This window comes from Stenotrophomonas sp. YJH_SMC_37, assembly GCF_059370035.1.
Map to the genome: position 1 here is coordinate 1 of NZ_JCAFTG010000013.1, position 114,086 is coordinate 114,086.

Consider the following 114,086-nt stretch of genomic DNA (forward strand, 5'->3'; position numbering starts at 1 on the left):
CTGTGGCGACGAGCAACGGCTTTGACTGATGTGGAGGTCTTGCAGGCCTCTTTGGCGACCTGCAGTTTGAAACGAGCGTCGTATCTGTTCATGTATCCCTCGGGGTTGGATCTGGCGTCCAACTCCCGGGGGTCACTTCAGCTCCGGGTGCTTGGCGCCATTGGGGCCACCCAGGTCTAAGATGACACCTTCGCTCAGAGTGGATGTGTCCTCCGCCATCGTTAGGGGCTCTCAGAAGAAGGGTAGGCCGCCTCGGATCTCCTACGCTGGCGTAGAGTACGGATCGCCCATCCTGGCTGCACGTTGGGATCTAATCGCACAAGCGATAACACTTCAAGCAGATCCCTACGACATCTCCCACATTCATGCATATACAAGTGATGGCAGGGATCTCGGCAGGCTCGAGCCACTGAGCTCGCGGTGGCGCCACCCGCACTCCCTAGAGATGCGGCGATTGCTCAGGTCCAAGATCATGAGCGCTCGGGATGAGCCCTTGGCCGACATCGTCGGCTCGGAGCTTCAAGTGCTGGCTCAGAAGGCCCTGGATGCGTGCGCAAGCGCACCCCGAGCCACAAAGGCTGCGACTGTTCTGGCGGAGGAGGGGAGGAAAGGATACGCACCGGATATGACTTTGAGGGCCGCCGCAAAGTCTGTTGACACGCAGACGCTGGCATCGCGTGTCCGAAAATCTAGAAGCATTGATTTTTCCGTCATTGGAAAATGATGAGACTAACAATGGATACCCACGAGAGCATCGCTGCCATCCAAGCGACCTACCCATCTTTACGGGAGCGGCACCCCCTACTCATGGCGTCGGCCGTACTTCCCACCGCCCCAGTCAAAGAAGTAGCGCGCCTGGTCTTCGACCGAGCGCAGCGATTTCGCTCCTCAATCGCGTTCTGGGCTCATCCGTTGTGCGGGAAGTCTTCGTGCATCTACGCGCTGCAGAAGCTGGCCCCTGTCCAGTACCCGGGATCGGCGTTCGTTATCTATGAGCCCTCTTCAAAGGACGCGGCGGCGGAAGGCGCATTAATCGAAGACCTTCTCTCCGTGATCGACTACGAGCCCCGCGTACTTCGCTCCCTTGCAGGAAAGCGTGACCAACTGATGCGAGCTCTCTATGCACTGTCAGTAGCTGGAAGGCACCTCTTCTTGGTAGTTGATGAAGCACAGAACTTGCACGCCAAGGATCTAGGCTGGTTGAAGCGTATCGTCAACTGGCTAAACACGCATGAGGTCAAGGTCACGGTCGTCCTGTTCGGACAAAGCCAGCTTTGCACGATGCACCAACAGTTCATGGCCGAAATGCCAGATCTGACCATCAGGTTCATGGCGGAGTTGGTTGAATTCAGAAGCCTGCAAGATCCGGCCGACTTGCGCGTCGTTCTCAAGTCGTGTGATGACGAGACCGAGTATCCTCGCGGTTCGGGCTGGTCGTACACGCAGTACCTGTGGCCCAACGCCCACGCCACTGGGTTTCGCTTAGCCAATTGCGCCACGGATCTGTACGACGCATTTCGGTCTCAGTCTGCAGGCGCCGTTGATCAAGAGGGAATCAGCATGCAGTGGGTGGCCGAAGCACTGATGTTGGTCGGCCAGGACGGGGAGGGCAGTGATACTGAAGGAATGACGATTTCGCGGGAGGTCTGGGAGCGCGCGATCCTTGATTCCGGCTACCGGTCTAGGACTCCTGCGGCGCTGGCCGCTACAGCGATGGGGAGGCGTCGCACACAGAGCTCGCCATGATCGCTTGGAGCCCAAGCCTGATCGATGCCTACTGTTCCTCGTGGACCATCATCCAAACATTGGAGTGGCTCAACTGCATTGATCTGAAGTGGATGCCAGTGCGCCGAGACTGGCGAGTGCCGCTCGCGCGATCAAAAGCACATCTCGCAGAATGCGACGCTAACGACGATGAGTTCGTCGATGAGGCGGAGCAGCTCGTTGATGTTCAGTCGGCTCTTAATGAAAGATGCCGATGGTTGACAGACGAAGAACTTCGTTACTGTCCAGTCTGCGTTCAGTCTGGGCGCCACTATCAGTACCAACAGGATAAGAGATTTGTGCGTTGCATCCTGCATCTAGAGCGGTTGCAGACGGGCTGCCCCAACTGTTCAGTGGCGCTGGACACAAAAGGATCTCTAGTGCATGGATTCGCATGCAATGTCTGTGGCGACACACTGCTGAAGTATCCGATACCTGGATCCTTGAAGACTGGCGAGCGTGTCTCGTACGCTCGCGTACTCGATGAACTGCATCAATGGCTTAAAGATGCCAACGTATCTCTCCTCAGATACCAAAGAGCATGCAGTGGGCACACATCGATATGCTGGGACGGTGATCAAGCTGATAGCCATGCTGGCACGTATTGGTACGCACTCATTCAATACCCGAACTCCATAGTGCGGAACGCGCTGGCACCGACGCCGGCCTCCTTCCGGTCGTTTCAGGCAACCCCTCTAGTGCAACCACTTCCGTCTGACGATGGCAGAGCGGCGATCAAGCCCTACCAAGACCTGCTCAGATGCGTCGCACGTCAGATAAGACGCACTTATCTTAAGGGGCACTCTCGCTGCCGCATTCATGCTATGAGGTCCGTGGGCGGGGGGCGCGCCCGGTTCAACTCCTGGTCTCCCGCTACGCTTAAACCGCATTTGTGCTGCGCTGGACAGGCGTACGCACTATGGCAGCTCCAGCGGCGCGAAGAGCTCTTAGTTGTCTCCCGAGCATTGGTAATGAAGGTGCATTCAGGCTCAGAGGTTCCTATATGGCTGCCCGACCTCCACGCAGCCGCAGCCAGTTTCATCAGCTCTTTTGAGGCATGGGTGGCAAATCTTGCACGGATACAATCGCGGGTTGATCGCACCAACAGACAGCCCATGCTGTGCGAACCGTTCAGTTACTCCTCGCACTGGGCACTGCATCAGCCTGGTGCGACCTGGAGCTGCCCCACGCACCTCCGTCTGCGCGGCTGGGAAGATCTTGGCCTCTGCGACAAGGGGCTCGTTCAAAAGGAAGATCACGAATTGGTCATAGCCATGGGGCAAGACCGGCGTAGGAGTATTGCCAGGCTCGCTAAGCGACGGCGACGCCGCGGTCCCGCTACCCCTGACATCCCGCTTTGAAAGCGCCGCGCAACCCATAAAACGAAGAATGAACAGCTACCTCGACGGGCGCTGCTTCTACACGGCATTACGACAGCGTAGAAGGGCTATCAGGATGGCAGAAGCACCAACCTCGGACAGGGCAACTCCGTCGCAGGCCAGGGCATGCTCGGCATTCCGCGGCAGCACCGGATGCTCGGCCGACGTCGCGCACTGTCCAATCTGAATGGCCCGACGTCAGCGTCCCTGAACCCATCTGTTGTCTGTCTCATCGATAAGCGTGCGTTATCGAGGCTGCGAACTTTGGCCGGGTCCTCACAGATCTCCGATTTGCTCAGTGAGAAGTGCTATTGCCTGTGTAAAGCCCTCCATGAACATGGGCTTGGTCCCATCTGCATGGGTTTCGAGGATGCTGGGGAGTAGCTTCTCCCATGCGCGTCCGAGCTGATCAGGATCAGGGTGTGTGATGATCATGATCCTGAGGCCATACTCGAACGCTTTTAGGTAGCCGCGATGCGCCTCCAGTGTGCACTCGCAGGCTGAGAGTCGCTGTAGCATATCTTCCATTGTGGTGATCATTCTCGAAGTAGGAATCGACAAAGGGACGGGGCTTCAGCCATATTTCGCGAAGACCTTTGGACTAGCCTGATGAGCATCCTCAACGTTCTGTTGCGTTCTGACCAGCTCCTGGTTGCCGTGGACACCCTGGCCGAAGACGCCAGAACTGGCGTGACATCGGCTGGCGCGAAGGCACTCCTTATCCCTCAGCACAACCTGGTTCTGGCAACGCGCGGATCAACTCAGTTCTTCATTCGAGTCTTCGAGCTCACTCTCCAGGCCAGTTACCGCTCGGATTTTAGGCTGGAACAACTCTTCGCTGAGATGGGGGCCGTGATTGATCGCCTGTGGCCCAGCTATGAAGAAGCGGCTGCGGCGGCTGGTCTTCCCATCGGCCAGCTTGGCTCTGAGATCTTGGTCGGCGGCTGGTCGCCCCAACATAGCCGAATGATGGCCACCGCTTATGCCAAGAGCAGCAACGACCGACCAGCGATAGTCCAGCCACTTGACGGCGGATTGGCGTCCCCTGGAGAGCCCTTGGTTGGCAGACCGGATAGCTTTGATCCTGCCGATGTACTGGCATCTGGCAAGATTCAAGCGGCCTGGCTCAATGGGCAAGTAGGACGCAAGGTGGCGGGCGGCCGACTTTTGGCGACTGTTCTGCGCGAGAACCAGGCGGTGATTCAGGATCTAGGTCAAATCTAGATCTTCGGGCGTCAACCCCGCCAGCGCCAAGATCCTGTCTCTTTTCATCTGCTTCCCCCAGAGGTTCCAGGCTCTGTCGGTAGACAATGTCTCTGTCACCTTACAGGCTGGGCAAGTCAGTTCGACGCCACCTTCTACATCGGCAAGTCCGCATCCCCGAAACATGCGTGACTCGTCCCCACATGCGCCGCACTTGGCCTGAAGCGTCTCGACGCGCTCGATCGTTCCGTTGAGGCGGAGCAAAGGACGGATCCTCAGGATCCGAAAAGCAGCTGGATAGGTCATGTGTCGTGCCGGTCAGGGGCTAGACACGGAGGCGAAGGATTCGCGCCCAAGAGGAGCCAAGTGCGGCCAGCGTACAGCATAAATCGTTAAGAATCCTCAAATTGACTTCACCCGTTGGTGCCGGTGCGAATGTCCTGGCGGGGACTCGACTCAGCAAGGCTTAACGCAATGGTTTGGCCGACAGCTGAACTCCATTCGTCCCCGGGCGGCAGGGAGAGTAAGCTCACCTTCAACCATTTGACCCGGGGCTCTTATGGATCTCATCAGACTGCTGCGATCGCTTGAAGAGTTCCTCTATGAACTCGTAGGGTGGCTGGTGTTCTACCCGCGGACCCTGTGGAGGGTGCTGGTGCAGCCGGGCGAGGTAGCGCACTACACGCGCCGAGAGTTCTCCAAAGATCCGGAACAACGATTCGCCGATGCCATCAGCCCTGTGCTGATGTTGATTCTGTCGGTGGTGCTGGCGCACGCATTGGAAATGTCTACGCGCACCGCCCCCCTCGCGGTATCAGGACCCGTAGGCAAGCTGCTGTTTGGGAGTGAGCAGGGGCTGCTGCTCACCCGTTCGGCTGCCTTCTGCATCTTCGCCCTGGGGGCGGCGCTAAGCACGCTGTGGCGACAGCGCCTGCCCATCAACCGCGACACGCTGCGGGAACCTTTTTCCATACAGGCGTTCATTGCGTGTCCATTTGTGATTCTGCTTGCAGTTTCGCAGGCAGCTGGCTCTGCAGGTGGAGAGATTGCGCATCGCTTGGGTGTGGGGATCGGAGCGCTGGCAGTTGCATGGTATTTGTGGGCGCGAACGCGCACCTTCGTGGCACTGAACGGCACCGGGCCACTCCAAGCATTTGGCTTCGTACTCGGCTCGTTTCTGCTGACGCTGGCACTGGTCGTCGCACTGACGCTCGCCTTGGTTCTCTAGTCCAAGAGACCTGTATTGAAACCGAGCCTGGGAACGAAATCCGATCAAATGCCTAACGATCGGCTAACAAAGGCCTAATTTCGCCTTAATCGGCGCGCTTCAGGATCGTGCCCCATGGACATGATCCCTCAGCCGATTCCAATGGTCCCGCATCCGGGCAGATTCGCGGAAGCCAACCTCGTCGGGCCTGATCATCCGCTACGTGGACAGGTGCAGTCCTTCATCGCCGACACCTATCGTCAGCGCTTCGATGCCGAAGTCCGTGACTTCATGCCACAGTTGCTGGCCTACCGCGATACGCAGGGGGCACTAGTGGCGGCAGTCGGGCTTCGACACGCAGACAGTGGCCCGCTGTTTGTGGAGCACTATCTGGATGCGCCCGTCGAGGCCGTGCTGGCGCAGCACCTTTCCAGTGCACCTCGGCGAGCGCAGATTGCCGAAGTGGGCCACTTTGCCGCGTCGACGGCGGGCATCGCACGCGAGCTGATCGTGCAGCTGGCCTGGGTCCTGCGCGCCGCCGAAGTGGATTGGGTGATGTTCGTAGCGACCCAACAGCTGCGCAACGCGTTCGTCCGTCTGCATCTGGCACCGCTCGAACTTGTGCCCGCGCGTGCCGAGCGCATGGGCGACAGCGCGGGCGACTGGGGCCGCTACTATGAATCGCAACCGCGCGTGATGTGCGGCGATATCCGCGAAGGCATCGCCTTTCTTGGCGGAAAGGCCTGCTCGATAGACCCAATGGATACGGCCAGTTCCGTGGGGGTGGCCGGATGAGTGTTGATGCACAGCACGTCCTGCGCCTGCTGCAGCAGCATAGCCAGCCAGTGCTGACCGCTCAGGAGAAGCTGAGTGCGTCCGAGCTGCGGTCTCGCGTAATGGAACTGACACAGTGGCTGCAGCGGACAGGTATCACCTGCGTTGCCAGTCGCTTGGACAACGGCCCCGACTGGGTGGTGCTCGACCTGGCCCTTCGCATTGCCGAAGTGGTGCACGTACCGTTGCCCACCTTCTTCTCGGATGAACAAGTGCAGCACGCACTGCAGACCAGCGGTGCCCAGCTGCTGGTGCTGGCGGAGGGCGCGCCGCCGCCGTGCGGGATCACGGCCGCACCAATGGCGTTGCCGACACTGAGTGCGCACGGCTTAGGCCTGGACGCTCCTGCTGGCAGTACGCTGCCGCTTGGCACGGCCTGCGTGACCTACACCTCGGGCAGCACAGGGCGCCCGCGCGGCGTATGCCTCTCTGCCGGAACGTTGATGGCCACCGCCGCGTCATTGGCAGGTGCCGCAGGTGACATCGCACCACGCCGACATCTGTGCCTGATGCCGCTGTCGACGCTCCTGGAGAACGTCGCGGGATTGTATGCGGCGTTGTTGTCGGGCGCCGAGATCGCGCTGCCGTCCCTGCAGGAGATCGGTTACACCGGCGCAGCAGGGCTGGATATGCCGGTGCTGCTGAGTTGCCTCAATCGTTACCGCCCCGAGAGCATCATCCTCGTGCCCCAACTGCTTCTGGCCCTGGTCATGGCGGCAGAGCAGGGCGCTGAACTGCCAGCATCACTGCGATACCTGGCCGTTGGGGGAGGCCGGGTTTCTCCCGGTCTTCTGTCGCGGGCACGGCACCTGGGGTTGCCGGTGTTCGAAGGCTACGGCCTGACCGAGTGTGGGTCGGTGGTGTGCCTGAATCGTCCTGGTGCCCAGCGCGATGGCACGGTGGGGCGGCCCCTTCCACACGTGAGGGTGCAGATCGTGGACGGAGAAATCGTGGTGTCCGGTGCGCGTGCACTGGGTTATCTGGGCGACGAGTCGCTGCCGGAGGGGCCGATCCACACCGGTGATCTGGGACACATCGATGCCGACGGCTTCGTGCATGTGACTGGGCGGCGCAAGAACGTCTTCATCACTGCATTTGGCCGCAACGTGTCGCCCGAATGGGTGGAGAGCGAACTGCTTTCGCACCCGGCCATCGCGCAGGCCCTGGTCTGGGGGGAAGGGCAGGCCGACAACCTGGCATTGCTGGTTCCGCGCATCGCGCAGCAGGGCTCCGGCGCGCTCGATGCGGCGCTGTCCACCATCAACGCCGGCCTGCCCGACTACGCGCGCATCGCGCGCTACGTGACCGTCGCGCCATTCAGTGCGAACGCCGGCCTGTTGACCGCCAATGGTCGCATTCGTCGCGAGGCCATCCTCGCCCACTACCAGGCAGAGATCGACGCCGCCTACCGGCGCCCTGCGTTCAGCACCATCGGAGACCCTGCATGAGCTTCCACGATCACCTTCTTGCCCAGACCGCCAGCGAGCGCCAGTCGCTGCTGGAGATTCCCATCATCGGCGATGCACTGGCGGGCCGCATCGACCGCGACGACTATTTGGCGTTCCTGCAGCAGGCGTACCACCACGTGCGCCACACGGTACCGCTGCTGATGGCCTGTGGCTCGCGCCTGCCTGCGCGCCTGGAATGGCTGCGGACCGCGATCGGTGAGTACATCGAAGAAGAGATGGGCCACCAGGAATGGGTACTGGACGATATTGCAGCTGCCGGTGGTGATCGGTCCGCTGCTGCAACATCCGAACCCGCACTGGCCGCCGAACTCATGGTCAGCTACGCCTACGACACCATCCAGCGCGGGAACCCTGTGGGCTTCTTTGGCATGGTACTGGTGCTGGAGGGCACCAGTGTGGCGCTGGCAACGCAGGCTGCAAACACCCTGCAGACGTCGTTGGATCTTCCGCGCAACGCCTTCAGCTATCTGCTTTCGCATGGCGATCTCGATATCGAGCATGTCGGCTTCTTCAAATCGCTGATGGACAGGCTGGATGATCCCGGCGACCAGCAGGCCGTTGTCCACGCGGCACGCCGCTTCTACGTGCTGTACGGCGATATCTTCCGCACCCTGCGCAGTGGCGGTGCGCGTATGGCGGAGGCGGCCTGATGGACCTGCGTGGACGTACGGTCGTTCTGACCGGAGCCAGCGGCGGAATCGGAAGGTTGCTCTGCGGCGGCCTGGTGGGCGAGGGCGCGCAGGTCGTGGCGGTGGGGCGGGGCCGCGATCGGCTGCAGGCGCTCACCGACACGTTGCCGGAAGGGGGTGTCATACCGGTCGTTGCCGATATCGGCACGGCGGCGGGCCGCGGCACGTTGCTGGCGAAAATCGATGCGCTATCCAGGCCGCCTTCGGTGCTGGTCGTAGGCCATGCAAGCGCCGCCTTCGGACTGTTCGGCGCGCAGACCGAACAGGCGTTGGAGCAGCTGATGCAGACCAACCTGGTTGGCTCCATGCTGCTGATCCGCGCCTTGTTGCCCTTGTTGGAGCGGCAGTCGCACGCCAGCGTGGCCGTTCTCGGCTCGACGTTCGGTAGCCTGGCCTTCCCGGGTTTTGCCGCTTACAGCGCCAGCAAGTTCGGATTGCGCGGCCTGGTCGAAGGACTGGGCCGCGAGTATGCCGGCAGCACAGTCAAGTTCCAGTACCTCTCACCACGCGCCACCCGCACCGATTTCAACAGCGGCGCCGTGGATGCCATGAACGCTGAACTGGGCGTTTCCCACGACTCGGCCGAGAAGGTCGCGACGGCCTTGTTGCAGGCCCTGCGCTCTGGCAATCCGCGCTTGCAGATTGGCTGGCCAGAGCGGCTGTTCGCTCGGTTGAACGGCCTGCTGCCCGAGCTGGTGGACCGTAGCCTCCGCAAACAGTTACCCATCGTCAGGCGCCACGCCAGCAGTGGCACCACCGCAGCGAGTTCTTCCGCATCCCCTCCCAGCAAGGACACCTCCCATGAAGCGCACGCAGGGTAAGACCATGTTCTATCTCATTCTTATTGCCGCCGCCGTATTGGTCGGGGTCGCTGCGGCTGCCGAACCATCAGTGCCGGTGGCGCAGATCCGTGACCGCTGGGCCCAGATCAACTACCAGACGCCCAAGCCGCAGCGCGAGGCGGCGTTCATGGCCCTGTCCAAGCAGGCCGCGCAAGCCCGGCAAGCGGCCCCCAGGGATGCCGCTGCGCTGATCTGGGAGGGCATCGTGCTGTCCAGCCTTGCGGGCGAAAAAGGTGGCATGGGCGCACTCAGCCTGGTCAAGCAGGCCCGCGCCGATTTCGAGGCCGCGCTGAAACTGGATCCCCGGGCCCTGGATGGTGCGGCGTATACCAGTCTGGGCGCGCTCTACTACCAGGTTCCGGGGTGGCCGCTGGGCTTCGGGGATGACGATCAGGCGCGGCAGATGCTGAAGAAGGGGCTGGATATCGACCCCAATGGTATCGATGCCAACTATTTCTATGGCGATTTCCTGCGCGATCAGAAGGAGTGGGGCCCGGCGCAGGCGGCGCTGCAGAAGGCACTGGCAGCACCAGCCCGGCCAGGAAGGGATGTGGCCGATGCCGGCCGCCGGCATGAGATCGAAGCCAAGCTGCACGATGTGATGGGCCATCTTGCAAAGTGAAGTCCGCGACTGGACACTGCCTTCATGCGCATCCTCCTCGTCGAAGACGACCGCTCCCTGGGTGAAGGCATCCGGACCGCACTTCGACGGGGCGCCTTCGCCGTGGACTGGGTGGAAGACGGTACGGCCGCACTCCTGGCTGCGCAGGATGGGGATTTTGATCTGGTGGTGCTCGATCTGGGTCTGCCACGGGTAGACGGCATCGAAGTGATCCGCCGCCTTCGGGCGGCGGCAAACCCGGTGCCGATTCTGGTCCTCAGTGCCCGTGAACGCCCGGCCGACCGTACGCTCGGGCTGGACGTTGGAGCAGATGACTACCTCGGGAAGCCCTTCGATACCGCCGAGCTGCTGGCACGCGTCCGCGCGCTCGTCAGGCGCAGCAGCGGACGTTCGCATCCCACGCTGGACGCCGGTGACCTCCATCTTGATCCGGCGACGCTGGAGGCGCGATGGAAAGGACGGACGCTGGATCTGACCCGCCGCGAGTTCTCGCTGCTGAGATTGTTGATGGAGCAGAACGGGCGGCCAATGGCGCGAGAAACGATCCAGAAGCACCTCTACGGCTGGGATGAGGACGTCGCCAGCAACGCGGTGGACGTTCATGTGCATCAGCTGCGGCGCAAGGTCGACCCTGCGATCGTGCGTACCGTGCGAGGCATCGGGTATGCGCTGGGGCAGTCGCCGGAGGCGGATGCATGAGGTCAATGCGACGTACTCTGCTGCTGACCCTGCTGAGCACCTTGGCGGTTCTGATGGCCGTGGCTGGATTCTTCAGCTATCGCGCCGGCCTACAGGAAGCGGGGGAAATGTTCGATGCCCGGCTGGTGCAGTCCACGCGGGTACTGATGGGCCTGGTAGATGAGCCGCTAAGTGATCTGACTGCGTTTCCGGGCGACCCCATTGTGCTGCATGGTTGGCACGGGCACGCTGAAGGCGTGGGCGACGCGCTTGCGTTCAGCGATGGGCATGCCTACGAGAGCAAGCTTGCCTTCCAGGTGTGGGACGCGAAGCAGCGCCTGTTGCTCCGCTCGGATAGTGCTCCCACCCGGCCACTGGCTTCATTGGTGGCCGGGTACGCCAGTCCCGTGATCGACGGCGAACAATGGCGCACCTTCACGCTGCAGACCCGTGGGGGCCGATGGTTCCAGTCTGGCGAGCGGTCGGACATCCGCGAAGAGTTGGCCGAAGATATTGCAGGAGGCACCTTGCTGCCGTTGTTGCTGGCGCTGCCACTTATGGCGCTGGTGATCTGGTGGAGCGTCAATTACGTGACCCGCTCGCTGCAGAGCGTCTCGGACCAGATCGGCAGGCGTGATCCCGAGCGCATGTCGCCACTGGACGCGGCTGACGTGCCGCGCGAGGCGCGAGGACTGGTGCAGGCAGTGAACGGTCTGCTTGGGCGATTGAACGAGGCACTGGCGCGTGAGCGGCGATTTGTAGCCGATGCCGCACACGAGTTGCGCACACCGATCAGTGCGCTGAAAGTGCATGCAGACAATGCACGCATGGCGCCGGATGATGCAGGAAGGGTTCGCGCACAGGAGATGGTCAGCGACTCAGTGGCGCGGCTGGAGCGCCTTGCTTCGCAGCTGCTCACACTCAACCGCGCAGAAGCCGTATCCCGATTGACTTCGGTGCGCCTGAGCCTGGATGGCTTGGTCGGCATGGAGGTGGATGCGCTGCGTCCTATCCTTTCCGTAAATCGACAGTACATCGAACTGAAGCTGGACAGCGCGGAGATCAGGGGTGACGAGGCCGCGCTGAGCGCTCTGGTTCGCAACCTGCTGGAGAACGCCGTGCGCTACACTCCCGTCGGCGGTCGCCTGAATGTCTACGTGATGCAGGAGGAGGGCAGGGCGTTTCTCATCGTCGCCGACAGCGGTCCGGGCATCGCCGAGGAAGAGCGCGATCGCGTCTTTGACCGCTTCTACCGAACGCTGGGGAGCCGGGTGCAGGGCAGCGGGTTGGGGCTGTCCATTGTCAGGGAGGTGGCCGATGCCCACGGCGCGGGCGTGACGCTGGGCACCTCACAGAAACTGGGCGGACTTGAGGTGAAAGTGACCTGGCCAGCAGGATCAGCGTATCGAGCCGCGAGTGACAGCTGAGTGCCAGGCGAGCGCGTCTGGCAGGGCGCTCAGCTGCATTGCACTACCACCACACGTGCTGCGACCTGCGCCAGAAAACCGACGTTTGGGTGTCCTGCGTTGCTTTGATATTCTCCGGCATGCCGCCTCGCTCCAGCACGTGACGCCCTCCAAAGGCTGAGCTGCCATTGCCAAGCACGGGCGGATTCAGGCTAGTGGATGGGCAGTCAGAGGAGCCTCCGGTGATGAGGGATGGCGCGGTACACGCTGGGCTTGGGGTCCTGAAATTCAAAGGCGCAGCTCGCCGCGACAAGGTGTCGGCCATACTGTCCCTCGCAGGAATCTCCTGCATCTGCCTGGGCCTGGCCTGGACATCCTGTTACCTGTACTTCGGTCGGGCCGAACTATCCATTGTGTTTGTTGGCTTGATAGCCGTCGGCATCCTCGCGCTGCTACGAAGCAAGCGCAGTGACGGCACATCAATTCTGATCGTCGCCCACGGAGTGCTGGCAGCTGTCTGTGCGATTGCGGCCATTGATGCGCCCATTGCAGGCGTGCCACGTTCGGTTCACCTGTTCCTTCTGCCCTTGGCCGCAGGTGCTGCTTTCACATTCGAAGCGCGCGAACGCTATGGCTCCCTGGTCTTTCCGTTGCTTTGCCTGGCAATGTTTGCAGCGTTCGCGCTGGGGGCACTCGATCGAATTGCACCTGGCATCTCACCGCCAGTAGAGGTTCGCCACTGGGGCGCACGCTTCAACACGGCGATCTCCATGGTGCTTCTGGCGGCGATCTTCGGCATCTACCGACTGGATATCGGCAAGCGCCTGCGCCTGGAGCGTGAGCTCGGACGCGCAGTGCGCAACGGTGAGATAGAGGTTCACTACCAGCCACAGGTGCATGTCGACGCCGACGTGATCGGCGTTGAAGCACTGGTTCGCTGGCGGCATCCGTCGGCGGGCCTGTTATCGCCAGACTCGTTCATACCGCTGGCCGAAGAAAGCGCATTGATCAACGAGATAGGGCTGGAGGTACTTCGACAGGCCTGCGAACTGCTCGATGGATGGTCCGGGCACGTCCATACGCGTGGCATGCGGGTGGCCGTGAACATCAGTCCGGTTCAACTCTTGGGTGAGGCATTCGTCCCTCGGTAGCCAAGCTGGTCAATCAAAGCGGAATCAACCCAGCCTTGCTGGAACTGGAACTCACCGAATCCGCACTATCCACTGATACGGCAGAGATGATCGACCGAATGCTTGATCTTGAGGCACTGGGCGTGACCTGGGCACTGGATGATTTCGGCACGGGCTATTCGTCCCTGTCCACACTGCGGACCCTGCCTATTCGCAAGCTGAAGATCGACAGGCAGTTCGTGCAGGAGGTCGCCACCCAGGAGAGTGCTCAACGTCTGCTGGGCAAGATTGTTGAGATCTCCCAGGTGATGGACATGAGCGCGCTGGCGGAAGGGGTCGAGACGGCGGAGCAACGCGACCTGTTGATCTCGCTGGGCTGCGAATCTTTCCAGGGCTACTTCTTCGCGCCACCGATGCCGCTGCCCATGCTGTCCGCCTGGCTGGAGGAACGCCGCGGCTTGTCCGTATCGCACTGCACCGGCGAGATTGAGGGGTCGCTGAGGTCGGGCGCTGTCACCTCGGGCGGGAGCGATACAAGCCGCCGCCTGCGTTGACCTGCCGTTGACAGCAAAGGGACAGACTGCGCAGGAGCAAAGGGCGCCTGGGGACATCATGGACACGGGTGAGGGAAGCGATGCCATTCTTCACTGATTCGGACGAGGTTGCGGTTGAGGGCCTGGGGGCTGCCCGCCGGATTGGGTGGATGCGCTTCGTGGGCGCCTCGCTTGCTGCGCTGCCCATTGCATCGGTGGGTCTGGAGCGCGGCATGGGCAGGTCGGCATGCGTGTTTCTTCTGGTCAATGCGCTGGTCTGGCCGGCCATTGCACAGCTGCTGACACGGCACGCCGCCCGGCCCGCTGTCGTGCAATTCCGTTGCATGGTTGTCGACTCGCTGCTGGGCGGGGCATGGATCGCCTTCATGGCTGTCAGCGCTGTGCCCAGCGCGCTCTTCGCTGCGCTGCTGGTGGCAGACAAGATCGCGGCCGGCGGTACACGGCTGGCGCTGAAGGCCACGGCTGCGCTTCTGCTCGGTTTCCTTGCTGCATGGCTTGCTATGGGCACGCCCTGGCAGCCGGCCACTTCTTCCCGAACATTCCTGCTCAGCCTTCCGTTCCTGTTTGTCTACGGGATCGGATTGAGTGCACTGAGTTGGCGTCTTGCGCGCCGGGTCAGGTCACAGAATCGGCAGTTGCAGCGACTCAGCCGAATGGATCCACTGGTGGAACTGGCCAATCGCGGCTATCTCATGCACCGCGCTCAGCAGATGATCGAAGCGGGGCGCGCTCTGGGCCGCAGGGATTGCCTGCTGATGCTGGACGTGGATGATTTCAAGCGCATCAACGATACCTTGGGCCATCGCACTGGCGATGAAGCACTGCGTCGTATAGCCGCGGTCCTGCGCAGCGTGTCACGCCCTGGCGACACACCGGGACGCCTGGGCGGAGATGAGTTCGCGCTTCTGCTCGCCGGGCAGACGCCGGCTGAGGCCATGCTGCTGGCAGAGAAGATCAGGAGCCTGCTCCACGCTGATACGGGCAGTGATGCCACAATGCTGGACCTGAGCGTGAGCATCGGCATTGCCGCCGCGCCCACGACGACCAGTGCTGAAGAGTGGCTCGCAAGAGCGGACCAGGCACTGTATGAAGCCAAGCGACACGGCAAAAACACGGCGAGCTGCGGCACGGATTGCTGAGCAAACCCTACGCATCGTGGTCGACGTCAATCGCTGACATCTTGATGGTTGCCGGCATCTGACGGAAAGATCGCCTCGTTCGCTGGGAACACTTTCCACTCCTGATGACACGGGACTGCACTGCGTCGGCCGTCGGGCGACGCGTTCTTCACAAAATGCAACGTTACACTGGCGCGCTTTCGCATGTGGAACTCGGAGGCAGATAGCCCGATCGTGAGAGTGATTTCCTCTATTGCCATTGCCTTGCTCGCCAGCGTTTCCTTACCCACAGAGGCATCCGAACCTGGTCGGAACGGCGATTCCTACTTCAAGCCTGGTGGTGCGGTAAGGTTCAATTACGGCTGGCTCGACTACGGGCCGACCAGCCGCCTTCAGCTTGAACTGATGCGTGCGGACCTTGACGCTGGAACCGGACCGTTTTCCTTCTCTGCCCAATACCGCTGGTACGATGGCTTCGACGCCGTGCATCACGCCTACGCGGGCTGGCAGTTCTCCGATGCTACCCAGCTCAAGGCAGGTATCCAGCAAGTCCCGTTCGGGCTGCTCCCCACCGTTTCGCAGAGTTTCTGGTTCGGCTCCGGCTACTACCTGGGCATCGAGGATGATTACGATCCGGGCCTTGTGGTGATTCACCGCAGCGGCAGCACAACTTGGCATCTTGGCTGGTTCCCCGGAGACGAATACGGGTCCGGGGCTCGCTACGATCGCTACTCCTTTGATGTCGCGCAGACCGAGGCGTTGCCGTATCGCGAGCGGCAACGACTGCATGCACGCGTGGAGAGCGCGCGCGACTGGGGCGGCGGCGAACTGTTGCTGGGCGCATCAGCGTTTGCTGGCAAGGTGCAGAACACTCAGACACGGCGTCAATACGGTCATCAGGGCGCGGTCCTCCACGCACAGTGGCAGCGCGATGGTTGGACCGCGCAGTTGCAGTGGGCGCGGTACCGGTATGACGTGCCCGGAGATCGCATCGCAATGTCGGCGTTCGAATCCCCCTTCCAGGTTGCAGCGCAGGCGGATGTGCCAAGCGCCAACATCGCCTATTCGTTCGGCCAGAAGGGCTGGCTGGATGAAATCACCTGCTATAACAACCTCAGCATGACCCGCCCAGTCGGGCACCGCGCGGGCCTTCGTGATTCGTGGCAGAACGTGACCGGTTGCAGCCTGCAGAAAGGCATCATGCTCACCTATGTCGACTGGATCGCTGGCCGCAACATGTGGTTTGCCGGTGGTGATGGTATCGGCATCGACGAGGGAGGTCCTTCCCGCTGGCATTCACGGCTGAACTTCAACATCGGCTTCTACTTCTGATCGGGCTCGCGCAAGCCGGAGGCTTCTTCACCCAACAACACGGAGGTATCCATGCAGAGCACGGCTCCGCAACATCCCCCCGTTCGCCAGCGGATTCTTCCGCAGGTGTTCATTCCCACGGCAGCCATCGTCATCGCGCTGCTCGCGCTTGCTGCCATCGCGCCCGATATAGCCACGCGGTGGTTCACCGCGGCCAAGTCATGGGCTGCCAATGATGCAGGCTGGTTCACCATCCTTGCGGTGGCCGGCTTCCTGGTCTTCGTCGTCGGCGTCGCCATCAGCAGTTACGGCCGCATCAAACTCGGCCCTGACCACAGTACGCCGGACTACAGCTACGGCTCCTGGTTCGCCATGTTGTTCGCTGCCGGCATGGGCATCGGTCTGATGTTCTTCGGCGTTGCCGAGCCCATCATGCACTACGCCACGCCGCCGGTCGGCTCGCCCGAGTCGGCCGCAGCTGCCCGCCAGGCCATGCGCATCACCTTCTTCCACTGGGGCATCCACGCATGGGCGATCTACGCAGTGGTAGCGCTGTCGCTGGCGTACTTTGCCTACCGGCACAATCTCCCGCTGCGTGTCCGATCCGCACTGTATCCGCTCATCGGCGATCGTATCCACGGCCCGTTGGGGCATGCTGTAGACGCGTTCGCCGCGCTTGGTACCATCTTCGGCCTGGCCACCTCGCTGGGGCTGGGCGTCATGCAGATCAACGCCGGCCTGAACTACCTGTTCGGCCTGGAGGTCAGTACGCTCGTCCAGGTTGGCTTGATCACCGTCATCACACTGGTGGCGACCGGCTCGGTCGTGGCTGGCCTGGACAGCGGCGTACGCAGGCTGTCCGAGCTCAACATGATCCTGGCGGCAGCGTTGCTGGCCTTCGTGCTGGTCTGTGGACCCACCGTGCACCTGATGCAGGCACTGGTGCAGAACACCGGCATGTACGTTTCCCAGCTGTTCTCGATGACCTTCAACCTTTATGCCTACGAACCCACGGGTTGGCTGGGTGGCTGGACGCTGTTCTACTGGGGCTGGTGGATTGCCTGGTCGCCCTTCGTTGGCATGTTCATCGCGCGCATCTCACGTGGACGCACTGTCCGTGAGTTCGTGGTGGGGGTGTTGCTTGTGCCGCTTGGCTTCACATTCCTCTGGATGACCATCTACGGCAACACCGCGTTGCACATGGTGCGGGCGGAGGGCATCCAGCAGTTGGTGCAGGCGGTCTCAACCGACAGCTCGATGGCGCTTTTCGAGTTCCTGGAGCACCTGCCCCTGACCATGCTGACCTCTTCGCTGGCGGTCATCCTGGTTGCGCTGTTCTTCGTAACCTCAGCGGACTCCGGTGCCCTGGTAATCGACATGCTTACCTCGAAGGGTGAGGAGGAATCACCGGTCTGGCAGCGGATCTTCTGGGCGCTGCTGGTCGGCGGCCTGGCAATTGCCCTGTTGGTGGCCGGCGGGCTGGAATCGTTGCAGGCAGCCACCATTGCCAGCGCGTTGCCATTCACGATCGTCATGATCCTGATGTGCTGGGGACTGCTGAAGGCCATGCATCTGGATGCGACCAAGCGCTCGATCCTGCGGGATGCACGTATCCTGCCGGGGACCAGCGAGGATTGGCGGGCGCGCCTGCGCCTTCTGGCGCACAACCCGTTGAAGATCGAGGTGACCGGCTTCATCGAGCAGCGCGTCATTCCTGCATTGGAAGAAGTTGCGGCTGAGCTGCGCAAGCAGGATCTGCCGGTCCACGTCTCCAAGGGGGAGGATCGTCGTGCGTGGCTGCAGGTTGGGCATGGCGAGGAGATGGACTTCTTCTACTCCGTGCGGCCCCAGCCCTATCAGCCGCCGACGTTCGCCCTGCAGGATCCCCGTCGACCGGTCAGCGAGGGTACCCGCCATTACCGCGCGGAGGTCTATCTGCGGGAGGGCGGGCAGGACTACGACGTCATGGGGTGGACGAAGGTTCAGCTCATCCACGATGTGCTCGATCAGTACGAGCGCCACCGTCAGTTCCTGGACAAGGTGCGCTCGTAGAATCCGTACACAGATGCCGCCCGGAGGAGCGGCATCTGCCTTGGGCCGGGCGTAACCGTGCGTTGACGTGGCCTCGGGGACCGACGTGCTATTGATGGTCGAACTGCCCAGGACGTAGCCCGTGCTCACCAGATTGAGGCTTGCAGCGAGCAAAGTTACCAAGCGGATGTGGTTCCGCTCGACCCTGTATGGCGCCTTGGGCATCATCACGGCGTTGGCCGGTGCGTTCCTCAAGTTCCTCATTCCCTCCGGCCTTGCTGCACGGATCGGCGCCGATTCCGTCGGTAACATTCTTGGCATACTTGCCGCGTCGATGCTGACGGTCACCACCTTCTCGCTGTCCACTATGGTCTCGGCCTACGGGTCCGCGTCGAGCAGCGCCACCCCGCGCGCGGCCCGCCTGCTGATCGAAGACACCCGGGCCCAAGGTGCGCTGGCCACCTTCATTGGTGCCTTTCTGTTCTCGATCGTGGGCCTGATCGCGCTCAGCACCGGCATGTACGGAGACAGCGGCCGGCTTTGGGCAGGCCTGGCGGTCGCCCGTCAGTCTGCTGAACATCGGTCTCCTTTTGTTCAGCTTCATTTTCCAAGCGAGCGTGGAGGAAATCATTTTCCGCGGCTGGATGCTCTCGTTGGTAGCGCGCAAGGCCAATGTCGCGGCGGCAGTGCTGCTGGTGTCGCTCGTTTTCTGCTTCCTGCATTTTAGTCCGCACCAGCCGCTCCGGGTTACGCTCGGCATCTTCCTGTTCTCGCTGTTTATCTGCGCCTGGGCGCTGCGGGCCGGCAATATCTGGGGCGTGATGGGCTGGCACGCGGGGTGGAACGGGTTGCTCGCGACGGGCTTCGAATTGCCCGTCACCGGCATGGATGCACACTTGCCGGCGCTGCTGGTGGCGCTGCGGCCGCAAGGCTTGGACGCCCTGACCGGTGGCGCGCAAGGGCCGGAAGGTAGTTACCTCTGCAGCGTTTTCTTCGTCGCCGCGATCGCGTGGATCCAGTGGCGGAAGACCCGCGGAGCTCAGGACTTCTTCCCGACCAGAAGGTAGTGCCACTGCCTGAGCTGCATCTCCGTCCCGTCCTTGCTGATCCGATGCTTGGCAATCTGGAGGCAGCTTGGGTTCGGAATGCCAGACCGAATGCCGACTGGACCGAGACTGCATTGGGTTCTACCCGGATATCACGGACGGTTTAAGAAATAGCTGCAATCTTCTGATCCTGCTTGGCGACCCTTCGCCGCATTCTTGGGTTGTGGCGTCGCTCGATTTAGTCAAATACATCCGCTCGTGCCGCACCCAGTGTGCGGTAGCTCGTTCGATCCATACGCTCACGCTGGAGCAGGGCAAGAAAGCCTTTGCAGGTCGCGTTGTCAACGTAATGCCCCGCCGCGCTCATTGAGCCGATCAGGCCGTTGGCGGCCAGAATCCCTGATAGTCACCGCTGCGGAACTGGCTGCCGCGCTCCGAATGCAGGATCACCGCATGACTTCCGTGCCGTTGCCGCACCGCCATCTGCACCGCTCGAATCACCATCTGACGGTCCAGCCGATCATGCACTGACCACCCCGCGATCCGCTGTTCGTAAAGCTCCAGCACGATGTACAGATACAGCTTGCCCTTCTGGGTCTTGATGTCGGTGACATCGGTCACCCACCTGGTCTCCGGCGTTTGCGCAGAGGCCAACCCTGCAGGCTGCCGGCCGCCATCAGGCGTGCTATCCGGTTCAGGCTGGCCGTCGCGCCCGCATCAGCCAGGTCTTCGCGCATGCGGCGAAGTCTCAGCGTGCCCCGGCTATAGTGGTGAAGCTGACCCATTCGTACTAGAAGGCGCGGGTCGTCGAGCGGCCGGGCGCTGGCAGGATGCTTGCTCCGCTCGTAATCATTGCTGGCCGAAACCTGGGTTGGCCTCCACGGGCAAATGTCGGTCCGACAGCCCGCGCGTGAGGAGATATCTAGGATCTGGACGCCATTCCTACCGGCGTGGTTGGCCAAGTGTGGTGCTTCGGATTACCTGATGTCAGGCTCCAATCAGCTAGCAGGATTGCTACATACGTGGTCGAGTGACGGATCAAGGCAATAGGCATTACTTAGCCTTTCGTGAACTGATCCTCGAATGGTCACGATTTGCTCGCTTAACCGCACCGTCCGGGCACCATTGTGGCAGCGTGGACGGTGCGGCTGTTGAAGCAGCGTCCGAATCAGAAGTCCCAGCGGGCGGCGACGCTCATCGGCACCGAAATCCGCTTGGCATCGTTGTTGATGCTGCCCAAGCCGAGCCCACCGATGTCGGCGTCATCACCGCTGAGCTTGTCGACGTAGCGAACGCCGGCCTGCGCAGTAAAGCTGAAGGTCTCGCCGACCGGAATGATCACGCCCACATCGAGGCCACCGGACGCGGACCAGGTCTTCTTGGTGAAGCGTGCATCGGGAATGGAAATGGCGGCATCCGGAATATCGAACGAGGCGTTGATTGCGTCAGTGCGCGTCGCGCCGATGCGGGCGGCGAGGAAAGGACGCGCAGCGCCCGGCTGCATGAAGAAACGGCGGTAGCCGAACTCGGCGCCGTAGCTCTTGTAGGCGCTGAAACGGCCGTACACCGGCAGCTCGGTGTCCAGCGCCGGCACGTAGGCGCCACCCACCTGCACGCGACCGGGCGAGGCATGGCTGTAACGCACCTGTCCGAACAGCTCGGCGCGATCGCTCAGTCCATAGCCCATTTCTAGACCGTAGGTGTCGGCCAGGCCATAGATGCGGTCATGGCTGCGCGACTGGATACGCAGCTCGGCACTGACCCCTGCCAGCGCAGGGTTGAGCGGTCCGAGGTCGGGCACTGGCGCGATTGCACCGCTGTGCACGTTGCCGCTGGTCGGCATGTCAACGCCACCGAAGGCGGAAAAACTCCACTTGCCAGCTTCGACACCGGACGCGTGAGCTGTAACGGATGCGGCCAGACCGGCAGCGAGAACGACAAAGGCAGCAGACTTCATTGGGGCTCTCCAGGCTGAAAGGGAAGTGCACAGGATCATGCTTGTTCCAATACGCAGCACGTACACGCTTGGATGCACGCCAAGGAGCGATCGGAGCCCGAAAATCCATCGACTAGAAGCTGGGGGTTGGCGTTGACGCGGCGTACACAAGCGATAGCCTTAGAACCCCTCTCGGCGATGGGCGATGCAAGCAACACGGTGGCACCAGCGGTGTCCAAGCCGTGTATTTCGCCGAGTCGGCGGTGTTGGTGAAGTCCATCCTGTGGGCCGCCGCGAGGCGTCACCGCGGCGTGTCCGAGGTATGTGGCTGGATGACGCCGATACCCGCCACGTTATCCAGGCGCGGAACTCAGCGGCGCTGGAACAGGTCGTGCGAGAGCATCCACTCCTGGCCGTCGGAATGACCGCCTCAGTCAGCGGCAGGTTGGCCAGACCCAGGGAGTCGGCGCGCTCGGAGCGGGCCAGGTTGCGCCGGCCGACCGACCACAGCCAGCGCCCGGGAAACACCTGCTCCTGCTCGTCCAGGTCCAGGTCCAGGTCCAGGTCCAGGTAGAGCTGGGCCATCTTGTAGCCGAAGGCATGCACTCGCGGGTGGTGGCGGTGGTGATGCGCCCCCCCTCGTTGGCCGCGCTGTGCAGCGGGCCGCTCATGCGCGGTGTCCGGCAGGGCCAGCGGACCAGTCCACGCCCAGCGCGCTGGCCACTTCCACCGCGCTGCTGCTATGCCACCACCGACTGCGGGGTATAGACCGGGTGGTGGTAGCTGAGCCGGCCCCAGGCGTGCACATGTTTCGGGCGCCGCAGTTCAACGGTTGTCTGGCGCGCAAGGTGCAGTCGATGCTCGGGCTGTAGCCGGGCCGACATACCGATCAGAACCGCCCGCTGGGGGTATTCCGGCAGGCCATTTGCGTTTGCGACGCTGAGGCGTGGCTTAATCCTGGTGTCGCAGTGACAGGAACTCGCGACGTAGCGCCGGGTCGCTGAGGAACTTGCCGCGCATCACGCTGTTGGTCATCTTCGAGCCGTCGTCCTTCACCCCGCGCCAGTGCATGCAGTAGTGATCGGCCTCCATCACCACCGCCAGGCCATCGGGCTTGAGCCGCTGCTCAAGCAGGTTGGCGATCTGGCTCACCGCTTCTTCTTGGATCTGCGGCCGGCCCATGATCCACTCGATCAGACGGGCGTACTTGGACAGCCCTATCAGGTTGGAGCCGGCATCAGGCAGCACGCCGATCCAGACCCGGCCGATAATCGGGCACAGGTGGTGCGAGCACGCACTGCGCACGCGCAGCGGGCCGACGATCATCAGCTCGTTCAGGTGCTCGGCATTGGGGAACTCGGTCACTGTCGGGGCCGGCTGGTAGCGGCCGGCGAACAGCTCACGCACGAACATCTTGGCCAGACGGCGGCCGGTGTCCTGGGTGTTGTGGTCGTTGTCCACGTCGATCACCAGCGCCCGCAGCAGCTCCTGGGCCTTGAGCGCGACCTCGTGCTCGATCGCGGCCAACTCGCCATCTTGCAGGTGGTCGGCAATGTTGTCATTGGCATGGAAGCGGTGGCCGGCCCTGCGCAGGCGCTCGCGCACGCGCTCGGAAGCTGGCAGGGGATGCAGCGTCGTGGAATCAGTGAGGGGCTGGGACATGGCAGGGCTCGCGGTAGCAAGGGGGAGCGGGAGGGGGAGGGAGCAGGGGCAGCCGGACAGGCAGGGTCCGGCCGGTGCGTGTTGATAATCACAGCGCGTCCAGGTTGGCCAGCAGCTGCCAGGCCCGCTGCGCCAGCGCCTCGCGCCGGCTCGCTGGCATCCGTGCCAGTTGCCGGTAGGGCATAGCCAGGCGCGGGTTGCGACTCAGGGTGTCTGCATGCCGGTCCAGAAAACCCCAGTACAGCGCATTGAACGGGCAGGCCTTGGCACCGGTGGGCAGGTCGCGGCGGTAGGGGCACTGGCCGCAATGGTCGCCCATCCGGTGGAGGTAGGCTGCGGCGGAGACATACGGCTTGGTCGCCAGCAGGCCGCCATCGGCGAACTGGCTCATGCCCAAGGTATTGGGCAGCTCCACCCACTCAAAGGCGTCGATGTAGATGCCTAGGTACCAGCGGTGCAGGGCCTGCGGGGCGAGCCCGGCAAGCAGGGCGAAGTTGCCGATCACCATCAGCCTCTGGATGTGGTGGGCATGTGCATTGGCCAATGACAGCTTGACCGCGCTGCGCACGCAGGCCATGCGGACGTTGCCGGTCCAGAACCAGTCCGGCAAGGGTCGGGTGTGGCCCAGCACGTTACTGTTGGCATAGCCGGGCATCTGCGCCCAGTACACTCCGCGCACATACTCGCGCCAGCCCAGGATCTGGCGGATGAAGCCTTCGACCGCAGCGAGTGGCGCCTGGCCATCGCGGCCGGCGGCCTCGACCCGCGCGATCACCTCGGCCGGGCTGAGCATCTTCACGTTCAGCGCAAAGGACAAAAGCGAGTGGAACAGCCGCGGCGCCTTTGCGCTGATCGCGTCCTGGTAGTCGCCAAAATGCGGCAGGCCGTATTTGATGAAGGCTTCCAGCTGCTGCAGCGCCTCGCCGCGGTCCAGCGGCCAGCGCAGCGCCTGCTCGCTCGGCTCGCCGAAGCTGGCCACCCCGGCGGCGCTGATCGTCTGCCACAGCGTGCGTAGGTCGTGGCGTGGGCGCAGGTCCGGCGGTTCAGGTGGGTCGCCACGCCAAGCCTTGCGGTTGTCGGCATCGAAGTTCCAGCGTCCGCCCAGCGGCTGGCCGTCCGGTTCGAGCAGCACGCCATGGTGCTGGCGCATGTGGCGGTAGAACAGCTCCATCGTCCAGCGTTTGCGGCTGCCGAAAAACTGCGCCACCTCATCCCGCTCGGTCAGAAAATGCGCACTGTCCACACAGTGCACCGGTATCGACTGCTGCGCGGCGTACTGGCACAACTGCTGATCCAGCCGCCACTCGTCTGGGGGCTGGTACTCCAGCGTGCCGGCCGCGTGCCGGGCCAGCAGCGCATCCAGGTTGGCGGTCAGCGACTGGCTGTTGTCCGGCGCATCGATGGCCAGGTAGCTGACCCTGTGACCGGCCGCGCGCAGCTGGTCGGCAAAGCGACGCATCGCCGCGAAGATCGCCAGGATCTTCTGCGCATGGTGCAGCACGTAGTCGGTCTCCTGACGGATCTCCATCAGCACGTAGACCACGTCCGGGCGCACGCTGGCGAACCAGGGATGCTCGGGATTGAGCTGGTCGCCCAGCACCAAACGCAGGCAAGTCACGGCTCACTTTCCAGTTGTCGGGGCTGCCAGTGGGACAGGCCGATGATCAGCGTGATGAACACCACCAGCACCGCCAGTGACAGTGCCATGACTGCGGCTACGCCAGCCCCTGCCAGTGCCGAGGCCTGCTGCCGGGCATACATTCCGAGCAGCCCCCGGACGGCGGCCAGCGCATACCACGGGTTGCCGCGCAGCTTGAGCGCCTGGCCAAGGGCGAACCCTCCATCAAGCGGGAAGATTGGCCCCCAGATCGCGAACGCACAGCCGGCGATAACGATCAGGGTCGGGTAGCGGGCGGGTATCTCGCCGCTACTCGGCCCAGGCAGGCCGGTATTGGAGAGCCAGCCCACCAGCGGCATCAACAAGGCCAACAGCAGTACCAGCCATTTCATTGGCACTCTCCGTGGAACGTGTCCTTGTCCTGGCGGGTTTCCTGCCAGCGTTGCGGGACGCGCTCGATCCGGCTGGCGTCATAGTCCAGCGCCGAGGCGAGATCAAGCATTACCTGGTAGTCGGCTGCAGGCACGACCGGGGTGCGAGCCATGCACCAGAGGTAGTCGCGGGCATCGCGTACCACCATTACCACCCTGTAGTCCGGTGCCAGCCAGCCGATCAGGTACTGCGTCTTGAACAGGCCGAAGAAGCATACTTTCCACTCGGCATTGTCGGTGCCCGGCTGCAACAGGCCGGTGGAGGCCAGCAGCTTGACCGGTGCATCGACGCTGTCTGGAGGGTACCGATACCAGGTGCCGATCTGGCCCTTGCTGTCCAGACGATAGGTTTCCACCGGGTTGTGGCTGCCACGCTTCAAGTGTGTGGGGATGATCCCGCTCACATACCAACGCCCCTTGAAACGGGGAAAGTCCACCGACTCGACCGGGGTAATAGGGGAGTGCTTGGCCTGGGCACAGCCGCCGAGTAGCGCGGCCACCAGCGGCGGCAGGACGAAGGGGAAGGACAGGCGCATGGCAGGCATACACGGTCGGAGAATGTAAGTGTTTACGCAGCGGCCATCGCTCTGGATGCATCAAATGGCAGAGCCGCTGCGTAGAAATCGCGTGATCACACGACCACTCCATCACTTGGACCACTACTTGCCTTGGCCGGCCGGGCGGGATGGCTGCGGCCCTAAAGCGTGCCCGGTGCCGCATGCGGAGGCGATCTGATGGCGCGGATGCGGAAAAAGGCCGAGCTGCCGCAAAAGCTATGCGCACGTTGCGCGCGGCCATTTACGTGGCGACGCAAGTGGGCGCGTGAATGGGACAGCGTGCGCTACTGTTCTCAGCGCTGCCGTCAACACCGATAAGGAACCGGAAAGTGGGCAAGCGGATTTTGTTGGGCGGTGCCACCGGCCTGGTCGGCCAAGGCGTGGTGCGCGTGCTGCTGCAGTGCGACCAAGTGGAAGCGGTGAGCGTGCTGGTGTCGCGCCCCTTCACCGCCCTCGATCCCCGGGTGCAGGCGCTGCAGCTGACGGATTACTCAACGACGCGCTGGACGGTCTGGACCTGCGCGGCCTGGACGCCTGCTTGTATTGCGGCGGACCGCGGCTATTTGGAATGTCGGAGGCCGTCTACCTCGAGGCGACTGTGGCGACCCTGGAAGGGGTCATTGTGGGCCATGCCGCGGCCAATCAGGCCGGCTATGTGTCCTTCATCTCCGGCATGGCGGCCGATCCCGGCAGCAGGATGATGCCCCTGCAGGTCAAGGGGCAGGCAGAACAGGTGCTGGCTCGCTCGGGGCTGGCCCATACCAGCCTGCGTCCGGGCGTGTTGCGTCCGGTGCTCGGGGTGGCCTCGCCGCATCGGCTACGCCGTGGCCTGTATGCCGTGGGAAGCCCCGTGCTGGCGCCGGCCGCGGGTATCTGCCCACAGGTTTTCACCAGCACCGAGGCGATTCGCCGATGCGTGCCGCGGCTGGTGATCAATCGGCTGCAGCGGCCGGACTTAATCAAGAACGCCGATATCGCCCAGCAGGCTGGCTGATGCGGCAGGCCAGATGGCGCCTTTGCGCTATAGGAGATTGACTGTATTCACTGCTTTTACTGCGCAGCGAATAGAACGCATGCCATTACCTTTTTTGCATTCCTGCCGGTGCCGTAGCGCAGCGTCCTGCTGAGGCGGATCGCTATCATTGACGGCTTCGGTAAAACTACGGGCAAGACGTCATGAAGAGCGCAGCGGTGATATTGCTGGGAATAGTGCCGGTGATGGCGTCGGCTACTGCGCAACTCACCGGCCCGCAGCGGTTGCGGGCTGCCCGCCGGGAAACGGCCGAGTAGCTGCGGTTTCCGTCGCGCGATGGCGCCTTCTTCACCGGCACTCAGGTACGGGTTGTGAAACAGCTGCACGGACGGTTCGATGGTATGCAGCAGCGGGGGGGCGCGGGATGACACAGGCATCGGACGATGCACTATCCTACGCCGTAGCACCCGGGCAAAGCTGCTATCTGGCCATTACGGTTTCAAGACCTGACGATTTGCAATGGTATGTCGAAGGGGTGATACGCCCTTTGGATTAGGGTCGCATGCGTGCCGCGCTGCACGGCGACACCGAAGCATGACGATCGGCCTTTGGCGAGCAGACAGCACGGGTATGAGCCGAAATTGAGCACGACGCGTGTGCAGATTTTTGCATAGACAGAATTTTGAATCGTCCCGGTTTGAAGGCGGCCATCATTGTGGAGCATGTCCGTTCCTGGCCATAGGCTAACGTCGGCTGGGTAGGGGATTGGGGTGTTTATCGAGGTTAGGGAAGAGGTCTGCTTGGGGCCAAAAAGACGCGTGAAGGACGCGTGAATGGTGCATGGGCTCGCGCGCGCAAGAGTGGTAGCGCAGTTCACGCCACCTCCCTCTGAGTGCTCCATCATTCGCGGAGGAGGTGGGAAGTACATCATCCAGGGCGGTCCCAATGGCGAACGGCTGGCCGCGCTGTACGCCAAGTCTTGGGTCGTGGCAAGCTGGTCGCCATGAAAAGCGATCAAGCTAGCCTGCCCGGACGGACACGAGTGGTTGACTCAGTGTTCGAATTCGAACTGCAAGGCCGCACGCTCTACGTGGACGCTGAGCACGTACCCCAGTGCGTAGAGCTGTGGAGAACCGGGCAATACACGCAACTCGGCATTTCGGATCACGAGAATCCTGGCCTCAAGAGTATCGACTTCATTGAGGCGTTCTTCCCTGTGGCTGATTTTCACTTGATGCTTTTCGACAAAGTCGATTTGTCCGTTCTGGGAGGAAATGCCGAGTGGCTGAAGCATTTCTTCACCAACGCGGGGCCGAATGCCATCGACGACCTTAGTCCCTTCACTAAGCTCGAATCACTAGGCCAACCATGGAGTAGGAAATTTCGCGTCGACGAAAGCCTCGGACGCTTGAAGGGCTTGGCACTGGGCGGATTCAGTCCAGCATCATGTGACATCACCGAATTGTCCGTCCTGCCCGCGCTGGAGAAGCTCTCGCTCTATTTCAATAAGCTGCAGAGCTTGAAGGGGCTCGAAACAATGCAAGGTCTGCGCGAACTCTTCGTCGGTTTCGCGCCGAAGCTGGAGTGCATCGACCCAATCTGCGAGCTAAACGAGCTCCGTGAACTGCGTTTCGAGCACTGCAAGAACGTCCGCGGTTTTGCGGACCTGGTGAGGGGCAAACATATGGTCAACCTGATGTACATGAAATGCTCGCCTCTCGATCACGTGCGGTTCGTCAGCCGATTGCGCTCTTTGCAGAGGTTTGTTTTCTTGGATACGAACGTGCTCGATGGCGACATGGCGCCGCTTGTGGATCATCCGACGCTGGCGCACGTAGCACTAACGAAGAAGAAGCACTTTACGCTCAGTGAACGGCAGATTCTTCAGCGGTTAGGTGATCGCGAAGGTGGGGTTAGGGCTCGGATGGCAAAGTTGAATCTCAAGAAGGCCGCCGCTGAAGCTGCAGCGGAAGCGCAGTAGTTCCGCCGTACAATGGCGCACTGAGCATGAGCCGGGACGAGCGGGTGACATTGCTGAGTGCGTTCGCATTGGCGGGCGAGATCATTCTCATTGGGCACTACGCAGGCAAAGTTGCTGCCCGGCGCGTCACGACACTTCAACTTCTAGCAGTTGCCCTGTTTACTTTATGCGCCATGCCATTCGCCGGAGAGTCGATACCGGCCTTCTCGTGGGTGTGGCTGGGGGCCGCGGCGAGTTTGGGCGCCGCCAGCATGTTAATCCAGTTCACCATGAACTGGGCGCAGAAGACCGTTTCACCTACCCGGGCTACCGTAATCTATGCCAGCGAGTCGGTATGGGGTGGGATCATCGGCCGGATCGCCGGTGAGCGCCATCCTGGTCTCTCCATTCTCTGGGCCGCGCTTATCGTGATCGGCGTGATCGTCAGTGAACTGAAGCCCAGCAAATGGAGGCGATGGCGAACGCAGGAGGCAGTCGGGCCGATCGATTAGATCGCACACAAGCCGGTCGCTCCAGCTTCAAGGCGGTGGGATGCAACAACAGGAAAGCATCGAGGTGCCACAACCCGACCAGAGTGGGAATGCTCTTGTGGGCGATCAAGTGACCTGACGATGTCCGCTTCCGGCCGGGAGGGGGACATCGACGGGGCAGGGGATTAGGAGGATTTATCGGGGGTAGATCGGAGCCTTCCGAACCTAGCGGATATCACGCCCAGATATGCTGGTGGGGGTAGATACCAGAAGGCTGATCTTTCGGGAGGTCCTCGTCAACTTGGCACCTGCAGCTTGTCCCGTGTAAACAGGCTGCAGAGTCACTGCGCATGGAGGATTCAGTCAAGAACACGCTCCAGGCCAACCCTGCGATCGCGGCAGAAATGGCACGAGCCTGTTCGGAATCGTGCAACGCAGGAAGGTCGACCGAGTACACGAAAATATCTCTAGTCGCACGCATCTGGTCGACCAAAACTCTCTTCGCCACCCCACGCTAAAGATTTCAGCCGATGTCCTCTGTCCCACTGCGTGAGTCCTTCGGACAGCACTGATGCAATACGCTCGGGTGGCATAGCTTCCGCCGAATCCATCGGGTTGGACCCTCTGGCAAGGGGTAGATACAGTTCGTAGAAGCAGAATTCATGGCGATGAAGCATGACCTCAAACTCCGGGCCAACGGTGTCCGGCATCTCCAGCAATTCGTCATAGCTGAAGCCGCCCGAGTTAATGCGGCATAGAACTGTATCTAGTACCGAGAAAAATGTTTCAGTCCCCCTGTACCACTCTCCTCGTAGTCTTTGTTCCCTAAGGAGCATGTGCAGGAGCTTTTCGAGACCTCTAACTTCTTCCCTGTACTCGGATGCGATAGCGAACGCATGAGCGATCCTGAACGGGCAGCCGGTCTGAACCTCCGAAATCCTTCGCTTAAGATTGCATGTGGTCCCAACTTTTACATATGTCTCTGAAGGCCCATGGCATGCGATCAGATAGACGTAGTAGATGTCCATGCCGTCCAGCATAGCGGGCGATCTCGAATGATATGAATTCTATTAGCATCAGCTGTCAGAAGCAGCGTGGCGATAGAGGCCGTTCGTCAACAATGCGGCGGATAGTCATGTGTTACAAGCATCTTCCTTCGCCGTCCATCCGAAACCGGACCGCTGGATCGGCTTGCTTTTGGCGCACAAGCTAGTAACTTCGACGACTGCTCCTGGCCGGAAGCAGACATGGGAAGGGCAGGGGATCAGGGAGATTTATCGCGGCCGCCAATCAAATTAGCGATCGGCAGAATTAGCGCTCTGCTGCTGCCGCGAGGTCGCCAGAGGCAGCCGCAGCGGCGGTCAAGCACAAAAGTGGCCGCGTTCGCCAGAATGCGGTCATTTGTTCGTGCCGGCCCGAAGGGCGACGCGGCGCTCGGCCCGGCCGCCAGGCCGATCCCGGGGCGCGCGCCGCGCAGCGAGGTAGCCTTGCAGGCGGTCCCTTCGCACTGGATTGACACGCTTGCGCCGACGGTAGCGGCATCGATCGTGAGCGACCATGGCCCCGCGCAGCGGGCTGGATACCACCTTGGGCGAGCTGCGAGCGCAGCTGCGTGCCGCCGGCAGCCCGGCGGGCAGCGATCTCGACTATCGCGCTTGGCAGGTCCAGCTCGTTGCGGTGGAGGGCCGGGCGGAGCCGGACGACATCGCTTACTTGCAGGGCAGGGCGCAGGCGATCCTGGGCCAGTCGGGCTGATTCCGGCCAAGGTAGGTCCGTGGGAGGTGGCCAGCGAGGTGATCAAAGGAATTGGGCCGTCGGATGGGTACTTCGGAACCCAGCCGGCGGCTATCACCACGCCCATCGCTATCCGCCCGAGATCGGCGAGGATGGCGAGCCGGTCGCGGCCGGTGTGTTGACGCTACTGGATAAGCGCGACGCGCTGGACTACTGCGACGGACTCAATGCGGAATGAAACGCGCGAGCTAGACCGCGCCGGGTGTGGATATCACGCGAGCTTGCCACAATGGGCTCGGAGGGCTTTCGCCGCTTCGATCGCACTGCTCTGCAGGCTGCCAAAGAAGCCGGCCGCAAGATAGGGGCTGTTGACAGGAATTGCCTCGAAGCTGGCCAAGCGCATGGCTCCTTCCGCTCCCAAGCGAAACCTCCCGACCGGGGTCCAGAAGTTCCAGAACCCTTCGGGACCCTGGCGCATCAATCGCCTGTGTCCGAACTCCATGGCGATGAGCGCTTCCAGATCGTCGAACAAGCGGCCGCCCTCGTGGCCCGTGAACCCGATATCGCCGGCCTCACGCTCCATAATTGGGGCGATGTAATGGCTTGCAGGCGTTTCCCAGCGCGTGGTCGTGTTGAGGAATCGCCAATCAGTTATTCCGTCGTAGGTGGTGGGCGGCAGGACGTGGAGCAGGGCGCGAGGCTCCCGGTCCTCTGCGATGGTCAGGTCGAACACCCGCTTCACGGTGGCGTAGTCCGCAGCGGCCAGCGCGCCCGCGCAGTACCAGTAAAAGCATAGGGTCGCCGGAATACGCTGCAGCGCAATCCAATGCGTGTACTGGACGCCGTCGCGGTTCACGCCTTGGGCCAGGCGCACCAGCGTGCGCTCTGCCTCGAAGCGCGCCGCAGCAGATCCCCATCTGCCGCAGACCAGGAAGATCCGCCGCAATCGTTCGGTCGCTGCGACGCACTGGTCAACGAAAAGGCGGGCCTCTTCGTGCCCGTTGCCCTTTCCATACTGCGAGAAATCGGTCACGTGGACACCAGGGGCCTCGGCCTCGCTGAACAGCAGGTCCGACCATGCGACCCGCTGCGACTCGTCGCTGCACAACCGCTTCGCCAGCGCCACCAGCATCCGGACGCTGGTCGGGTGCGGCCGGTCGGCCTCGGCGAGGGCGGCAAGCGTGGCTTCCACCTTGGAGAAGAATGCATCCGCGCCAGCGATCGGAACCGTCCGGGCCTTGCGTTGCTCGATCAGGGCGCAGGCCGCCGCAGCTGGCTCGCCCCGGGAGGCCCAATAGGTCGGGTAGCGGCGATTTGGCGCACGCGCGATAGCCTTGCGCAATGCCTCGTCCCATTCGCCTGACCAGCCGCAAACGATCAGGCCGAAGTCGTCAAAAATCCGATCCAGCAGTCCGTTGATCGGCGCGCTGTATGCAGCCAGCTCCGAATCGATGTTGCGAATGCGCGTGTCCAGGTAGTCGCCGTGGACCTTCATGATGGTGCACGGCGAATGGATCAGCGGCACGGCACCGGTCAGCGTGTCGTCGCTGCTGATGACGGTTGGCTGGATTCCTTCGGCGGCCAGCGCCTGCTCCAGCAGTCGGTCGAAGTTAGTAGTGACGATCACTCGTACCGCGCCGCGCGCCACCAGTCGCGCGATCGCGCGGTGGGCAGCGGTAGGCTGCCGGCCGTCCTCTCCGTCCCTTGCCTCGATGTAGGCCTGCAGGATGGCGCGGCGCTCGTCGGGAGTGGATGCGACCGCGTCCAGCAGTGCCGAATAGTCCGGATCAACGCCCAGGTTCTCACGGCACCAGGCCGCAGGGTCGTCGCCGGCGTTCTGGCCGCGCACCGCGGCCACGCGCTTGACCAGGTCCAGGGTAATTTCCCAGCCGGTGGGTATGCCCGCCGAGCGGGAGAGGCCGGATCCCAGCAGAAGCGCGCACGTTCCGGGCGCGTGATGCAGGGTGAGGGTCAGGGCATCAAAGGGGTCAAGCTCGAGCACGGGAGGTCCTTTCGGCGGGTGGGCTGCGAATCATCCATGCGCCGGCGGCGCGGACGGCCAAATTCTAAGGCAGCCCAGCCTGGCCCTAGGGGCGCCTCGGACAGGCGGAGGACGAAATTTTCGTCGCGCAGCCGGCGCGCCTCGACCCGCTCTGCCTCGTACCTGCGAACCGGACAAGGCTATGATCAGGGAAATAGGCCAGCACAGGGGTGTGCGCAGTGATCACGGGGCTATCCATTCACCGATACAAGAGCTTCCATCCAACGACAGCTCCCCCCATCGACTTTGAGGCGATCACGCCGCCCCAGCCCGTCTTTCTCTACGGCATCAATGGCGCCGGAAAATCAGCTATCGGCGAGGTGATCCAAGGACTGGCTGGGAAGGAAGCAGAGTTTGCTCACTGCTCCTTGCAAACTAGCAATAACGCTGACTATCGAATTCTCGTCTACAACCAGCGCTTCGTGGATAAGGTAATCCGCACGGCCGAGGGTGTGCCCGGAATCTTCACCATTGGCGTCCAAGACGCAGCCATCCAGGCAGAGATCGAAGAGAAGCAAGCCGAAGCGGAAAAGCTAGAAGGCCAATCCGCGGCGTTGGACGCGAAGATCCAGCAAACGATTGACGCAGGTAAGGCAGTTCGGGAAATTGCCATTACTGGAGCTTGGAAGGCGCATTCTGACCACGATCAAGGGCCATTCCGGGACTTGATGAAGGGCTTTCACTCTGATCGCCAGAAGTTCTTCGAGGAGCTGGACACTTGCACCGTTGCTGACGATGTAGAGCTGGACGGCCTCGATCGCCTAAAGCAAAGACTGGCAGACGCCAACAGCACGGAGAGCTCCCAGCACACGATTTCTCTCGATCTAACTGGACTCGCTATCGTTGAGGCTGACGCCATCTGGGGCGAGGCAATTGCCGTCTCTGCGACCAGCCGTCTGGCCCCGCTCATCGAAAAGTGGGGCAATAGCGATTGGGTGGGCCAGGGGCGAAAGTTTACGCATGATCCAGAGTGTCCGTTCTGTCAGCAGCACCTGCCCCCTGGCTTCGCCGAAGATCTAGCGTTGCTACTGGACGGAGACAGGCAATCGAAGCTCGACCGGGTCCAGTCGCTCTCTGACACCTATGCCCAGCGTGTTGCCGAGATCGAGGTGGCAGCTAAGACCATGCTCGAACAGACGTTCTCCAAGGAAGAACCGGGACTGGAGCAGGCTTGGGATCTGTTTCATGCGCAGATCAAGGCTAACGCCGCCTCGATGGTGTCGAAGATTGAAAAGCCGGGCGAGAGTATTGTGCTGGAAGCCAGCGATGCTGAGGGTTTGGCGAAGGCGATCGCTACCGTGAACGAGCGGATCACCCAGTTCAACCTCCGAGTTGCGGATCGAGCCGCTGAGCGTGATCGCATCAAGACCATGTTCTGGCAGGTCATGCGCAGGGAGCGGGCGCCCGTCTATGACACATACAAAGCGGGCAAAGACCCGCTAGTGGAGGTGCTGAGGAAGGACAAGGAACAGAAGGCGGAGACAACCAAGGCGCTGACGGCTGTCGCCGCACGGCTGAAGGAGCTCCGTCGTGTGCAAAGCGGTGTTGCTGCGTCGGTGGATAAGATCAATTCGCGCCTCGCACGGATGGGGATTGCGTCCTACTCGATTGCCAGGAAGGCCGGCGAAGGGAATTTGTATTGTTTGGCGCGCCCCGGGCAAGCCGAAGGAGATATGACGTCCCTGAGCGAAGGCGAGAAGACTCTCATTTCCTTCCTCTACTATCTGGAATGCCTTGGCGGCTCAGACACCGCCGAAGCCGGCGCTGTCGATCTCGGGAGGACCATTGCGGTCATTGATGATCCTATATCCAGCTTGTCTCACAATTTTGTGTTTGACATTGCCTCCATCATCCACGGAGAGCTGATCAAGCCTGAAGATGGAACGCCCAGGCCGCGCCAGGTGATCGTCCTGACGCACAATCTTTTCTTCCTGCACGAAATTCTTCGGCAGACGATCGGCGGATCCGATCTTGCCAAGGCATCAAAGAAGTGCCAGCTCCTGCGTGTTGTGAAGTCCGAGCACACCAAAGTCGTGCCCATGAAGGCTGCCGAGCTCATGAACGACTACCAGGCGCTGTGGCAAGTGCTACGAGACGCGCGCGACTCCAACATGCCTGCGATCATGGTACCCAACGCCATGCGTTGCATCCTCGAACACTTTTTCTGGTTCACGCATCAAGAGGATAAGTTCAAAGAGGCCTTAAAGAAGGTCGGCGACGAAGACGCAACCTTCGCTCCCTTGGCGCGCTACCTGGATCGAGGATCACACAAGGATGGGATTAACATCACGGTGATGGACTTCAATCAATACGATCTGAACTACTACTTCACCAAGTTCCAGGCTGTGTTCGTGGCCGCAGGTTTTGGTGATCACTATTCGGCAAATATGGGCGTGACAGAAGAGCCATCCGCAGCGTAGGGAAGACAACCTCTCGTGAAGCGTCCTGGTGCTGGACTCCGGCCTTTGGGCGCACCGGCGAAGCTGCCCGGTCCAATCGACCAACAGGCCGACACGCTCGCATTAAGCAGCATCTTCAACGACACTCACTTCATCGACTAGCCGCAATAGAGATGTCCCTTCAGTCTTCAAGCAGTCGAGCGGCGGGGTTAGCTGTGGCTCCGCCGGCCTGAAAATACCCCATGACGCTCGACACCGACCGGTGCTCGGTCAGCTGCATGATCGCCGGCAGCGCGACCCCTTGGCGGCTGGCCTCGGTCACGAACCCCGACCGTAGGCTATGCCCCCCAAAATCCCCCTCCAGCCCGGCCAGGCGCGCCCGCCGCTGCACGATCTCGCCTACCGCAGCGGGGGACAGGGCAGGGCCGATGCGCTGCTTCCAGAGCCGCCGGAAGAGCGCTCCCTCGGTGATGCCTGCCGCCTCCAACCAATCCTGCAGGGCGAGGGCCGCCCGATCCAGCACCGGCTTGTCCGGGGTCGAGGTGGCGGTAATGCCGGCCTGCTGGGTCTTGCTGTGCTCGAGCCGGTAGATGTAGTCCGCCTCGCCGATCCGGCGCAGGTCGCGTAGGTCGGCCGCGGCAATCTCACTGCGCCGGCGTCCGCCGCTGGCAAACCCAAAGCAGAGCAGGGCGCGGTCGCGGATCCCTTCCAGGCTGTCATCGCAGGTGTCCAGCATCGCCTCGAGCTCAGGCAGGGTGATCGCGGTCTTCTTGCGCGGACGCTCGCCGCGTTTGACCGCGGCGCGGGCCGCGCGGCTGAGCACGGTCCGGATCGCTGGCTGCTCGCAGGGGTTCGCCAACTGCTTGAGCCTGTGCGCGGTCGACAGCACCGCGACCCGATGCCGGACGGTGCTTAGGGTCCAGGGACCCAGCTTGGCCTTGAGGCCGGCCGCCACCAACGCCCGGTCAATCGCCGGCGGCAGTTCCCAGGCCAGCTCGCCGTCGGCGTTGCGACGGGTGACATGGTCGACCACAAACTGCAGCACGATCGCCTCAGGCACCGGCAAAGTCATCTCGATGCCATAGCGCGCGGCATGCCAACCGGCCCAATAGCGCAGCGCGCTGGCGTAGCTGCGGGTGGTATTGGCGGCGGCTGCCTCAGCGAGCAACTCACGCACCGCGTCAGCGGCTTGTTGCGCCAGCTGTTCCGGCAGCACCAGATGCTCGACGGTCTGGACGAGAGCGGCACTGTTCGAATTATATTTCATAGTATGTAATGTACACTACGATAAAGTGGCCGTACCCGCGATAATCATCACTTATCACGAGTACGTTATCAGCAGAGTAGGGTGCCAGTACAGGAGACTTCGCATGGCCCGCGGCATCACCGAAACTGACGTCCATACCGCTGCCGACGAGTTGGTCGCCAAGGGCGAACGCCCAACCGTAGAGCGGATCCGGGCTCACCTGGGGACAGGCTCGCCGAACACGGTGACCCGCTGGCTGGAAACATGGTGGAACCGACTTGGCACTCGCCTGCAGCCAGCGCGTCCGGACCTGGAAGATGCGCCAGCGGTGTTGGTAGAACTCGCCGGGCAATGGTGGGAGTTGGCGCTGAAGCATGCCCAGGAGGCCGCCCGTCGAGAGCTTGCATCGTCCGAGCGGGCCCTAGCTTCCGAGCGTGATGCGCTGGAGGTCAGTTCCCGACTTGCGGCTGAAGAGCTGGCGCAAATGCGTGCAGAGCGTGACGTTGCAATCACCGGGGAGAGAATTGCAACGACCCAAGCTTCAGAGCTACAGCACCTGGTCGACCAGCTTCAGCTACAGATCTCTGAACTTGCAGAGCAGCGCGACCTCGAGCGTCGAAGAGCCGACCGAACCGAGACAGCGAGACAGCAACTCGACGTCCGGCTTCACGAGGCCCTAGAGACGGCGAAATCTGAGCGGGAGGACTGGACCGAGTACGTCAGATCTGTCGAGAATCGAGCGCTCAGCGATGTGGATCGAGCCCGCCAGGAGGTGAAGGAACTCCAGGTGCAGCAAAGCAAGGCATCCGAACAACACAGGGCCCTTGAGAAGCAGCTGCGTCAGGACATCCAGGCCGCCCAATCAGCGGCCGCCACGGCTAGTCAGTCTGCCGATATCCTGCGCGGCAAATGTGACGCGCTTGAGGGGCAACTTTCAGGGCTTCGAAATTTGCCAGCGCAGCTGGAAGTGGCGCTCAAGCGATCCAAAGAAGTTCGTCCGCCTGCGGCTCGCAGACGCCCAAAACAATAGCGCTGTGCCGCCTTCCAGGGCACACGAAAGAACGGGCCGGCTTCATTTGCGCCGGAGGCCAGTTCGCTGACTCCGCGCAAGTCGCGTTCTGCGAGCTAGCCAGGCAGCCCAACAGACGAATGAGACCGCAAATCCGACGATTACCATGGCAACCAGCATGATCTCTCGATCAGTGTCGTTCATTGAGGGAGTCTCGGAAGTTGAGCCTTAGCATCTATGCCATGGTACCTGACGCTTCGGAGTGCAAGTGCGGGCGCGATGGCTGCATTTGAAGTTCTTTCGAAAGAATCCTTAGCTTGAGCCCGCCCAAGCGCGGGCAGCATGGCTGCATCTTGGCTTGAAGCACTCGGCATGCCAGGCCGGAATAGGATCGTAGGATGATGAGCAAAGGCTCATGTTCTAAAGGCGCTGTGTTCGAACACGTAACACTTTTACCTGGCGCTTGGTAACAGATTTACCTGGTTCGTCAGGGAGGCAAGACCCAAGCCAGAGCCGGAGCCATTGCCACGCAGAACCGACAAAGCCCATCACCGACCGATACCGCATTTCGCATAATGTATATTATGTTCATTACGCCATTGCCCGATCCAGGCTCCACCAGTCACGCCCCTGATCCACTCCAGGCGCCGGCCTGATTGTCAGTGATTCGATCACTGCCAACCGCCCTTTGGGCTTCCCTCAACCTCTGCAGGAATGGCAAAGGATCTTGCGGATCTGACAGTGGCCGGTAAAGACGGCTTTGCGGGCGTAGTTTTGCCGCTGATCTTGCCTTGGCTGCACGCCAGCCTGGCAAGAGCGCTTTCGCCGATTCGGCACCAACGACCGAGGCCTCAGGAGCACGTTCTGGCACCCCAGCCGTAGCCGCTCACTGGCCGTGACGCGTCACGCTATTCGGCTCGTTCCATGCCGGCGAGCTCCATGCCATCTAGGCGCGGGCCCGCGTCGATGCGCTGAGGATGAGGGACATCCTCAGGAACTGTGCAGCCAGCCTCGGCTGGATATCGCCGGCCACGTGCGACCAACGCATCGCATCACAGGAACCGGTGCATCACAAAGACGTCCACCAGCCCCAATTCCCGGTGCCGAAACGCCTGTGGCAGCGTCCCCACTACCGCAAACCCCAGCTTCCGATACAACGCCACGGCCGGGCCATTGGTACTGACCACGTAATTGAACTGCATGGTCAGGAACCCTTCCGCCCTCGCCCGCTCCAGGCTGTGTTCCACCAGGGCCCGGCCCACACCTTGCCCTTGTGCCGGCGCATCCACCACATACGTGGCGCTGGCCACATGCGCCCCCAGATCAGGGAAGTTCGGGCCCATCTTGTACATGCCCACCACTCGGCCCTGCAGAACGGCCACATAAGGTGTCTGCGACAGGAACCAATGCGCGCGAAAGGTTTCGACCTCAAAAGAGGAGGCAAAAGGCAGCGCATCCTGCGCCGCAATGGCCGTCTTGAACATGCCCCACATCGCGCCGAAATCGCCTGCACGGGCGGGCCGGATCTCCATGCGTCTCCTGCAGATCTGTGGTGGTGACCAGGCCGGACACTACCAGAATCAAGCTTCCGCCCCGTAGCCGCTTCACGCGCCACCGCCGTCGGCTACGCAATAGTTGTGGAAATTCCGGCCCTCAGAGCAGTAGATGCCTCCTGTTTCCGTGCACATCCCGCACCGGCTTCGACGGTGGCGCGTTCCTGCCTACGTCCTGCTGGGCGTCTACCTGCTGTACCTGCTGGCCGGCAACATCTTCCTCAATACCCCGTTGTTCGATCAGGTCACCAACCGCAAGCCGCACAAGTTCGTGATGACCACCGGCCCGGCCATCACGCTGCTGCCCGGCCATGTCATCGCCTGGAACGTGCACATGCGCGGCCACGTGAACCACACGGTCTACGCGCTGCATGCCGAGCGCGCCAGCGCCCGGTTGGCGGTGCTGCCCCTGTTCCAGCGCGAGGTGCGGGTTCCGCGCTTGCAGGCGACGGGGGTTTCCGCCGAGATCAGCCGCGTCGAAGAAGCCATCCCGCCACCGCCGCGCAGTGACCGCGGCTGGACCCTGCGTTTCGACGCCATCCACAGCGACAGCATCCGCAGCGCACGCTTTGGCAAGCTGCTGATCATCGGCAAGGGCCACGGCACGGTGGGCTTCCTCAAGCAGCTACGCGGCGGGCCTTCGGAGCTCTTCGAGTCCGAAGTTGCGTTCGCCGACGCGGACACCAGCTATGACGGTGTGCAGTTGCTGGGTGACATGAATCTCAGCGCACGCTTCAGCTATCCGCGCCACTATCGGGACCAGGCGCCTGGTCTGGCCAAGCTGAAGCTGCTGCATGCCCAGCTCGAGGTCGACGCCCGCAGCCAGGGCCTGCGCATGGACACGGATGCCACAACGCCGAAGATCTCCAGCGCGCCCATACCCGGACGCCTGCAACTGGCGCTGCACCTGATCGACGGCCAGCTGCAGCCCGGAGACCGCGCAATCTGGCAGGTGCCGCTCTACCTGGGTGACGGCGCCCCCGGCCGCGGCGTGCTGGCCCTGCAGCTCAATGTGGCCAACGACCTGCGCCTGCAGGCCCGCCTGCCGCCCAAACCCGGCTCAGGCAGCGAAGTGGATGCGAATCTGCGCGTCCGTGGCCGGGACGTCCCCTTCCAGCAGCCCGCCCAGCTGCTGGAACGCAGCTCTGGTACCGTGCGCGGCGAATGGACGTTCACTTCGCTCAACTGGATCCCTGCCCTGTTCGTCCGCAAGCCGTGGCTGCAGCTGGACGGCGGCGGCACGCTGAAGGCGGACCTGCGCGTGCGCAACGGCGAACTGATCGAAGGCAGCACCGTGGACATTCCGGCCGCCGAAGCCGTGGCCGAAGTCGCCGGCGTACGCCTGGCCGGCACGGCCAGCGCCCATGGCGAACTGAAGGCCGGCAGCCCCAGCCAGGCACAGCTGGCTGTCCGGCTGCCACGATTCACTGCGCAGCCAACCGATGCCAAGGACGTGCGCCTGTTCGACGGCCGTGATCTGGCCCTGGACCTGACCGGTGATGGTCGCCTGCAGGAGTTGCGCAAAGGGGTACGCGCGCAGCTGCGCTTCAGTGAAGCCACCATCCCTGATCTGACGGCCTACAACCGCTACCTCGGCTCGCCGCAGGTGCGGCTGCTTCAAGGCACCGGCAGCCTGAGCGGCGATGCCACGCTCGACACCGATGGACGCGTCGGTCATGGCACGGCCCGGCTGTTTGCGCGCAACGCCAGTGCCAAGGTGGCGGGACTGGAAATGGGCGGCGATATCGGCGTGAACGCGACCCTGCGCCGCGGTGACTTCAATGAACGTCATTTCGATCTCTCCGGCACCACCGTGGAGCTGCGCAATGTGCAGGTGGCCGGTACAGAGCGCCCAAGTGCATGGAAGGGCCGCGTGGCCTTCAAGCGTGGCCGCATCGATGCGCAGTCGCCCTTTCAGGTCGATGCCACCACGGATCTGGATCTCAGCGACGCCCGTCCGTTGCTTGCACTGTTCGCAGAGCGCACCGACTACCCGCGCTGGACCTTGTCGCTGCTGGATTCCGGACAGGTACAGGCACAGGCAACGCTGCGCTGGCGCCCAGGCCATCTGGTCATCGATGGACTGCAGGCCGAGAACGATCGCCTGTCGGTACGCGCGCGGCTGGATCTGCTCGACCAGCGCAAGCGCGGGGACCTGTATCTGCGCTGGGGGCTGCTGGGTGCGGGCATCGAGCTGGACGGTGACCAGCGCCAGTGGCACCTGGCCAAGGCACGCGAGTGGTTTGATCAGCGGCCTTCCCTGCTGCCAGCGAGCCAGGGAACGGGCGCCGCAGGTTCATCGGACTGAAGGCCGACAGCCTGCATCCATTCGCTGCCCCTGTGCGTAGACAGGCCGCATACGTATCAAGGAGCTGCACGGTATGAAGCGGAGTTCACAGGTTTCCGGACTTCTGGGATGGGTGGCGATCACCTTCGTCGCGGCAACCCTGGGGGCGTGGGCGTCCACGTCCGCAGCAAGCTTCTACGCCAGCCTTGCCCTCCCCGCATGGGCACCACCGGCCAGCGTCTTTGGCCCGGTGTGGACACTGCTCTACGCCATGATGGCGGTTGCCGCGTGGCTGGTCTGGCGCGAACGCGGTTGGCGCGGCGCACGGCCCGCGCTGCTGCTCTATCTGGTGCAGCTGGCCGTCAACGCGCTATGGAGCTGGCTGTTCTTCGGCTGGAAGCTGGGCGCGCTTGCCTTCGCCGACATTCTTGTATTGATCGTGTTGGTGTGCGCGACGATCGTCACGTTCGCGCGCATCCGCCGGCTTGCGGCGGTGCTGCTGCTTCCTTACCTTGCCTGGATTTCGTTCGCCTCGGCGCTCAACTTCGCCGCCTGGCGGGCCAATCCCGGGCTGCTGTGACACGCGGATCCAGCGTTCAGGCCTGGGCCACGGCCTGTGGGCACCAGGTCCGCAGCAGGGCCGGCTTGAACGCCTGCTGCCCGCAACCAGTGGGGCACCGCACCACTCGCGCTGCAGTATGGCTGACCAGGCCCTGCCCTTCTTCTGCCTTGAAGATCGTCTCGCAGGAAAGGCAACGCGCTACCAGCGAGTACAGGTGCAGCAGCCGGCCACTGGCTGGATCCTGCAATGCATCCACATCCAGCAATTCAAATTGGCAGCTGTCAGGGAGCATACGGTACTGGGGCGCGGGTGCGGTCTGCAGGTTCACGGGCGTGGCATCTGTTGGAAGTGCAGTCACCGTAGGGCAGCCGCTGTCTAGTTGGCGTGCAGCGCAGATGTGCTGGCCGCGAAACCTGCACCGGTCTCTGCATCGAAATCTGCTAGGGTGCGCGCCGATGCCTACATCCACATTGCCAGCACAACCCGATCACCCCATTGCCCTCAGCGCCGCCCTGAAAGCGCACACCCGAGCGGCCCACGATCGCCTCGACCAGCACCTGTTACAGCAACACATCTTCGCGTCGCGCCAGCGTTACCTCTGCTTCCTGCGCGTGCAATGGCACTTCCATTGCGCTGTTGCGCCGCTGTACCGGATGCAGGATCCGGGCGCGACCCGCTTGCCCCTGATCGAGGAGGATCTTCGCGACCTCTGCGCTTCCGTGCCGGCACCCCATGCCTGGCAACCGCAGCCGCATGTGTTCTCGAAAGCGACCGTTCTGGGCTGGCGCTACGTAGCGGAGGGCTCGACGCTGGGGGCGGCCGTGCTGTTGAAGATGGCCGCTGCGTTGCAGCTTCATGCCGGGTACGGCGCGCGCCACCTGCGTCCTTCCGAGCTCGGTGTGGCCGAGTACTGGAGACGCGAGCGGGAGGAGCTGGATGCGCTCGTTTTAAGTGACCAGGAGCGCGCACAGGCATGCAGGGGCGCGACAGACGCCTTCCAGTTCATCCGTCGCTGCGTAGATGAAGAATTCAGGTTTGAATGAAAGCCCCTTCACATTCACGTGGTGGTATGCGGCGGCACGCTTTTGCTTCACCATCCATGCACACCGGATGCAGTGCTGGGCCGTTCCAGCCATCCACGAATCATGAGTCCCGCCCTTGACGCCTCCTACCGAATCCGCGCACGACACTGCCCTGTCCCGTTGCGCGCGCGAACCGATCCACACCCCTGGCGCGATCCAGCCCTACGGTGTGCTTCTGGTCGTTGAACCGCAGTCCCTGCAGGTACGCGAGCGCGCCATCAGCCACCCCGGGCTGCTGAAACAGTTCGGCGAACCGTTGATGCGGCACGTCAGTGAAGTGCTGGGCGGCGTGCTGGCACCGTTCCAGGGCGTGTTGCAACAGGCGACGGTGGGCAGCAGCGCGCATGTCGGTGCCGTGCACCTGGATGGGCACGGCCGCCATCAGCTGCTGGTGCACCGCTCCGCCACGGATCTTCTGGTCGAGCTGGAAGCACCGGTTCCCGGCCAGCCCGGCTCGCTGGAAGAACTGTATCCAGCCATCCGCGAGCTGATGACCGGCATTGAATCGGCAGCGACGGTGGAAGACCTGTGCAGGCTTGCGGCCGCGCACATGCGGCGGCTCACCGGCTTTGACCGCACCCTGGTCTATCAATTCGATGCCGGCTGGAATGGCATCGTGGTGGCCGAAGATGGCAATGGCCTGTTGCCGTCCTACCTGGACCTGCGCTTTCCCGAGTCGGACATTCCCGCACAGGCCCGCGAACTGTACCGCCGGAACCGGGTGCGCCTGATCGCGGACAACAACTATACCCCTACCCCGCTGATGCGGGCCGAAGACCACCGCGAGGCGCCACCGACCGACCTGAGCCTGGCCGTGCTGCGCAGCGTGTCCCCCGTGCATCTTCAGTACATGCGCAACATGGGGACCGGGGCGTCGATGTCGGTGTCACTGGTACATGAGGGGCGGTTATGGGGCCTGGTGTCCTGCCACACCGTGCAGCCACGCCGCCTGCCCTACCACGTGCGTACCGCCTGCGAGTTCATGGGCCAGATCCTGTCGCTGCAGATTGCACTGAAGGAGCGCGCGCTCGCGATTGAAGAACGCGTCGCGCGTCGCTCGATACTGGTCAAGCTGCTGGGCCGCATGGCCGGCGACGAAGAATTCATGGCGGCCCTGCGCCAGGACGAAGGCAGCCTGCTGTCGCTGACCGGCGCGGCCGGGGCTGCCATCGTGCACAAGGGCGACTGCATGCGCGTGGGTGAGTGCCCGCCCGCCAGCGACGTGCTGGCCCTGACCGATTGGCTGGCTACCCGGCAGGCCGGCCAGGAAACCTACTGCACCGACCACCTTGCCGCCGACTGGTCGCCTGCCGCGCACCTGGCCGATGTAGCCAGCGGCCTGCTGGCAGTGTCCATTTCGCAGCTGCATGACAGCTACCTGATGTGGTTCCGGCCGGAGGTGGTGCGAACCGTGCGCTGGGGGGGAGACCCCCGCAAGACCGCAGCGCCCGGCGTCGCACTCTCCCCGCGGAGCTCCTTCGACGCCTGGAAAGAGACCGTGCGGCAGCGCAGCCTGCCGTGGACCGACGCCGACTGCGATGCGGCACACGAGATGCGCACGGCCATCGTCGATATCGTGCTGCGCAAGGCCGAGGAGATGGCGGAACTGAACGAGCAGCTCCTGCGCAGCAACAAGGAACTGGAAGCCTTTTCCTATTCGGTCAGCCACGACCTGCGCGCCCCCTTCCGCCACATCGTGGGCTATTCGGAGCTGCTTGGCAGCTCGGCGGGCGACCGCCTCAACGAGACCGAGCGCCGCTTCCTGGATACGATCGTCGATTCGGCAAAGTCCGCCGGCACACTGGTGGATGATCTGCTCAGCTTCTCGCAGATGGGACGCTCCACGCTGGGGCGGGTGCGGCTGGACATGGCTGCCCTGGCCGAGGACGTGCGCCGGAGCCTGGCGCTGGATTACGCCGGCCGCGACGTGCAGTGGACGCTCGCGCCGCTGCCGGAGGTGGAAGCCGACCCGACGATGCTTCGCCTGGTCTGGCAGAACCTGCTGGCCAACGCAATCAAGTTCACCCGCGAGCGTGAGCACGCGATGATCGAGATTGGGCACGACCGCAGCGACGACGAAGATCACTTCTTCGTGCGCGACAACGGCTGCGGCTTCGACATGCGTTACGTCGACAAGCTGTTCGGTGTGTTCCAGCGCCTGCACCATGTGGAAGAATTCGAAGGCACCGGCATCGGTCTGGCCAACGTACGCCGCATCATCGGCCGCCATGGCGGCCGTACCTGGGCCGAGGGCGAGCCCGGCAAGGGCGCGACCATTCACTTCACCCTACCCCGCTCCACAGGAGAACACCCATGAGGGACCTGCGGCCGATCCTCCTGGTAGAGGACAGCCCCAAGGATGCAGAGCTGACGATGGCCGCGCTTGAGCGCTGCCAGCTGTTGAACGATGTCATCCATGTACGCGACGGCGCCGAAGCGCTGGATTACCTGCGCTGCGAAGGCAAGTTCGCCGGTGCCATGCACGGCGGCCCGGTGGTCGTGCTGCTGGACCTGAAGCTGCCCAAAGTCAATGGCTTGGAAGTACTGGAGCAGGTCCGTGGCGACCCGTACCTGAGCAGCACCCCGGTTGTGATGCTGACCTCTTCGCGCGAGGAGCAGGATCTGGTGCGCAGTTACGAACTGGGCGTCAACGCATTCGTGGTCAAGCCGGTCGACTTCAAGGAATTCTTCGACGCAATCCAGGGCCTGGGCATGTTCTGGGGCATCACCAACCAGCCGCCACCGCATCGGCCCAACGGCTCGGGGCAGCGCAATGCGTGATGGATCGCGCCGCAGCGAGCGCCTGCGCATCCTCATGCTGGAGGACAGCGCGCTTGATGCGGAGCTGATCACCGCACAGCTGCGGCGTGCCGGCCTGGAGTTCGAGGTCGAGCGCCTGTGGACGCGCAATGCGTTCATCGAGGCCATCGACAACCGTGCGTTCGACGTGATCCTTGCCGACCATGTGCTGCCCGGATTCGATGGCGATGCGGCCCTCGCGCTGGCGCGCGAGCGGATTCCACAGACCCCTTTCATCTTCGTCTCCGGCACACTGACGGAAGAGCTGGCCGTACAGGCGCTGACCCGTGGCGCGCGCGATTACGTCGTCAAGCAGCGCCTGCAACGCCTGCCGGATGCGATCCGCCGCGCTCGCCAGGAAGCCCATGAACGCGCCCAGCTGATGCATGCCCAGGCGGCGCTGAACGAGAGCCAGGCGCAGCTGCAGCAGGTCACCGATGCCGTACCCGCGCTGATCGCCCAGCTCGACAACGCGCATCGCTACCGGTTCGCCAACAAGGCGTTCCTGGACTGGCATGGAGTCAGCCTGGCCGAGCTGCTGGGCCGGACCGCGCGCGATGTCAGCGGCATCTCCGCTTTCGAACACGCCTTGCCCAGCCTTGAACGGGTACTGCAGGGCGAACGCACGAGCTTCCAGGTCGAGCTCGTCCATCGCAGTGGCGAGTCGCGTTTCGTACAGATGGAATGCGTGCCGGAGCATGCCGCCGATGGCAGCGTGGCCGGCTACATCTGCCTGGGCAGCGACATCTCGCTGCTGAAGCAGGCCGAGCTGGCCCTGCGTGAGGACAACCAGCTGCTCGAGCAGCAGGTGCAGGCGCGCACGGCCGAGCTGCGCGCCAGCAAGCGCCGCCTGCAGGCGATCTTCGAGTCCAGCTTCCAGCATCAGGTGCTGCTGGATCTGCGCGGATGCGTGGTCGATGCCAATGACGCTTCCTTGGCCGCTGTACTTGCAGACAAGAAGGACATTGTTGGCCAGCACTTCGCCGAATCGGTCTGGTTCGCCACCACCGAGGGCATGGGCGCAGCGATCGACCGCGCCGTCGGAGACGCAGCGCAGGGCCGCAGTTCACTGCATGCGCTGGAGCTGGAGCTCCCGACCGGCCGCCGCAGCTTCGACTTCTCGTTCCGTCCGCTGCTCGACGCCGAAGGGGCGGTCACCGCCGTTGTCTCCGAGGCCGTCGAAACCACCGCACGCCTGCAGGCCGAGCACGCGCTGCGCCAGTCACAGAAGATCGAGGCGGTCGGTCAGCTCACCGGCGGCATCGCGCATGATTTCAACAACATCCTGACCGTCATTTCCGGCAATGTCGAGCACGCCATGCTGCTCAGTGAAAGGGCTGGCGAGGCCGGTGCGCTGGTGGGCCGTGCGCTGGACAATGCGCTGAAGGGGGTGGGCCGTGCCGCCAGCCTGACCCAGCGCCTGCTGGCGTTTGCCCGCCGCCAGCCGCTGCGCAGCCAGGCCGCTGACCTCAATGTCCGCCTGCTGGACATGCACGACATGCTGCAGCGTGCACTGGGTGAACTGGTGCAACTGGAGATCCGCAGCGCGGAGGACATCTGGTGCGTGGAGATCGACATCAGCCAACTGGAGGCCTCCGTACTGAACCTGGCGGTCAACGCCCGCGATGCGATGCCGCATGGCGGGCGGCTGGTGATTGAAGTCGACAACAGCCATCTGGACCACGACTATGCCGCGCTGTTCCCGGATGCAACGCCGGGCGAGTACGTGATGCTGCGGGTGCGCGACAACGGCCACGGCATGGATGCGGCGACGCTCGCCCGGGTCTTCGAACCCTTCTTCACCACCAAGCAGGTTGGCCGTGGCACCGGCCTGGGCCTGTCGATGGTGCACGGATTCGTCAAGCAGTCAGGCGGCCACGTGCTGATCGATTCGGTGGAAGGCGGCGGCACCAGCATCACCATGATGTTCCCGCGTTCACTGCTGCCGTTGCCCAGCGAGGCGCGCACTCCGCAGACCGGCCTGGCAGGCTATTCGCCGCGCGAGGAAACCATCCTGGTGACCGAGGACAACGACGATGTCCGCGCCCACACGGTGGATGCACTGCGGCTGCTGGGCTACCGGGTATTGGAAGCCCACGACGGCCCTTCCGCACTGCGGCTGCTGGAACGCCCGGATACCAGGGTGGACCTGCTGTTCTCGGACGTGGTGATGCCCGGCATGTCGGGCTGGGAGCTGGTGCGGGAAGTCCGTGAACGCTGGCCGGAGGTCGCCGTGCTGTTCACGTCGGGCTATCCCCGTGACCACGACCAGGTGGGCAGCCAAGGGCGGGCCGTTGCGCTGCTGCCAAAGCCGTTCACCCGAAGTGATCTGGCGACGGCCGTGCGCACCGCGCTGGAGGCAGCGCCACACTGAGGTCAGGACGCCGGATCGCGCCCGCCGGCCGCGATCCGGTTGATGTCCGCGCACTCCACCGTCGCCGGTGGATGCTCCCTGACGGCCAAGGCAATCATCGCCTGGCCCAGTGCCAGGTTGCTCGTCACCAACGAAGGTGCAACCGCACCGGCCAGTTTCATCAATGGCGCACCGCCCCAGTAAAGGGGCTTCAACAGGGCATGACGGGTGCCGGTGCCCGGGACCGGCCTGACACCGCCCGGGCGCAGCATCACGGTGCGCACCGGCAGGCTCTGCAATGCGACTTCGGTCTCGCCCTTGATCCTCAACGGCATCAGCCGGCTCCGAGGGTCCGCGCCGGCACCGGATACATACAGAAAGCACCCTTCGGGATTCGCAGCCGCCCAGGCAAGGGCCACCGCCAGAGTGGTGTCCAGGGTCACGCGTCGGTACTCGGCCTCTGCCGTGCCAACCGGTGGCGCCCCGGCACAGTAGAAGCAGGCATCGAACCCGGCCAGTTCATCCGACCGGTCCTGGATACGCAGGAAGTCCGGAACGATCAGTTCGCTGCCGGCGCCGCTCAGACTTCCCGGATGGCGGACCAGCGCTGTCAGGCCGGACACCTGTGGTGAGCGGTGGCAGGCCAGCGCCACACCTTGCCCGACCAGGCCTGCGGCACCGGTCAACAGAATCCGTAATGCGCCCGTCCCGGCCATCGTCATCCCCGCTAGAGTTTCACGAAACGCTGGATCTTCCGCGCCAGCCAGCCACTGAACACCAGCGGCGCATCCAGCGCTGACACGCAGATGCAGGGGACACCGGGCGCGGTCACCGGTTGATGCTCCACGTCTTCGTCCAGATCTGCCACGTCACCCGATGCGAACAACCCCAGCGCATCATTGTACGAACCCCGCAGGATCTGGGTCAGTTCGCTGCGGCCATGGCTGTGCATGGGCAGGCACTTGCCCGGGGCAATCTTCAGCATGATCAGCGAGGGCATCTGCTCGGCACGGATGCAATGCACGCCGGGCGCCATCCAGCGCCAACGCAGCTCGCTGAGCGATGCGCCGAAGTACGGGTGCAGTGATGCAGGAAGGTGGTCGGGGTCGGCCTCGGGCCGCTCCCTCGGCACAGGGCGCCTGGTTCCGGCGATGGCGCTCGGCGCCTCCGAGGCCAGCTGCATCAGCATGGCCTCGCGCAACTGCTCGCGACGCCCGTCGGCAGCGGGCGGTTGGGTCTGCTCCAGCAACACCGAGCCGATTGCCTCGGCATCGCGCAGGCGCTGTCGGCAGTGGGGGCACTGCTCGAGGTGGGCACCGGCCACGATGCTCAACGGCGCCGGCAGCGCGCCGGCGGCATAGCTCATCAGCGTGGATTCGTGCAGGTGGTGGTGCGGATTCACAGCGCACCTCCCACTTTGGCCTGCAGTTGCAGGAACGCACGTCGCAGGTGTGACTTTACCGTCCCCAGCGGCATGCCCAGCGCCTGGGCAATCTCACTGTGGCTCTTCGCCTCGAAATAGGACATCCGCACCAGCCTCGCCTGCACGGCGGGCAGCTCGTTGATGCGCTGGCGAAGGCGCGCCTGGTCGGCGAACTGCTCGGCACTGCTGCGCTCGATCACGTCCACGGCCGCGGCGTCTTCCACCGCTGCCTGCACCTGCATCCAGCTGCGCTCGCGACGGATGCGGTCGATCTGCAGGTTTCGCGCGATCCGGTACAGCCAGGTACTCAGCGCGCCCTGGGCCGCATCATACTCGGCCGCCCGCAACCACAGGCGCAGCAGGCACTCCTGCGCCATTTCCTCGGCCACGGCGTCGGGTGCCCCCAGGCCACGCAGATACACGCACAGCCGCGGCATGAAGTAGTCATAGATCCGCATGAAGCAGTCGCGGTCGCGCAGCCGCGCCACACTGTCCATGTCATCGGCCCAGTTCGTCGGCTCACTGCTCGGCTGCTGGGAACTGGACACGGTGCGTGCGGTATCGAAGTTGAGGAGGGTGCTGGCGGCGTCAGGGTACATCTGCGTGAGCGGCGGGCAGGTGAAGGTCTGTCCTCTCTACGCGCAGGGGTGGCCATTGGATGCAGCAGGCACTGCGCATCCAAGCAGCCACGGCCACCGTATGACCTGAGCCTCCCTACCGGACGAATACCATGCGCACTGCCTGGCTGCTGCTATGCCTGCCCCATGCCGCGCTGGCGGCGCCCTGGCTGCGCAACGAGGGCGTGGCCACCTCGGCGCAGGGCGACCTGCTCTATCGTGAAGTGCACTGGCGGCGCGGCCCATCGGAGGGTGCCGAACGCTGGGTGCTCTATCAGTGCCCGGATGGCCGCCCCTTCGCCCGCAAGCATCTGCCGGCCAGCGCCCGCCCGCAGGCCCGGGGTTATTCGCTGCAGGACAGCCGTAGCGGGCAAACCGCTGAAGTCGACGCCAGTGGCGAGTCGGTGTTGATCGCCTGGAAAGAAGACGCCGCCAGCGAGCTGCGTCAGCGTCGGCTTGAGCTGGCACCGGATGCGGTGATCGACACGGGCTTCGACGCCGCGGTGCGCCAGCATTGGCCAGCGCTGCTGCGAGGTGAACGCATCAGCCTGCCCTTCCTGGTGCCGGGGCGGCAGCGCTTCTTCCCGGTGCAGGTGCGGCGTACCGGCCCTGTTCGCTGGCAGGGCATCGACGCCCAGGCCATCGAGGTCAGTCTGGACACGTGGTACGGCGGCATCGCGCCGCGCCTGTCGCTGGTCTATGCCAGCGCCGACCGCCGCCTGCTGGAATTCCGCGGAACCAGCAACCTGCGCGATACCCGCGGCACCTACCCACAGGTCACGGTGCGCTTCAGCTCGCCGGTGGCCGAGCGGCCCGCCAGCGAATGGCAACAGGCCTGGGCGCAACCGCTGGTCGAACGCTGCAGCGTGATGCCCAAGTGAAGCCGGAATTTTACACAGTCGGCCGCATCCATTGCGCGCACTGCTGCGTAGAGGAAGACACGACACCCGCCGAGATCCGCCATGGCCTCTGTAGCGCCCCTTCCCCGCCGACGCTGGCGCCTGCTGCGCACCCTGAAGCGCTGGGTCGACACCGGCAGCGCTGCGGACCACGCCGCTGGCGAGCCCGGACGCATCGACTGGCTGCGCGCCGTACCGTTCGCGTTGATGCACCTGGCCTGCATCGCGGTGATCTGGGTAGGTATCTCGTGGACGGCAGTGATCGTCGCCGCAGCCCTCTACGCAGTGCGCATGTTTGCGATCACCGCCTTTTACCACCGCTACTTCTCGCACCGGACGTTCCAGGCATCGCGAACGGTGCAGTTCGTGTTCGCAGTGATCGGCGCGTCCAGCGTGCAACGCGGGCCACTGTGGTGGGCTGCCCACCATCGCCATCACCATCGGCATGCCGACCAGCCACTGGACCCGCACTCGCCGCGCGAAGGCGGCTTCTGGCGCAGCCACATGGGCTGGTTCCTCACCCGCGAGGCATTCGCCACGGATCTATCGCGCGTGCCTGACCTGGCGCGCTTCCCGGAGCTGCGCTGGCTGGACCGCTTCGATACGGCGGTGCCGGTACTGCTGGCCGCTGCGCTGTACGCACTCGGCGCCGGCCTGGAGCGCTGGGCGCCCGGGCTGCACACCTCTGGCCCGCAGTTGCTGGTGTGGGGCTTCTTCATCTCCACCGTGGTGCTGTTCCACGCCACCGTCACCATCAACTCGCTGGCCCATCGTTTTGGCCGGCGGCGCTTCGAGACCCGTGACGACAGCCGCAACAACCTCTGGCTGGCGCTGCTTACCTTCGGCGAGGGCTGGCACAACAACCACCATTTCTTCCCCGGCACCGTCCGCCAGGGGTTCCGCTGGTGGGAGATCGACCTGACCTGGTACGGGCTGCGCGCAATGGCGGCCATGGGCCTGGTGAAGGGGCTCAAGCCCATCCCCGAGTGGGTACTGGCCAAGGCGAGGTACTGACATGCGCATCGCGATCATCGGCTCCGGCATCGCTGGCCTGGCCAGTGCCTGGTGGCTGGACGGCGAACACGAAGTGACGCTGTTCGAGGCCAACGATTACCTGGGCGGACATACCCACACCCATGACGTGCAGGTGGACGGCACGCGCATGGCGGTGGATACCGGTTTCATCGTGTTCAATCCCCTGCACTACCCACTGCTGACGGCACTGTTCGAAGAACTGGGCGTGGCCTCGCAGCCGACCACCATGAGCTTCTCCATGCACAGCGAGCGCAGTGGCGTCGAGTACAACGCCACGTCGCTGGATGGCCTGTTCTGCCAACGTCGCAACCTGGTTTCGCCACGCTTCTGGGGAATGCTGGCCGACCTGCGCCGGTTCTACCGGGATGCACCGCTGCTGCTTGCCGAAGGCGAAGGCCCGACACTGGGCCAGTACCTGCGCAGCCAGCGCTACGGTGCTGCGTTCATCGACGAGCACCTGCTGCCGATGGCTTCAGCGCTGTGGTCGTCACCGACCGACACGGTCATGCAGTTCCCGGCCCGCTACCTGGCCCAGTTCATGGCCAACCACCAGATGCTGCAGATGACCGGGCGCGCACCTTGGCGGGTAGTCAGCGGTGGCTCGGCACGCTATGTCGATGCCCTGCGTGCCCGCTGGCGGGTACGCGAGCGGCTGGAATGTCCGGTCCATTCGGTCGAGCGCATGCCGTGGGGCGCGCGCGTGCACAGCGCGGCCGGCGTGGAGGGCTTTGACGAGGTCATCCTGGCGTGCCACAGCGACCAGGCGCTGGCCCTGCTGCGTGACGCCGATCCGGTCGAACGCGACGTGCTCGGCGCCATCCGCTACCAGGCCAACGAAGCAGTACTGCATACCGACGCATCGCTGCTGCCGCGCAACCGCAAGGCATGGGCCGCATGGAATGCACACGTTCCCAAGGAGCCAGGCGCGCCCTGTACGGTCAGCTATTGCATGAACCTTCTGCAGGGCCTGCCCGGTGACACCCCGCTGGTCGTGACCCTCAACCGCAGCGAGGCGATAGATCCGGCCAAGGTACTGCGCAGGCTGCACTATGCCCATCCGGTCCACGACCACGCAGCGGTACGCGCGCAACAGCGCTGGGCTGAGCTGCAGGGCCGCCGCCGCACCTGGTTCGCGGGCGCGTACTGGGGCTGGGGTTTCCACGAAGACGGCATCCGCAGCGCCCGCCGCGTGGTGGACGCGATGCGCGAGTGCACCCCGCACCGCGACACCATCGCAACCGGCGAGGTGGCAGCGTGAGTGCCAGCGCACTCTACTTCGGGCAGGTGATGCACCGACGGCATCATCCGCAGCCCCACGCGTTCCGCTATCCGATCGCGCAGCTGCTGCTCGATCTGGACGAGCTGGAGACCGTGTTCGCCGGGCGCTGGCTGTGGTCGGTCAATCGCCGCAACCTGGCCGAGTTCCGCCGCAGTGACTACTTCGGCAACCCTGCGCAACCACTGGCCGATGCGGTGCGCGACCATGCCGCGGCTACCCTGGGTTATCGGCCCACCGGCCCGGTGCGCCTGCTCACCCATCTTCGCTTCGCCGGGCACGTATTCAATCCGGTCAGCTTCTACTACTGCTACCGGGCCGATGGCAACACCTTGGACTGCATCGTCGCCGAGATCACCAATACCCCGTGGAAGGAGCGGCACGCCTATGTGCTGCCGGTAGCTGCGGCCACCGGCGACGGGGCATCACTGCGCTGGACATTCGACAAATCCTTTCACGTCTCACCCTTCATGCCGATGGACTGCCGCTACGACTGGCGGTTCAACGCACCTGGTGATGATCTTCGCGTGCACATGCAGGTCTGGCGCGACGGCGTTCGGCAGTTCGACGCCACCCAGTCCATGCAGCGAAGGGTGCTGGACGGCCCTGGGCTGGCCCGGGTACTGGCCTGCTACCCCCTGATGACCACGCAGGTGGTGGCCGCCATCCACTGGCACGCGCTGCGGCTGTGGCTGAAGCGCAACCCCGTGCACGACCACCCTGCTCTTGCCGAGAAACCACGATGAATTCGATGACTCCCCTGGTCGCCTTGCCACGTCCCCGCGCCCTGGATGCATTCCTGCGCCGCCGCCTGCTGGCCCAGCTTGCCCCCATGCGCGACGGCCGCCTGTGCGTGCGTGATGCACTCGGCGAAGTCTGGCTGGGCGATGCGCATGGCGAACTGCATGTCACCGTCACCATCGATGACCCGGCGTTCTACCGCAAGGTTGCAGCGCAAGGCAGTGTGGGTGCAGGTGAAAGCTACATACAGGGCGAATGGCACTGCGATGACCTGGTGGCGCTGATTCGGCTGCTGGTACGCAATCGCGACCTGCTCGACGGCATGGAGCGTGGCCCGGCCCGCCTGGGCGGCTGGCTGTTGCGGGGCTGGAACCGCCTGCGCCGCAACAGCCGCGAGGGCAGCCGCCGCAACATAGCCGCGCACTATGACCTGGGCAACGACTTCTTTGCCCTGTTCCTGTCGCCGGACCTGATGTATTCCTCAGCCCTGTTCGACAAAGAAGACGAGTCGCTGGAATCCGCCTCCCGGCGCAAGCTGGACCGCATCTGCCAGCAGCTGAAGCTCAAACCGGGCGACCGCGTGGTGGAGATCGGCACCGGCTGGGGTGGTTTTGCGCTGCACGCCGCGCAGCACTACGGCTGCCACGTCACCACCACCACCATCTCCGCAGAACAGCATGCGCTGGCGGCAGAGCGCGTGCGCGCCGCAGGCCTGCAAGGCCAGGTCACGCTGCTGATGCAGGACTACCGCGACCTGCAGGGCCAGTTCGACAAGCTGGTGTCGATCGAGATGATCGAGGCCATCGGCGCCGAATACCTGGACACCTACATGGCGACGTTGCAGCGCCTGTTGAAGCCTGATGGCGTTGCCCTGCTGCAGGCCATCACCATCGAGGACCATCGCTACGAGCAGGCCCGGCGCAGCGTCGACTACATCAAGCGCTACGTGTTCCCCGGCAGCTTCATTCCGTCGATCAACGCGATCATGGCCGCCAAAACGCGGTCCAGCGACCTGCAGCTGATCGCCCAGCAGGACTTCGGCCACTCCTACGCGCTGACCCTGCGCGCCTGGCGCCAGCGCTTCCTCGTCCGGTTGCCCGACGTGCAGGCGCAGGGCTTCGATACGCGCTTCTGCCGCCTGTGGGAGTTCTACCTGGCCTATTGCGAGGGCGGCTTCCTGGAGCGCTCGATCGGGGTCTCCCATCTGCTGATGGCGCGCCCGGGGCATCGCCCGGGCGCCTCATCGGGCCAGGGCAGTTGAGATGCGCCGGTTCTGGGCCAATCTGCTTGGCAACCAGCTGGTCTGGCTGTGCGCCGTGGCCGGCGCCGGGCGCGGCTGGCAGTGGCCGGCGTTGCTGGCAGCCTCTCTCTACATCGGCAGCCAGCTTCTGACGTCGCCGCAACCACGGCTGGACCTTCGGTTGATGGTGCTGGCGCTGGCCTGCGCCTGGCTGGTCGATGCCAGCGCCGCTGCGACCGGCACCGTTCGTTACGCCGCCGCCCCGCTCGCCTGGGCGCCTCCGCCGTGGATCATGGCGCTGTGGGCCGCGTTCGCGATGACGCTGACGACCTCGATGCGCTTCCTGCTGCGCCACCGTGCCCTGCCGGCGCTGTTCGGCCTGCTGCTGGCACCGCTGGCCTATCTGTCCGCGGCACGTGGCTTTGATGCAGTGCGGTTCGCTGTGCCGGCATGGCAGGGCCTGCTGGTACTGGGTGCGGGCTGGTGCATCGCGCTTTCACTGCTGTGCCACTGCGCCCGTCGCGGCTCACGAGCCAGCTCGCCGCCCCTGGCTGGAGTTCCTTCATGAATCATCTCCTGTGGGTCCTGCTGTACACCTTGCTGATGATGAGTTGGGGCTGGGCCTGGCAGCGCCGCCACCAGAACATCGGCGTGGTCGATGTGCTCTGGGCCAAGGGCGTCGGTGCATCGGCCCTGTTGCTGGCGCTGCTCGGCGACGGCGCGACGGTGCCGCGGATCGCGCTGGGCGTGCTCGGCGGCCTCTGGGGCAGCCGTTTGGCCCTGCACCTCTGGCACCGGGTCCGTAGCGAACCGGAAGACGGGCGCTACCGCTATCTGCGCGAACACTGGCAGGGCCACCAGGGCAAGATCTTTGGCTTCTTCATGGCGCAGGCATTGCTGGTGCTGCTGTTTGCCCTGCCCTTTGTCGCAGTGGCCGCCAACCCGAGCAGCCGCATGACGTGGTGGGCCGTGGCCGCCGCGCTGGTGTGGCTGCTGAGCGTCGGCGGCGAAGCACTGGCCGACCGGCAGCTGGCCCGGTTCCGTGCCGACCCGGCAAACAAGGGCCGCACCTGCCGCGAAGGGCTCTGGCGCTATTCCCGCCACCCCAACTACTTCTTCGAGTGGCTGCACTGGTTCACTTATGTGCTGCTCGCCGTCGGTTCTCCACTGTGGTGGCTGGCGTGGGCCGGCCCATTGCTGATGTACGTGTTCCTGCGCTACCTCAGCGGCATTCCATTCACCGAGAAACAGGCGCTGCGCAGCCGCGGCGACGACTATCGCGCCTACCAGCGCAGCACACCGATGTTCTTTCCCTGGTTTCCCCGTTCTTCCAAGGAGCATTCCGCATGAGCGCGATCCCGTCACTGAACCCAGCCGAAGATGCGGAAACCGGGCTGATCGCCTGGGCCGAACGCGGGCTGGTCCCCGATGCGGCGCTGCGTGCGGGCATCCGCCGCTTGTGCGCGCAACGCCTGCATGAGGAAAGCGAGGGTGGCATCGAAGGCCAGTCGGCGCGCTTCAGCCGGCGCATCGCCGAGCTGGCCGACAGCCCACTCGCATTGCACACCGACGCAGCCAACCGACAGCACTATGAAGTGCCAGCTGCCTTTTTCCAGGCCTGCCTGGGCAAGCGACTGAAGTACAGCAGCTGCTACTACCCCACCGGGCGCGAAACGCTGGACCAGGCCGAGGACGCGATGCTGGAACTGTACGGCCAGCGCGCAGGCCTGGCCGATGGCCAGCAGATTCTCGAACTGGGATGCGGCTGGGGCTCACTGACCCTGTGGATGGCCGAACGCTACCCGCAGGCCAGCATCACCGCCGTTTCCAATTCGCACAGCCAACGCCAGCACATCATGGCGCAGTGTGAAGCCAGGGGGCTGCACAACGTCGAGGTGATCACCCGCGATGTCAACCAGCTTGAGCTGCCTGCGGCACGCTTCGACCGCTGCGTGTCGGTGGAGATGTTCGAACACGTGCGCAACTACGAGCGCCTGCTGGCGGGCATCGCTCGGTGGTTGAAGCCGGACGGCGCGCTGTTCGTGCACATCTTCGCCCATCGCACATTGATGTATCCGTTCGAGACAGACGGCGGCGACAACTGGATGGGGCGGCACTTCTTCACCGGCGGGCTGATGCCGGCAGCTGACACCCTGCTGCATTTCCAGCGCGACCTGCGGCTCGACCAGCGCTGGCTGCTGGACGGCACCCACTACCAGCGCACCGCCGACCACTGGCTGGCCAACCAGGATGCGGCCCGCCAGCAGGTGATGCCGGTGTTGATCGCAACCTATGGCCAGGCTGCAGCGAAGGTCTGGTGGCAGCGCTGGCGGATGTTCTGGATGGCCTGTGCCGAGTTGTTTGGCTATGACGACGGCCAGCAGTGGCTGGTGGCCCACTATCTGTTCCGACCCCGCTGAGGTGCAACATGCGCATGTTCTCGCTGCTTCCCCTGATCGCGGTCGGCCTGTTCGGTTCCGGCTGCAGTTCCAGCGACACCCGCCCGCTGCCGCGCCCGCCATCCGTGGATGTGCCGCGCTTCATGGGCGATTGGTACGTGATCGCGCATATCCCGTCGCGCCCCGAACGCGAGGCCTTCGACGCGGTGGAGAGTTACGCACTTCGTCCCGACGGGCGCATCCAGACCACCTTCACCTACCGCAAGGGCAGCTTCGATGCGCCGCAGAAGTCGATGCATCCCATCGGTCGTGTGGAGAAGGAAGGCAATGGCGCGATCTGGGGCATGCAGTTCATCTGGCCAATCCAGGCCGAGTACGTGATTGCCTGGCTCGACGAGAGCTACCGCCAGACCATCGTGGCGCGCAGCAAGCGCGACTACGTCTGGTACATGGCCCGCACACCACAGGTGTCCGAGCATGACTATGAGCAGGCGGTCGCACGGATTGCGGCCATGGGTTATGACACCCGCAAGCTCAGACGCGTGCCGCAGTCGGTCCGATGACACGCCACGACCCTTTGCGCTGGGCGGCATCGCCCGCCAACTTCTGAAGGGCCTGGATTCGGGCGTGGCGATCCATTACATCAATTAACACCCCTGGATTGATGGTTCGCGCACATTGACTCTTAGGAATAATCGCAAAAATCCAGCAAATTCGGTGCCCGGCGCGGCAGCAGCGCCAGAATGGTCGCCACGCCCTCCCGGGCGCCGATCACCTCCCAGCGCATGAATGGATACCCTGCACCGCGCCGTCTGCGGCTCGCACTGCTAGACGATCACGAAGTCGTCCGCCGCGGCACCGCCTTGCACCTGTGCCGCGACGTCCGCTTCAACATTGTCGCCAGCCACACCCACAGCGACGCGTTCATCGGCTGCCTGCGCAAGCTGGCAGTGGATGTCGCCATCATCGATCTCACCCTGGCGCCTGGCGACCGCAGCAGTGATGAGCTGGTTCCCTTGCTGCGGGAGCGCTTTCCTCATGTGCCCCTGCTGGTCTTCGCCACGCTGACGCCAACAACCCGCGTGGACCACCTTCTGGCGGCCGGCATCAGCGGCATTGTCAGCAAATCCGAGCCGCTGGAGATGCTGTCCGAGGCCATCGTGCGTGTATCGCAGGGATTGTGCCGCCTGCCGGCCGATTGCCTGGTCCCGGCCTGCCGCGACGAACTCAGTCGCAATGAACGCGAAGTGCTGGACCTGCTCCTGTCCGGCCTGACCGTGTCGGAGATCGCATTGCGCCGCCACCGCAGCGTCAAGACGGTCAGCACCCAGAAGGTGGCCGCCCTGCGCAAGCTCGGGCTGCGCAATGACGTGGAGATCTATGCACTGCGAGAGCAGCGGAACCTCCGATGAGGCGCCGTGTTCGCCTCCGGTTGCATACCTTTGTCACCTCGTTGATGGTCCTGATCCTGCTGCCAGCAGCCTCGGCCGAGGATGCACATCTGCAGGCGTGGCCGGCGGGTCGCGAAGTACGGGTCGCCACCGCGCCATCATTGCGCCCGCTGCCTGCACCACTGGCGGACTCGATCCCGCTCCCGACCCTCGCCCACGGCTATGCGCAGCTCGTGGCTGACCATTCCGGACTGCGCTTCCGTGACATCGCCTACACCAGCACGAGGGCAGCGGTCACTGCAGTCTGCCGGCACGAGGCCGATCTGGTGCTGGTGATGGGCGGCCCGGCGCATCGCCCACGGCCCTGCCCCGGCCTGATGGCATCCGGCGCCTTCGATGGCGGCAAGACGGTCCTGGCCGTGCGTAAAGGCGAGCACGCGCCACGTGACGTCGGCAGCGTGAAGGCGCAGGTGCTGGCCGTGATTCGCGGCGGCCCTTATGCCAGCTGGCTGGCAACCCACCATCCGCAGGTCCGCCTGCTGCACTTGCCCGATCGGCATGCAGCCCTGGCCGCCGTGGACAACGGCATCGCCGATGCTGCGATCGGCCTGGAAGCTACACTGCACGCGATGATCCGGCGGCACTTCGCGGGCAAACTGCAGCTTCATCCGTTCGAGAGCGACTTCTCCGCCGATCTGCACCTGCTCGTGCGCCGTGAGGACCAGCAGCTGCTGACGCGCATCGACCACGCACTGCACGACATCACGCTCGAAGAGCACGCGGGCCTGCTGGCATTGTGGGCGCAGCAGATGCTGCCCGCCCCCGTCGAGAGCGCGCTTGACCGGGTGCGCGCCCTGCACCTGCCCTGGCTGCTGTATGTGGCCGCAATACTCATCGGCCTGACCATGTTCTGGCAGGCACTACGTTGGCGAATCGGTCGCACGGAGCAACGCCTTGGGCGCGCGGCAGGAATGATCAGCCACGAAGTGCGCAATTCCGCGCAGACGATACTGGCTTCGATCGACCTGCTGAGCCAGTCGCGCCTGTCCAGGAGAGAGCACGACCTGCTCGCGGCCGCGCGTGCCGCCGGCCACGCGCTGCGCGGGCTGCTCGACCGCTCGCTCGCGTTCTCGCGTCTGGCCAGCGGCAGCTTCAGGCCCCACGTCGTACCTTGCGACGTCGGCCAGCTCTGTGCCCATGCACTGGACGCGATCCGGCCGGAGGCACTGCGCAGGGGATTGTCCCTCAAGCTTGATTGCACGCCCGACCCCGCGCCGACGGTCGCACTCGATGCTGACGGGCTGCGCCAGATTGTCGACAACCTGCTGGGCAACGCGTTGAAGTTCACTGATGCCGGTGGCATCGAAGTGCGCCTGCAGCTGTCACCCATCCCGTCTGCCAGGGAGCTGTTGCTGGATGTGATCGACAGCGGCATCGGTATCGCCCCCGCGCAACTGCCGCTACTGTTCCGCCCGTTCCAGCAGGGAGAGGATGGCCAGAAGTGCGGCGGCACTGGCCTGGGCCTGACGATTGCGCGCGAGCTGGCCATTGCCATGGGCGGCAACCTGGCCGCGTACAGCGTACATGGGCGCGGCAGTCGCTTCACCCTGCGACTGCCGGTCCGCGCTGTCCCTCGCGATCCGCCCACCATCGAGCGCCCGCAGCAGGCGCCGTTGACGGGCACAGAGCTGCTCCTGGTCGAGGACCATGCACTCAGCCGGCGCGTCGTGGCAGAGCAACTGCGTCGGCTGGGTGCCGATGTGTGCGCGGTTGCCGATGCGGAAACCGCGTTGGCCGAACAGGCGCTGCGACCGCGCGGCACGGTGGTGCTGGATATCGGGCTCCACGGCCGGGACGGCTACGGCTTGGCACAGCAGCTGCGCGCGCGGGCAAAGGCGCCCCTGCGAGTGATTGCCCTGTCCGCCCGCATGGGGCGCCGGCACGTGGCGCGCTGTCGCCGGGCCGGATTCGACGCCGTCCTGGTCAAGCCGCTGCAGGTGGCAGACTTGCTGCAGGCGCTGGGCCTTCCGCCTTCGGCACACGCTGCCGCGCCTTGTAGCGCGCGGGGCGCCGACCCGGATTTCGCTGCGGATATCGCCCATGAGCTGGCCGGGATCGAACAGTCCCTGCAGGACGCCGATGCCGCGACATTGCGCCATCATGCGCACCGCCTGCAGGGCACGTTGCAGATGTGCCGGGCAATCGACCAGGCCGGCACCGCGGCCGCCCTGTGGGAGTTGGGGCAGCAGGCCACGCCCGACTGGGGCGAGGCATGGCGACTGCTGCAGGGATTGCAGCAGTGGCACGGCTCGCGCAAGGCGGAAGCCGTGCCTTCAAGCTGATCAGGCCGCCAGGCGCTCGACCTGGCGACGGGTCAGGTCGTTGAATCGCCCCAGCGACATCAGGTGCTGATGGATCAGCGCCAACCAGCCGCTGCGGTGCCACTCGACCACGGTCGCTTCCGGCAACGCCACGAACTTCTCAACGTCCACCACCAGGAAGCCATTGAGGTTGAACTCGCGGCCATCCGGAGTGCGCACGGTGGCGTTGCGCTCGACCAGCAGGCCGTTGTCGATCAGGGCCTTGGAGAAGGCCTGGGTCTGTTCGTGCTCGCGGGTGTACTGGCCGCAGAACTCCAGCGCCTGCTGCACCATGTCGGTGGCCTTGCCGTCCACGAACAGCGGCTGGCCTTCGTCCCCCCCCTTGACCACGCGCGAGCTCTCTTCGTCGATGCCCAGCAGGAAGTCGTTGTCCGCACCGGTGTCGATGAAAATGAAGGGGTGGCGACGCAGGTAGGCCGGAATGTAGGCCTCGTCTTCCCACAGGCCGTCCTTGATGAACAGGTTCTGGTCGGACACACCGACGGCCGCCATCGGCACGGCGGTCGGGCCAGCAAACAGAATCGGGAAGTGGTGCAGGGCCAGCGAGAACTCGCCCAGCACCAGCGGAATGGCGTTGTTGCCGGCCGCAAACTCGAGCCTGCCCGGCAGGATGCGCAGATCGGCGTGCACATCGGCCTGCAGCGGCACCGGACGGGTATAGAACAGGGGAGCGCCGCTCGGCGCCGCTTCGGTGGTGGTGTCGCTGGTGGTGGTCATCTTGGGAACCGTTCAATCATGCGCGCCTGCCATCCCGGGCACGCCAGCGGGAACAACCTGAATCCCGCATTATCAACAAGCTCGATGACAACGGCCACCCCACCGACGGCCTATTTCAGCTGCAAGGGGTAGCGCTGCCAGAGCACGTGCACCAGGAACCCGGCCAGCTCGGTGTCGCGCGCGCTCACCGCGGCACGGATCTTGTCCAGCAGCACCATATCGCTGCAGGAACGCACGTCGGCATGGTTGGCCTGCCCTGCCCGGCGCGCGCGATAACGCGCGGCGCGCTGCGCATCGCTCATCGCGTACCCGAACTTGGGCGGACGGCCGCGCTTGCGCGGCAGGGTCAGCTCCAGGGTTCCGGGGTCTTTGTCATCACGCATGAGAGGGGTGCGGGCGGCGGCGAGCAACGGGGGGCGCAATTTATCGTGAGGCATCACTTTAATCCAGCTTTTTCTGCACTTTTGTTGCGATGCAGCGCCAATGTTGCCGTGTCGGTGCGGATCCATCCACGCATGGCGTGGATCTACTGCAGAGCCCGCGACCCGGTAACCCGCTAGATCCACGCCATGCGTGGATGCGGAAACCCGAACAAAAAAGTGGGAGCCCGCGAACGGGCTCCCCTCGCCTTCCTCATGCAGCGCGTACCGGTTCATAGCCGTGCAGGTGCGCTTCGCTGCTGGCCCGTCCCTGGCTGAGCGACCGCAGCGCAGTGGTGTACCCCACCAGCTGCGCCAGCGGCGCAAAGCCACTGACCTCGGCCCGACCGTCCTGATCGTCGATGCGGGCGATGCGGCCATGGCGCCGGTTGAGGTCGCCCACCACGTCACCCACCGATGTCGACGGCGAATGCACCGTCACCGCCATCACCGGCTCCAGCAGCTGCGTGCCACCCTCGGCCAGCGCCGCCTTGATCGCCTCGGCGCCTGCGCGATGGAACGCCATCTCCGACGAGTCCTTGGCATGGGTCTGGCCATCGACAAGACTGACCTCGATACCGACCACCGGATGACCCTGCGGCCCTTCCGACAGTGCGGCACGCACGCCCTTCTCCACCGCCGCGATGAAGCTGCGCGGCACCACGCCACCGACGATGCGGTCGTTGAACACCACCTGGTCGTCCTCACGCGGCGCCACGTCCAGCACCACGTGCGCGAACTGGCCCTGGCCACCGGTCTGCTTGACCAGCCGCCCGACGACACCCGTCATCGCGCGCATCGGCGTCTCCTGGTAGGCCACGCGCGGCGCACCTACGCCCACGTCGACGTTCCACTCGCTGCGCAGGCGCTCGACCATCACTTCCAGGTGCAGCTCGCCCATACCCCAGACCATGGTCTCCGCCGTATCGCGATCGGTTTCAACGCGGAACGACGGATCTTCCTGGGCCAGGCTCGCCAGTCCCTGCGCCATCCGGATCAGGTCGGCCGCACGCGCCGGTTCCAACCGCCAGGCCAGCACCGGCGCCTGTGCCTGTATGTTCTCCAGGCGCAACGGCAGCGCACGGCCGCTCAGCGTTTCACCGCTGACCGCATCCTTCCAGCCCAGCACCGCGACGATGTCACCTGCCACGGCCTGTTCAATGTCGTGGGTCTGGTCGGCCTGCACCCGCACCAGCCGGCTGACCCGCCGTCCCTGCGGATGCTGCGAACTGGCCACCGCGTCGCCCACCTTCAAGGTGCCCGAGTACAGCCGCACGAAGCTGAGTGCACCGTGCTGCTGGTGGGTAATCTTGAACAGCAGCCCCGCCAGCGGGCCATCAGGATCCGGCGGCAAGACCACCTCGCCCTCATCGCTTTCGGCGCTGAAGGCAGGGCGATCCAGCGGCGACGGCAGGTAATCGACCACGGCATCCAGCAGCGTCTCGATGCCCTTGTCCTTGAACGCAGCACCGGCCAGCACGGGCACGCCCGCACCCGCCAGCGTCGCCCGGCGGATCGCCGCGCGCAGCGCCCCGGCATCGATCGCCCGACCTTCCAGCCAGGCATCGGCCAGTTCTTCGTCATGATCGGCCACGGCTTCGACCAGAGCATCGCGCTGGGCTCGCCACTGGATACGTGCCGCGTCGTCCCACGGGCTGATGGTCGTCGCACCGTCGCGCCACTGCAGCACGCGCTCATCGACCAGGTCGACCCAGCCGTTGAAGTCGCTCTCGCTGCCCAACGGCACGCCCAGCGCCCACGGCCGCGCCTGAAGCTTGTCCTGAAGCTGCTCCAGTACGCGCTCGAACGACGCGCCGACGCGGTCCATCTTGTTGACGAAGGCGATCAGCGGCACGCGATGACGGCGCGCCTGGCGCCACACCGTCTCGGACTGCGGCTGCACGCCATCCACGGCCGAGAACACGGCCACGGCGCCGTCGAGCACGCGCAGCGAACGTTCGACTTCGATGGCGAAGTCGATGTGGCCAGGGGTATCGATCAGGGTCAGCCGATGCGGCGGCAGGTCACGCGGTGCCCACTGCGCCTGCACGGCGGCCGCGCCGATGGTGATGCCCCGTTCGCGCTCGATGGCCGAGAAATCGGTGGTCGCATTGCCGTCGTGCACTTCGCCGACGCGATGGATTTCGCCGCTTTTCCACAGCAGGCGTTCGGTCAACGTGGTTTTGCCGGCGTCGATGTGGGCAATGATGCCAAGGTTGCGACGGCGGGAAAGGACTTGGGTGTTCATGGGAAAGGTTCCTGCAAAGCCAACTACGGGGGCCGCGCACCCCGGTTGGCGACAGGGTGCGCGGCTAGCGTTCGGTCTCGGCGATCTGGTGCATGGCACGTTCTCCTTTGCAGTACTGGGTAGAGTCGACTGTCAGTCGACTCACAAAAAACAAAAACGAAAAGAGCGCCCCGGAGGGCGCTCTGTCGAAGGTCCAGCGATGGCCGTTTCAACGGTCTCGTGGGGCTCCAGGCAGACACGCCCGTTCCGCGCTGGCGCGGGTCAGGGTGAAAAACTTCAGGAGCGGCATCCGGTTCATGGGGCGCATTCTAGACCTGCCAATCTGGCGCGCAAGTGAATATTGCGCACATGAATGGAACGATGAGGCCGACAACGATAGGGGTCAGATCCCTTTGCCCCTGGCAAAGGGATCTGACCCCTGGCGGCCCTCACTTGCACCCATGCAGCGTGCGGGCATCCGCCACGGTCGCTGCCTGGTCATCCCCCATCGAAATCCACCCCTTCAACGACATCGCCGGATCCACATGCGGCTGCCGTGCGCCACCGTGGACCACCACTTCGGTCCAGCTGCCCACCGGCGCCAGTTCGGACAAGCGCGCCGCCTGGTCGTCCTCGGTGCTGAACATGTCGTCCGGGCCCGCCGGCGGCGTGGCATTCACGGTTTCCGTCTTGCGGGTCCGGACCCGAAGTGCACCGTCCGGCAGCCGCTGGGTGATCACTTCGTATCGCTCAACACCATATGCCCAGTTATTTTCGCCAACGCTGCGGGTCTCGCTGCCATCATCAGCCACGGTCACCCTCTCCCCTGCCGGCCCGACAACGCCCGCGACAGCCGCCAGGCCGGACATCAATGCCTGATAGACGATCATCTGCCGCTGCTCGGTGGTCAACGCTACGGCCTTGAGCTTGGCCGCAGGAATCTTCAGATACGCCGTCTCCCTGCACAGCACCAGCACCTGCTGGTCGTCCCAACTCACCGACATTTCCTCGTTGGCGAAGTACTGCGTCTTCATCGACGTCACAGCGGCGCCCTCGCCACTGGAATGCCAGGTCTCTATCAGCGAGGCGTTCTCGGCCGCGTCGGTCAGCGAAACCTGGGAGGTCGAAGCTGCATGGGCTGCGCAAACGGAAGCAATCATCGTGGCAAGCAGCACGCTGCGCGTGACGGTACGGAACATGGCATCAGTCCATTGAAGAAAACGAAGCAACCATGATACCCGGAGCAACCCGGCGGCCTTCGTTCAGGTCACCACAACCAGCGGCACCCCGCGCCGCGGATGCTCCAGCACCACCACATCCTGCTGGTAGACCCGCTGCAGGTTATCTTCGGTCAGCACCTGCAGCGGCGTACCATCAGCGGCCACCCTGCCCTGCTCCAGCAGCACGATGCGGTCGGCATAGCCAGCCGCCAGGTTCAGATCGTGCAGCACCACGATCACGCACGCACCGGCTTCGGCACAGGCACGCACACTGCGCAGCGTGCGCTCCTGGTGGCGCAGATCCAGCGCGGCCGTCGGCTCATCAAGCAACAACAGCGGCGTGTCCTGCGCCAGCACGCGCGCGAACGTGGTGCGGGCCGATTCACCACCGGACAGCTGCTGCACCTCGCGCAGGCGCAGCGCCTGCAGTTCCGCGGCATCGATTGCCGCTTCCACCTGGGCGTCATCCACCACTGGATCCGGCGGATGCGGCAAACGCCCCATCGCCACCACTTCTTCCACGCTGAAGGCAAAGCGCACGCCGTGCTCCTGTGGCATCACCGCGCGCTCGCGCGCCAGTGGTCCGGCCTTGTAGCTGGCCAGCGGTTTGCCCAACAGGCTCACCTCGCCCGCATCGGCCCGCAGGTCACCGGCAGCCACCGCCAACAGCGTGGATTTGCCCGCGCCATTCGGTCCAACCAGGGCGGTCACCGTACCCGGCTCGAACGCCAGCGAGATGCCATGCAGGATCTCGCGCTGCTGGCGGCGCACCACCACCTCGTGCAGTTTCAGCAGCACGCTCATGGGGCCGCCTTGCGGCGCTGCTGCAGCACCAGCCAGAGGAAGAACGGTGCGCCCAGCGCGGCCGAGAACAAGCCCAGCGGAATCTCCGCGGGCGGATCGAGCGTGCGTGCGGCGGTGTCGGCCACCACGATCAGCAGCGCACCGAGCAGGCCGGACAACGGCAGCAGCCAGCGATGCCCGGGGCCGACCAACAGGCGCGCCACGTGCGGCACCACCAGGCCGACGAAGCTGATCGAGCCGGCAAAGGCCACCGCCGCGCCCACCAGCAGCGCACTGAACGCCACCAGGCGACGCCGCGTGCGGGTCACGTCCAGCCCCAGATGCTGCGCCTGGCGTTCGCCCAGCGCCAGCATGTCCAGCGGCGTGGCCAACCGCTGCAACGCGAACACGCCGATCGCAAACAGGGGCACCACCGCCGCCACATCGGCCCAGTTGGCACGCGCCAGCGAGCCCATCTGCCAGAACACCAGCGACTGCAGCTCGCTTTCGCTGGCGATGTAGGTGAGGAACCCAATCAGCGCCGAGCAGAACGCGGCCATCGCGATGCCGACCAGCAGCAGCGTGGCATTCCCACTGCCTTTGCCGGGCCGGGCCAGCGCGTAAGTCAGGCCGATCGCCAGCGCGCCGCCGACGAAGGCTGCCACCGGCACCAGCCAGCCGGCCGCACCTGCAGCGCCGAGAACAATGGCAGCCACCGCACCCAGCGCAGCACCCTGGCTGACACCGACGATGCCGGGGTCGGCCAGCGGGTTACCGAACAGGCCCTGCAGGCTGGCACCGGCCATCGCCAGAGACGCGCCCACCATCGCACCCAGCAGGGCACGCGGAATGCGCAGTTGCCAGACCACGGCCAGATCGCGGCTACTGACTGCCTGCGGATCCAGCAGGCCCAGCTTCACCGCCAGCGCCTGCATCACCTCCAGCGGCGGCAGCCGCAGCGGGCCCACGGCGAACGACGCCAGCACTGCCCCCAGCAGTGCCAGCAACGCCACCAGCAACATCGTCCGCCCGCGACGGCGGCGCCGATCCGCCGGACTCATGCCTTCGGCAACGCCGCCAGGGCCTTGGCCAGCGCCAGCGCACCAGCACCGGAACCGACACTGGTGTACTTCAGCTGCACGTCCGGCATCACCCAGACCCGATTGGCCTGCCCAGCCGGGGTCTGCTTCAGCGTCGGGTATGCCTTCCACAGGCCCTCGGCACCGCCGAACAGCTGCAGGTCATGCTCGGTCACCAGGATCACCTCGGGCGCTGCGGCGACCACGCCTTCATTGCTCAGCTGCGAGTAGTTCTTCACCCCCGCCTCGGTGCCGATGTTGATGCCGCCCGCCAGTGCGATCAGCTGCGCCGACGCACTGTCGGCACCGGCGACGGTCGGAGAGCCACCGGCGCCGGTGGCCGAGACGTGGATCACTCGTGGTGCATGGCCCAGGCCCTTGCCAATCGCTGCAGCCTCGTCGAGCTGGCGCTGCACCTGCATGGCCAGTGCTTGCCCTGCCTCGGCCAGCCCTAGTGCGGCGGCGACCTTGCGCACCTTGTCCGGCGCCGGCTGCAGGTCATCGATGACCACCGCTGGCTCGCCCACCTCGCGCAGCTTTTTCGCCAGCTCGGTGTGGCGGCGCAGGCTGTTGCCGAGGAACAGCGAGCCCTGCAGGCTCAGCACGCCCTCCACGCCAGTGGTCCGGTTGAACAGGAACTGGTGCGGCGCGGCCAGGCCGGCCTGGGTGGTGGTGTTGGTCGGCGCGGCGAAGACCTGCTTGCCCAGCCCCAGTGCTTCGATCACCGCGATGACGTCGTCGCCACCGGCGATGATGCGACTGGTATCGGCCACTTCAATGTCAGCGCCATCGTCGGAATGCACCTTGGCCGGGAGCACCGCCTTCCGGCCGTGCACGGCCGGCATTTCGGCACCTGCCACGCGCTGCCAGCCTGCCGGCAGCGCGGTTTCCGCAGCGGGCGCCGTTGCTGCGGGCGACTCGGCAGGCGTATTGGCATCAGAGGGAGCCGACGAGCCACCACAGGCAGCCAGCGCCAGCGAAACAGCCAACGGAAGCGCACACAGGCGCAGACGGGACGCGATGTTCATGCACAATCTCCTTGCTGGCAGGGCGACGCACACGCCGCCCCACCGTGTGACTTACTGCTTCGGGGTGATGCGGGTGATGCGGTCACCCTTCGGGTCTTCGGCGCCGCGCGACTTGTTCACCGCGAAAACGTTGCCCTTGCCATCGGCGCGCACATGGTTCGGCAGCGTGCCACCATCGAGGTTGGCGACCACCTTGCCGTCACCATTCACCACGGTGACCGTGCCAGCGCCACGGTTGCTGACATAGGCCAGGCCGGAGGCATCATCGAAGGCGACGTTCAGCGCACCGGCGCCGACCGGCACGTCATGCAGCACCTTGCCGGCAGCCACGTCGACGATCAGCAGGTTGTCGGTGCCCTGCGAGGCCACGTACAGGCGGTTGCGCGCCGCGTCGAAGGCCACGCCCGAGGCACTGATCGAATTGCCCAGATCGATGACCTTCTCGACCTTGCCGCTGGCCACATCGATCACTGCCGCCTCCGGGGTGCCGATGCTGACGGTGAACAGCTTGCCGCCCTTCTCGTCCAGCACCAGGCTCATCGGGGTGAACTTGCCGTCGTCCACGCCGGATTCCAGCGTCACCTGCGGCAGTTCCTTGAGGGTCTTCGCATCGAACACCGTCAGGTGGTCCTCGCCGGTGGCAGAAGCGAACACTTTGCCGTGCGTACCGTCGACCACTACGTCGCGCGCGTGCGGCACGGTGTCGACCGGGAACTGGTGGACCAGCGACAGGTCCTTCTGGCGATAGACGGCGATCGAGTTCTGGCGGGTATTGGTCACCCACACATTGCCGTTGGTGTCATCCACACCCACGCCGTAGACCGCATACACCGCACCATTGGTGCTGCCCGGCACCTGCGCCGGGGTGATCGCCTTGGTCACCTTCAGCGACTTCGGGTCCAGCTTCAACAGCTGCGACTGGGTCACCGGCGGGCGGCCCACGGCCGAAGTGACGAACACGGCATTGCTGGCCGCGCTGTAGGCGGACTGGTACAGGCCCGGCACCAGCTTGTTGGACTGGGTGTCGAACTGCGCCTGGCCGGACAGCGGGAGCTGCGGCGAGACGCGCAGCTTCAGCACGGTGGCCGCAGCCGGTTGGCTGGCGCGCACCACCACCGGATGAGTGCCCGGCACCGCGTCGGCCGGAATGCTCAACTGGGTCTTGAAGTTGCCATCAGCATCGACCACCAGCGGCTGCGCGTTGAGCACGCTGTCACCGCGCAGCAGGCTGACCTTCTGGCCCGGCAAGAACCCACGGCCGACCACGTCGGCAGTGCTGCCGGGAACCACGTTCTCACCGCGTGAGACGACTTCACCCTTGAAGGTGGCGTTGGCCGGCTGGTCGAACACCGGCTGCGCGGTGGCGGTCACCGCCAGCAACAGGCCGGCGGCGAGAGAGGTGAGACGGAAAGACGGACGGAACGACATGGAAGGCTCCTTGCACACGTAGGCCGCGCCACGCGGCGCGGGAGTCATCGGTTGCCTGGGCCGCTGCACGCCGGCAGCCTCGCCTGGGTAGTGGGGTCGCACGGCATCGCGTGCGAAGGCATTCATTCGGCGGCGTTGTCCCCGCCACTGGGCGCGCCATCGCCGGCGCTGCGGTCGGTCACGCCGTACAGTTCATGCAGCGCGGCATGGAACGAGGCCGGCAGCATCGGGCCGTGTCCCAGCCCCGGGAACTCGCGGTACTGCACGCTCAGGCCCGGCACCTTCGCCAGCCGCTCGGACAGCTGCATCGCCGCATCCGGCGTGGCACCGCCAATGCGGCGCAGGTGCGCGACCACCCGTGGGTTGCTCAGGTCGCGCTTGCCACGATCGCCAACACGCTCGGCGCCGCCCAGCATCAGCCACAGGCTGGCCTGCTGGCCGTGCACGTTCTGCACGAACTGCTGCTCCGGATCACCCAGCGCCGCGCCCTGGCTCCACCACAGCGAGGGGCTGGCCGCCAGATACGACTGGAAGGCGGCGGGACGGGTATACAGCGCATGGAGCACGAACAACCCACCCAGCGAGTGGCCCCACAGCGCTTGCTGCTGCGTATCGATGCGTGCGCGACGCTCGACCTCGGGCTTGATGCGGCGTTCGATCACATCCAGGAAGGCCGCAGCACCACCGCCGACCGCCTGGGTTGTGCCGCCCTCGTCGTCGGCACGGTCGATCCACGCGGTGTAGTCGCGGGTGCGCGCCTTGGAATCGATGCGCAGTTCATTGTCATAGCCGATCAGCACCAGCACCGGCGGTACCTTGCGCGTGGCCAGCTCGGCCAGCAGCGGCTGGTCCAGGACCATGGCGACGGCGTTGCCGTCCAGCGCGTACAGCACCGGAGAGGGCACCTTGCTGGCCTTGACCGGGATCGCCAGGTTCACCCGCCAACGGCGCTGCTGGTCCGGGCTGTCCACCACGAAATGTTCGAAGCGATAGCTGATCGCCGGCTCGTCGAGCACGGTATGGCCGATCTTCTGCAGCGGATTGCGCTGCTGGGCATGGGCGTACGAGGTGACCAGGAGCAGAGCCATCATCAGGGCGGCCAGGCTGCGGGCCAGCGGACCACGGCGCGAAGGCGGGACGAAATGCTTCATCAGCGGCGGCACGAGCGGCCGATGGCCGCCGGTTCACAAGGGACCGCAGTCTACCTTAAACGCGAATGATTATCACATCGATCAAATGTCACACTGTGTATCACGCGCGCGATGCGTTCATTTTCCCGGTTGCGCCAGAAACACCGAATCCACTATTTTGCCGGGCAGCAGGGCGCAGGAGCGCCCTTCCCTCGCAGGGCTGCGGATGGATGGGCAATCGAGCCATCGGCCGCGCCCTGTCCCTTGCCAAACCCATCCACGCATGGCGTGGATCTGCTCACCACCACCCACGGGAATGGATCCCGTGACTGCGAGAACATCTTGAAGCGCACCGCCCTGATCGCCCTTTCCCTCGGCCTGCTTGCACCGCTGGCCGCCCATGCCGCACAGGACCTGCCAACGCTCTACCAGGCCTTTGAAGAAGCCGGCAATTCTTCACTGGGCATGGACGAACTCAACCAGACGGTGACATTCACTGCCGTGGCACTGAGCGTTTCCAGCAACCTGGCGGGCGAACCGCTGATCGACGCCGGCGATGACCAGGGCAATGTCCTGGCCCGGCTGACCAGCGACGATGAGCAGCAGGCGGCCAAGCTGGGCGCGCTGGAAGAAGGCGCGACCTTCACCGCCAGCTGCACGCTGCAGTTCAGCTCGGGAACGGATTACCTGTCCTTCGGCGATTGCAGCATCAAGTAAGAAAGAAGCCGGCGAAACGCCGGCTTCGTTTTCCCGCCCTGTAGAAGTCGAGCCATGCTCGACTCACGCAATCTCACGGCCCCGCAGGCACCGGGCCGTAGACGTTCTGCTGCGGTGTACCCGGCAGCAGCGCGAACACGAAGATCACCAGACCACCGAACGGAACAAAGGCCAACAGGTACATCCAGCCCGACTGGTTGCAGTCGTGCAGGCGGCGCACGGTGACGGCGATGACCGGCACGAACGTGGCCAGCCAGAACACGACGAACAGGATGATCGACGCGATGCCCAGCATGTCGGACTGCATCACCAGCCCGGCGATGAGCGGCACCATCAGGACGGTCGAGACGATCAACAGGAACAGCTGGAACATCCAGTACTCGCGACGGTTGGCACGGCCCTCGAACTGGGCATAACGCTTCAACGGCAGAATCATTTCCTGCACGGCATCGATCCTTGAAAAAGTAGCCGCGCAGTCTGCCAAAGGAACGCCCGCAGGACAATGTGATGACGAACCACACTCGACCGCCATTACCCCTGTAGAGCCGAGCCATGCTCGGCTGCTGTTTCCGCAGGTGCTGCTGGCTCAGTCCAGAGTGGAGTCGAGCATCGCTCGATCCTACATAAGCCAGCTCAACGGCCCTTCGCGGCCCGCGCCGCCTCGCGCTCGGCGCGCAGCCGATCCAGCTTTTCCTTCAGCTTGATCTCCAGGCCGCGCGGCACCGGGTTGTAGTACACCCGTTCGCCCATCGCGTCCGGAAAACCGGTCTGGTCCAGCGCGATGCCTCCTTCGGCATCGTGGTCGTACTGGTATTCGGCGCCGTAGCCCAGTTCCTTCATCAGCTTGGTCGGCGCATTGCGCAGGTGCAGCGGCACCTCTTCGGTACCGCTCTGGCGCACGTCGGCCTTGGCCTGGTTGAACGCGGCGTAGCCCGCGTTCGACTTGGCGGTGCTGGCCAGGTACAGCACCAACTGGGCGAACGCGAGCTCGCCTTCCGGGCTGCCCAGCCGCTCGTAGATGTCCCAGGCTTCCAGCGCCATGCTCTGCGCGCGCGGATCGGCCAGGCCGATGTCCTCGATGGCCATGCGGGTCAGCCGGCGCGCGAGATACGACGGATCGCAGCCGCCATCGAGCATGCGGGTCAGCCAGTACAGCGCAGCATCGGGGTTGGAGCTGCGCACGGACTTGTGCAGCGCCGAAATCTGGTCGTAGAACTGCTCGCCGCCCTTGTCGAAGCGGCGGGTACGGTCGGCCAGCACCTGGGTCAGGGTCTGCGGGGTGATGCGACCACCCTCCCCGCCCGCCAGTTCTGCGGCAATTTCCAACAGGGTCAGCGCACGGCGCACGTCACCATCGGCAGCGGTGGCGATTTCCAGCAGCAGCTCGGGAGCGACCTCGATACCCTCCTCGCCCAGGCCGCGCTCGCGATCCCCCAGCGCACGTTCCAGCGCTTCGACGATATCGGTTGGTGATACCGCTTCCAGCACATGCACGCGGCAACGCGACAGCAGCGCCGAATTCAGCTCGAACGATGGATTCTCGGTGGTGGCACCGACGAACAGGATGGTGCCGCGCTCGATATGCGGCAGGAACGCATCCTGCTGCGCCTTGTTGAAGCGATGTACCTCATCCACGAACAGCACGGTGCGGCGGCCTTCGGCGAAGCGTTGCGCGGCCTCGGCCAGCACCTGGCGCACCTCCGGCAGCCCGGACAGCACGGCAGAGATGGCGCGGAATTCAGCGTCGGAGTACTCGGCCAGCAGCAGCGCCAGCGTTGTCTTGCCGCAGCCCGGCGGCCCCCACAGGATCATCGAATGCACGCGCCCGGATTCGACGGCGCGACGCAGCGCACTGTCCGGCGCCAGCAGGCGTTTCTGCCCGACCATTTCGTCGAGGGTGCGCGGGCGCATGCGCTCGGCCAGCGGGCGCAGGTGATCCCGATCGACGCTCAGTAGATCGGGGCCAGGGAAGGAAGTGGAGCGATGTCTTGGCACGCGGCTATTGTACCGCGCCGCCCAACGGTAGCGCCGGGCCATGCCCGGCGGATCAGGCCGCAGGGATCAGTAGTGCCGGCCGCTGGCCGGCAGCTTGGCAATGTGTCGGAAATGAGCCGAAGCCGCCGCAGCCAATTCTTCGGTAAGCCACTGATTCACATGGAGTGTACTTTCCCGGGGGTCGTGCACCCTCGTCAGTAGCCGAGAATTTGGAACTCAACCCTTCAGGACCCAAGCGTGCGAGATCCCGAATCCAATCTCCTTGAGTTCATTGCTGGCTGCGCGGTCGACGAGGACATCTACTATCTGGCTGCCGCCCTTGGCCCCGGGCATGACTACTACGACCCGGATCCCGGCCCACCCACCCGCATGTTCGTCTTTGGCCGCACCCCCAAAGAGGAGTGGTTCTACCATGACCTGCAGGACTTCCAGGTCATGTCCACACAGTTTGTTCCAGAGGAGGAAGGCGGCCGCCCCCGTCGTGTGCTTGCCCTGGATTTCCATGGGCAGCTGGAAGATTACTCCCGTGCTGGGGCCACGATCGAGTACGTCTCGGCGGAAGGCGCCGACTTCCCCGGAGGTCTTACCTGTTTGCGATTGCTGGGCGACGACCTTTTCTGCGCGGGCACAAGAGGACAGATCCATCATCGGGGTGAAGCCGGATGGCAGCAGCTTCCAACCCAATTCGCGACTGTCTTCTGCGAGGAGGACGAAGACGACTCGGACCTGGATGACTTCGACAGTTGGCTCGACGATTTCGGCCATCTGCTCGAACTGGGCGATTTTCCCGCACTTCCTCAAGATCCGATGGAATGCGACGCAGAGCTTCGCCGGAGATTCGCCGATTGGCGCGCTCACATGACCGGTGTACGGGAGGATGGAGGATTCAACCAGCTACTCGCTGAGTTCCACGTGGGCAGCGTGAACGACCTCTGCGGAACGGGCTTTGCTGACCTCTACGCAATCGGCTCCCATGGCTTGATTGCGCACTGGGATGGCTCGAGCTGGACCGTGCCCGAACAAGTCACTACTGCGGAGCTGTTTCATGCTTGCAGGACTGACCAAGGCCGCCTCGTCTTTGTAGGCATGGACGGCACCATCGTTACGGGCGACATCTCCACTGGATTCGAGTGCCTGCACCACGAGGTCGGCGAAGCCATCAGCTTCAACTCTGCTTGCCAGTACAAGCAACAGGTTTACATCGGCTCGGAGAATGGCGGCCTCTACGTCTACAGTCTAGAAACCGGCGTAGTTGAACCGTTGCTGGAAAGCATCCCCGAAGAACTGAGAGATGCAACGATTGTTGATATCAGTTCCGCCGGTAGCGTGCTGTGGGTGCTGACGCCCTGGGACCTGATTCGATTTGATGGCACCGCGTGGCAGGTGATCGTTCATCCGGACAACGGATGAGCCGGCCGGCCGGCCGGCCGGCCGGCCGGCAGATCCCAAGCGTGCCAGCCAACGGTTGGCACCCACCAGAGCAGGTAGCGCCGGGCCATGCCCGGCGACCGCCATCAATTACCGATAACGTCGGTGCCCTTGGGCGGCGTAAAGCTGAAGGTGCCTGCAGCGAAGCCCGGGTTGCGCTTCCAGCCACTGAAGCTGATCACGGTGCGCTGGCCGACCGCGTCGGTGATTTCCATCTTGGCCAAGCCCTGAGCGTTGAAGCCCAACGCGGCGTACTGGAAGCTGGCTTCGGTCTCGCGCTTCGGCGAAAGCGACAGCCACTGCAGGCCGTCGCGCTGTGCGGCCTCTTCACTGACGTCGTACTGCTGCTCCAGCAGCGCCGGGTTGATCAGTGCGGTCAGCGGGCTGTTCTGTTCTTCCTTGCCCTGCTCGCGCACGGTGGCCTGCTCCAGGTCCGGCTCGTACATCCAGACCTTCTTGCCGTCAGCCACGATCAACTGCTCGTGCGGGCGCACGTATTCCCAACGGAACAGGCGCGGCGCCGACAGCGCCACACGGCCGCTGGTCGATTCCTTCACCTTGCCGCGGCTGTCGAACACCTGCTGGCTGAACTGTCCGTCCAGGCCCTTCAGGCCACTGGTGAAAGTCTTCAGGTCATCGCGGGCGCCAGCCCAGGCGCTGCCGGCGGCGGCGCAGGCCACGGCCAGGGTGGTGGTGGCAAGGAAACGACGGAAGCGGAAGTTCATGCGGGAATCCTGTGGGCGCGGGCGCCAGGAAAGGTGGTTGCCAGTGTGCCCGGGGAAAGATGAATGGGCGATCAGGGCGACATTATGCCGCCCTGAACGTCCATCGGCGATTCAGCCACCGGATCCCGGCAGCTTGCCGTACAGCACCTGGCCACGGAAGCCACGCCGCACTTCGCGATACAGCGCGCGGAACGCCGGATAGTCCTGCGGCTGGCACAATGCCTCCGGGCCGCGCACCGCATTCTGCTGCAAGCGGTGGTGCACGATCACCTCCTGGCCCTCGCGACTCCAGTCCACGCGGTACTCGCCGGCGGCATTGGCGAAACGCTGGCTGGCCGGAATGGCGATGATCGGCGCGTTGGCCGGGAACTGCAGGCGATAGGTTTCCTCGCGCAGGCTGGCATTGCAGTAGAACGGCGTCTCGTTGGCCGGCGCCGAGGCGGTAGCGTACAGGCCACGCACCGACTCGCCACCTGGCGGGTCCGGCACGGCCATGCCGCCGGCCACGCTGAAGTCGGCGTAGTCCTCGGCCTGGAACGCCATGCGATAGCCAAACGGCCGGGTCAGGTCGACCGGCACGCCCTGGATCTGCAGCTGCCCTCGCCCGTCGAAACCGGACGCGGCCATGATCTGCTCCTCGGCGCGCGCACGGTTCTGCGCGTTGAGCTGGGAGAACTGGGCGCGCATGCCGATCTCGGCGTTCTCGCCCAGCTTCGGAATCGTCTCGCCGCGCAGGTTGCCGTTGGCATCAAACGTGAAACGCACCTCCATCGACGTCGCATTGCGCTCCGGCGTATTGGCCGGGGTACGCGCCAGCGTAGCGTCACGGGTACGCATCACCGGTGCACCCAGGTCACCCTCTGGCAGCTGACCGAAGCGCGCCCACGCGGTGGTCGAATCCAGGTACAGATCGAATTCGGGGATGTAGGTGATGGCGTGGTTGAAGCGGCCCAGCACCGGAATCTTCGGCAGCGTCGGGCCACCGCCCGCACCGATCAGCACCGGCGAGCTGGCAATGCCCTTGGCCGCCAGCAGCGCCTCCAGGATCGTCACATGGTCCTTGCAGTCGCCGTAGTGGTTGTCGAGGATGCTCTGCGCGCTGTTCGGCTCCAGGCCGCCGTTGCCCAGGTACACCGCCACATAGCGGATGTTCTGCGCGACCCAGCGATACAGCGCATCAGCCTGCTCGCGGCGGTCACTGATGCCGGCGGTGATCTCATCAGCCAGCGCCTGCAGCGCCGGGGTCACCTCGGCCGCCGGGCCCGCCTTGAGCTGGTAGGCGCGCCCCATCTGCGACCAGTCACGATACGTGCTGGCCATGATGTTCGGGCCGAACTCCCAGCCCGCCGCCGACCAGTTCTGCGCCGGCATCGCCTCACGACGCTGGTAGCGCCAGCGCCATTGCGCCTGGCCGTTCTTCACCGTCGGCCGGTCACTACCCTGCACGCCGCGGCTGTCGACGAACATCGGCAGGTTGGCCGGCGCACTCAGGGTGACCTCGGCGTCCTCGTACTCGGTGAAGACGTTGAAGGTCTCCCACAGGCCGAAATAGCCCGGGAAGTACGGCGTAGCCTGGGTGCGGCGCACCTGGTAGTACAGGCGCGTGCCCGGGGCCAGGTTCGGGAACACGATCACCCGCACCTTGCGGTCGGCATACATCGCCGCCGAGGCGCTGGAGTAGCTCTCCTGGGTGTAGATGCGGTCGGCCGGCACGTCGCGGCGCTGGCCATCGGCGGTGATGGTGTAGGCACCGAGCACTTCCAGCGTCTCCATCTTTTCGCTGTAGCTCAGCCGCACCTGGCTGAACTGCTCGACGGAGGCCTTGGTCTTGAGAAGGACTTCGTAGGTTTCGGTCTGCACATTGCCCGCATCGGGCCGCACCTGGTAGTCGGCGCGGTAACGGACAATGCTGAAATTATTGCTGGCTTCGGTATCGCCGCTGGTGGAAGGCGGCGCCGTGGCGGGCGCGGAGGTGGCGGTGTCTGCCAGTGCCGGGCCGGCAGCCATCAGGGCTACCAGCGCCAGCGCCAGCGCGCTTGGTACGGGGTGAAGCATGCGTCGGTTCCTTGGACGTCGTGGGGGATACGTCGGGTCTTACTTCGGCGGCGGCGGTGCCAGCACCGTGCGGTCGCCGTTGTGCTCGGGCGGGCTGACCACGCCGGCCGCTTCCATGGCCTCGATCAGTCGCGCTGCACGGTTGTAGCCGATCTTCAGCCGGCGCTGCACGCCGGAAATCGAGGCGCGGCGGGTCTCGGTGACCACCCGCAGCGCTTCGTCATACAGCGGGTCGGACTCGTCGCCGGCTGCACTGGTCTCGGGCAGGCCGGTGGCACCGACGACCACGCCGTCGCCCATCGTCTGCACCTCGTCCAGCACCCCGTCGACATAGTCGGCCGGGCCCATCGCCTTGAGGTGCTCGACCACGCGGTGCACTTCATCGTCGGACACGAACGCACCGTGCACACGCTCGGGCAGCGCGGTGCCCGGCGGCAGGTACAGCATGTCGCCATGGCCGAGAAGGGTTTCCGCGCCGGACTGGTCGAGGATGGTGCGCGAGTCGATCTTGGAGCTGACCTGGAAGGCGATACGGGTCGGGATGTTGGCCTTGATCAGGCCGGTGATCACGTCCACCGACGGGCGCTGCGTGGCCAGGATCAGGTGGATGCCGGCCGCTCGCGCCTTCTGCGCCAGGCGCGCGATCAGCTCTTCCACCTTCTTGCCGACGATCATCATCATGTCGGCGAATTCGTCGATGAAGATGACGATGAACGGCAGCGTCTCCAGCGGACGCGGTGCCTCGCCCAGCTCCGGGTTCGGCTTGAACAGCGGGTCCATCAGCGGCTGGCCGGCGTCCTGGGCTTCCTTCACCTTCTTGTTGAAGCCGGCCAGGTTGCGCACGCCCACCGCGCTCATCAGCTTGTAGCGGCGCTCCATCTCGGCCACGCACCAGCGCAGGCCGTTGGCGGCCTCCTTCATGTCGGTGACCACCGGCGCCAGCAGGTGCGGGATGCCCTGGTAGACGCTCAGTTCGAGCATCTTCGGGTCGATCATCAGCATCCGCAGGTCTTTCGGCGAGGCCTTGAACAACAGGCTCAGCACCATCGCATTGACCGCCACCGACTTGCCCGAACCGGTGGTACCGGCCACCAGCAGATGCGGCATGCGTGCCAGGTCGGCCACGGTCGGGCGACCGGCAATGTCCTTGCCCAGCGCCAGGGTCAGTACGCTGGCCGACTTGTCATATTCCTTCGAGCGCAGCAGTTCGGACAGGAAGATCATCTCGCGGGTGACGTTGGGGATTTCCAGGCCGATCACCGACTTGCCCGGAATGACATCGACCACGCGCACCGACTTCACCGACAGGCCACGCGCGATGTCCTTGTCCAGCGAACTGATCTGGCTGACCTTGATACCCGGTGCTGGCTCGATCTCGAAGCGGGTGATGACCGGGCCGGGATTGGCGCCGACCACCTGCGCATCGATGCGGAAGTCCTTCAGCTTGAACTCGATCTGCCGCGACAGGGTTTCCAGTGTTTCTTCGTCGTAGCCCTTCGGCTGCGGCTTGGGATCATCCAGCAGCGCCAGCGGCGGCAGGTCGGAACCATCGCCGTTGACGCCGCGGAACATCGGAATCTGGGTATCGCGCTTGGCCCGATCACTCTTCTCGATCACCGGCTCCGGACGCGGCTCGATCTTCACCGGCTCGCGCTTGGCGCGCACCTCGGCGTCGGCCTTGCGTACTTCCTGGCGTTCCTCGCGCATCACCCGGGTCTGCTTCCACTCGGTGACTTCTTCCTTCTTGCGTTCCAGCAACGGCGCCAGCGACATCACGCCGCGGCCGATCTTCTCCATCACCGTGAACCAGGACAGCCCGGTGGCCAGGGTGATCGAGGCCAGCAGCAGCACCAGCACGAACAGGTTCGCCCCCAACGCGCCGAAGCCCACCGTGAGCGAATTGCCGACCAGCTTGCCGAGGATGCCGCCGGCACTGGCGACATCGCCACTGAACAGGCGCACATGCAGGAAGCCGGTGCCGGCGATCAGGAAACCGACCAGACCGACCAGGCGCAATGCCGGATCCAGGTCGTTCTCGCCCTTGCTCTCGCGCTTGAGGCCGAACATGGCGATCCACGCCAGCGCGCCGAGCACCACCGGCAGCAGGAAGGCGATGTAGCCGAACAGCTGCAGCAGCACGTCGGCGATCCAGGCGCCGGCGCGGCCGCCCAGGTTGTGCACCGGCGCAACCACGCTGCCGGTGTGCGACCAGCCCGGATCAGTCGCTGAATAGGTGAAAAGACTGGCCGCCAGATACAGCAGGGCCGGCGCGATGGCGATCAGGCCCAGGTCGCGCCAGAGGCGCTGGCGGCGTGGATTGTCGGTCGTCGCCGCCGCGGCCGTGCGACGTGACGCCTTGCTGTCGTCGGACTTGGAGCGTTCGGGGACCTGCTTCGCCACCTTAGACCATACCTTTGGAATGCGCTGTTAGTGATTGATAATAAATGAGACGGCGTCAGTTTTCAGTTATGCGACGTCCGACAGGGCAATCCGAGGGCCGAAACCACTGCTGGATGACGGCGTTCCGTTCATCGGCTTGAATCGCCCTGCCCCAGCCGCCACTCTATGACCAGCCACGGATGCTGCGCAAACATCGCCAGCGCCTTGTCCCATCTACCTTTTCGCGAGTCTACATGAGCACCAGCCTGCCCTCCCGCCACCAGCGCCTCGTCATCCTCGGTTCCGGACCGGCCGGTTGGACCGCCGCCGTCTACGCCGCCCGCGCCAACCTGAAGCCGGTCGTCATCACCGGCCTGCAGCAGGGCGGCCAGCTGATGACCACCACCGAGGTGGACAACTGGCCGGGTGACGCCCACGGCCTGATGGGCCCGGACCTGATGGCGCGCATGCAGGCCCACGCCGAGCGCTTCGAGACCGAGGTCATTTTCGACCACATCCACACCGCCGACCTGTCGCAGCGCCCGTTCAAGCTGATCGGCGACAGCCACGAGTACACCTGCGATGCGCTGATCATCGCCACCGGCGCGACCGCCAAGTACCTGGGCATCCCGACCGAAGAGACCTTCAAGGGCCGCGGCGTCTCCGCCTGCGCCACCTGTGACGGCTTCTTCTACCGCGACCAGGACGTGGTCGTGGTCGGCGGTGGCAACACCGCCGTGGAAGAGGCCCTTTACCTGTCCAACATCGCCCGCAAGGTCTATCTGGTCCACCGCCGCGACACCCTGAAGGCGGAAAAGATCATGCAGGACAAGCTGTTTGCCAAGGTTGCTGCCGGCAAGATCGAGACCGTCTGGCACCACCAGGTGGAGGAAGTGCTGGGCAACGACGCCGGCGTGACCGGCGTGCGCGTGAAGTCGACGCTGGACGGCAGTACCCGTGACATCGACGCCCACGGCTTCTTCGTGGCCATCGGCCACCATCCGAATACCCAGCTGTTCGACGGCCAGCTGGCGATGAACAACGGCTACCTGGAGATCCGCTCGGGCCTGGGCGGCAACGCCACCCAGACCTCGGTGGAAGGCGTATTTGCTGCCGGCGACGTGGCCGACCAGCACTACCGCCAGGCGATCACTTCGGCCGGCTTCGGCTGCATGGCCGCCTTGGACGCCGAGCGCTACCTGGACGCCCAGGGCAAGGCCAGCTGAGAGGCTGACCCGCTCCTGCAGGGTCGAGCCACGCCCGACTCCGGATGATAGGCCGACGCCAGTGCGTCGGCCTTTCTGTTTCATCTGCCCTATCCTTCTCCCATGCCTTCCCCCCGCTTTCTCCACTCCCTGCAGTCCATTGCCGCGACCGACTGGGATGCCCTGCACGACGGCCGCAACCCATTCGTCAGCCACGCCTTCCTTTCCGGGCTTGAACAGCACGGTTGCCTGCGCGAGGACTGGGGCTGGCAGGCCCGGCACTTCACGCTGTGGGAGGGCGGCACGCTGGTCGGCGCCATTCCGGGTTACCTGAAGACCAATTCGCACGGCGAGTTCGTGTTCGACCATGCCTGGGCCAACGCGTATGCGCGGCATGGCCGCGACTACTATCCGAAGTGGCTGGGCGCAGTACCTTACTCGCCGGTCACTGGCCCGCGGTTGTTGGCACGTCACGATTCAGGGCGCGCCGCCCTGCTTTCGGCATTGCGCGAGGCCCTGCCCGCGCTGGAGGTATCCTCGGCCCATATCAACTTCCACACCGCAGTGGACGAGGCCCTGTTCGGCGATGACTGGCTGCTGCGCGAGGACGTGCAGTTCCAGTGGCAGAACCCGGGTGACTGGGCGACATTCGAGCAGTTCCTCTGTGCGATGAACCACAAGCATCGGAAGAACATCCGCCAGGAACGGGCCAAGGTCACCCGCCAGGGCATCAGCTTCCGCGTGGTACACGGCGATGAAGCCGGCCGCGCCGACCTGCAGGCGATGTACCGCTTCTACCTGCAGACCTTCCTCGAGTACGGCAACGCCCCGGCACTGACCGAGGCCTTCCTGCGCCATCTGGCCATTTCATTGGGGCGCGGACTGGTGCTGTTCCTGGCCGAACAGGACGGCGAGCCGATTGCCGGCGCGCTGTGCCTGCGCGGTGGCGACACGCTGTACGGCCGCTACTGGGGTGGCGCTACCCTGCCCGGCCTGCATTTCGAGGCCTGTTACTACCAGGGCATCGAGTACTGCCTGCGCGAAGGCCTGAGCCGTTTCGAGCCCGGCGCTCAGGGCGAGCACAAGCTGGCGCGGGGATTCCTGCCGACGCTGGTGCGCAGCCGGCACTGGGTGGCCGATCCGGAGTTCGCAGAAGCACTGCAGGACTGGTGCCGGCAGGAGCGGCAGAGTGTGCGGCGGTACCAGCAGGAATTGCAGGGGCATGGGCCGTTCCGCGTAGGAACGTAGAGTCGAGCTTGCTCGGATGAGCTAGGAGTACTGGCTGTAGTGCCCACTGATCTGGCAATGGTCACACCAGAACGTATAGAGCATTCCTCCATTCATCCACTGCATCAGGGAGCCATCGTCCAAAGGAATGTGGGAATCGAGCTGCATGACAAAGAACATTGTGCGGCAGCAGTCGGGACAGGACAGATAGAGCCCGCTCTGGATCCAGGATGGCAGTCCGCCCACCCGGCTGTAGTTCTGCCAGCCACCCACATAATTCGGCGGTTGCCAGAACCGGCCCCGAAGCTCGACCAGATCGACCTCCGCCTCAATCAGGTTGGTTGACGTTTCAGGACATGCCCGCGGATCGAATACCTGCGATTCATGGGCGCTGGGAAGGCCCTGTGTATCGTGGCGGAAATACACGGGATCTCCGTGGCACCAGCCAGACTCTCCATTGTCAGGGCAGTCCAGACATATGCCGAGCGTCACCTTCGAGAGGGTGCACGGACCGATCAACGCCAGCTCCAGTTCCAGCAAGCGCTGCAACGGGGAGTTGCATATTCCACATCGCCCCTCCAGGCGACCGCCCATATGCCCCGTTGCCTGCGCATTCCCATCCTTCCAGGTGGGATGTAGACGCTGGAGGCGGCGCTCGACCCTTGTGAATTGTGCCAGCTGCAAGCGCTGATGCTTCGCACTGAAACGCAGGTGGAGACCACGCCCTCCATGCAGCGCGCGTCCGGACCCCAGCTCAAGACCAGACAATCCCTCCCTTCCAATTGCCGCCCAAGGCCCATCCCGTGAACCGGATAGGTCACGCGCGGCGTCCTGGAACTCCACGACCCCACTCATCTCCAGCGGTAATCCTGGCAAACCAGCAGCAGACGCCGACGCCCCTCTTGCCTCCTGGATCCATCTCCGGCCGACCTCAATCGGCAGTTCCCACCAGAATGGACCTTCTACTGGCTCCTGAGCCGACAGGCGAAGGACGGCATCCCAGTCATCATGAAGCAATCCGGGGACGCGATAGGCCGCCTGCGCCGCAATCCCGGCCACCAGCCAGTGGCGGCTACCGTTCTTGAACTCACTCCAGGCAAACCGGCAAACCTCTGCGGCACTGTCATCCGGCAGCAACTCAGCCGCAGCCCTAAACATCCCGTTCCTTTCCACAGGGGCCTTCATCGCCGAGATGAGCAGTGTCGAGACGGCGGCAGGATTACGCTCATAGAGATCCAGCATCGCAACCATGGCTTTATCTGAGCGAGCCGACATTCGGGCCAACTCAAGCAGTTCTTGCACGGTGTCAGTAGTTCTCACGGTAGTCCGCGCTTAAAGAATGAGCCCACAGGGTGACTGGCACTACCGTTCAGGGGAATGCAACAAATCCCAAAAAGAAGCGAAACCGACAGGCGAGCCACGCGCTAATACGGGGCCGGTCGTCGGTGGACAGTCATGGCGGCAGACATCACACGTCACCACGGCGAATACAATGCCGGCATGACCCGCCAGCTGCCCTGGCGCCTGGCCGATGCGCCGGACGCGCCCTTCCCTCCGGCCGAGACCGCACTGCGCCAGCCCGATGGCCTGCTCGCGGTGGGCGGCGACCTGCATCCGGCGCGCCTGCTCAACGCCTATGCCGGTGGCATCTTTCCGTGGTTCAGCGAGGGCGAACCGATCCTGTGGTGGTCGCCTGACCCGCGCATGGTGTTCCGCACCGACGGCGTGCACCTGTCCAGCCGCTTCCGCCGCCAGCTGCGTGGCTGCGACTGGGAGGTCACTGCCGACACCGCGTTTGGCCAGGTGATGCGCGCCTGCGCCGCCTCTCCGCGGCCCGGCCAGGACGGTACGTGGATCAGCCCGGCGATGGTCGAGGCTTATGGCCAGCTGCACGACCTCGGCTTTGCCCATTCCTTCGAGGTCTGGGACCGGCAGACGCTGGTCGGCGGCATCTATGGGGTGGCGATCGGATCGATGTTCTTCGGCGAAAGCATGTTCAGTGGCGCCAGCGGCGGCTCCAAGATCGCCCTGGCCGCCCTCGCATCCACCCTGCGTGACTGGGGCTGGGAACTGATCGATGCCCAGGTGGAGAACCCGCACCTGCTGCGGATGGGCGCCGAGCACCTGCCGCGCGCGGACTTTCTGGAGCACGTCCGTCAGGCCGTACACCGTGACGGCCGTGAAGGCCCCTGGACCCAGGCGGTCGGACGCTTGCCAGCACGGCGTTTGGCCGGGGGTTAACACAAACTTTGCAAGCCGGGCCCATCACGCGTAAAATACCGCGCCTTAGGCCCAGCGTGGCCGTTTTCTGAACCGCACAGGACTACATGTCGAAAGACGATTCCATCGAGTTCGAGGGCACCGTCAGCGAGACGCTGCCGAACACCACTTTCCGCGTTCGTCTGGAAAATGGGCACGAAATCATCGCCCACATCTCCGGCCGCATGCGCAAGAACTACATCCGCATCCTCACCGGTGACCGGGTCAAGGTTGAAATGACCCCGTACGACCTGACCAAGGGCCGTATCACCTACCGCATGAAGTAAGCGGTCGGCGCAGTGCGCCACTCCGACAGGGCCGGCCTCGCTTCCGGCCCTTTGTCGTGCACGGAATAAAGTCAAAGTCTCCGGGGCCGTTCGATTTTCGTCCTTGTCTGAAATCCAGCATCGCGCCGGAACTCTAGACTCAACGCGTTCTTCACAGAGGGCGCTGCGCGCATGACCTACCTGATCGTCCTGGACCCGCAGTCCGTCACCAGCCGCTGCTACGCCAGCAAGGGGCCGGACGGCACCTGGTTCGGCCAGCCCTGCCTGGTCTGTACCAGCATGGACGCATCCCACCCACTGTATCTGGCCGTGCAGCGCGAGGTCCCACACATGGGCAGCACACTCAAGCAGCGCCTGCATATTCCACATGAGGCAGTCGCATTCGTCATCGAGGATGCCGGCGACCAAGGGCGCCAGCAAGGATTCCGCTCAATCGCCGCCTGACGCGCCAAAGGTCATCGTGACCGATCTCACCGTGACGTCGGTCAGCCTTGCTTGCGGCAGATTCGCATTTGCAGCGGCTGCGGCAACCTGGAATCCGATCCAGTCCGGATCGCCGCCCCTGCCCCGCCATGAACCTGTCTTCCCTGCTGGTCCCCCTGGCTTTGTCTGCCATCACCCTGGCGCCGCCCGCCCATGCCGCTGGCACCCCGCCGGCGCAATGCGTACCACTGACCGGCGAACAGCAGATCGTTCGCGCCGGCGCTGACAGGAACGTCCTGCTTCGCGCCGGTGAAGACCACTATGTGGTGCATTTCCGCAACAGCTGCCCTTCTGCCGTGCTGGCCACCCGCCTCGGCTTCAAGACCGACGGCAAGGAGGCTGACGAGCTGTGCAGCGAGGGCCGAAGCGCTATGGACACCGGTCGCGGCAGCTGCGAGGTTGCGCGCATCGAGCCGATCGATGCCGGGCGGTTCAAGCGCGAAGCGCGCCGCCGCAGCCGGTGACAGCAGACAGGACAAGGGCGGCCGAAGCCGCCCTTGTCATTCCCAGTCTTTCACGCCAAGCCTTCAGCTCACTCCACCGTAACCGGCAGCAGCCGCTCCGGCTCGGCCTGGGTCTCGACCACCAGCTCGTCGTCGCGGACATCGATGCTGACCTTGCCACCGTTGACCAGCTTGCCGAACAGCAGCTCGTCGGCCAGCGGACGCTTGATCTTGTCCTGGATCACGCGGGCCATCGGGCGCGCACCCATCAGCGGGTCGAAGCCGTGGTGGGCCAGCCAGTCGCGGGCGGTCGGGGTGGCCGACAGGCTCACGTGCTTGTCCTGCAGCAACATCTCCAGCTCGATCAGGAACTTGTCAACCACGCGCAGGATGTGCTCGAAGCCCAGCGCCTGGAACTGCACCACCGCATCGAGGCGGTTGCGGAACTCCGGGGTGAAGCTGCGGCGGATGGTCTCCATCGCATCGGTGGCATGGTCCTGCTTGGTGAAGCCGATCGAGCGCCGCGAGGCCTGTGCCGCGCCGGCATTGGTGGTCATCACCAGCACCACGTTCTTGAAGTTGGCTTCACGACCGTTGGTATCGGTCAGCACGCCGCGGTCCATCACCTGCAGCAGGATGTTGAAGATGTCCGGGTGCGCCTTCTCGATCTCGTCCAGCAGCAGCACGCAGTGCGGTGTCTTGACGATCTTCTCGGTCAGCAGGCCGCCCTGGTCGAAGCCGACATAGCCCGGAGGGGCGCCGATCAGGCGGCTGATCGAATGCGGCTCCATGTACTCGGACATGTCGAAGCGGACCAGCTCAATGCCCAGCTGCAGCGCCAGCTGCTTGGTCACCTCGGTCTTGCCGACGCCGGTCGGGCCGGCGAACAGGAAGTTGCCGATCGGCTTCTCCGGGTTGCCCAGGCCCGAGCGGGCCAGCTTGATCGCCGAGGACAGCGTCTCGATCGCCGGATCCTGCCCGAAGATCACCATCTTCAGGTTGCGCTCCAGATGCTGCAGCACGTCCTTGTCGGTGGCGCTGACCTGCTTGGTCGGGATACGCGCCATCTTGGCCACGATCGCTTCCACTTCCTCGACGTCGATCAGCTCCTTGCGCTGGCCTTCCGGCAGCAGGCGCTGGCGGGCACCGGCCTCGTCGATCACGTCGATGGCCTTGTCCGGCAGCAGGCGGTCGCCGATGTGCTTCACCGACAGGTCCACCGCCGCCTGCAGCGCTTCGTCCGAATAGGTCACGCTGTGGTGCAGCTCGTATTTGGACTTCAGGCCCTGCAGGATCTCGTAGGCCTCGCCCACGGTCGGCTCTACGATATCAATCTTCTGGAAGCGGCGGGCCAGCGCCCGGTCCTTCTCGAAGATGCCGCGATATTCCTGGAAGGTGGTCGAGCCGATGCAGCGCAGCTCGCCGGAGGCCAGCGCCGGCTTGATCAGGTTGGACGCATCCATGGTGCCACCCGACGCCGAGCCGGCGCCGATGATGGTGTGGATCTCGTCGATGAACAGCACGGCGTTGGGCACCTTCTTCAGCGCGGTCAACACACCCTTCAGCCGCTTCTCGAAGTCGCCGCGGTACTTGGTGCCGGCCACCAGCGCGCCCAGGTCGAGCGAGTAGATCACCGCGTCGGCCAGCACGTCGGGCACCGAGCCCTCGACGATGCAGCGGGCCAGGCCCTCGGCGATGGCGGTCTTGCCCACGCCAGCCTCGCCCACGTACAGCGGATTGTTCTTGCGGCGCCGGCACAGGACCTGGATGGTGCGCTCGATCTCATCGCCACGACCGACCAGCGGATCGATGCGGCCGGACCGGGCCTGTTCGTTGAGGTTGCTGGCGAATTCGGTCAGGGCATCGCCCTTCGGCTCGCCATCCCCGCCTTCCATGCGGCCCTCACCCTCGGAGGAAGAGGACGGCTGCTCGCCTTCCTCGCCCAGCTTGGCGATGCCGTGGGACAGGTAATTGACCACATCCAGCCGGGTGACATCCTGCTGGTTGAGGTAGTAGACGGCGTGGGAGTCCTTTTCGCCGAAGATGGCGACCAGCACGTTGGCGCCGGTGACCTCCTTCTTGCCCGAGGACTGCACGTGGTACACGGCCCGCTGCAGCACCCGCTGGAAGCCCAGGGTCGGCTGGGTGTCACGGCCGTCATCTTCGGCCAGGCGGGACACCGAGGCCTCGATGGCCTGCTCCAGCTCCTGGCGCAGGCGTTCGGCGTCGGCACCGCAGGCCTTCAGTACGGCCTGGGCGGACGGGTTGTCGAGCAGTGCCAACAGCAGGTGTTCGACCGTCATGAACTCATGCCGGGCCTCACGGGCGCGCTTGTAGCACTGGCCGATGGTGTGTTCGAGGTCTTTGCTGAACATGGATTACTCCGGCGGCAGATGGGAACAATATGCGGCCTGACTACGCGATTTCCATCACCCTAGCGGATTGCTGCGTTCAGATGGCGTTAGCACTGCAGAACGCTTGATCTTCATTCACTCCAGAAGACCTCAACCGGTATGAGCGAACCCTACCTGAGCCGCTGGCGATTGCGGCGTGATGGCCCGGCCATCTGCACGCCCCACGCCCGGCTCTGGCCGGTGCTGACCGCTGCCGGCGCGCCGGCGATGCTGAAGATCAGCAGCGAAGCGGAGGAGCAGAACAGCCACCGCCTGCTGCGCTGGTGGGACGGTGATGGCGCTGCCCGCTTGCTGGCCCACGAGGGGCCGGCAATCCTGATCGAGCGCGCCGAAGGCGATTCGCTGCGGCAACGCTCGATCGCGGGCGACGATGACGCCTGCACCACGGTCCTGTGCCAGGTCCTGCAGCGGCTGCACCGGCCACGGAGCGCACGCCCAGCGGAACTGGTCTGCCTGCGTAGATGGTTCGCCGACCTGCTGCAGCCAAGGGCTGCGCTGCCGCCACTGCTGGAACAGTGCAGATCACTGGCGGAGGGGGTGCTGCGTGACGAACAGGAGATCCGGCCGCTGCACGGCGACCTGCACCACGACAACGTGCTCGATTTCGGCGCGCGCGGCTGGCTGGCGATCGACCCGAAGCGGCTGCTGGGCGATCGCGCGTTCGATTACACGACGCTGTTCAGCAACCCGGACCTCTGCGGCCCCGGCATCCATGTGGCCACCCGGCCCGAGCGGTTTGCCGCGCGCGTAGAACAGGTGACCGCGCTGGCCGGCCTCGAGCGCACCCGCCTGCTGCGTTGGGTCGCTGCCAGCGCAGGGCTGTCGGCGGTGTGGTTCCGCGATGATGGCGACCCAGCGGTTGTGGACGAATCGGTCGCCAGGATGGCGTTGCAGGCGCTGGCGGAAGCGTGATCCGGCTGTAGAGCCGAGCCTGCGCTCGGCTGCTCTGCCAGCGATCTGGATACCTGCACGAACAGCAGCCGAGCATGGGCTCGGCTCTACAAAAGGCCGGTCAGGCCTTCTCCATCGTGCACAGCAGCGGATGCTGGTTCATCCGCGAATACTCGTTGACCTGGGCCACCTTGGTCTCGGCCACTTCGCGGGTGAACACCCCGCACACGCCACGGCCGCGGGTATGGACGTGCAGCATCACCTGCGTGGCCTTGTCCAGGTCCATGTTGAAGAACTGCTGGAGCACGTCCACCACGAAATCCATCGGGGTGTAGTCGTCATTGAGCAGCATCACCTGGTAGAACGGCGGCGGCGCCACTTCCGGGCGCGCAGGTTCTACGGCAACGCCGTGCTCGTGCTGGGAATCGGGGGAGGACTCATGGGGCATCCGTCCATTATAGAGGCTCGGAGAAGCCTGCGTCGGCCCGCCGCAGATTGGACGGCACGCACGGCCGCCGTCACAATTGCATCCTCTCTCAACACTGTTTCACAGGATCTTCATGAAAAGGACCCTTCTTACCGCCCTGTTGATCGCCCTGGCTCCTGCCGGCGCCGCCACCGCCGCAACCACCGCCGACAAGTCCGTGGGCCGCCACCTGGACAAGCTGGGCTATACCTATGAAGTCGACGAGGACGGAGACTACCGCATGGTCTTCGACGTCGAGGGTGACCGCACCCAGATGGTCTACGTGCGCTCGGCGGTGGAAGATTTCGGCAGCCACAACATCCGCGAGATCTGGTCGCCGGCGTACAACGCCAAGACCAAGCAGTTCCCGGTGGCCGTGGCCAACCGCCTGCTGGAAGATTCGCAGGACGCCAAGATGGGCGGCTGGGTCAAGCAGGACACCACCGCCATGTTCGTGGTGAAGATCGATGCCGATGCCACCCCGGACCAGCTCAGCGACGCCATCGATGCGGCCATCCGCACCGCCGACGCGATGGAGCTGGAGCTGACCAAGAAGGACGAGTTCTGAGTTGAACGCCACGCCGGACCCGCGCTGGGCACCGCACGCCACCGTCGCCACGGTGGTGGTCGACGGCGGCCGCGTGCTGCTGGTTGAAGAGACCATCGACGGCCGCCAGGTGCTGAACCAGCCTGCCGGCCACCTCGAGCCGGGCGAAAGCCTGGCCGAGGCAGCCCTGCGCGAGACCCGCGAGGAAACCGGCTGGACGGTGCAGCTGACCCATTTCATCGGCTGCTACCAGTGGACTGCCAGCGACGGCACCGCGTTCCTGCGCTTCTGCTACGCAGCGCGCCCGCTCTCGCACGACCCGGCGCAGCCGCTGGACACCGGCATCGACCGCGCGCTGTGGCTGACCCCGGCCGAGCTGCAGGCCGCCGGCGAGCGCCAGCGCAGCCCGCTGGTCTGGCAGGTGGTGGCTGATTACCTGGGTGGCCAGCGCCATCCGCTTTCGCTGGTCCGGGAGGTCGCATGAGCACGCCGCGCGTGATGGTGGGCGTCTCCGGTGGCGTAGACTCTTCCGTCGCGGCCTGGCGCCTGGTACAGCAGGGCGAGGCCGTGGCAGGCCTGTTCATGCAGAACTGGGCCGACGACGGCAGCGGTGACTGCCGCGCTGAGGATGACCGCCGCGATGCGGTCGCCGTATGCGGCCTGCTCGGTATCCCGTTCCACTTCCGGGACTTCTCCAGCGAGTACTGGCAGGGTGTGTTCGAGCACTTCCTGGCCGAGTACGCCGCTGGCCGCACGCCGAACCCGGACGTGCTGTGCAACCGCGAGGTGAAGTTCAAGCATTTCCTGGATGCCGCCCGCGAGCTGGGCGCCGAGCGCATCGCCACCGGCCATTACGCGCGCGTAGCCCAGCGCGGTGGCCAATGGCTGCTGCTGCGTGGCGCCGACCGCTCCAAGGACCAGAGCTACTTCCTGCACCAGCTGGGCCAGGCGCAGCTGGCAGCGACCCTGTTCCCGATCGGCGACCTGGAAAAGACCGACCTGCGCCGGATTGCGCGCGACGTCGGCCTGCCGACCCACGCCAAGAAGGATTCCACCGGCATCTGTTTCATCGGCGAGCGCGACTTCCGCGACTTCCTCGGCCGCTACCTGCCGGCCAAACCTGGGCAGATCGTGGACCCGGCCGATGGCACCGTGATCGCCGAACACCCGGGCGTGTTCTATTTCACGCTGGGTCAGCGCGAGGGCCTGAACATCGGCGGCGTACGCGGCCGCCCGGCCGCACCGTGGTACGTGGTCGGCAAGGATGTGGCCAGCAACGTGCTGTACGTCGACCAGGACCGCGACAGCAAGTGGATGCTTTCCAACCGGCTGCGTTCGGAAACCGCGCACTGGATCGCCGGCTCGCCGCCGGCACGGCGCTTCGAATGCACCGCCCAGACCCGCTACCGCCAACCTGACGAGCCGTGTACGGTCCAGGTGCTGGACGATGGCAGCGTGCTGGTCACCTTCGCGCGCCCGCAGCGTGCCGTTACCCCCGGTCAATCGCTGGTGCTGTATGACGGTGATGTGTGCCTGGGTGGCGCGGTGATCGCCGCCACCGATGCGCCGCTGGAACAGCGCCTGCGCACCACCCCTTCCCCTTTTGAGGTATCCGCTGCATGAGTTTCACTGTCGACGACCGCGTCCTGGCCCTGGCCGGCATTGCCCAGGCCCTGCAGCAGGTCCGCCGCATCGCCGATACCGGCCATTCCGACGCCGCCGCCGTGCGCACCGCCGTGGACAGCGTGTTCCGTGTCGATGCGTCCTCGCCGCAGGCGGTGTTCGGAGACCGCCATGCACTGAAGGCCGGGCTGCGCCTGCTGCACAACTACTTCCGCAACCAGGGCCAGGATCCGATCCTGCCCAAGCTGGCCCTGTCGGTGCTGCAGCTGGAGCGCCGCTTCGTTCAGGATGGCGCCACGGTGAACAAGGTCGCCTCGGGCATCGAGCGCGCCCAGCGCCAGGCCGCCGAGCTGGGCGACAGCGGCCACCCGGATGTGCTGGCCAGCCTGGGCAGCCTGTACGCGGACACCATCAGCCACCTCAAGCCGCGGGTGATGGTGCAGGGCAACCCGCACTACCTGGGCCAGGCTGGCGTGGTGGCCGAGATCCGCGCCCTGCTGCTGGCAGCGGTGCGCTCGGCGGTGCTGTGGCGGCAGCTGGGCGGCAGCTACTGGGACTTCCTGTTCGGCCGCAAGGCGATGATCGAGGCGGTGGACCGCCAGCTGGCGTAAGCGCATGGGGTCCGGGCGCTTTTCCATGGAAAAGGGAATCGGACACCGAATCACCGCCAGCGCCGGAAAACCGGTGCATTCAGAATGCACTTCGGGGCACATCGACGTTAAAGAGAAAGGGGGTACGGCCGATACATCCTCCGTGCACCTCCCGAGAACGTCCATGTACTCACGCATTTTCATCCGTCTGGCCGCCCCCCTGGCTCTGACCCTGCTGCTCCCCTTCGCCATCGGTTTCGAATGGCCGGCCGCCCTGCGCTGGGCGATCCTGACCACGATGACGCTGAGCTGGCTCGGCTTTGCGTGGTGGACCACCCGCGCCCAGGCGCACCGTTCCCCGGAACATGCCCGTGTCCTGCGTGAGCAGGACCAGCTGCTGACCGAACTGCGCAACTTCGTCGGCAACGAGATTGAGGGCTCGCGCGGCGAAGTGGAACGCGCCCGTGACCTGATCCGCCAGGCCGTCTCCAGCCTCGGTGGCAGCTTCGATGCGATGAACCGCAAGTCGCGCCAGCAGAGCCAGGCCCTGTCGCGCATCGTCGACCGCGCCGGTGATGAAGGTAATGCTGGCCTCGACGTTGCCCGTTTCGCCCAGCACGCCAGCCATCGCATGGAGCAGCTGGTGGAAGCGCTGGAACAAGTGAGCGGCCAGAGCAGCACCACCGTGCAGCACATCGACCAGATGGCGCAGCACCTGGATGGCATCTTCGCGCTGCTGGAAGACGTCAAGTCGATCGCCGACCAGACCAACCTGCTGGCGCTGAACGCGGCCATCGAAGCGGCGCGTGCCGGTGAAGCCGGTCGTGGCTTCGCCGTGGTCGCCGACGAAGTGCGCAACCTGTCCGAGCGCTCGACCACCTTCAACGAGCAGATCCGCAAGCTGGCACACAGCTCCAAGGACGCCATTGCCAAGGTGCGCGAGACGGTCTCGCACATGGCCTCGCGCGACATGGACCGCTCCCGCGAAGCACGCCAGGAAGCGGCGGCGATGCTCGACAACGTGGCCCAGATCAATGCCTCGCTGGGCGACGGCATGCGTGAAGTGTCCGAGTGCGCCCGTGCGATCGATGGCAGCGTGGCCGAGGCCGTGCGCGCCCTGCAGTTCGAGGACATCGCCACCCAGGCCCTGGGCGGCGTGCACACCCACCTGGACCGCCTGACCGCGATCAACCGTGAAGCGGTGGCGCTGCAGGAACTGCTGCACCGCAATGGCGGCGTGTTCGACGAAGAGATCGCCACCGCCCTGCAGCGCACCGGCAACCGCCTGCGCGAACTGCGCAGCGAATGGGAACGCCCGCCGCACAAGCCGGTTGCCCAGCAGAGCATGGGCGCCGGCACCGTCGAGCTGTTCTGATCCTGATGTCCGCTGCCCTCGCCGGCAGCCCGCAAGGCCCCGGTTCGTCCGGGGCCTTTGCCTGTAACCCGCCATTGGATGCATCCTGTACGCGCACCATGACCCTGATCCGCGCCTTGCCCGCCCTCACCGACACCGAACGCCCGCGCAACGCGAGCGTGCGTGAGCAGCTGCAACAGCTGGAGGATGTGGCACGCGAGGAGATCCGCGAGCTGCAGCAGCTGGCGGACGCGCGCCCGGCCCCGTCGCGGGCGGACGAGGCGCTGCTGGGCCTGGCGTGGGATCTCGGGCTGGATGGCGAAGCACTGAGGTAGATCCACGCCATGCGTGGATGAAATGGCAGCGGCCACCCACCATTTCAGATTTGTTGCATGGTCTGAATCACCGGCTCCGGGCACACTCATCGCTCTCCCTCCTTGACAGCGTCATGGCATTCAATCCGGAAGAAGCGCAAGAAGCCTTTGAACAGTTTCTGATCATCATGGACGATCAGATTGAATGGCTGATCGAGCAGGCGCAGCAGCGCGGCGTCGACCTAGACGGTAGCCTGGAGAGCCTTGATCGCCTCGAAACCCTGTACACGTTGATGGCCGCAACGTTATCGAAGGACGAGCAGGCTGCCTTGAGAGTTGTGTTTGCACGATATCTTGGGGAAACCGTGTGTCAGCATCACGGCGGCAAATGGACTCTCCCACTGGATGATCCCAAGGACATCAGTTTCAACATGCCGGTTATCGTGGGGCATTCATCCTGCCCGTGGCTGGAGTTCAATCCCATCCACACGATGCGAGCCTATTCACTTCGGCCCAAGCCCGGAATGATCCAAAGCGTCGTTGCGCACAGTGCTGCTCCACGGATTCTGGATCTTAGCGATCTGGTGGAAGAGGACTGACGCCAAGAGGCTGCTTGAGTCGCTGGGCGGCCCCACCCGCATGGTGGCTCGGACCGCCTGCCATCCACGCATGGCGTGGATCTACTGTCCGGGCAGTGGCATGATCCACCGATCCCGTTCATGGAAGACCGATGGCCATCGCCCTGATCGTAGCGCTGTTGATCGAGACCGTCCTGCTGATGGCCTGGGTCGCCGGCTATTTCAGCTGGGGCATCACGTTGTTCAATGAGCGCATTGCGGCGTCGCCGGCCATGCAGGCCCGGCTCTCGCTGGGCAGTCTGGAGCGTGACCTGCCCCAGGACAGATGGCTGCAACTGGCCTTCCATGCGCTGCCCGATGGCAGCGTGGCGTTCCGCGAGAGCTTCGCGCCGAGCTTCGGCCTGCGCCACTTCCCGGTGATGCGCGGTCGCATCGTACTCAACGCGCGACGGCACGAGGTGCGGGTGATCGGCCTGTGCAGCTGGTTCGTGGCGATCTTGTCGTTGCTGCTGTTGCCGCTGGTGGCGATGCGCCCGATGGTGGCGCCAATGCTGCTGGTGCTGCCGCTGTTCCTGGCCAGCTACCTGGTCCAGAAGCGGCGCTATGCGGCCATTGTCGAGACGCTGCGCATGCAGTTGAAGGCGGAATTTTCGAGGTAGATCCACGCCATGCGTGGATGATGCCCCGCGACTCACGATTTTCGAATTGTTTGCATGGACCCTGCCACGGCCACCCTCAACACTCGACTTCCTTGGAGCCGAACGACAAGGCAGAAGCCATGGCGACGCCAGCACGCAAGAGCATGAAGAAGGAAAGTGAGACCGCCAGTGAATCGCTCAATGGCTGGACCAGGAAGCGCCGAACCATGCTTCGGTTCATTCGACCAGGCGACGTGTTCTGCTTTACTCGAAACGATGGGCTCTACTACTTCGGACAGATCATTTCCGAAAACTCCATGGGTCATTTTGCGCATATCCTTGATATCCGCCGGAGAGAGGCGTCGCTCACTCCAGTCGAGCTGCAGAAAGCTAAACCCGTTATGAAGCCCACTGTGCTGGATAGCTACTCACTCTTTGACAGAAAAAGCGATCAAGATGGCGATTGGCGAATCATCGGTCGACATGAACCCGTCCATGCGACTGACCTGGAGCACTACTTCTTCGTCTACGGCACCCCTGGGAACTGGTGCAAAGTGAACGCAACCAACTCCGTTCACTGCGCTGCAACCGAAGTAGAGGCGATGGTTCTACCCCCCTATTTTCCCTTGAACAACTTCAAGATGTGGAGGGAGATCGACACCCTCTCCCATCGGTGGGCGTAAGCCGGGTTGCCAATGCACCTTACACGAGGATGCTGTCCTAACACAGGCGCACACGTCGTCGGCGCCTGTGTTTCGGATTGTTTGCATGGACCGTGAGCGCTCTGCCCTTCATCGTGCAGGAGCCGATTCCGGTTCAGATCAGACCACAGCCCGATGACCAGCGCCGCCCTGTGCCTTTCACTTGCTTTGCAGCTCCCGGCTGCCCCAGAACCGCTCGTCGTGGATCCCGACTCCCTGCTCGCCCTTCACCAGGCGCTCCAGTCGTTCGGCGAGTTTCAACAGCCCTACTCTGCACCTGTGGATGTGGCCGATCCTGATGCAGGTACGATCGATGCAACTGTCGAGATCTCCGCCGGATGCCTGCGGGATGGTCCACAGGTCATCATCCTGGACGCGGATGTAGACGAGGCACCCGAGCGCTATCTGGTGCTGAGCGAGCCGTGGCAAAGCCTTTCGGCGGGAACATTGTTGCTCGTCTCTGGAAACACAGCGGCCATCATCTCAACTCAGGAGGCGAACAAGGAAGCCACACAGGCCGAGCGAATGCTGACATTCCTGGATTATCTGCCATTCGACGCCGGGAGGAATGCGTTGGTGGAACCAGGCATCGAAGCGCAGGAACCAAGCTTTGAAACCAGGGCGTTCATGGAGAGCTTCGGTGCGAGCTCCCGGGGCGAGGCGCTCTCCGAGGCGACTCTTGCCGCATGGAAGGGCGTGCTGCCCGACCTGCTGCTGGCGCTGTGGCGACGCGACGGGTTCGCACGCTATCGCGACGACAGGCTCATCTTGGTCGATCCGCATCTGTACTCAGGGGTTGTCGCAGCCTTCCTGCAGGGCACTCCGATGGAGGGTGCTGATCGGTTCCATGCCTATGCGGTGACACCTTTCGGCCAGATGCTCTTGTGTGGAGAAAACACCTCCATGCATATCAGCATCGACCCCCACAGCGGACAGGTTTCGACGGACTCGGATGTAGCAGCCACTGCCGACGCGACTGAACGCAACTGGAAACTGGAGTTCCTGCTGCACCACCTGGATGGGCCCTATCTCGATGCCACCGACGATGACGAGCAGCCCCTGTACGCACGCGCACTCGATTTACTGGGCCACCTGGCTCCCAACGAGATCTACAGCTTCTCACCCTCGGTTGTTGAAGGTGGCTGGAATGCCGCGCATCTGGTGAAGACAGATCGTCTCGCTGAGCTGGAAGCCCTTGCTGCGACAGTGGCCAAGGCGCGACCAACCAAACTGGATACCCGCGGTAAGTAGTTGCACGCCGAGCGTGGGTGATCGCGAGGTACATGCATTCGTGCCGACCAACGGTCGGCACCTACCAAAGTATGGCTGTCAGCGCACCAGCACCACTTCCCCGCTGGCATCGGTGCGCAGCGAAACCGGCTGCGGCTGGCGCAGCCACTGTGCCAGGTCGCGCGGGCTGAGCGGGCGCGAGTACAGGTAGCCCTGGATCTCGTCGCAGCCCTGCCGGCGCAGCATGTCTTCTTCCTGGTGCGTTTCCACGCCCTCCGCCACCACCTTCATGCCCAGCGCATGGCCCAGGTGCACGATGGCCTGGGTCACTTCGGCCGTACCGGAGTCGTGCAGCATGCCCTGCACGAAACTGCGGTCGATCTTCAGGCGCCCCACCGGGAAGCGGTTGAGATAATTGAGGTTGGAGAAGCCGGTGCCGAAGTCGTCCACCGCCAGCGGCACGCCGTGCCGTTCGAGCACGTCGAAGCAATGGCGCAGGATGTCGGTGTCACGGATCAACGCCGACTCGGTCAGCTCCAGTTCCAGCCGTTGCGGCGGCCAGCCATGGGCATGGCAGATCTCGATCACGCGTTCGGCGAAGCCACGATCACGCAGCTGCACCGCCGACACATTGACCGCGATGCGATCAAACTGCAGTCCGGCGCGGTCCCAGGCGGTGGCCTGGCGGCAGGCCTCGTTCAGCACCCAGTCGCCGATGCGCACGATCTCGCCGCACTTTTCGGCAATGGGAATGAACTCGGCCGGGCTGCAGTAGCCAATCCCGGGCCGGTGCCAGCGCAACAGTGCCTCGATCGCCGGTGGCTCACCGTGGTGAGCGTGCAGCAACGGCTGGTAGGCCAGGCTGAACTCGTCGCGCTCGATGGCCCCATGCAGGGCATGCTCGACGTCCAGCCGGCGCTGGATGCGGGCCAATGCGTCCTGGCTGTAGTACTGGTAGGTATTGCGCCCGGCTTCCTTGGCCGCGTACATCGCGGCGTCGGCAGCACGCAGCAGGGAATCAAAGTCGGTCTGCGCATCGCCCAGCATCGCGATGCCGACGCTGGCGCCGACCTTCAACGTGGTCTCGCCACGGCGCAGCGGCTCGGCCAGCGAGGCGATCAGCTTGCGCGCCACGTGGCCGGCGTCTTCCGGCTCGGCCAGGTCGCGCAGCACCACAATGAACTCGTCGCCACTGAAGCGGCCGAACAGGTCATTGTTGCGCAGGTTCTGGTGCAGGCGGGTGGCCGCCGCCTTCAGCAGCGCATCGCCGGTGGCATGGCCGAAGCTGTCGTTGATGGTCTTGAAGCCATCCAGATCGATGAACAGCATCGCCAGCGAGGTTCCGCGGTCGCGTGCTTCCTCGATGGCCTCGGCGGTCTGCTCGCCGAGCAGCACACGATTGGGCAGGCCGGTCAGCAGATCGTAGTGGGCCAGCAGTTCAATGCGCTCGTTGGCCTCGCGTTCGCGGGTGATGTCACGGAACAGCACCACGAAGCGCGGCGGCAGGCCATCACGGCGGTCCAGTTCAATCAGCACCTGCACCCACACGCGCAGGCCGGACTGGCGGTAGAAGCACAGGTCCAGCTGCTCGGGCAGGCCGCCGTTGGCGATACGGGCGAGTGCCGCCTCGAACGCGTTGCGCGAGTCCTCCGTGTACAGCGCCAACGCCTGGTCGAGGGTGATCGGTTCCTTGCGCAGGCCATGGATGCGGTAGCACTCCTCGGTCCACTGCATGCTGCGAGTCTGCACTTCGATCTCGCAGCCGCCGATGCGGCCCAGCGCGGAAACCCGGTTCAGCAGTTCGGTGCGCCAGCGGATCAGCGCATCGGTCTGGTGCTGCTCGGTGATGTTCTGCACCTGGCCGAGCAGGCGCTTGGGCTGGCCGTCCATGTCCAGCAGCGGCTGCATCCACAGGCGAAGATGCTGCGAAGGCTCATGGCCGCGGGTCAGTTCCAGCTCCAGGTTGGCAGCGCGGCCATCGCGCCACAAGCGCCGCCAGGCCGCACGCAACGCACCCCGCGAGCGGGGGTGAAGCTGCTTCAACCAGCGCCGCTGGCCGGGCACGGCGCCCTGCTCCAGCGCCAGCAGCGAGCGCAGTTCCGGCGACCACCAGAAATGGCCGCTGTTGGGATCAAACGACCAGCTGCCCATGCTGGCGATGCGCTGGGCCTCGCTCAGGTGCAGCTGCTGTTCCTGCAGCAGCGATTCGAGCTGCTTCTGCTGCTCGATATCGGTATGCGTGCCGACCATGCGCAGGGGCTGGCCATCGGCGGTGCGCGCGACCACGCGGCCCCGGTCCAGCACCCAGCGCCACTGGCCATCAGCCTGGCGGAAACGGAACTGTGCGCTGTACTGCTCGCTGTGCCCATGCAGGTGCTCGTCGAGCGCTGCGCGCACCAGGGCGATGTCCTCGCTGTGCACCCGAGCCAGCAGCTCGGTGGCGGTCTCGTCGCCCAGCGCCGGCGTCCGCATCACGCGGTCACTGGGGATGTCCCAGTCCCACAGGCTGTGGCCGGCACTGTCCAGCGCCAGCTCCCAGCGCCCTCCCCCGTCCACCGGCACCGGCTCGGGGATGCTCAGGGTGAAGGCCAGCAGGTTGCCGGCGCCGTCGTGCACCGCACGCAGGTGGCCGTCGTAGTGGCCGCGCGGGCCGCCCGGCAGCGTGCAGGCCACGATGCCGCCATCGGCGGCCATCAGGCGCAGATCTTCCAGAATCGGCGCATAGGCCGCCACGGTGGCTGGCAGGCCATGCTCGCGCGCGGCCGGATTGGCCGCCAGCGGACGCCCGGTACGGTCGACGATGACCAGCGCCGACGCAAGCGGGTGCTGCAGCAGGCTGGCGATGATCCCTTGGTCCACGCGATCTTGCTCCGGATGACACGCCCGTCAGCGGGGCACGCAGTGGTTAACGGCGCCTGCGGCGGATAATTGAGTGGTCACGGCGCGCTGCGGGGTAAGATGACCAGCGCCCCTGTCACCCGCCTCGTCCATGCCTGCAGAACCGACCGGCAACGCCCCTGTTCCCGACCCGCGGATGGCGCAGGCGCTGAGCCGTGACCGGCGCCGGGTGGTGTTGAGCTACCTGGTGATGGCGCTGGCCTGGATGATCTCTACCGACAGCGTGGTGCAGGCGCTGGTGCCCGATCCTCAGCAGGCGGCACTGTGGCAGGGCCTGAAGGGCTCGTTCTTCGCCCTGGCCAGCGCAGGCCTGCTGTATCTGCTGCTGCGCCCGCTGGCCGAGCACGTGCTGCACACCCACGCGCGCCAACAGGCCTCCGAGCTGCGCCTGCGGCAGATGTTCGAGGGCAATCCCGGCCCGATCCTGGTCTACGACCTGGACACGCTGGCGATCCTCGACGCGAATCCGGCTGCCTGCAGCGCGTTCGGCTGGGAGCGCGGTGACCTTCTGGAGAAGACCATCGACGTGCTGTGGCCGCCCGGCCAGGACCAGGCACTGCAGACCAAGCTGGAGGCGATCCGCGAGGCGCCGCAGGAGCTCTGCATCCTGCGTGCCCAGCTGCAACTGCGTGATGGCTCGCTACGGCAGATGGAGCTGCGGTCCAACGCCATCAGCTATGACGGCCACAACGCCCGCTTGCTGATTGCCATCGACCGCACCGCCGAAGACCTGGCCCAGCTGCGCCGCGACCAGGCGCTGGCCCGGGTCGAGGAAGCCCACGAGCTGGCCCGTATCGGCGCCTGGGAGCTGGACCCGTCCACCGGGCTGGGTCGCTACTCCAACCAGGTCTACCGGCTGCTTGGCCGCCGCCCGCCCGAGGCCCGCCGCTGGCACCGCTTCGACGAACTGCTGGTGCCGGCCGATCCGGCCACTGCCACCCAGACCGAACAGCTGCTGGCCGAACTATGCTCCGGCGAGCCGGTGCAGGTGGACGTGCTGCTGCCCGTCCTGTCGATGGACGGGCGCGCGTTGATGGTGCACCTGCGCGCCGCCAGCGGTATCGATGAAGCTGGCCGCAGCCGCGTGCTGGGCACCCTGCAGGACGTGACCGAGCGCGAGCAGTCGCGTCGCCTGCTGCGCGAGCGCGAGGAACAGTTCCGCGAGCTGGTGCGGGTGCTGCCCGATGGTGTGGTGATCCTCGCCGACGAACACGTGTTGTACGCCAACGCCTGGGCCGCCAGCCTGTTCGGCTATGGCAGCCACACCTTGCTGGGCGAACCGCTTTCGGCACTGGTGGACAGCGCCGATCTGGCCCGCGTGCGCAGCCAGCTGCGTGCGGGCCAGCTGCACCTGGGGCCGGGCCACAGCAGCGTGGTGGCGATGCAGCGCGCAGATGGCCGCAGCTTCCATGCCGGCCTGGCAGTGGGCGAGGTGCGCTATGGCGGCCGCGACTGCAAGCTGCTGATCGTGCGCGATCTCAGTGATTCCGAACGCATCCGCAGCGCACTGGAAACCAGCAACCGCGAACTGCAGGCCATGGCCGGCCGCCTGTTCTCGCTGCAGGAGGATGAGCGCCGCGCGATCTCGCGCGACCTGCACGACGATATCGGCCAGGCGATCACGGCGATCAAGCTGTCTGCCTATGCCGCGCAGGACGAGGACGATCCGCAACGCCGCGGTGAGGACCTGGCACAGATCGTCAGCCTGGCCGATACCACGGTGGCCAAGCTGCGCGACATCTCTACCCTGCTGCGGCCGCCGCAGCTGGACGCACTGGGCCTGGAAGCGGCGCTGAGCTGGCAGGCACGGGTACTGTTCCGTTCCTCGCCGGTGGAGCTGCTGGCCGAGATCGAGCCGCTGCCGCACCGTCCCGACAACAGCATCGAGCAGGCCTGCTTCCGTATTGCCCAGGAAAGCCTGACCAACGTGCTGCGCCACGCCCGTGCCAGCCAGGTACAGCTGCAGCTGCGCGACGTCGGCCAGCGCGGCCTGCACCTGCAGATCCGCGACGACGGCGAGGGTTTCGACCCCGACGGCCCGCGCGGACTGGGCCTGATCGTGATGCGCGAGCGTGCGCAGAGCGTCGGTGGCCATGTACGGATCGAATCCGCGCACGGTGAAGGCACCCTGATCGACGTTCATCTCCCCTACCAGGCAGCCAGCATGGCCGCCGCCGAGTCAGCGGACTACTGAGCCTATGTGGAATCCCAACCAGCCCCCGGTCAGCATCGATGATGCGCCTGATCGCCTCGGTGCCGGCAACCCCGAGTTGCAGGTGATGGTCGCCGAGGCGGCCTCGGGCGGTACCGCACTCATGCTGATGCATGTGGACATCGACCACTTCGCCTCTGTCAACGAAAACATGAGCGCCGAGGTAGGTGACCAGGCCCTGGTGCTGGTTGCGCAGCGGTTGCAGTCCTACCTGCGAGGGCGCGGCAAACTGTGGCGCCACGGCAGCGACGAGTTCCTGATCGCGGTGCCACGCACAGCCGAGGTGCCACTGCCGGAGGATTTCGCCGAGGAAATCCGGCAGCAGATGGAACTGCCGCTGTCGGTCCTGCCGTACACGCTGTTCATGACCGGCAAGCTGGGCGTGAGCCTGTGCCCGGAGCATGCCAGCAACGTTTCACGCCTGCTGGACCACGCCGAAGATGCGCTGTACCAGGCCGCCCGCGAGGGCGGCAACGCGGTGCGCATCCACGCCGTGGACACGCCGCCGAGCGCGCACAGCGAGAGCATCATCGCGCGGCAGATCGTCGATGCCATTCCCAACGGCGAACTGAAACTGCGCTACCAGCCGTTGGTCAGCGCCCGCGATGGCCACGTGGTCGGCATGGAAGCGCTGCTGCGCTGGCAGTCACCGACGCTGGGCATGCTGGTGCCGGAGCGCTTCATGCGCACCGCCGAGCGGCTGGGCATCATCGTGCAGATCGGCACCTGGGTGCTGGAAGGTGCACTCAAGCAGGCCCGCCTGTGGCGCGACCAAGGCTTCGACGATTTCACCATCGCGGTGAACGTCTCCACCCTGCAGCTGCTGCGGCCGAACTTCTTCGCCGAAGTGATGGGCCTGATCCAGGCCGCGGGCATACCGGCACAGATGCTGACGCTGGAAATCAACGAAAGCGCGCTGACCAACAACGTCAACTTCGTGCATGAGACGCTGGCCAACCTGCGCAACGAGGGCATCAGCCTGAGCCTGGACAACTTCGGCACCGGTGACTCCAGTCTCAGTGCGCTGGTGCGCTACCCGGTGGACAAGCTGAAGATCGACCGCAGCTTCATCAAGAGCGCGCCGGCCGGCAACCGCGAGGCGGCCATCGCCCGCGCGATCATCGCCATGGGCCATCAGCTGGGCATGACGGTGATCGCCAACGGCGTTGAATCGCAGGCGCAGCTTGGCTTCCTGCGTCGCAACGACTGTGATGTGTTCCAGGGCTACCTGTTCGGCGAACCGATGTCGGCCGATGCCGCAGGCATGACCCTGCGCCGCCGCTACCTGCGCCCGGAAGCTTTCGCCGAGACCCGTCCCGACCGCACGCTGCTCTTGCTGGACGACGAAGAGAACGTGTTGCGATCGCTGGTGCGGCTGTTCCGTCGCGACGGCTACCGCATCCTGGCGGCCGGCAACGTGCGTGATGCGTTCGACCTGCTGGCGATCAACGACGTGCAGGTGATCCTGTCCGACCAGCGCATGAGCGACATGAGCGGCACCGAGTTCCTCGGCCGGGTGAAGATGCTGTACCCGGACACGATCCGGTTGGTGCTGTCCGGCTATACCGATCTGAACACGGTGACCGATGCGATCAACCGCGGCGCGATCTACCGCTTCCTGACCAAGCCATGGAACGACGACGAGCTGCGCAAGCATATCCACCAGGCGTTCCGCACGTACGAGGAACAGCGCCGCAGCAACGCCGGACCGGCGCCGGTGGAGAGCGGAGACGGCGGCGAGGACCGCCCGCTGCGGTAACGATCCAGCCTGGTAGAGCCGGCCGCTGGCCGGCTGCTACGTGACGGGGTTAGTGAGGTTGCCGGCCAGCGGCCGGCACTACCCGAAGCGGTCAGCGCGGCTGCTTCACCGGCAGCACCACGCGGAAGCGCGAGCCCACGCCCGGGGTGCTGTCCAGGTCGATCCGGCCATGGTGCTTGTTGATGATGCTGTAGGAGATCGACAGGCCCAGGCCCGTGCCACTGCCCACCGGCTTGGTGGTGAAGAACGGATCGAAGATGCGTTGGCGCAGTTCCGGCGAGATGCCACCGCCGGTGTCCTCGAATTCGACCCACACCTGGTCGCCATCGACGCCGGTGCGCACGGTGATCGTGCCGCGCTCGGCGATGGCATGGCCCGCGTTGAGCAGCAGGTTCATGTAGACCTGGTTCAACTCCGATGGCAGGCATTCCACCAGCGGCAGTTGGCCGAACTCGCGTACCAGGGTGACCTTGTACTTGAGCTCGTTCCAGATGATGTTGATGGTCGATTCCAGGCCCGCGTGCAGGTCGACCAGCTTCCACGACTCGTCACGCCCGGAATACGAGAAGTCTTTCAGATCACGCACGATGCGCGTCACCCGTTCGATGCCTTCGCGCGATTCGGCCATCAGCTGCGGCAGGTCGCGGCTGATGAAATCGATGTCCAGGCGGTCACGGATGTCATCGATCTCCGGGATCAGCGCCTTCGGGTCCGGCGCACGCAACGCGCGTTCGTAGGCTTCGATCACGGTGAACAGGCTGCGCAGGTACTCCTGCAGGCTGCCCAGGTTTGAGTGCACGTAGCCGATCGGATTATTGATCTCGTGCGCGACGCCGGCAGCAAGCTGGCCGATCGAGGCCATCTTCTCCGATTGCAGCAATTTCTCCTGGGTACCGTTGAGCCGCAGGTAGGCCTGGCGCAGCTCGGCGTGGCGCTGCTGCAGTTCTCGCTCGTAGTCTTCCTGTCCTTCGATATGGCGGAACAAGGCCAGGAAGTGCCCCTGCCGCACCGGGCCGTGGTGATACAGGTGGGCGATGACCACGCCCTCGCCCAGCGGCAGGCTGCCGTTCCAGTGACCATGCTGGCGCGCGTGTTCCAGCGCATCGGGGGGCAGCAGCTCGCGAAGCCGCTGCGGGGGCGGCAATGCACCATCCTCACCGCTTGCCAACAGGTTCTGCGCGGCTGGATTGGCCAGCGCAACCTGCCCGTCTTCGGTGAACAGCAGCAGCCCTTCGCGCAGGCGCTCAAGCAGGGCCTGCAGTACCGGCTGTGGCGGAAGGGGGGCGGTAACCAGGGCGTTGGCAGCGGACACGGCGACTCGGGGGCATTCGAACAGACGCCCAATATACGCGCTCGTGCAGCGGGCTTCAGCCCGCGTGATGGGGTTGTTCGAGCGCCGCCTCAGGCGACGGCGAGTGGGCGGCGCGCTGTGACGGTGTGCGCCTGCCCCTTGGCATCGTAGGCCGAGGCATCTTCGGTGCGCCCGAGCTGGCGCAGGGCCCAGTTGACCTCGCGGCGCCGGCGCGACAGCAGCACGCCGTTGGCGCGGTTGCGTTCGGCCAGTTCCTGCAGCTGCTCGCCTTCCCCGACCGGCGGCGCGCCTTCCAGCGCACGCAGCGCTTCCAGCTTGGCGCCGGTGGCCCGGATCAGGGCGTGCACGTCGTGCTCGACCAGGGCCTGGCGTTCAACGTCCAGGGCCTGGGCAAGACGCTGCAGCGGCTCGCTCATCGCCGCAGTCATCCGTGCAGCTGCTGGTCCAGCTCGAGCATGCGCGATGCGATCGCGTCCGGATTGATCTTGTAGGTGCCGTTCTGCAGCGCCTCGCGCACGGCGGCCACGCGCTGGGCGTCGATTGCCGGGGCGGTGGTCAGCTCACGCTCGATGGCCTGCAGATTGGTGGCCTCGCCGGTCAGGCGCAGGCTGTCGGCCGCCTCGACCGGGCGTGCCGCCGCATCGGTGCTTACACCGGGCTTGTTGGCCGGGGTCGTCACGCTGCGCAGGGCCTGGGGGACCTGCAGGTTGCCGTCGATTTTCTGGCTCATGGGGTGTCCTGGAGTTGCCGTTCACATGGGATAACGGCCGCAGGGCCGTGATCTTTAGGGATATTCTGCGGTAATTCAACGCGCCACGATTACGTCACCGGCGGCGTCGACCGTGCCCTGCACGATCCGCCGCGAGGACAGGTTCTCGACCGAGACCCGCTCGTTCTCACCCGCGTCACCCATCGCACGGCCTGCAATACGGACCTCGACCGAGCCGCGACGCGAGACCAGCGCCACATTGTCTCCTCGCTTGATGAGACGCTGCACCACCAGATCGTTGCTCGACAGCAGGGCCCCGGCCTGCAACGGACGGCGGGCGATGCGGCCGATCGCTGCGTTGGGATCGGCCAGCACCGCACCGGCAATCCGGGCGGCATCACGCTGGGCAGTGGTGATATCGGCAGCGGTAAGGGTTTCTCCAGTACCGATTCCGCGGTTGAGCACCAGCACGGTCTGGTTGCGCCGCACTTTCACTGGCACGAACAGGCGCCAGCCACCGGCGTCGGGACAGCTGACTTCCACCGTGGTGTTGGCGGTGGGCTGCACCTGCAGCGCGCCGCCACACTTGGGCAGGCGCAGCGCATCGGCCACCTGCGCCTCCCCCTCGCTCCCGGCAGGCAGCGTCGACAACGCCGCCGCGCGGATGCTGGCAACCGGCTGCCACTCTGCAGCGGCTGCCCATGGCGCGGCTGCGGCGAGCACGATGGCGAATAGAGGTGTGACCCGGCGCATGGCGCCTCCTGTCGATGGAATCTGGCCCTGGTGCGTGCAAGGGGTGTGCCAGAGCGCCGGGACCCGTTGATCGGATCCGGGATGGGGACGCGACCGGATGGGTAGAGTCGACTGTCAGTCGACTTTCGCGCGAAGCACGGGGTTTCCCGTGATCGGATCGAAGAGCGGTCGACTGACAGTCGACTCTACAAACGCGGTGCGGACCGCGCAGGCGGCAGAGCGCCCTCAAGTTTGGCGCCCACCCCGCCGATACAGCAGCCATGTCCCATGACCTGCTCAACCGGATCGACCAGCGAACCCGACTGGCCGGCCACAACCGCCTGGCGCTGCTGCTGTTCCGTCTCGGCGGACGTCAGCTTTTTGGCGTCAATGTCTTCAAGGTGCAGGAAGTCCTGCGGCGCCCGGAGCTGTTCCAGGTGCCCGGGTTGCCCAGCCAGTTTGCCGGCGTGGCCGACGTACGCGGCCGCTCGGTGCCGGTGCTCGACCTGGGCCTGGCCATCGGCCACCCCGAGCGTGAGCCTGACGCGGACACCTCGCCTGGCTACCTGGTCGTCACCGAATTCAACCGTTCGATCCAGGGCTTCCTGGTCAGCGGCGTGGAGCGCATCGTCAACATCGCGGTGGAAGACATCCACCCGCCGCCGGAACTGGGTGCCGAATCGAGCTACCTGACGGCGGTGACCCGCTTCCAGGGTGAGCTGATCCAGGTGATCGACGTTGAAAGCGTGCTGGCCGATATCGCCCAGGTACGCGGTGATGCCGTACTCGATCCAGCAATGGCAATGCCTGCCGATGGCCCGCAGCTGCAGGTGCTGGTGGTGGACGATTCGCGCGTGGCCCGCCAGCAGATCCGCAGCGTGCTGGACCAGCTGGGCGTTGGCGCCACCCTGCTTTCCGATGGCAAGCAGGCGCTGGACCATCTGCTGCAGATCCACGCCTCGGGCGAGAACCCGGCCGAGCGCTATGCCATGGTCATCTCGGACATCGAAATGCCGGCCATGGACGGCTATACGCTGACGACGGAAATCCGGCGCCACCCTGGCCTTGCCGGCCTGTACGTGCTGCTGCATACCTCGCTGTCGGGCGTATTCAACAATGCGATGGTCGAGCGCGTCGGCGCCAATGCCTTCGTCGCCAAGTACTCGCCGCACGAGCTGGCCGATTTCGTGCTGGACCGCCTGCGCAAGGTCGCGATGGCGGCGTAAGGCCGCGTCACGGGTCTCCGCCGTGCATGGCCCGGCGCTACCACAACCTCCCCGACCCCTGGGGTAGCGCCGGGCCATGCCCGGCGGACGCGATGTCGCGCGTGCTTTGGCACACCCCTTGCAGCTTCCCGGGCAACGTTCCCGTGGGAGTGCACCGTGCGCAACCTGATTACCGACTACCTGGGCGTCCACGCCCAGGCCATGCCGTTGCGCGAACAGCGGATGAAGCTGATCGCCAGCAACCTCGGCAATGCCGATACGCCCGGCTACAAGGCCCAGGACCTGGACTTCGATGCCGCCCTGCGCCACGCCCAGGGGCAGGATGCCAACGGCCTGATGGCCACCACCCATGAGCAGCACTACGAAATCAGTAGTGGCCTGAATCCGTTCCAGATCGCGCGCGAAGGCGTGCAACCCAGCCTGGACGGCAACACCGTTGATCCCGATGCCGAGCGTGCGGCCTATGGCCGCGCCGCGCTCGAGTACCGCGCTTCGCTCAGCTTCGTCGAGAGCAAGGTGCGTTCCATGTTGACCGCGATCACGGGGCAATAAGCCATGAGCAACCTGCCGATCTTCGATATCGCCGGTTCCGCGCTGCAGGCGCAGTCGGTGCGCATGAGCACCATCGCCTCCAACCTCTCCAACGCCGACACCGTCGCCGGTTCCGCCGACGCCGTGTACAAGCCGCTGGAACCGATCTTCCAGGCCGTCACCAGCAAGAACGATCCGAACATCACCTCGGTGAAGGTGAAGGAGATCACCCAGAGCGAAGCCGCGCCGATCAAGCGCTACGAGCCGGGCCACCCGCTGGCCGACGCCGATGGCTACATCTACCAGCCCGACGTCGACCCGGTGGCGCAGATGGTCAACCTGATCTCGACCTCGCGCAATTACCAGGCCGGCGTGGAGATGTTGACCACCGCCAAGGAACTGGCCCTGGCCACCCTGACCATGGGCCGCTGAGGCCCGCAGTACCGGATACCGCCATGACCACCGCCGTCAGCAACCAGACCAACCAGGACGTCTATACCGCACTTGGTCTGAACGCCCCGAACAGCAACGCCACCAAGAAGAAGAACACGCTGGACCAGGCCGATTTCCTGCGCCTGATGACCGAGCAGCTGCAGCACCAGGACCCGCTGAAGCCGATGGACAACACCCAGATGGTCGCGCAGATGGCGCAGATGTCCACCGTGCAGGGCATCACCGATCTGAACAAGACGGTGAAGGGCTTCCAGGAGTCGATGGCCAGCGACCAGGTGCTGCGTGGCGCGGCACTGGTCGGCCACCAGGTGCTGGTGCCGTCGGAAAAGCTGGTACTGGAGAAGGAGGGCAGCGTCGAAGGCACGGTGGCCGCGCCGTCGGCCGGCATCATCACCGTGGACATCACCGATGCCAACGGCGCCAAGGTCACCTCGCTGAGCGTGGAAGCCACTGCCGCCGGCGAGACCGCCTTCCAGTGGGACGGCAAGGACGCCAACGGCAAACGCATGGAGCCGGGCAAGTACTCCATCGTCGCCAACCATGTCGATACCGCCGGCAAGAGCACCAAGCTGTCCACCTACGTGCAGGCGCCGGTGGAAAGCGTGACCGTCGGTTCCGACGGCCTGTACCTGAACCTCAAGGGCCTGGGCACGGCCCCGATCGACTACGTGCTCCGCGTCAGCTGAGCCGCACATCCCGCATCAACCAGGAGCATCCCATGGGCTTCAATGTCTCGCTGTCCGGCATCAATGCCGCCAACACCGACCTGAGCGTCACCGCCAACAACGTCGCCAACGTCAACACCACCGGCTTCAAGCAGTCGCGCGCCGAGTTCGCCGATCTGTTCGCCTCCACCAGCTACGGCCTGTCGAAGAACCAGACCGGCTCGGGCGTGCGCGTCTCCAACGTCGCCCAGCAGTTCATCCAGGGCCACAACGAGCAGACCGGGCGCAGCCTGGACATGGCCATTTCCGGTGAGGGCTTCTTCACCATGAACATGAACGGTTCGCGGGTGTATTCGCGTGCCGGCAACTTCCAGACCGATTCGGCCGGCTACGTGGTCAATCCGCAGGGTGCGCGCCTGCAGGTGTTCGCACCGAATGCCGATGGCACCAACTTCGACGCCGGCCGCCTGGTCGACCTGCAGCTGCTGACCACCGACAGCCCGCCGAAGCAGACCAGCGAAGTGAAGGTCGGCTTCACCCTGCCGGCCAACGCCAAGCAGCCGACGGTGGCCACCTTCGACCCGGCCGATTCCAACAGCTACAACCATTCCAGCGGCGGCATCACCGTGTACGACTCGCTGGGCGTGAGCCACATCCAGGTCTCGTACTTCGTCAAGGGAGCCAACCCCAACGAATGGACCGTGCACAACTATGTCGATGGCCAGCCCGCTGGCACCCCGACCGCGGTCACCTTCGACAACAGCGGCAAGCTGACCGCCCCGGCCAACGGCAAGGTCGGCCTCGGCACGTTCACCCCCACCACCGGCGCCGGCCAGCTGAACATGACGCTGGATATCAACGGCTCGACCCAGTACGGCGAGAAGTTCGCGCTGCGCAACACCCAGCAGGACGGTTATGCCGCCGGCAAGCTCAATGAAATCACCGTGTCCGAATCCGGCGTGGTCTACGCCCGCTATTCCAACGGCGACGACAAGCCGCTGGGCCAGGTGGCGCTGACGACCTTCAACAACACGCAGGGCCTGGAATCGAAGGGCAACAACCTGTGGGTCGAGACCTTCGAGTCGGGCACGCCGCGCACCGGCATGCCCGATACCTCCAACCTCGGCAAGATCCAGGCAGGTTCGCTGGAAGCGTCCACCGTCGACCTCACCGAGCAGCTGGTCAACATGATCACCGCGCAGCGCAACTTCCAGGCCAACGCACAGATGATCACCACCCAGGACCAGATCACCCAGACGGTCATCAACATCCGTTGATGACCCGCTGACCCTGTCACGGAACTCCCCGCATGGATAAAGCCCTTTACGTGGCGATGACCGGTGCCCTCGCCTCCCTGCAGGCGCAGGGAACGCTCAGCCACAATCTCGCCAACTCGGACACCCCCGGCTTCAAGGAAGCGCTGGCCAACACCGAAGCCTTCCCGATCCGCGGCCCCGGCTTTGCCTCGCGGGTGGATGCGCTGCACGTCGACGCTGGCTTCAACCGCACGCCCGGCGCGCAGCACATCACCGGCAAACCGCTGGACCTGGCGCTGCAGAGCGGCACCTGGCTGGCGGTGCAGGCCAGCGATGGCAGCGAGGCGTATACGCGCGGCGCGGCCTTGTCGGTCACCCCCAATGGCCAGCTGGTGACCTCCGGCGGCCGCACGGTACTGGATGACAACAACAACCCGGTCGCCATTCCGCCCTACCAGGCGATGGAGATCGGTGCCGACGGCACGATCTCGATCATCCCGCAGGGTGAAGGCCCGCAGACCATGGCGCAGATCGGCCGGATCAAGGTGGTGCAGGCACCGGACGAGCGCCTCGAGCGCGGCCTGGATGGCCTGTTCCGCAATACCGACCCGCAACAGCCGTTCGCACCGGCACAGGGCACCGCAGTGCACAGCGGCCAGCTGGAAGGCAGCAATGTCGATGCGGCCGGGGCACTGGTGCAGATGATCCAGCTGCAGCGCCAGTACGAAATGCAGGTGCAGGTGATCAAACACGGCGACGAAAACGCGCGCAGCGCCAACAGCATGCTGCGCCTGGGCAGTTGACGGAATTCCGGCGCCGGCTGATGCCGGCGCTGGCACACCGCTTGCACACCCGCATACAAGGGCCGCACCACGCGGCCGGTTTCACCAGACAGGACATCGAAGATGAACCAGGCATTGTGGATCGCGAAAACCGGACTGGATGCGCAGCAGATGCGCATGTCGGTGGTTTCCAACAACCTCGCCAACACCAACACCACCGGCTTCAAGCAGGACCGTGCCAGTTTTGAAGACCTGCTGTACCAGCAGGTGCGTCAGCCGGGCGGCTCTTCGTCGGCGCAGACGCAGCTGCCGACCGGCCTGCAGCTGGGCACCGGCGTGCGCGTGGTAGCAACCGCCAAGAACTTCGAACAGGGTGGCCAGCAGCAGACCGGTCGCGCCCTGGATGTGATGGTCAACGGCCGCGGCTTCTTCGAAGTGCAGATGCCCGACGGCAGCTCGGCCTACACCCGTGATGGCTCGTTCAAGATCAACCAGGACAGCGAGCTGGTCACCAACAGCGGCTACCCGGTGCAACCGGGCATCCAGATTCCCGAGGGCGCGCAGTCGGTCACCATCGGCAGCGACGGCACCATCAGCGTGAAGATGGCCGACAACGCCGCGTCGGTGGAAGTCGGTGCGCTGACCCTGACCGACTTCGTCAATCCGGCCGGCCTGCAGGCGCGCGGCGAGAACCTGTTCCTGGAAACCACGGCCTCGGGCCCGGCCCAGAACGGTAATCCCGGCCTGAACGGCCTCGGCACCGTGGTGCAGGGGGCGCTGGAAGGCAGCAACGTCAATGTGGTGGAAGAGCTGGTGTCGATGATCGAAACCCAGCGCGCCTACGAAATGAATGCCAAGGCGATCTCCACCACCGACTCGATGCTCGGCTATCTCAACAACAAGATCTGACCGGCCCAACCGGGAAACCGCCATGTCGCCCATTTCCAACTTTGCCCGCACTGCCCTCGCCTGCACCGTGGCCGCCCTGCTCGGTGGCTGCGTGATCGCGGGCGACGTGCGCCCCTACCCGGCGATGGCGCCGATCCAGCCGATCATGCCGCCGCAGGCCGCGCCCACCGCCGGGGCGATCTATGCCGCCGGCCCGACCCTGCAGCTGTATTCAGACCGCCGCGCACGCGATGTCGGCGACCTGCTGACCATCACCCTGCTGGAAAGCACCACCGCGCAGACCAGTGCAAACACCGCCACCAACAAGGAGTCCAACCTGAGCCTGGGCAGCCCGAGCATCTTTGGCGCGCCGGTCACCCTGGGCGGCAAGGACATCCTCAGCGCCAGTGCGGAAGGCAAGCGTGATTTCACCGGCAAGGGCAGCAGCGCGCAGAGCAACCGCCTGCAGGGCAGCGTTACGGTCACCGTGATCCAGCGCCTGCCCAACGGCAACCTGGTGGTGCAGGGGCAGAAGAACCTGCGGCTCAACCAGGGCGATGAACTGGTGCAGGTGCAGGGCATCGTGCGCCCTGGCGACATCAGCCAGGACAACACCATTCCCTCCAGCCGCGTAGCCGAGGCCCGCATCGTCTACGGCGGCCGCGGACCGGTCGCGCAGTCCAACGCGATGGGCTGGCTGAGCCG

107 protein-coding genes and 1 pseudogene (1 of these 108 running past the window's edge) are annotated in these 114,086 nt (G+C 64.7%); 70 read left to right on the forward strand and 38 right to left on the reverse strand.

What is annotated here, in order from left to right:
* Positions 1-92, reverse strand: a 92-nt coding sequence (locus tag AC5P8J_RS16530) for a transposase (protein ID WP_332329010.1), incomplete at its 3' end; no start/stop codon positions are given.
* Positions 93-735: 643 nt separating this feature from the next.
* Here AC5P8J_RS16530 and AC5P8J_RS16535 point away from each other — a divergent pair.
* The 17 genes from AC5P8J_RS16535 (at position 736) to AC5P8J_RS16615 (ending at position 19,304) form a co-directional block, all read left to right on the forward strand.
* Positions 736-1,746, forward strand: coding sequence for an ATP-binding protein (locus AC5P8J_RS16535; protein ID WP_439426876.1), 1,011 nt, complete (start codon positions 736-738; stop codon positions 1,744-1,746).
* Positions 1,747-3,752: 2,006 nt separating this feature from the next.
* Positions 3,753-4,367, forward strand: a complete 615-nt coding sequence (locus AC5P8J_RS16540; protein ID WP_049455259.1) for a hypothetical protein — start codon at positions 3,753-3,755, stop codon at positions 4,365-4,367.
* Positions 4,368-4,905: 538 nt separating this feature from the next.
* The gene (locus tag AC5P8J_RS16545; protein ID WP_133050540.1) at positions 4,906-5,574 is read left to right on the forward strand and encodes a hypothetical protein; all 669 of its coding nucleotides are present in this window, start codon (positions 4,906-4,908) and stop codon (positions 5,572-5,574) included.
* Between the two features lie 114 nt (positions 5,575-5,688).
* On the forward strand, positions 5,689-6,348 hold the full coding sequence (locus AC5P8J_RS16550; protein ID WP_288415804.1) for a thermostable hemolysin: 660 nt from the start codon (positions 5,689-5,691) through the stop codon (positions 6,346-6,348).
* Entirely contained in the window at positions 6,345-7,835 is a 1,491-nt protein-coding gene (locus AC5P8J_RS16555) for an AMP-binding protein (RefSeq protein ID WP_495216962.1), read from the forward strand. The genes AC5P8J_RS16550 and AC5P8J_RS16555 overlap by 4 nt, the downstream gene beginning before the upstream one ends.
* The gene (locus tag AC5P8J_RS16560; protein ID WP_288415807.1) at positions 7,832-8,506 is read left to right on the forward strand and encodes an iron-containing redox enzyme family protein; all 675 of its coding nucleotides are present in this window, start codon (positions 7,832-7,834) and stop codon (positions 8,504-8,506) included. Before AC5P8J_RS16555 ends, AC5P8J_RS16560 begins: the two co-directional genes overlap by 4 nt.
* Positions 8,506-9,366 (forward strand): SDR family oxidoreductase, encoded by an 861-nt coding sequence (locus tag AC5P8J_RS16565; protein ID WP_133050544.1) that lies wholly within the window; start codon positions 8,506-8,508, stop codon positions 9,364-9,366. Before AC5P8J_RS16560 ends, AC5P8J_RS16565 begins: the two co-directional genes overlap by 1 nt.
* On the forward strand, positions 9,347-10,009 hold the full coding sequence (locus AC5P8J_RS16570) for a tetratricopeptide repeat protein (protein WP_311638570.1): 663 nt from the start codon (positions 9,347-9,349) through the stop codon (positions 10,007-10,009). Before AC5P8J_RS16565 ends, AC5P8J_RS16570 begins: the two co-directional genes overlap by 20 nt.
* A 24-nt stretch (positions 10,010-10,033) precedes the next feature.
* Complete coding sequence (locus tag AC5P8J_RS16575; RefSeq protein ID WP_095378033.1) at positions 10,034-10,708, forward strand: response regulator transcription factor; 675 nt, start codon at positions 10,034-10,036, stop codon at positions 10,706-10,708.
* 17 nt (positions 10,709-10,725) lie between these two features.
* Positions 10,726-12,114: an ATP-binding protein gene (locus AC5P8J_RS16580; protein ID WP_184013707.1), complete on the forward strand. Its 1,389-nt coding sequence runs from the start codon at positions 10,726-10,728 to the stop codon at positions 12,112-12,114.
* A gap of 224 nt (positions 12,115-12,338) precedes the next feature.
* Entirely contained in the window at positions 12,339-13,244 is a 906-nt protein-coding gene (locus AC5P8J_RS16585) for an EAL domain-containing protein (protein ID WP_495216963.1), read from the forward strand.
* A gap of 35 nt (positions 13,245-13,279) precedes the next feature.
* On the forward strand, positions 13,280-13,777 hold the full coding sequence (locus AC5P8J_RS16590) for an EAL domain-containing protein (protein WP_495216964.1): 498 nt from the start codon (positions 13,280-13,282) through the stop codon (positions 13,775-13,777).
* Between the two features lie 149 nt (positions 13,778-13,926).
* A complete protein-coding gene (locus AC5P8J_RS16595; protein WP_239507146.1) occupies positions 13,927-14,916 on the forward strand; it encodes a GGDEF domain-containing protein in 990 nt (329 codons plus the stop codon).
* Positions 14,917-15,129: 213 nt separating this feature from the next.
* Complete coding sequence (locus tag AC5P8J_RS16600; RefSeq protein ID WP_495216965.1) at positions 15,130-16,227, forward strand: hypothetical protein; 1,098 nt, start codon at positions 15,130-15,132, stop codon at positions 16,225-16,227.
* A gap of 51 nt (positions 16,228-16,278) precedes the next feature.
* On the forward strand, positions 16,279-18,258 hold the full coding sequence (locus AC5P8J_RS16605; protein ID WP_495216966.1) for a BCCT family transporter: 1,980 nt from the start codon (positions 16,279-16,281) through the stop codon (positions 18,256-18,258).
* Between the two features lie 121 nt (positions 18,259-18,379).
* A complete protein-coding gene (locus AC5P8J_RS16610) occupies positions 18,380-18,964 on the forward strand; it encodes a DUF2254 family protein (RefSeq protein WP_495216967.1) in 585 nt (194 codons plus the stop codon).
* A complete protein-coding gene (locus AC5P8J_RS16615) occupies positions 18,855-19,304 on the forward strand; it encodes a CPBP family intramembrane glutamic endopeptidase (RefSeq protein WP_495216968.1) in 450 nt (149 codons plus the stop codon). Before AC5P8J_RS16610 ends, AC5P8J_RS16615 begins: the two co-directional genes overlap by 110 nt.
* A 120-nt stretch (positions 19,305-19,424) precedes the next feature.
* On the opposite strand, the pseudogene AC5P8J_RS16620 reads toward AC5P8J_RS16615, so the two are convergent.
* From AC5P8J_RS16620 to AC5P8J_RS16650, 7 genes and pseudogenes are all read right to left on the reverse strand, one after another.
* Positions 19,425-20,161 (reverse strand): annotated as a pseudogene (locus tag AC5P8J_RS16620) (DDE-type integrase/transposase/recombinase); the annotation flags it as partial.
* Positions 20,162-20,451: 290 nt separating this feature from the next.
* Complete coding sequence (locus tag AC5P8J_RS16625) at positions 20,452-21,240, reverse strand: hypothetical protein (RefSeq protein ID WP_146257121.1); 789 nt, start codon at positions 21,238-21,240, stop codon at positions 20,452-20,454.
* A gap of 159 nt (positions 21,241-21,399) precedes the next feature.
* Positions 21,400-22,017, reverse strand: coding sequence for a DUF1365 family protein (locus AC5P8J_RS16630; protein ID WP_495216985.1), 618 nt, complete (start codon positions 22,015-22,017; stop codon positions 21,400-21,402).
* Positions 22,018-22,170: 153 nt separating this feature from the next.
* Positions 22,171-22,881, reverse strand: a complete 711-nt coding sequence (folE, locus tag AC5P8J_RS16635) for a GTP cyclohydrolase I (RefSeq protein ID WP_495216969.1) — start codon at positions 22,879-22,881, stop codon at positions 22,171-22,173.
* 88 nt (positions 22,882-22,969) lie between these two features.
* Positions 22,970-24,499: a cryptochrome/photolyase family protein gene (locus AC5P8J_RS16640; RefSeq protein ID WP_111188307.1), complete on the reverse strand. Its 1,530-nt coding sequence runs from the start codon at positions 24,497-24,499 to the stop codon at positions 22,970-22,972.
* Positions 24,496-24,891, reverse strand: a complete 396-nt coding sequence (locus tag AC5P8J_RS16645; protein WP_111188306.1) for a TspO-related membrane protein — start codon at positions 24,889-24,891, stop codon at positions 24,496-24,498. The genes AC5P8J_RS16640 and AC5P8J_RS16645 overlap by 4 nt, the downstream gene beginning before the upstream one ends.
* Positions 24,888-25,466 carry a lipocalin family protein gene (locus tag AC5P8J_RS16650; protein WP_495216970.1) on the reverse strand — a complete coding sequence of 193 codons (579 nt, stop codon included), beginning with the start codon at positions 25,464-25,466 and terminating at the stop codon, positions 24,888-24,890. Before AC5P8J_RS16650 ends, AC5P8J_RS16645 begins: the two co-directional genes overlap by 4 nt.
* Positions 25,467-25,673: 207 nt before the next feature.
* Here AC5P8J_RS16650 and AC5P8J_RS16655 point away from each other — a divergent pair, with 207 nt between their 5' ends.
* The 4 genes from AC5P8J_RS16655 to AC5P8J_RS16670 all read left to right on the forward strand — a co-directional run bounded on the left by AC5P8J_RS16655 (position 25,674) and on the right by AC5P8J_RS16670 (position 28,932).
* Positions 25,674-25,805 (forward strand): DUF2256 domain-containing protein, encoded by a 132-nt coding sequence (locus tag AC5P8J_RS16655; RefSeq protein WP_198422137.1) that lies wholly within the window; start codon positions 25,674-25,676, stop codon positions 25,803-25,805.
* A 250-nt stretch (positions 25,806-26,055) separates the two neighbouring features.
* Positions 26,056-26,481 carry an SDR family oxidoreductase gene (locus AC5P8J_RS16660; RefSeq protein WP_353949940.1) on the forward strand — a complete coding sequence of 142 codons (426 nt, stop codon included), beginning with the start codon at positions 26,056-26,058 and terminating at the stop codon, positions 26,479-26,481.
* Between the two features lie 1,033 nt (positions 26,482-27,514).
* Positions 27,515-28,441, forward strand: a complete 927-nt coding sequence (locus tag AC5P8J_RS16665; RefSeq protein ID WP_184013679.1) for a leucine-rich repeat domain-containing protein — start codon at positions 27,515-27,517, stop codon at positions 28,439-28,441.
* A 26-nt stretch (positions 28,442-28,467) separates the two neighbouring features.
* Positions 28,468-28,932, forward strand: coding sequence for an EamA family transporter (locus AC5P8J_RS16670; protein WP_495216971.1), 465 nt, complete (start codon positions 28,468-28,470; stop codon positions 28,930-28,932).
* 446 nt (positions 28,933-29,378) lie between these two features.
* Here the strand turns inward: AC5P8J_RS16670 and AC5P8J_RS16675 are convergent, their stop codons facing one another.
* Positions 29,379-29,939, reverse strand: coding sequence for a GIY-YIG nuclease family protein (locus AC5P8J_RS16675; protein ID WP_262233085.1), 561 nt, complete (start codon positions 29,937-29,939; stop codon positions 29,379-29,381).
* A gap of 529 nt (positions 29,940-30,468) precedes the next feature.
* Between AC5P8J_RS16675 and AC5P8J_RS16680 the strand changes: the two genes are divergently transcribed.
* Entirely contained in the window at positions 30,469-30,666 is a 198-nt protein-coding gene (locus tag AC5P8J_RS16680) for a hypothetical protein (RefSeq protein WP_053496141.1), read from the forward strand.
* Between the two features lie 250 nt (positions 30,667-30,916).
* Here the strand turns inward: AC5P8J_RS16680 and AC5P8J_RS16685 are convergent, their stop codons facing one another.
* Positions 30,917-32,647, reverse strand: a complete 1,731-nt coding sequence (locus AC5P8J_RS16685; RefSeq protein ID WP_053496139.1) for an SIR2 family protein — start codon at positions 32,645-32,647, stop codon at positions 30,917-30,919.
* Positions 32,648-32,865: 218 nt separating this feature from the next.
* Between AC5P8J_RS16685 and AC5P8J_RS16690 the strand changes: the two genes are divergently transcribed.
* Positions 32,866-35,106 (forward strand): AAA family ATPase, encoded by a 2,241-nt coding sequence (locus AC5P8J_RS16690; protein WP_495216972.1) that lies wholly within the window; start codon positions 32,866-32,868, stop codon positions 35,104-35,106.
* Positions 35,107-35,266: 160 nt separating this feature from the next.
* Here AC5P8J_RS16690 and AC5P8J_RS16695 read toward each other — a convergent pair whose 3' ends face one another.
* The gene (locus AC5P8J_RS16695; RefSeq protein WP_495216973.1) at positions 35,267-36,352 is read right to left on the reverse strand and encodes a site-specific integrase; all 1,086 of its coding nucleotides are present in this window, start codon (positions 36,350-36,352) and stop codon (positions 35,267-35,269) included.
* Between the two features lie 103 nt (positions 36,353-36,455).
* On the opposite strand from AC5P8J_RS16695, the gene AC5P8J_RS16700 reads away from it, so the two are divergent.
* Positions 36,456-37,361: a DNA-binding protein gene (locus AC5P8J_RS16700; protein WP_069138563.1), complete on the forward strand. Its 906-nt coding sequence runs from the start codon at positions 36,456-36,458 to the stop codon at positions 37,359-37,361.
* Positions 37,362-38,392: 1,031 nt separating this feature from the next.
* Here AC5P8J_RS16700 and AC5P8J_RS16705 read toward each other — a convergent pair.
* Positions 38,393-38,872 carry a GNAT family N-acetyltransferase gene (locus AC5P8J_RS16705; protein ID WP_111102689.1) on the reverse strand — a complete coding sequence of 160 codons (480 nt, stop codon included), beginning with the start codon at positions 38,870-38,872 and terminating at the stop codon, positions 38,393-38,395.
* 133 nt (positions 38,873-39,005) lie between these two features.
* Here AC5P8J_RS16705 and AC5P8J_RS16710 point away from each other — a divergent pair, with 133 nt between their 5' ends.
* Complete coding sequence (locus AC5P8J_RS16710; RefSeq protein WP_227854240.1) at positions 39,006-41,201, forward strand: AsmA family protein; 2,196 nt, start codon at positions 39,006-39,008, stop codon at positions 41,199-41,201.
* 73 nt (positions 41,202-41,274) lie between these two features.
* Positions 41,275-41,760, forward strand: coding sequence for a TspO/MBR family protein (locus tag AC5P8J_RS16715; RefSeq protein ID WP_495216974.1), 486 nt, complete (start codon positions 41,275-41,277; stop codon positions 41,758-41,760).
* Positions 41,761-41,776: 16 nt separating this feature from the next.
* Here AC5P8J_RS16715 and AC5P8J_RS16720 read toward each other — a convergent pair whose 3' ends face one another.
* Positions 41,777-42,070 carry a hypothetical protein gene (locus tag AC5P8J_RS16720; protein WP_088497482.1) on the reverse strand — a complete coding sequence of 98 codons (294 nt, stop codon included), beginning with the start codon at positions 42,068-42,070 and terminating at the stop codon, positions 41,777-41,779.
* A gap of 127 nt (positions 42,071-42,197) precedes the next feature.
* Here AC5P8J_RS16720 and AC5P8J_RS16725 point away from each other — a divergent pair, with 127 nt between their 5' ends.
* From AC5P8J_RS16725 to AC5P8J_RS16740, 4 genes are all read left to right on the forward strand, one after another.
* Positions 42,198-42,785, forward strand: coding sequence for a biliverdin-producing heme oxygenase (locus AC5P8J_RS16725; RefSeq protein WP_478436515.1), 588 nt, complete (start codon positions 42,198-42,200; stop codon positions 42,783-42,785).
* Between the two features lie 115 nt (positions 42,786-42,900).
* On the forward strand, positions 42,901-45,141 hold the full coding sequence (locus AC5P8J_RS16730) for an ATP-binding protein (protein WP_227854238.1): 2,241 nt from the start codon (positions 42,901-42,903) through the stop codon (positions 45,139-45,141).
* Complete coding sequence (locus AC5P8J_RS16735) at positions 45,138-45,605, forward strand: response regulator (RefSeq protein WP_005416517.1); 468 nt, start codon at positions 45,138-45,140, stop codon at positions 45,603-45,605. Before AC5P8J_RS16730 ends, AC5P8J_RS16735 begins: the two co-directional genes overlap by 4 nt.
* Complete coding sequence (locus AC5P8J_RS16740) at positions 45,598-47,997, forward strand: hybrid sensor histidine kinase/response regulator (protein ID WP_021201805.1); 2,400 nt, start codon at positions 45,598-45,600, stop codon at positions 47,995-47,997. Before AC5P8J_RS16735 ends, AC5P8J_RS16740 begins: the two co-directional genes overlap by 8 nt.
* Positions 47,998-47,999: 2 nt before the next feature.
* Here AC5P8J_RS16740 and AC5P8J_RS16745 read toward each other — a convergent pair whose 3' ends face one another.
* Genes AC5P8J_RS16745 through AC5P8J_RS16755 form a run of 3 tightly spaced genes read right to left on the reverse strand, consistent with a single transcriptional unit; the run spans position 48,000 to position 49,998 of the window.
* Entirely contained in the window at positions 48,000-48,692 is a 693-nt protein-coding gene (locus AC5P8J_RS16745) for a Rossmann-fold NAD(P)-binding domain-containing protein (RefSeq protein WP_031269078.1), read from the reverse strand.
* An 11-nt stretch (positions 48,693-48,703) separates the two neighbouring features.
* A complete protein-coding gene (locus tag AC5P8J_RS16750) occupies positions 48,704-49,378 on the reverse strand; it encodes a ChrR family anti-sigma-E factor (RefSeq protein ID WP_111098308.1) in 675 nt (224 codons plus the stop codon).
* Positions 49,375-49,998, reverse strand: a complete 624-nt coding sequence (locus tag AC5P8J_RS16755; RefSeq protein WP_058981669.1) for a sigma-70 family RNA polymerase sigma factor — start codon at positions 49,996-49,998, stop codon at positions 49,375-49,377. The genes AC5P8J_RS16750 and AC5P8J_RS16755 overlap by 4 nt, the downstream gene beginning before the upstream one ends.
* A gap of 131 nt (positions 49,999-50,129) precedes the next feature.
* On the opposite strand from AC5P8J_RS16755, the gene AC5P8J_RS16760 reads away from it, so the two are divergent.
* From AC5P8J_RS16760 to AC5P8J_RS16810, 11 genes are all read left to right on the forward strand, one after another.
* A complete protein-coding gene (locus AC5P8J_RS16760; RefSeq protein ID WP_227854236.1) occupies positions 50,130-50,897 on the forward strand; it encodes a hypothetical protein in 768 nt (255 codons plus the stop codon).
* A gap of 81 nt (positions 50,898-50,978) precedes the next feature.
* Positions 50,979-51,929 (forward strand): acyl-CoA desaturase, encoded by a 951-nt coding sequence (locus AC5P8J_RS16765; protein WP_053496655.1) that lies wholly within the window; start codon positions 50,979-50,981, stop codon positions 51,927-51,929.
* A 1-nt stretch (position 51,930) separates the two neighbouring features.
* Positions 51,931-53,208 carry an NAD(P)/FAD-dependent oxidoreductase gene (locus AC5P8J_RS16770; RefSeq protein WP_134729342.1) on the forward strand — a complete coding sequence of 426 codons (1,278 nt, stop codon included), beginning with the start codon at positions 51,931-51,933 and terminating at the stop codon, positions 53,206-53,208.
* Positions 53,205-53,972, forward strand: coding sequence for a DUF1365 domain-containing protein (locus tag AC5P8J_RS16775; protein WP_010485792.1), 768 nt, complete (start codon positions 53,205-53,207; stop codon positions 53,970-53,972). The genes AC5P8J_RS16770 and AC5P8J_RS16775 overlap by 4 nt, the downstream gene beginning before the upstream one ends.
* Positions 53,969-55,228 (forward strand): SAM-dependent methyltransferase, encoded by a 1,260-nt coding sequence (locus tag AC5P8J_RS16780; protein ID WP_021201798.1) that lies wholly within the window; start codon positions 53,969-53,971, stop codon positions 55,226-55,228. The genes AC5P8J_RS16775 and AC5P8J_RS16780 overlap by 4 nt, the downstream gene beginning before the upstream one ends.
* Before the next feature lies 1 nt (position 55,229).
* Positions 55,230-55,775 carry a DUF2878 domain-containing protein gene (locus tag AC5P8J_RS16785; RefSeq protein ID WP_019659667.1) on the forward strand — a complete coding sequence of 182 codons (546 nt, stop codon included), beginning with the start codon at positions 55,230-55,232 and terminating at the stop codon, positions 55,773-55,775.
* Positions 55,772-56,557, forward strand: a complete 786-nt coding sequence (locus tag AC5P8J_RS16790) for a DUF1295 domain-containing protein (RefSeq protein ID WP_021201797.1) — start codon at positions 55,772-55,774, stop codon at positions 56,555-56,557. The genes AC5P8J_RS16785 and AC5P8J_RS16790 overlap by 4 nt, the downstream gene beginning before the upstream one ends.
* The gene (locus tag AC5P8J_RS16795; RefSeq protein WP_021201796.1) at positions 56,554-57,627 is read left to right on the forward strand and encodes an SAM-dependent methyltransferase; all 1,074 of its coding nucleotides are present in this window, start codon (positions 56,554-56,556) and stop codon (positions 57,625-57,627) included. The genes AC5P8J_RS16790 and AC5P8J_RS16795 overlap by 4 nt, the downstream gene beginning before the upstream one ends.
* A gap of 8 nt (positions 57,628-57,635) precedes the next feature.
* Positions 57,636-58,169, forward strand: coding sequence for a lipocalin family protein (locus tag AC5P8J_RS16800; protein ID WP_019659664.1), 534 nt, complete (start codon positions 57,636-57,638; stop codon positions 58,167-58,169).
* 180 nt (positions 58,170-58,349) lie between these two features.
* Positions 58,350-59,018 carry a LuxR C-terminal-related transcriptional regulator gene (locus AC5P8J_RS16805; protein WP_227854235.1) on the forward strand — a complete coding sequence of 223 codons (669 nt, stop codon included), beginning with the start codon at positions 58,350-58,352 and terminating at the stop codon, positions 59,016-59,018.
* On the forward strand, positions 59,015-61,339 hold the full coding sequence (locus tag AC5P8J_RS16810) for an ATP-binding protein (protein WP_227854234.1): 2,325 nt from the start codon (positions 59,015-59,017) through the stop codon (positions 61,337-61,339). The genes AC5P8J_RS16805 and AC5P8J_RS16810 overlap by 4 nt, the downstream gene beginning before the upstream one ends.
* Here AC5P8J_RS16810 and AC5P8J_RS16815 read toward each other — a convergent pair whose 3' ends face one another.
* The 9 genes from AC5P8J_RS16815 to AC5P8J_RS16855 all read right to left on the reverse strand — a co-directional run bounded on the left by AC5P8J_RS16815 (position 61,340) and on the right by AC5P8J_RS16855 (position 71,430).
* A complete protein-coding gene (locus AC5P8J_RS16815) occupies positions 61,340-62,095 on the reverse strand; it encodes a SapC family protein (RefSeq protein WP_019659662.1) in 756 nt (251 codons plus the stop codon).
* 110 nt (positions 62,096-62,205) lie between these two features.
* Positions 62,206-62,478, reverse strand: a complete 273-nt coding sequence (locus tag AC5P8J_RS16820) for a hypothetical protein (RefSeq protein WP_005409616.1) — start codon at positions 62,476-62,478, stop codon at positions 62,206-62,208.
* Between the two features lie 250 nt (positions 62,479-62,728).
* Complete coding sequence (gene fusA, locus AC5P8J_RS16825; protein ID WP_495216975.1) at positions 62,729-64,762, reverse strand: elongation factor G; 2,034 nt, start codon at positions 64,760-64,762, stop codon at positions 62,729-62,731.
* A gap of 428 nt (positions 64,763-65,190) precedes the next feature.
* Positions 65,191-65,940, reverse strand: a complete 750-nt coding sequence (locus AC5P8J_RS16830; RefSeq protein ID WP_188249936.1) for a hypothetical protein — start codon at positions 65,938-65,940, stop codon at positions 65,191-65,193.
* A 63-nt stretch (positions 65,941-66,003) separates the two neighbouring features.
* Positions 66,004-66,765, reverse strand: a complete 762-nt coding sequence (locus AC5P8J_RS16835; protein ID WP_021201792.1) for a heme ABC transporter ATP-binding protein — start codon at positions 66,763-66,765, stop codon at positions 66,004-66,006.
* Complete coding sequence (locus AC5P8J_RS16840; protein ID WP_012480148.1) at positions 66,762-67,805, reverse strand: FecCD family ABC transporter permease; 1,044 nt, start codon at positions 67,803-67,805, stop codon at positions 66,762-66,764. The genes AC5P8J_RS16835 and AC5P8J_RS16840 overlap by 4 nt, the downstream gene beginning before the upstream one ends.
* Positions 67,802-68,851: a heme/hemin ABC transporter substrate-binding protein gene (locus AC5P8J_RS16845; protein ID WP_021201790.1), complete on the reverse strand. Its 1,050-nt coding sequence runs from the start codon at positions 68,849-68,851 to the stop codon at positions 67,802-67,804. Before AC5P8J_RS16845 ends, AC5P8J_RS16840 begins: the two co-directional genes overlap by 4 nt.
* Before the next feature lie 51 nt (positions 68,852-68,902).
* Entirely contained in the window at positions 68,903-70,279 is a 1,377-nt protein-coding gene (locus AC5P8J_RS16850; protein ID WP_021201789.1) for a YncE family protein, read from the reverse strand.
* A gap of 122 nt (positions 70,280-70,401) precedes the next feature.
* Positions 70,402-71,430, reverse strand: a complete 1,029-nt coding sequence (locus AC5P8J_RS16855; protein ID WP_031269072.1) for an alpha/beta hydrolase — start codon at positions 71,428-71,430, stop codon at positions 70,402-70,404.
* A gap of 321 nt (positions 71,431-71,751) precedes the next feature.
* Here AC5P8J_RS16855 and AC5P8J_RS16860 point away from each other — a divergent pair, with 321 nt between their 5' ends.
* A complete protein-coding gene (locus tag AC5P8J_RS16860; protein ID WP_227854230.1) occupies positions 71,752-72,126 on the forward strand; it encodes a hypothetical protein in 375 nt (124 codons plus the stop codon).
* 73 nt (positions 72,127-72,199) lie between these two features.
* Here the strand turns inward: AC5P8J_RS16860 and AC5P8J_RS16865 are convergent, their stop codons facing one another.
* Both AC5P8J_RS16865 and AC5P8J_RS16870 read right to left on the reverse strand, forming a co-directional pair.
* Positions 72,200-72,571 (reverse strand): DUF805 domain-containing protein, encoded by a 372-nt coding sequence (locus AC5P8J_RS16865; RefSeq protein ID WP_134734876.1) that lies wholly within the window; start codon positions 72,569-72,571, stop codon positions 72,200-72,202.
* 188 nt (positions 72,572-72,759) lie between these two features.
* On the reverse strand, positions 72,760-74,037 hold the full coding sequence (locus AC5P8J_RS16870) for a replication-associated recombination protein A (protein WP_227852611.1): 1,278 nt from the start codon (positions 74,035-74,037) through the stop codon (positions 72,760-72,762).
* A gap of 321 nt (positions 74,038-74,358) precedes the next feature.
* On the opposite strand from AC5P8J_RS16870, the gene AC5P8J_RS16875 reads away from it, so the two are divergent.
* Positions 74,359-75,531 (forward strand): hypothetical protein, encoded by a 1,173-nt coding sequence (locus AC5P8J_RS16875; RefSeq protein ID WP_227854434.1) that lies wholly within the window; start codon positions 74,359-74,361, stop codon positions 75,529-75,531.
* A 104-nt stretch (positions 75,532-75,635) separates the two neighbouring features.
* Here AC5P8J_RS16875 and lolA read toward each other — a convergent pair whose 3' ends face one another.
* The 3 genes from lolA to AC5P8J_RS16890 all read right to left on the reverse strand — a co-directional run bounded on the left by lolA (position 75,636) and on the right by AC5P8J_RS16890 (position 80,729).
* A complete protein-coding gene (gene lolA, locus AC5P8J_RS16880) occupies positions 75,636-76,274 on the reverse strand; it encodes an outer membrane lipoprotein periplasmic chaperone LolA (protein WP_005413289.1) in 639 nt (212 codons plus the stop codon).
* A gap of 111 nt (positions 76,275-76,385) precedes the next feature.
* On the reverse strand, positions 76,386-78,329 hold the full coding sequence (locus tag AC5P8J_RS16885; RefSeq protein ID WP_021201783.1) for a DUF3857 domain-containing protein: 1,944 nt from the start codon (positions 78,327-78,329) through the stop codon (positions 76,386-76,388).
* A gap of 39 nt (positions 78,330-78,368) precedes the next feature.
* Positions 78,369-80,729, reverse strand: coding sequence for a DNA translocase FtsK (locus AC5P8J_RS16890; protein ID WP_019659648.1), 2,361 nt, complete (start codon positions 80,727-80,729; stop codon positions 78,369-78,371).
* 233 nt (positions 80,730-80,962) lie between these two features.
* On the opposite strand from AC5P8J_RS16890, the gene trxB reads away from it, so the two are divergent.
* Both trxB and AC5P8J_RS16900 read left to right on the forward strand, forming a co-directional pair.
* Positions 80,963-81,934, forward strand: coding sequence for a thioredoxin-disulfide reductase (trxB, locus tag AC5P8J_RS16895; RefSeq protein ID WP_019659647.1), 972 nt, complete (start codon positions 80,963-80,965; stop codon positions 81,932-81,934).
* Between the two features lie 102 nt (positions 81,935-82,036).
* The gene (locus tag AC5P8J_RS16900; RefSeq protein WP_346483590.1) at positions 82,037-83,161 is read left to right on the forward strand and encodes a GNAT family N-acetyltransferase; all 1,125 of its coding nucleotides are present in this window, start codon (positions 82,037-82,039) and stop codon (positions 83,159-83,161) included.
* 21 nt (positions 83,162-83,182) lie between these two features.
* On the opposite strand, the gene AC5P8J_RS16905 is transcribed toward AC5P8J_RS16900, so the two are convergent.
* The gene (locus AC5P8J_RS16905) at positions 83,183-84,442 is read right to left on the reverse strand and encodes a hypothetical protein (RefSeq protein ID WP_478405852.1); all 1,260 of its coding nucleotides are present in this window, start codon (positions 84,440-84,442) and stop codon (positions 83,183-83,185) included.
* 198 nt (positions 84,443-84,640) lie between these two features.
* Here AC5P8J_RS16905 and aat point away from each other — a divergent pair, with 198 nt between their 5' ends.
* The 4 genes from aat to AC5P8J_RS16925 all read left to right on the forward strand — a co-directional run bounded on the left by aat (position 84,641) and on the right by AC5P8J_RS16925 (position 86,633).
* Entirely contained in the window at positions 84,641-85,381 is a 741-nt protein-coding gene (gene aat / locus AC5P8J_RS16910; RefSeq protein ID WP_494540140.1) for a leucyl/phenylalanyl-tRNA--protein transferase, read from the forward strand.
* A gap of 86 nt (positions 85,382-85,467) precedes the next feature.
* Positions 85,468-85,686: a translation initiation factor IF-1 gene (gene infA / locus AC5P8J_RS16915; RefSeq protein WP_005409596.1), complete on the forward strand. Its 219-nt coding sequence runs from the start codon at positions 85,468-85,470 to the stop codon at positions 85,684-85,686.
* A 171-nt stretch (positions 85,687-85,857) separates the two neighbouring features.
* Complete coding sequence (locus tag AC5P8J_RS16920) at positions 85,858-86,130, forward strand: hypothetical protein (RefSeq protein ID WP_346483588.1); 273 nt, start codon at positions 85,858-85,860, stop codon at positions 86,128-86,130.
* A 128-nt stretch (positions 86,131-86,258) separates the two neighbouring features.
* Entirely contained in the window at positions 86,259-86,633 is a 375-nt protein-coding gene (locus AC5P8J_RS16925) for a hypothetical protein (protein WP_459389491.1), read from the forward strand.
* 68 nt (positions 86,634-86,701) lie between these two features.
* Here the strand turns inward: AC5P8J_RS16925 and clpA are convergent, their stop codons facing one another.
* Positions 86,702-88,987: an ATP-dependent Clp protease ATP-binding subunit ClpA gene (gene clpA / locus AC5P8J_RS16930; protein WP_495216976.1), complete on the reverse strand. Its 2,286-nt coding sequence runs from the start codon at positions 88,985-88,987 to the stop codon at positions 86,702-86,704.
* A gap of 138 nt (positions 88,988-89,125) precedes the next feature.
* On the opposite strand from clpA, the gene AC5P8J_RS16935 reads away from it, so the two are divergent.
* Positions 89,126-89,938, forward strand: coding sequence for an APH(6) family putative aminoglycoside O-phosphotransferase (locus AC5P8J_RS16935; RefSeq protein WP_111098323.1), 813 nt, complete (start codon positions 89,126-89,128; stop codon positions 89,936-89,938).
* 100 nt (positions 89,939-90,038) lie between these two features.
* Here AC5P8J_RS16935 and clpS read toward each other — a convergent pair whose 3' ends face one another.
* On the reverse strand, positions 90,039-90,365 hold the full coding sequence (clpS, locus tag AC5P8J_RS16940) for an ATP-dependent Clp protease adapter ClpS (protein WP_019659637.1): 327 nt from the start codon (positions 90,363-90,365) through the stop codon (positions 90,039-90,041).
* A gap of 112 nt (positions 90,366-90,477) precedes the next feature.
* Here clpS and AC5P8J_RS16945 point away from each other — a divergent pair, with 112 nt between their 5' ends.
* The 10 genes from AC5P8J_RS16945 to AC5P8J_RS16990 all read left to right on the forward strand — a co-directional run bounded on the left by AC5P8J_RS16945 (position 90,478) and on the right by AC5P8J_RS16990 (position 97,979).
* Positions 90,478-90,951, forward strand: coding sequence for a hypothetical protein (locus AC5P8J_RS16945; protein ID WP_021201774.1), 474 nt, complete (start codon positions 90,478-90,480; stop codon positions 90,949-90,951).
* Between the two features lies 1 nt (position 90,952).
* Positions 90,953-91,414 carry an NUDIX hydrolase gene (locus AC5P8J_RS16950; RefSeq protein ID WP_021201773.1) on the forward strand — a complete coding sequence of 154 codons (462 nt, stop codon included), beginning with the start codon at positions 90,953-90,955 and terminating at the stop codon, positions 91,412-91,414.
* Entirely contained in the window at positions 91,411-92,553 is a 1,143-nt protein-coding gene (gene mnmA / locus AC5P8J_RS16955; protein WP_021201772.1) for a tRNA 2-thiouridine(34) synthase MnmA, read from the forward strand. The genes AC5P8J_RS16950 and mnmA overlap by 4 nt, the downstream gene beginning before the upstream one ends.
* Positions 92,550-93,164, forward strand: coding sequence for a high frequency lysogenization protein HflD (gene hflD, locus AC5P8J_RS16960; RefSeq protein ID WP_021201771.1), 615 nt, complete (start codon positions 92,550-92,552; stop codon positions 93,162-93,164). Before mnmA ends, hflD begins: the two co-directional genes overlap by 4 nt.
* A gap of 163 nt (positions 93,165-93,327) precedes the next feature.
* Positions 93,328-94,518, forward strand: a complete 1,191-nt coding sequence (locus tag AC5P8J_RS16965; RefSeq protein ID WP_033835503.1) for a methyl-accepting chemotaxis protein — start codon at positions 93,328-93,330, stop codon at positions 94,516-94,518.
* A gap of 98 nt (positions 94,519-94,616) precedes the next feature.
* On the forward strand, positions 94,617-94,832 hold the full coding sequence (locus AC5P8J_RS16970) for a hypothetical protein (protein ID WP_227852603.1): 216 nt from the start codon (positions 94,617-94,619) through the stop codon (positions 94,830-94,832).
* Positions 94,833-94,945: 113 nt separating this feature from the next.
* Positions 94,946-95,410: a hypothetical protein gene (locus AC5P8J_RS16975; protein WP_021201769.1), complete on the forward strand. Its 465-nt coding sequence runs from the start codon at positions 94,946-94,948 to the stop codon at positions 95,408-95,410.
* Positions 95,411-95,541: 131 nt separating this feature from the next.
* Positions 95,542-96,048: a hypothetical protein gene (locus AC5P8J_RS16980; protein WP_478419565.1), complete on the forward strand. Its 507-nt coding sequence runs from the start codon at positions 95,542-95,544 to the stop codon at positions 96,046-96,048.
* 143 nt (positions 96,049-96,191) lie between these two features.
* Positions 96,192-96,710: an Imm26 family immunity protein gene (locus AC5P8J_RS16985; RefSeq protein ID WP_478419564.1), complete on the forward strand. Its 519-nt coding sequence runs from the start codon at positions 96,192-96,194 to the stop codon at positions 96,708-96,710.
* 219 nt (positions 96,711-96,929) lie between these two features.
* Positions 96,930-97,979, forward strand: a complete 1,050-nt coding sequence (locus tag AC5P8J_RS16990) for a GAD-like domain-containing protein (RefSeq protein WP_494540139.1) — start codon at positions 96,930-96,932, stop codon at positions 97,977-97,979.
* Between the two features lie 78 nt (positions 97,980-98,057).
* Here the strand turns inward: AC5P8J_RS16990 and AC5P8J_RS16995 are convergent, their stop codons facing one another.
* A complete protein-coding gene (locus AC5P8J_RS16995) occupies positions 98,058-100,817 on the reverse strand; it encodes a bifunctional diguanylate cyclase/phosphodiesterase (RefSeq protein WP_494540138.1) in 2,760 nt (919 codons plus the stop codon).
* A gap of 130 nt (positions 100,818-100,947) precedes the next feature.
* Between AC5P8J_RS16995 and AC5P8J_RS17000 the strand changes: the two genes are divergently transcribed.
* Together AC5P8J_RS17000 and AC5P8J_RS17005 are read left to right on the forward strand one after the other, a co-directional pair.
* A complete protein-coding gene (locus AC5P8J_RS17000; RefSeq protein WP_495216980.1) occupies positions 100,948-103,050 on the forward strand; it encodes a PAS domain-containing sensor histidine kinase in 2,103 nt (700 codons plus the stop codon).
* Between the two features lie 4 nt (positions 103,051-103,054).
* Positions 103,055-104,827 carry an EAL domain-containing protein gene (locus AC5P8J_RS17005; RefSeq protein ID WP_019659626.1) on the forward strand — a complete coding sequence of 591 codons (1,773 nt, stop codon included), beginning with the start codon at positions 103,055-103,057 and terminating at the stop codon, positions 104,825-104,827.
* 91 nt (positions 104,828-104,918) lie between these two features.
* Here the strand turns inward: AC5P8J_RS17005 and AC5P8J_RS17010 are convergent, their stop codons facing one another.
* From AC5P8J_RS17010 to flgA, 4 genes are all read right to left on the reverse strand, one after another.
* Entirely contained in the window at positions 104,919-106,139 is a 1,221-nt protein-coding gene (locus tag AC5P8J_RS17010) for an ATP-binding protein (RefSeq protein WP_494540136.1), read from the reverse strand.
* Positions 106,140-106,228: 89 nt separating this feature from the next.
* Positions 106,229-106,567: a flagella protein gene (locus AC5P8J_RS17015; protein WP_010485882.1), complete on the reverse strand. Its 339-nt coding sequence runs from the start codon at positions 106,565-106,567 to the stop codon at positions 106,229-106,231.
* Complete coding sequence (flgM, locus tag AC5P8J_RS17020) at positions 106,564-106,869, reverse strand: flagellar biosynthesis anti-sigma factor FlgM (protein WP_019659624.1); 306 nt, start codon at positions 106,867-106,869, stop codon at positions 106,564-106,566. The genes AC5P8J_RS17015 and flgM overlap by 4 nt, the downstream gene beginning before the upstream one ends.
* 75 nt (positions 106,870-106,944) lie before the next feature.
* Positions 106,945-107,601 (reverse strand): flagellar basal body P-ring formation chaperone FlgA, encoded by a 657-nt coding sequence (gene flgA / locus AC5P8J_RS17025; RefSeq protein ID WP_019659623.1) that lies wholly within the window; start codon positions 107,599-107,601, stop codon positions 106,945-106,947.
* 260 nt (positions 107,602-107,861) lie between these two features.
* On the opposite strand from flgA, the gene AC5P8J_RS17030 reads away from it, so the two are divergent.
* From AC5P8J_RS17030 to flgH, 8 genes are all read left to right on the forward strand, one after another.
* The gene (locus AC5P8J_RS17030; RefSeq protein WP_019659622.1) at positions 107,862-108,806 is read left to right on the forward strand and encodes a chemotaxis protein; all 945 of its coding nucleotides are present in this window, start codon (positions 107,862-107,864) and stop codon (positions 108,804-108,806) included.
* A 156-nt stretch (positions 108,807-108,962) separates the two neighbouring features.
* Positions 108,963-109,358 carry a flagellar basal body rod protein FlgB gene (gene flgB / locus AC5P8J_RS17035; RefSeq protein ID WP_005409576.1) on the forward strand — a complete coding sequence of 132 codons (396 nt, stop codon included), beginning with the start codon at positions 108,963-108,965 and terminating at the stop codon, positions 109,356-109,358.
* A 3-nt stretch (positions 109,359-109,361) separates the two neighbouring features.
* On the forward strand, positions 109,362-109,769 hold the full coding sequence (gene flgC / locus AC5P8J_RS17040; RefSeq protein WP_005416461.1) for a flagellar basal body rod protein FlgC: 408 nt from the start codon (positions 109,362-109,364) through the stop codon (positions 109,767-109,769).
* A gap of 23 nt (positions 109,770-109,792) precedes the next feature.
* Positions 109,793-110,476 carry a flagellar hook assembly protein FlgD gene (locus tag AC5P8J_RS17045; protein WP_111104197.1) on the forward strand — a complete coding sequence of 228 codons (684 nt, stop codon included), beginning with the start codon at positions 109,793-109,795 and terminating at the stop codon, positions 110,474-110,476.
* Between the two features lie 32 nt (positions 110,477-110,508).
* On the forward strand, positions 110,509-111,732 hold the full coding sequence (flgE, locus tag AC5P8J_RS17050) for a flagellar hook protein FlgE (RefSeq protein ID WP_019659620.1): 1,224 nt from the start codon (positions 110,509-110,511) through the stop codon (positions 111,730-111,732).
* A 32-nt stretch (positions 111,733-111,764) separates the two neighbouring features.
* Positions 111,765-112,514, forward strand: coding sequence for a flagellar basal body rod protein FlgF (locus AC5P8J_RS17055; protein ID WP_495216982.1), 750 nt, complete (start codon positions 111,765-111,767; stop codon positions 112,512-112,514).
* A gap of 102 nt (positions 112,515-112,616) precedes the next feature.
* On the forward strand, positions 112,617-113,402 hold the full coding sequence (gene flgG, locus AC5P8J_RS17060; RefSeq protein ID WP_005416457.1) for a flagellar basal-body rod protein FlgG: 786 nt from the start codon (positions 112,617-112,619) through the stop codon (positions 113,400-113,402).
* A gap of 22 nt (positions 113,403-113,424) precedes the next feature.
* On the forward strand, positions 113,425-114,086 hold the 5' portion of the coding sequence (gene flgH / locus AC5P8J_RS17065) for a flagellar basal body L-ring protein FlgH (RefSeq protein ID WP_494540134.1). The gene runs 31 nt beyond the window's last position; the window shows 662 of its 693 coding nt (coding positions 1-662); the start codon lies at positions 113,425-113,427; its stop codon lies beyond the right edge, outside the window.

Excerpts from the sequence above, each read along its gene's own strand:
- AC5P8J_RS16535 (WP_439426876.1), top strand. The coding sequence starts at position 736 with ATGGATACCCACGAGAGCATCGCTGCCATCCAAGCGACCTACCCATCT.
- AC5P8J_RS16540 (WP_049455259.1), top strand. The coding sequence starts at position 3,753 with ATGAGCATCCTCAACGTTCTGTTGCGTTCTGACCAGCTCCTGGTTGCC.
- AC5P8J_RS16545 (WP_133050540.1), top strand. The coding sequence starts at position 4,906 with ATGGATCTCATCAGACTGCTGCGATCGCTTGAAGAGTTCCTCTATGAA.
- AC5P8J_RS16550 (WP_288415804.1), top strand. The coding sequence starts at position 5,689 with ATGGACATGATCCCTCAGCCGATTCCAATGGTCCCGCATCCGGGCAGA.
- AC5P8J_RS16555 (WP_495216962.1), top strand. The coding sequence starts at position 6,345 with ATGAGTGTTGATGCACAGCACGTCCTGCGCCTGCTGCAGCAGCATAGC.
- AC5P8J_RS16560 (WP_288415807.1), top strand. The coding sequence starts at position 7,832 with ATGAGCTTCCACGATCACCTTCTTGCCCAGACCGCCAGCGAGCGCCAG.
- AC5P8J_RS16565 (WP_133050544.1), top strand. The coding sequence starts at position 8,506 with ATGGACCTGCGTGGACGTACGGTCGTTCTGACCGGAGCCAGCGGCGGA.
- AC5P8J_RS16570 (WP_311638570.1), top strand. The coding sequence starts at position 9,347 with ATGAAGCGCACGCAGGGTAAGACCATGTTCTATCTCATTCTTATTGCC.
- AC5P8J_RS16575 (WP_095378033.1), top strand. The coding sequence starts at position 10,034 with ATGCGCATCCTCCTCGTCGAAGACGACCGCTCCCTGGGTGAAGGCATC.
- AC5P8J_RS16585 (WP_495216963.1), top strand. The coding sequence starts at position 12,339 with ATGAGGGATGGCGCGGTACACGCTGGGCTTGGGGTCCTGAAATTCAAA.
- AC5P8J_RS16595 (WP_239507146.1), top strand. The coding sequence starts at position 13,927 with ATGCGCTTCGTGGGCGCCTCGCTTGCTGCGCTGCCCATTGCATCGGTG.
- AC5P8J_RS16605 (WP_495216966.1), top strand. The coding sequence starts at position 16,279 with ATGCAGAGCACGGCTCCGCAACATCCCCCCGTTCGCCAGCGGATTCTT.
- AC5P8J_RS16625 (WP_146257121.1), bottom strand. The coding sequence starts at position 21,240 with ATGAAGTCTGCTGCCTTTGTCGTTCTCGCTGCCGGTCTGGCCGCATCC.
- folE (WP_495216969.1), bottom strand. The coding sequence starts at position 22,881 with ATGTCCCAGCCCCTCACTGATTCCACGACGCTGCATCCCCTGCCAGCT.
- AC5P8J_RS16645 (WP_111188306.1), bottom strand. The coding sequence starts at position 24,891 with ATGAAATGGCTGGTACTGCTGTTGGCCTTGTTGATGCCGCTGGTGGGC.
- AC5P8J_RS16650 (WP_495216970.1), bottom strand. The coding sequence starts at position 25,466 with ATGCGCCTGTCCTTCCCCTTCGTCCTGCCGCCGCTGGTGGCCGCGCTA.
- AC5P8J_RS16655 (WP_198422137.1), top strand. The coding sequence starts at position 25,674 with ATGCGGAAAAAGGCCGAGCTGCCGCAAAAGCTATGCGCACGTTGCGCG.
- AC5P8J_RS16660 (WP_353949940.1), top strand. The coding sequence starts at position 26,056 with ATGTCGGAGGCCGTCTACCTCGAGGCGACTGTGGCGACCCTGGAAGGG.
- AC5P8J_RS16670 (WP_495216971.1), top strand. The coding sequence starts at position 28,468 with ATGAGCCGGGACGAGCGGGTGACATTGCTGAGTGCGTTCGCATTGGCG.
- AC5P8J_RS16675 (WP_262233085.1), bottom strand. The coding sequence starts at position 29,939 with ATGGACATCTACTACGTCTATCTGATCGCATGCCATGGGCCTTCAGAG.
- AC5P8J_RS16680 (WP_053496141.1), top strand. The coding sequence starts at position 30,469 with ATGGCCCCGCGCAGCGGGCTGGATACCACCTTGGGCGAGCTGCGAGCG.
- AC5P8J_RS16695 (WP_495216973.1), bottom strand. The coding sequence starts at position 36,352 with ATGAAATATAATTCGAACAGTGCCGCTCTCGTCCAGACCGTCGAGCAT.
- AC5P8J_RS16700 (WP_069138563.1), top strand. The coding sequence starts at position 36,456 with ATGGCCCGCGGCATCACCGAAACTGACGTCCATACCGCTGCCGACGAG.
- AC5P8J_RS16705 (WP_111102689.1), bottom strand. The coding sequence starts at position 38,872 with ATGGAGATCCGGCCCGCCCGTGCAGGCGATTTCGGCGCGATGTGGGGC.
- AC5P8J_RS16710 (WP_227854240.1), top strand. The coding sequence starts at position 39,006 with ATGCCTCCTGTTTCCGTGCACATCCCGCACCGGCTTCGACGGTGGCGC.
- AC5P8J_RS16715 (WP_495216974.1), top strand. The coding sequence starts at position 41,275 with ATGAAGCGGAGTTCACAGGTTTCCGGACTTCTGGGATGGGTGGCGATC.
- AC5P8J_RS16725 (WP_478436515.1), top strand. The coding sequence starts at position 42,198 with ATGCCTACATCCACATTGCCAGCACAACCCGATCACCCCATTGCCCTC.
- AC5P8J_RS16735 (WP_005416517.1), top strand. The coding sequence starts at position 45,138 with ATGAGGGACCTGCGGCCGATCCTCCTGGTAGAGGACAGCCCCAAGGAT.
- AC5P8J_RS16740 (WP_021201805.1), top strand. The coding sequence starts at position 45,598 with ATGCGTGATGGATCGCGCCGCAGCGAGCGCCTGCGCATCCTCATGCTG.
- AC5P8J_RS16745 (WP_031269078.1), bottom strand. The coding sequence starts at position 48,692 with ATGGCCGGGACGGGCGCATTACGGATTCTGTTGACCGGTGCCGCAGGC.
- AC5P8J_RS16755 (WP_058981669.1), bottom strand. The coding sequence starts at position 49,998 with ATGTACCCTGACGCCGCCAGCACCCTCCTCAACTTCGATACCGCACGC.
- AC5P8J_RS16760 (WP_227854236.1), top strand. The coding sequence starts at position 50,130 with ATGCGCACTGCCTGGCTGCTGCTATGCCTGCCCCATGCCGCGCTGGCG.
- AC5P8J_RS16765 (WP_053496655.1), top strand. The coding sequence starts at position 50,979 with ATGGCCTCTGTAGCGCCCCTTCCCCGCCGACGCTGGCGCCTGCTGCGC.
- AC5P8J_RS16770 (WP_134729342.1), top strand. The coding sequence starts at position 51,931 with ATGCGCATCGCGATCATCGGCTCCGGCATCGCTGGCCTGGCCAGTGCC.
- AC5P8J_RS16780 (WP_021201798.1), top strand. The coding sequence starts at position 53,969 with ATGAATTCGATGACTCCCCTGGTCGCCTTGCCACGTCCCCGCGCCCTG.
- AC5P8J_RS16785 (WP_019659667.1), top strand. The coding sequence starts at position 55,230 with ATGCGCCGGTTCTGGGCCAATCTGCTTGGCAACCAGCTGGTCTGGCTG.
- AC5P8J_RS16790 (WP_021201797.1), top strand. The coding sequence starts at position 55,772 with ATGAATCATCTCCTGTGGGTCCTGCTGTACACCTTGCTGATGATGAGT.
- AC5P8J_RS16795 (WP_021201796.1), top strand. The coding sequence starts at position 56,554 with ATGAGCGCGATCCCGTCACTGAACCCAGCCGAAGATGCGGAAACCGGG.
- AC5P8J_RS16800 (WP_019659664.1), top strand. The coding sequence starts at position 57,636 with ATGCGCATGTTCTCGCTGCTTCCCCTGATCGCGGTCGGCCTGTTCGGT.
- AC5P8J_RS16805 (WP_227854235.1), top strand. The coding sequence starts at position 58,350 with ATGGTCGCCACGCCCTCCCGGGCGCCGATCACCTCCCAGCGCATGAAT.
- AC5P8J_RS16810 (WP_227854234.1), top strand. The coding sequence starts at position 59,015 with ATGAGGCGCCGTGTTCGCCTCCGGTTGCATACCTTTGTCACCTCGTTG.
- AC5P8J_RS16815 (WP_019659662.1), bottom strand. The coding sequence starts at position 62,095 with ATGACCACCACCAGCGACACCACCACCGAAGCGGCGCCGAGCGGCGCT.
- AC5P8J_RS16820 (WP_005409616.1), bottom strand. The coding sequence starts at position 62,478 with ATGCGTGATGACAAAGACCCCGGAACCCTGGAGCTGACCCTGCCGCGC.
- fusA (WP_495216975.1), bottom strand. The coding sequence starts at position 64,762 with ATGAACACCCAAGTCCTTTCCCGCCGTCGCAACCTTGGCATCATTGCC.
- AC5P8J_RS16830 (WP_188249936.1), bottom strand. The coding sequence starts at position 65,940 with ATGTTCCGTACCGTCACGCGCAGCGTGCTGCTTGCCACGATGATTGCT.
- AC5P8J_RS16835 (WP_021201792.1), bottom strand. The coding sequence starts at position 66,765 with ATGAGCGTGCTGCTGAAACTGCACGAGGTGGTGGTGCGCCGCCAGCAG.
- AC5P8J_RS16840 (WP_012480148.1), bottom strand. The coding sequence starts at position 67,805 with ATGAGTCCGGCGGATCGGCGCCGCCGTCGCGGGCGGACGATGTTGCTG.
- AC5P8J_RS16845 (WP_021201790.1), bottom strand. The coding sequence starts at position 68,851 with ATGAACATCGCGTCCCGTCTGCGCCTGTGTGCGCTTCCGTTGGCTGTT.
- AC5P8J_RS16850 (WP_021201789.1), bottom strand. The coding sequence starts at position 70,279 with ATGTCGTTCCGTCCGTCTTTCCGTCTCACCTCTCTCGCCGCCGGCCTG.
- AC5P8J_RS16855 (WP_031269072.1), bottom strand. The coding sequence starts at position 71,430 with ATGAAGCATTTCGTCCCGCCTTCGCGCCGTGGTCCGCTGGCCCGCAGC.
- AC5P8J_RS16870 (WP_227852611.1), bottom strand. The coding sequence starts at position 74,037 with ATGCGCCCGCGCACCCTCGACGAAATGGTCGGGCAGAAACGCCTGCTG.
- lolA (WP_005413289.1), bottom strand. The coding sequence starts at position 76,274 with ATGAACTTCCGCTTCCGTCGTTTCCTTGCCACCACCACCCTGGCCGTG.
- AC5P8J_RS16885 (WP_021201783.1), bottom strand. The coding sequence starts at position 78,329 with ATGCTTCACCCCGTACCAAGCGCGCTGGCGCTGGCGCTGGTAGCCCTG.
- trxB (WP_019659647.1), top strand. The coding sequence starts at position 80,963 with ATGAGCACCAGCCTGCCCTCCCGCCACCAGCGCCTCGTCATCCTCGGT.
- AC5P8J_RS16900 (WP_346483590.1), top strand. The coding sequence starts at position 82,037 with ATGCCTTCCCCCCGCTTTCTCCACTCCCTGCAGTCCATTGCCGCGACC.
- aat (WP_494540140.1), top strand. The coding sequence starts at position 84,641 with ATGACCCGCCAGCTGCCCTGGCGCCTGGCCGATGCGCCGGACGCGCCC.
- infA (WP_005409596.1), top strand. The coding sequence starts at position 85,468 with ATGTCGAAAGACGATTCCATCGAGTTCGAGGGCACCGTCAGCGAGACG.
- AC5P8J_RS16920 (WP_346483588.1), top strand. The coding sequence starts at position 85,858 with ATGACCTACCTGATCGTCCTGGACCCGCAGTCCGTCACCAGCCGCTGC.
- AC5P8J_RS16925 (WP_459389491.1), top strand. The coding sequence starts at position 86,259 with ATGAACCTGTCTTCCCTGCTGGTCCCCCTGGCTTTGTCTGCCATCACC.
- clpA (WP_495216976.1), bottom strand. The coding sequence starts at position 88,987 with ATGTTCAGCAAAGACCTCGAACACACCATCGGCCAGTGCTACAAGCGC.
- AC5P8J_RS16935 (WP_111098323.1), top strand. The coding sequence starts at position 89,126 with ATGAGCGAACCCTACCTGAGCCGCTGGCGATTGCGGCGTGATGGCCCG.
- clpS (WP_019659637.1), bottom strand. The coding sequence starts at position 90,365 with ATGCCCCATGAGTCCTCCCCCGATTCCCAGCACGAGCACGGCGTTGCC.
- AC5P8J_RS16945 (WP_021201774.1), top strand. The coding sequence starts at position 90,478 with ATGAAAAGGACCCTTCTTACCGCCCTGTTGATCGCCCTGGCTCCTGCC.
- mnmA (WP_021201772.1), top strand. The coding sequence starts at position 91,411 with ATGAGCACGCCGCGCGTGATGGTGGGCGTCTCCGGTGGCGTAGACTCT.
- hflD (WP_021201771.1), top strand. The coding sequence starts at position 92,550 with ATGAGTTTCACTGTCGACGACCGCGTCCTGGCCCTGGCCGGCATTGCC.
- AC5P8J_RS16965 (WP_033835503.1), top strand. The coding sequence starts at position 93,328 with ATGTACTCACGCATTTTCATCCGTCTGGCCGCCCCCCTGGCTCTGACC.
- AC5P8J_RS16970 (WP_227852603.1), top strand. The coding sequence starts at position 94,617 with ATGACCCTGATCCGCGCCTTGCCCGCCCTCACCGACACCGAACGCCCG.
- AC5P8J_RS16975 (WP_021201769.1), top strand. The coding sequence starts at position 94,946 with ATGGCATTCAATCCGGAAGAAGCGCAAGAAGCCTTTGAACAGTTTCTG.
- AC5P8J_RS16980 (WP_478419565.1), top strand. The coding sequence starts at position 95,542 with ATGGCCATCGCCCTGATCGTAGCGCTGTTGATCGAGACCGTCCTGCTG.
- AC5P8J_RS16985 (WP_478419564.1), top strand. The coding sequence starts at position 96,192 with ATGAAGAAGGAAAGTGAGACCGCCAGTGAATCGCTCAATGGCTGGACC.
- AC5P8J_RS17000 (WP_495216980.1), top strand. The coding sequence starts at position 100,948 with ATGCCTGCAGAACCGACCGGCAACGCCCCTGTTCCCGACCCGCGGATG.
- AC5P8J_RS17005 (WP_019659626.1), top strand. The coding sequence starts at position 103,055 with ATGTGGAATCCCAACCAGCCCCCGGTCAGCATCGATGATGCGCCTGAT.
- AC5P8J_RS17015 (WP_010485882.1), bottom strand. The coding sequence starts at position 106,567 with ATGACTGCGGCGATGAGCGAGCCGCTGCAGCGTCTTGCCCAGGCCCTG.
- flgM (WP_019659624.1), bottom strand. The coding sequence starts at position 106,869 with ATGAGCCAGAAAATCGACGGCAACCTGCAGGTCCCCCAGGCCCTGCGC.
- flgA (WP_019659623.1), bottom strand. The coding sequence starts at position 107,601 with ATGCGCCGGGTCACACCTCTATTCGCCATCGTGCTCGCCGCAGCCGCG.
- AC5P8J_RS17030 (WP_019659622.1), top strand. The coding sequence starts at position 107,862 with ATGTCCCATGACCTGCTCAACCGGATCGACCAGCGAACCCGACTGGCC.
- flgC (WP_005416461.1), top strand. The coding sequence starts at position 109,362 with ATGAGCAACCTGCCGATCTTCGATATCGCCGGTTCCGCGCTGCAGGCG.
- AC5P8J_RS17045 (WP_111104197.1), top strand. The coding sequence starts at position 109,793 with ATGACCACCGCCGTCAGCAACCAGACCAACCAGGACGTCTATACCGCA.
- flgE (WP_019659620.1), top strand. The coding sequence starts at position 110,509 with ATGGGCTTCAATGTCTCGCTGTCCGGCATCAATGCCGCCAACACCGAC.
- AC5P8J_RS17055 (WP_495216982.1), top strand. The coding sequence starts at position 111,765 with ATGGATAAAGCCCTTTACGTGGCGATGACCGGTGCCCTCGCCTCCCTG.
- flgG (WP_005416457.1), top strand. The coding sequence starts at position 112,617 with ATGAACCAGGCATTGTGGATCGCGAAAACCGGACTGGATGCGCAGCAG.